The organism is Flavobacterium labens (assembly GCF_048286755.1).
GTDB lineage: Bacteria > Bacteroidota > Bacteroidia > Flavobacteriales > Flavobacteriaceae > Flavobacterium.
In genome coordinates, this window is sequence record NZ_JBLVPL010000002.1 from 57,672 (window position 1) to 173,014 (window position 115,343).

The 115,343-nt window shown below is 34.5% G+C and carries 89 protein-coding genes, 1 tRNA gene and 1 riboswitch (2 of these 91 cut by a window edge); of the genes, 51 read left to right on the forward strand and 39 right to left on the reverse strand.

Annotated features, from left to right (window positions below):
* From ACNQF8_RS06870 to ACNQF8_RS06900, 7 genes are all read right to left on the reverse strand, one after another.
* Positions 1–1,415: the 5' portion of a TonB-dependent receptor plug domain-containing protein gene (locus ACNQF8_RS06870; protein WP_417953123.1), read on the reverse strand. It extends 496 nt beyond the left edge of the window; 1,415 of the gene's 1,911 nt are visible here — the first part of the coding sequence; the start codon lies at positions 1,413–1,415; its stop codon lies beyond the left edge, outside the window.
* A 77-nt stretch (positions 1,416–1,492) separates the two neighbouring features.
* A riboswitch (cobalamin riboswitch) is annotated at positions 1,493–1,769 on the reverse strand.
* A 39-nt stretch (positions 1,770–1,808) separates the two neighbouring features.
* Entirely contained in the window at positions 1,809–2,345 is a 537-nt protein-coding gene (gene cobC / locus ACNQF8_RS06875; protein WP_417952613.1) for an alpha-ribazole phosphatase, read from the reverse strand.
* Positions 2,330–3,136 (reverse strand): adenosylcobinamide-GDP ribazoletransferase, encoded by an 807-nt coding sequence (locus ACNQF8_RS06880; RefSeq protein ID WP_417952614.1) that lies wholly within the window; start codon positions 3,134–3,136, stop codon positions 2,330–2,332. Before ACNQF8_RS06880 ends, cobC begins: the two co-directional genes overlap by 16 nt.
* Positions 3,137–3,192: 56 nt before the next feature.
* On the reverse strand, positions 3,193–4,869 hold the full coding sequence (gene cobT, locus ACNQF8_RS06885; RefSeq protein ID WP_417953124.1) for a nicotinate-nucleotide--dimethylbenzimidazole phosphoribosyltransferase: 1,677 nt from the start codon (positions 4,867–4,869) through the stop codon (positions 3,193–3,195).
* A 68-nt stretch (positions 4,870–4,937) separates the two neighbouring features.
* Positions 4,938–5,582 (reverse strand): Dph6-related ATP pyrophosphatase, encoded by a 645-nt coding sequence (locus ACNQF8_RS06890; protein ID WP_417953125.1) that lies wholly within the window; start codon positions 5,580–5,582, stop codon positions 4,938–4,940.
* A gap of 90 nt (positions 5,583–5,672) precedes the next feature.
* Positions 5,673–6,188 carry a bifunctional adenosylcobinamide kinase/adenosylcobinamide-phosphate guanylyltransferase gene (gene cobU, locus ACNQF8_RS06895; RefSeq protein ID WP_417952617.1) on the reverse strand — a complete coding sequence of 172 codons (516 nt, stop codon included), beginning with the start codon at positions 6,186–6,188 and terminating at the stop codon, positions 5,673–5,675.
* Positions 6,189–6,190: 2 nt separating this feature from the next.
* Positions 6,191–6,568, reverse strand: coding sequence for a DUF5522 domain-containing protein (locus ACNQF8_RS06900; protein WP_417952618.1), 378 nt, complete (start codon positions 6,566–6,568; stop codon positions 6,191–6,193).
* A gap of 97 nt (positions 6,569–6,665) precedes the next feature.
* On the opposite strand from ACNQF8_RS06900, the gene ACNQF8_RS06905 reads away from it, so the two are divergent.
* From ACNQF8_RS06905 to ACNQF8_RS06915, 3 genes are read left to right on the forward strand one after another with little or no spacing between them, the layout of a single operon-like run.
* Complete coding sequence (locus ACNQF8_RS06905; RefSeq protein WP_417953126.1) at positions 6,666–7,808, forward strand: ABC transporter substrate-binding protein; 1,143 nt, start codon at positions 6,666–6,668, stop codon at positions 7,806–7,808.
* Between the two features lies 1 nt (position 7,809).
* Entirely contained in the window at positions 7,810–8,841 is a 1,032-nt protein-coding gene (locus ACNQF8_RS06910; RefSeq protein ID WP_417952620.1) for an iron chelate uptake ABC transporter family permease subunit, read from the forward strand.
* On the forward strand, positions 8,841–9,623 hold the full coding sequence (locus ACNQF8_RS06915; RefSeq protein WP_315211624.1) for an ABC transporter ATP-binding protein: 783 nt from the start codon (positions 8,841–8,843) through the stop codon (positions 9,621–9,623). Before ACNQF8_RS06910 ends, ACNQF8_RS06915 begins: the two co-directional genes overlap by 1 nt.
* Positions 9,624–9,653: 30 nt before the next feature.
* On the opposite strand, the gene ACNQF8_RS06920 is transcribed toward ACNQF8_RS06915, so the two are convergent.
* The 3 genes from ACNQF8_RS06920 to ACNQF8_RS06930 form a co-directional block, all read right to left on the reverse strand.
* Positions 9,654–11,264 carry a class I SAM-dependent methyltransferase gene (locus ACNQF8_RS06920; RefSeq protein ID WP_417953127.1) on the reverse strand — a complete coding sequence of 537 codons (1,611 nt, stop codon included), beginning with the start codon at positions 11,262–11,264 and terminating at the stop codon, positions 9,654–9,656.
* 114 nt (positions 11,265–11,378) lie between these two features.
* Complete coding sequence (locus ACNQF8_RS06925; protein WP_417952623.1) at positions 11,379–11,834, reverse strand: tRNA (cytidine(34)-2'-O)-methyltransferase; 456 nt, start codon at positions 11,832–11,834, stop codon at positions 11,379–11,381.
* Positions 11,835–11,868: 34 nt separating this feature from the next.
* Positions 11,869–12,444: a pseudouridine synthase gene (locus ACNQF8_RS06930; RefSeq protein WP_417952624.1), complete on the reverse strand. Its 576-nt coding sequence runs from the start codon at positions 12,442–12,444 to the stop codon at positions 11,869–11,871.
* Positions 12,445–12,614: 170 nt separating this feature from the next.
* Between ACNQF8_RS06930 and ACNQF8_RS06935 the strand changes: the two genes are divergently transcribed.
* The 5 genes from ACNQF8_RS06935 (at position 12,615) to ACNQF8_RS06955 (ending at position 16,263) form a co-directional block, all read left to right on the forward strand.
* A complete protein-coding gene (locus tag ACNQF8_RS06935; RefSeq protein ID WP_417952625.1) occupies positions 12,615–12,980 on the forward strand; it encodes a hypothetical protein in 366 nt (121 codons plus the stop codon).
* Between the two features lie 264 nt (positions 12,981–13,244).
* Positions 13,245–14,615 (forward strand): DNA recombination protein RmuC, encoded by a 1,371-nt coding sequence (locus tag ACNQF8_RS06940; protein ID WP_417952626.1) that lies wholly within the window; start codon positions 13,245–13,247, stop codon positions 14,613–14,615.
* 7 nt (positions 14,616–14,622) lie between these two features.
* Entirely contained in the window at positions 14,623–14,988 is a 366-nt protein-coding gene (locus ACNQF8_RS06945) for a 6-phosphogluconate dehydrogenase (RefSeq protein WP_315211611.1), read from the forward strand.
* On the forward strand, positions 14,989–15,534 hold the full coding sequence (locus ACNQF8_RS06950; RefSeq protein ID WP_315211610.1) for an acyl-CoA thioesterase: 546 nt from the start codon (positions 14,989–14,991) through the stop codon (positions 15,532–15,534).
* A 189-nt stretch (positions 15,535–15,723) separates the two neighbouring features.
* Positions 15,724–16,263, forward strand: coding sequence for a YceI family protein (locus ACNQF8_RS06955; RefSeq protein WP_417952627.1), 540 nt, complete (start codon positions 15,724–15,726; stop codon positions 16,261–16,263).
* A gap of 2 nt (positions 16,264–16,265) precedes the next feature.
* Here ACNQF8_RS06955 and ACNQF8_RS06960 read toward each other — a convergent pair whose 3' ends face one another.
* Positions 16,266–17,180: a TIGR01777 family oxidoreductase gene (locus ACNQF8_RS06960; RefSeq protein WP_417952628.1), complete on the reverse strand. Its 915-nt coding sequence runs from the start codon at positions 17,178–17,180 to the stop codon at positions 16,266–16,268.
* 117 nt (positions 17,181–17,297) lie between these two features.
* Between ACNQF8_RS06960 and ACNQF8_RS06965 the strand changes: the two genes are divergently transcribed.
* The 9 genes from ACNQF8_RS06965 to ACNQF8_RS07005 all read left to right on the forward strand — a co-directional run bounded on the left by ACNQF8_RS06965 (position 17,298) and on the right by ACNQF8_RS07005 (position 25,551).
* Positions 17,298–17,957 (forward strand): TetR family transcriptional regulator C-terminal domain-containing protein, encoded by a 660-nt coding sequence (locus tag ACNQF8_RS06965; protein WP_315211606.1) that lies wholly within the window; start codon positions 17,298–17,300, stop codon positions 17,955–17,957.
* A complete protein-coding gene (locus ACNQF8_RS06970) occupies positions 17,957–19,264 on the forward strand; it encodes an ABC1 kinase family protein (RefSeq protein WP_315211604.1) in 1,308 nt (435 codons plus the stop codon). The genes ACNQF8_RS06965 and ACNQF8_RS06970 overlap by 1 nt, the downstream gene beginning before the upstream one ends.
* Positions 19,264–19,398 (forward strand): DUF2256 domain-containing protein, encoded by a 135-nt coding sequence (locus ACNQF8_RS06975; protein WP_082014130.1) that lies wholly within the window; start codon positions 19,264–19,266, stop codon positions 19,396–19,398. The genes ACNQF8_RS06970 and ACNQF8_RS06975 overlap by 1 nt, the downstream gene beginning before the upstream one ends.
* Positions 19,374–20,678: a DASH family cryptochrome gene (locus ACNQF8_RS06980; RefSeq protein WP_417953128.1), complete on the forward strand. Its 1,305-nt coding sequence runs from the start codon at positions 19,374–19,376 to the stop codon at positions 20,676–20,678. Before ACNQF8_RS06975 ends, ACNQF8_RS06980 begins: the two co-directional genes overlap by 25 nt.
* Before the next feature lie 8 nt (positions 20,679–20,686).
* Positions 20,687–22,171, forward strand: coding sequence for a cryptochrome/deoxyribodipyrimidine photo-lyase family protein (locus tag ACNQF8_RS06985; RefSeq protein ID WP_417953129.1), 1,485 nt, complete (start codon positions 20,687–20,689; stop codon positions 22,169–22,171).
* Positions 22,172–22,199: 28 nt separating this feature from the next.
* The gene (locus ACNQF8_RS06990; RefSeq protein WP_315211600.1) at positions 22,200–22,484 is read left to right on the forward strand and encodes a TIGR03643 family protein; all 285 of its coding nucleotides are present in this window, start codon (positions 22,200–22,202) and stop codon (positions 22,482–22,484) included.
* 58 nt (positions 22,485–22,542) lie between these two features.
* Positions 22,543–23,226 carry an SDR family NAD(P)-dependent oxidoreductase gene (locus ACNQF8_RS06995; RefSeq protein WP_315211599.1) on the forward strand — a complete coding sequence of 228 codons (684 nt, stop codon included), beginning with the start codon at positions 22,543–22,545 and terminating at the stop codon, positions 23,224–23,226.
* Positions 23,227–23,381: 155 nt separating this feature from the next.
* Complete coding sequence (gene folE / locus ACNQF8_RS07000; RefSeq protein ID WP_417983477.1) at positions 23,382–23,993, forward strand: GTP cyclohydrolase I FolE; 612 nt, start codon at positions 23,382–23,384, stop codon at positions 23,991–23,993.
* A gap of 139 nt (positions 23,994–24,132) precedes the next feature.
* Entirely contained in the window at positions 24,133–25,551 is a 1,419-nt protein-coding gene (locus tag ACNQF8_RS07005) for an SDR family oxidoreductase (protein ID WP_417953130.1), read from the forward strand.
* 82 nt (positions 25,552–25,633) lie between these two features.
* Here the strand turns inward: ACNQF8_RS07005 and ACNQF8_RS07010 are convergent, their stop codons facing one another.
* The 7 genes from ACNQF8_RS07010 to ACNQF8_RS07040 form a co-directional block, all read right to left on the reverse strand.
* Entirely contained in the window at positions 25,634–26,929 is a 1,296-nt protein-coding gene (locus ACNQF8_RS07010; RefSeq protein ID WP_417953131.1) for a cryptochrome/photolyase family protein, read from the reverse strand.
* Positions 26,929–27,390 (reverse strand): SRPBCC family protein, encoded by a 462-nt coding sequence (locus ACNQF8_RS07015; protein ID WP_417952634.1) that lies wholly within the window; start codon positions 27,388–27,390, stop codon positions 26,929–26,931. Before ACNQF8_RS07015 ends, ACNQF8_RS07010 begins: the two co-directional genes overlap by 1 nt.
* A 180-nt stretch (positions 27,391–27,570) precedes the next feature.
* Complete coding sequence (locus ACNQF8_RS07020; protein ID WP_113633487.1) at positions 27,571–28,011, reverse strand: sterol desaturase family protein; 441 nt, start codon at positions 28,009–28,011, stop codon at positions 27,571–27,573.
* A gap of 46 nt (positions 28,012–28,057) precedes the next feature.
* Positions 28,058–28,897, reverse strand: a complete 840-nt coding sequence (locus tag ACNQF8_RS07025; RefSeq protein ID WP_417952635.1) for a phytoene/squalene synthase family protein — start codon at positions 28,895–28,897, stop codon at positions 28,058–28,060.
* Position 28,898: 1 nt separating this feature from the next.
* Positions 28,899–30,374 carry a phytoene desaturase family protein gene (locus tag ACNQF8_RS07030; RefSeq protein ID WP_417953132.1) on the reverse strand — a complete coding sequence of 492 codons (1,476 nt, stop codon included), beginning with the start codon at positions 30,372–30,374 and terminating at the stop codon, positions 28,899–28,901.
* Between the two features lie 38 nt (positions 30,375–30,412).
* A complete protein-coding gene (locus tag ACNQF8_RS07035) occupies positions 30,413–31,309 on the reverse strand; it encodes a MerR family transcriptional regulator (protein WP_417953133.1) in 897 nt (298 codons plus the stop codon).
* A 74-nt stretch (positions 31,310–31,383) separates the two neighbouring features.
* Positions 31,384–32,337: an ion channel gene (locus ACNQF8_RS07040; protein WP_417953134.1), complete on the reverse strand. Its 954-nt coding sequence runs from the start codon at positions 32,335–32,337 to the stop codon at positions 31,384–31,386.
* 295 nt (positions 32,338–32,632) lie between these two features.
* On the opposite strand from ACNQF8_RS07040, the gene ACNQF8_RS07045 reads away from it, so the two are divergent.
* From ACNQF8_RS07045 to ACNQF8_RS07055, 3 genes are all read left to right on the forward strand, one after another.
* Positions 32,633–33,268 (forward strand): phosphoribosyltransferase, encoded by a 636-nt coding sequence (locus ACNQF8_RS07045; protein ID WP_417953135.1) that lies wholly within the window; start codon positions 32,633–32,635, stop codon positions 33,266–33,268.
* 154 nt (positions 33,269–33,422) lie between these two features.
* Positions 33,423–34,316, forward strand: a complete 894-nt coding sequence (locus tag ACNQF8_RS07050) for a dienelactone hydrolase family protein (RefSeq protein ID WP_417953136.1) — start codon at positions 33,423–33,425, stop codon at positions 34,314–34,316.
* A gap of 205 nt (positions 34,317–34,521) precedes the next feature.
* Entirely contained in the window at positions 34,522–35,130 is a 609-nt protein-coding gene (locus ACNQF8_RS07055; RefSeq protein ID WP_417952641.1) for a YkgJ family cysteine cluster protein, read from the forward strand.
* Between the two features lie 63 nt (positions 35,131–35,193).
* On the opposite strand, the gene carB is transcribed toward ACNQF8_RS07055, so the two are convergent.
* The gene (gene carB / locus ACNQF8_RS07060; RefSeq protein ID WP_417953137.1) at positions 35,194–38,049 is read right to left on the reverse strand and encodes a carbamoyl-phosphate synthase large subunit; all 2,856 of its coding nucleotides are present in this window, start codon (positions 38,047–38,049) and stop codon (positions 35,194–35,196) included.
* A gap of 157 nt (positions 38,050–38,206) precedes the next feature.
* The gene (gene rpmH, locus ACNQF8_RS07065) at positions 38,207–38,368 is read right to left on the reverse strand and encodes a 50S ribosomal protein L34 (RefSeq protein WP_007136275.1); all 162 of its coding nucleotides are present in this window, start codon (positions 38,366–38,368) and stop codon (positions 38,207–38,209) included.
* Positions 38,369–38,532: 164 nt separating this feature from the next.
* Between rpmH and ACNQF8_RS07070 the strand changes: the two genes are divergently transcribed.
* Positions 38,533–39,048, forward strand: coding sequence for a DUF2892 domain-containing protein (locus tag ACNQF8_RS07070; protein WP_315211501.1), 516 nt, complete (start codon positions 38,533–38,535; stop codon positions 39,046–39,048).
* Positions 39,049–39,160: 112 nt separating this feature from the next.
* Here ACNQF8_RS07070 and ACNQF8_RS07075 read toward each other — a convergent pair whose 3' ends face one another.
* Both ACNQF8_RS07075 and ACNQF8_RS07080 read right to left on the reverse strand, forming a co-directional pair.
* Positions 39,161–40,054, reverse strand: coding sequence for a lytic transglycosylase domain-containing protein (locus tag ACNQF8_RS07075; protein ID WP_417953138.1), 894 nt, complete (start codon positions 40,052–40,054; stop codon positions 39,161–39,163).
* 41 nt (positions 40,055–40,095) lie between these two features.
* A complete protein-coding gene (locus ACNQF8_RS07080) occupies positions 40,096–40,764 on the reverse strand; it encodes an alpha/beta hydrolase family protein (RefSeq protein WP_417952645.1) in 669 nt (222 codons plus the stop codon).
* Positions 40,765–40,877: 113 nt separating this feature from the next.
* On the opposite strand from ACNQF8_RS07080, the gene ACNQF8_RS07085 reads away from it, so the two are divergent.
* Both ACNQF8_RS07085 and ACNQF8_RS07090 read left to right on the forward strand, forming a co-directional pair.
* Complete coding sequence (locus tag ACNQF8_RS07085) at positions 40,878–41,600, forward strand: pirin family protein (RefSeq protein WP_417952646.1); 723 nt, start codon at positions 40,878–40,880, stop codon at positions 41,598–41,600.
* A gap of 23 nt (positions 41,601–41,623) precedes the next feature.
* Positions 41,624–41,908: a GNAT family N-acetyltransferase gene (locus ACNQF8_RS07090; RefSeq protein WP_113666498.1), complete on the forward strand. Its 285-nt coding sequence runs from the start codon at positions 41,624–41,626 to the stop codon at positions 41,906–41,908.
* 65 nt (positions 41,909–41,973) lie between these two features.
* On the opposite strand, the gene ACNQF8_RS07095 is transcribed toward ACNQF8_RS07090, so the two are convergent.
* The gene (locus ACNQF8_RS07095) at positions 41,974–43,608 is read right to left on the reverse strand and encodes an ABC-F family ATP-binding cassette domain-containing protein (RefSeq protein WP_417952647.1); all 1,635 of its coding nucleotides are present in this window, start codon (positions 43,606–43,608) and stop codon (positions 41,974–41,976) included.
* A 374-nt stretch (positions 43,609–43,982) separates the two neighbouring features.
* Between ACNQF8_RS07095 and ACNQF8_RS07100 the strand changes: the two genes are divergently transcribed.
* Positions 43,983–44,516, forward strand: a complete 534-nt coding sequence (locus ACNQF8_RS07100) for a murein L,D-transpeptidase catalytic domain family protein (protein WP_417952648.1) — start codon at positions 43,983–43,985, stop codon at positions 44,514–44,516.
* A 75-nt stretch (positions 44,517–44,591) separates the two neighbouring features.
* Here ACNQF8_RS07100 and ACNQF8_RS07105 read toward each other — a convergent pair whose 3' ends face one another.
* Both ACNQF8_RS07105 and ACNQF8_RS07110 read right to left on the reverse strand, forming a co-directional pair.
* Positions 44,592–45,767: a GlmU family protein gene (locus ACNQF8_RS07105; RefSeq protein ID WP_417952649.1), complete on the reverse strand. Its 1,176-nt coding sequence runs from the start codon at positions 45,765–45,767 to the stop codon at positions 44,592–44,594.
* A gap of 164 nt (positions 45,768–45,931) precedes the next feature.
* Entirely contained in the window at positions 45,932–46,183 is a 252-nt protein-coding gene (locus ACNQF8_RS07110; protein WP_039109118.1) for a type B 50S ribosomal protein L31, read from the reverse strand.
* Between the two features lie 240 nt (positions 46,184–46,423).
* Between ACNQF8_RS07110 and ACNQF8_RS07115 the strand changes: the two genes are divergently transcribed.
* The 7 genes from ACNQF8_RS07115 to ACNQF8_RS07145 all read left to right on the forward strand — a co-directional run bounded on the left by ACNQF8_RS07115 (position 46,424) and on the right by ACNQF8_RS07145 (position 54,432).
* Positions 46,424–46,954 carry a DUF4199 domain-containing protein gene (locus tag ACNQF8_RS07115; RefSeq protein ID WP_417952650.1) on the forward strand — a complete coding sequence of 177 codons (531 nt, stop codon included), beginning with the start codon at positions 46,424–46,426 and terminating at the stop codon, positions 46,952–46,954.
* Between the two features lie 6 nt (positions 46,955–46,960).
* Positions 46,961–47,920 (forward strand): glycosyltransferase family 2 protein, encoded by a 960-nt coding sequence (locus ACNQF8_RS07120; protein ID WP_417953139.1) that lies wholly within the window; start codon positions 46,961–46,963, stop codon positions 47,918–47,920.
* Between the two features lie 182 nt (positions 47,921–48,102).
* Positions 48,103–49,830: a phospho-sugar mutase gene (locus ACNQF8_RS07125; protein ID WP_417953140.1), complete on the forward strand. Its 1,728-nt coding sequence runs from the start codon at positions 48,103–48,105 to the stop codon at positions 49,828–49,830.
* A gap of 80 nt (positions 49,831–49,910) precedes the next feature.
* Positions 49,911–51,758, forward strand: a complete 1,848-nt coding sequence (locus tag ACNQF8_RS07130) for an ABC transporter ATP-binding protein (RefSeq protein ID WP_417952653.1) — start codon at positions 49,911–49,913, stop codon at positions 51,756–51,758.
* A gap of 114 nt (positions 51,759–51,872) precedes the next feature.
* Entirely contained in the window at positions 51,873–52,520 is a 648-nt protein-coding gene (locus tag ACNQF8_RS07135) for a hypothetical protein (RefSeq protein ID WP_417952654.1), read from the forward strand.
* A gap of 2 nt (positions 52,521–52,522) precedes the next feature.
* Complete coding sequence (locus ACNQF8_RS07140) at positions 52,523–53,659, forward strand: retropepsin-like aspartic protease (protein WP_417953141.1); 1,137 nt, start codon at positions 52,523–52,525, stop codon at positions 53,657–53,659.
* Positions 53,660–53,730: 71 nt separating this feature from the next.
* A complete protein-coding gene (locus ACNQF8_RS07145) occupies positions 53,731–54,432 on the forward strand; it encodes a hypothetical protein (protein ID WP_417952656.1) in 702 nt (233 codons plus the stop codon).
* An 11-nt stretch (positions 54,433–54,443) separates the two neighbouring features.
* Here the strand turns inward: ACNQF8_RS07145 and ACNQF8_RS07150 are convergent, their stop codons facing one another.
* The 3 genes from ACNQF8_RS07150 to ACNQF8_RS07160 form a co-directional block, all read right to left on the reverse strand.
* Positions 54,444–55,166 (reverse strand): hypothetical protein, encoded by a 723-nt coding sequence (locus ACNQF8_RS07150; protein WP_417952657.1) that lies wholly within the window; start codon positions 55,164–55,166, stop codon positions 54,444–54,446.
* Between the two features lie 108 nt (positions 55,167–55,274).
* A complete protein-coding gene (locus ACNQF8_RS07155; RefSeq protein ID WP_417952658.1) occupies positions 55,275–57,743 on the reverse strand; it encodes a TonB-dependent receptor in 2,469 nt (822 codons plus the stop codon).
* 12 nt (positions 57,744–57,755) lie between these two features.
* Complete coding sequence (locus ACNQF8_RS07160) at positions 57,756–59,453, reverse strand: M23 family metallopeptidase (protein ID WP_417953142.1); 1,698 nt, start codon at positions 59,451–59,453, stop codon at positions 57,756–57,758.
* Between the two features lie 174 nt (positions 59,454–59,627).
* Here ACNQF8_RS07160 and ACNQF8_RS07165 point away from each other — a divergent pair, with 174 nt between their 5' ends.
* The 3 genes from ACNQF8_RS07165 to rny all read left to right on the forward strand — a co-directional run bounded on the left by ACNQF8_RS07165 (position 59,628) and on the right by rny (position 61,992).
* Positions 59,628–59,918, forward strand: a complete 291-nt coding sequence (locus ACNQF8_RS07165) for a hypothetical protein (RefSeq protein ID WP_099716104.1) — start codon at positions 59,628–59,630, stop codon at positions 59,916–59,918.
* An 8-nt stretch (positions 59,919–59,926) separates the two neighbouring features.
* A complete protein-coding gene (locus tag ACNQF8_RS07170; protein ID WP_315211534.1) occupies positions 59,927–60,220 on the forward strand; it encodes a cell division protein ZapA in 294 nt (97 codons plus the stop codon).
* A 206-nt stretch (positions 60,221–60,426) separates the two neighbouring features.
* A complete protein-coding gene (gene rny, locus ACNQF8_RS07180) occupies positions 60,427–61,992 on the forward strand; it encodes a ribonuclease Y (RefSeq protein ID WP_315211536.1) in 1,566 nt (521 codons plus the stop codon).
* 108 nt (positions 61,993–62,100) lie between these two features.
* Here the strand turns inward: rny and ACNQF8_RS07185 are convergent, their stop codons facing one another.
* The 4 genes from ACNQF8_RS07185 to ACNQF8_RS07200 all read right to left on the reverse strand — a co-directional run bounded on the left by ACNQF8_RS07185 (position 62,101) and on the right by ACNQF8_RS07200 (position 66,102).
* Entirely contained in the window at positions 62,101–63,627 is a 1,527-nt protein-coding gene (locus ACNQF8_RS07185) for a PAS domain-containing sensor histidine kinase (RefSeq protein ID WP_417953143.1), read from the reverse strand.
* Between the two features lie 189 nt (positions 63,628–63,816).
* Positions 63,817–64,713, reverse strand: coding sequence for a site-specific tyrosine recombinase XerD (gene xerD, locus ACNQF8_RS07190; protein WP_417952661.1), 897 nt, complete (start codon positions 64,711–64,713; stop codon positions 63,817–63,819).
* Between the two features lie 75 nt (positions 64,714–64,788).
* Positions 64,789–65,379: a hypothetical protein gene (locus ACNQF8_RS07195; protein ID WP_315211539.1), complete on the reverse strand. Its 591-nt coding sequence runs from the start codon at positions 65,377–65,379 to the stop codon at positions 64,789–64,791.
* Positions 65,380–65,685: 306 nt separating this feature from the next.
* Complete coding sequence (locus ACNQF8_RS07200) at positions 65,686–66,102, reverse strand: porin family protein (protein WP_417983479.1); 417 nt, start codon at positions 66,100–66,102, stop codon at positions 65,686–65,688.
* Between the two features lie 333 nt (positions 66,103–66,435).
* Here ACNQF8_RS07200 and ACNQF8_RS07205 point away from each other — a divergent pair, with 333 nt between their 5' ends.
* The 3 genes from ACNQF8_RS07205 to ACNQF8_RS07215 all read left to right on the forward strand — a co-directional run bounded on the left by ACNQF8_RS07205 (position 66,436) and on the right by ACNQF8_RS07215 (position 70,067).
* Positions 66,436–66,999: a porin family protein gene (locus ACNQF8_RS07205; RefSeq protein WP_315211544.1), complete on the forward strand. Its 564-nt coding sequence runs from the start codon at positions 66,436–66,438 to the stop codon at positions 66,997–66,999.
* A gap of 75 nt (positions 67,000–67,074) precedes the next feature.
* A complete protein-coding gene (aroQ, locus tag ACNQF8_RS07210) occupies positions 67,075–67,488 on the forward strand; it encodes a type II 3-dehydroquinate dehydratase (RefSeq protein WP_315211546.1) in 414 nt (137 codons plus the stop codon).
* A 92-nt stretch (positions 67,489–67,580) separates the two neighbouring features.
* Positions 67,581–70,067 carry a DUF5686 and carboxypeptidase regulatory-like domain-containing protein gene (locus tag ACNQF8_RS07215; RefSeq protein ID WP_417953145.1) on the forward strand — a complete coding sequence of 829 codons (2,487 nt, stop codon included), beginning with the start codon at positions 67,581–67,583 and terminating at the stop codon, positions 70,065–70,067.
* A gap of 105 nt (positions 70,068–70,172) precedes the next feature.
* Here ACNQF8_RS07215 and ACNQF8_RS07220 read toward each other — a convergent pair whose 3' ends face one another.
* The 4 genes from ACNQF8_RS07220 to ACNQF8_RS07235 form a co-directional block, all read right to left on the reverse strand.
* Positions 70,173–71,039: a cation diffusion facilitator family transporter gene (locus tag ACNQF8_RS07220; protein WP_315211549.1), complete on the reverse strand. Its 867-nt coding sequence runs from the start codon at positions 71,037–71,039 to the stop codon at positions 70,173–70,175.
* A gap of 116 nt (positions 71,040–71,155) precedes the next feature.
* Complete coding sequence (gene murA / locus ACNQF8_RS07225) at positions 71,156–72,466, reverse strand: UDP-N-acetylglucosamine 1-carboxyvinyltransferase (RefSeq protein WP_417952666.1); 1,311 nt, start codon at positions 72,464–72,466, stop codon at positions 71,156–71,158.
* A gap of 99 nt (positions 72,467–72,565) precedes the next feature.
* The gene (locus tag ACNQF8_RS07230; RefSeq protein WP_417952667.1) at positions 72,566–73,291 is read right to left on the reverse strand and encodes a DUF4290 domain-containing protein; all 726 of its coding nucleotides are present in this window, start codon (positions 73,289–73,291) and stop codon (positions 72,566–72,568) included.
* Between the two features lie 89 nt (positions 73,292–73,380).
* A complete protein-coding gene (locus tag ACNQF8_RS07235) occupies positions 73,381–73,665 on the reverse strand; it encodes a DUF493 family protein (protein WP_315211555.1) in 285 nt (94 codons plus the stop codon).
* 147 nt (positions 73,666–73,812) lie between these two features.
* On the opposite strand from ACNQF8_RS07235, the gene ACNQF8_RS07240 reads away from it, so the two are divergent.
* The 5 genes from ACNQF8_RS07240 to ACNQF8_RS07260 all read left to right on the forward strand — a co-directional run bounded on the left by ACNQF8_RS07240 (position 73,813) and on the right by ACNQF8_RS07260 (position 78,385).
* On the forward strand, positions 73,813–74,352 hold the full coding sequence (locus tag ACNQF8_RS07240; protein ID WP_315211556.1) for an AAA family ATPase: 540 nt from the start codon (positions 73,813–73,815) through the stop codon (positions 74,350–74,352).
* Positions 74,353–74,410: 58 nt separating this feature from the next.
* Complete coding sequence (locus ACNQF8_RS07245; protein WP_417953146.1) at positions 74,411–76,306, forward strand: RecQ family ATP-dependent DNA helicase; 1,896 nt, start codon at positions 74,411–74,413, stop codon at positions 76,304–76,306.
* A complete protein-coding gene (fmt, locus tag ACNQF8_RS07250; protein ID WP_417952672.1) occupies positions 76,306–77,253 on the forward strand; it encodes a methionyl-tRNA formyltransferase in 948 nt (315 codons plus the stop codon). The genes ACNQF8_RS07245 and fmt overlap by 1 nt, the downstream gene beginning before the upstream one ends.
* 179 nt (positions 77,254–77,432) lie before the next feature.
* Positions 77,433–77,705, forward strand: a complete 273-nt coding sequence (locus ACNQF8_RS07255) for an HU family DNA-binding protein (protein WP_073017033.1) — start codon at positions 77,433–77,435, stop codon at positions 77,703–77,705.
* 119 nt (positions 77,706–77,824) lie between these two features.
* A complete protein-coding gene (locus tag ACNQF8_RS07260; protein ID WP_315211562.1) occupies positions 77,825–78,385 on the forward strand; it encodes a YqgE/AlgH family protein in 561 nt (186 codons plus the stop codon).
* Here the strand turns inward: ACNQF8_RS07260 and ACNQF8_RS07265 are convergent.
* Together ACNQF8_RS07265 and ACNQF8_RS07270 are read right to left on the reverse strand one after the other, a co-directional pair.
* Entirely contained in the window at positions 78,382–79,221 is an 840-nt protein-coding gene (locus tag ACNQF8_RS07265; RefSeq protein WP_417952675.1) for an aminotransferase class IV, read from the reverse strand. The genes ACNQF8_RS07260 and ACNQF8_RS07265 overlap by 4 nt on opposite strands.
* Before the next feature lie 55 nt (positions 79,222–79,276).
* A complete protein-coding gene (locus ACNQF8_RS07270) occupies positions 79,277–79,669 on the reverse strand; it encodes an START-like domain-containing protein (protein ID WP_099716121.1) in 393 nt (130 codons plus the stop codon).
* Positions 79,670–79,824: 155 nt separating this feature from the next.
* Between ACNQF8_RS07270 and ACNQF8_RS07275 the strand changes: the two genes are divergently transcribed.
* The 3 genes from ACNQF8_RS07275 (at position 79,825) to ACNQF8_RS07285 (ending at position 81,605) form a co-directional block, all read left to right on the forward strand.
* A tRNA-Met gene (locus ACNQF8_RS07275) sits at positions 79,825–79,901 on the forward strand.
* 368 nt (positions 79,902–80,269) lie between these two features.
* Positions 80,270–80,830, forward strand: a complete 561-nt coding sequence (locus ACNQF8_RS07280; RefSeq protein ID WP_417953147.1) for a DUF6642 family protein — start codon at positions 80,270–80,272, stop codon at positions 80,828–80,830.
* 145 nt (positions 80,831–80,975) lie between these two features.
* Complete coding sequence (locus ACNQF8_RS07285; protein WP_417951758.1) at positions 80,976–81,605, forward strand: MCP four helix bundle domain-containing protein; 630 nt, start codon at positions 80,976–80,978, stop codon at positions 81,603–81,605.
* Between the two features lie 272 nt (positions 81,606–81,877).
* On the opposite strand, the gene ACNQF8_RS07290 is transcribed toward ACNQF8_RS07285, so the two are convergent.
* Positions 81,878–82,534, reverse strand: coding sequence for a TonB-dependent receptor plug domain-containing protein (locus ACNQF8_RS07290; protein ID WP_417953148.1), 657 nt, complete (start codon positions 82,532–82,534; stop codon positions 81,878–81,880).
* 333 nt (positions 82,535–82,867) lie between these two features.
* On the opposite strand from ACNQF8_RS07290, the gene ACNQF8_RS07295 reads away from it, so the two are divergent.
* The 6 genes from ACNQF8_RS07295 to ACNQF8_RS07320 form a co-directional block, all read left to right on the forward strand.
* The gene (locus tag ACNQF8_RS07295; RefSeq protein ID WP_417953149.1) at positions 82,868–88,210 is read left to right on the forward strand and encodes a reprolysin-like metallopeptidase; all 5,343 of its coding nucleotides are present in this window, start codon (positions 82,868–82,870) and stop codon (positions 88,208–88,210) included.
* 51 nt (positions 88,211–88,261) lie between these two features.
* Positions 88,262–88,477, forward strand: a complete 216-nt coding sequence (locus tag ACNQF8_RS07300; RefSeq protein ID WP_417953150.1) for a hypothetical protein — start codon at positions 88,262–88,264, stop codon at positions 88,475–88,477.
* Between the two features lie 426 nt (positions 88,478–88,903).
* Positions 88,904–95,311 (forward strand): DUF8202 domain-containing protein, encoded by a 6,408-nt coding sequence (locus ACNQF8_RS07305; protein ID WP_417953151.1) that lies wholly within the window; start codon positions 88,904–88,906, stop codon positions 95,309–95,311.
* Between the two features lie 405 nt (positions 95,312–95,716).
* The gene (locus ACNQF8_RS07310) at positions 95,717–101,383 is read left to right on the forward strand and encodes a choice-of-anchor D domain-containing protein (RefSeq protein WP_417953152.1); all 5,667 of its coding nucleotides are present in this window, start codon (positions 95,717–95,719) and stop codon (positions 101,381–101,383) included.
* Positions 101,384–101,824: 441 nt separating this feature from the next.
* Positions 101,825–115,117, forward strand: a complete 13,293-nt coding sequence (locus tag ACNQF8_RS07315) for a PKD-like domain-containing protein (protein ID WP_417953153.1) — start codon at positions 101,825–101,827, stop codon at positions 115,115–115,117.
* Between the two features lie 147 nt (positions 115,118–115,264).
* Positions 115,265–115,343, forward strand: partial view of a hypothetical protein gene (locus ACNQF8_RS07320; RefSeq protein WP_417951765.1) — the 5' end (the start) only. It continues 155 nt past the right edge of the window; only the first 79 of its 234 coding nucleotides appear in the window; the start codon lies at positions 115,265–115,267; its stop codon lies beyond the right edge, outside the window.

Consider the following 115,343-nt stretch of genomic DNA (forward strand, 5'->3'; position numbering starts at 1 on the left):
AAAGCTACTGCATTTAAAACCACTTTTTTATTTGCTAAACTTACTTCAAAACCAACTTCGGCTGTAGCATCTTTCTCTGGAGATAAATCCAAATCACCATACGGAGAGTACAATTGGTACAAACTTGGCGTAACAAATGCAGTACTGTAAGAAGCCAATACTTTTAATGATTCTGAAAAGCTAAACGATGGATTTACGTTGTACACTAAATTATTTCCGTATTTGCTATGAATGTTATAACGTGCTCCTGCATTTAAGTTTAATCCAAAACCAGAATTATAAACTGCCGTTACATAAGGATCAATCATATTGAATTTAGCCATCTCAGTTGTAATCGCATCATACTGGCTCACGTTTGACATTTCGTGAAACTGAAATTGTGCTCCTGTTACTATAAATAATTGAGATGAAATTTCATATTTATTAAAGGCATCAACATTGACACTTCTTGACTTTGCCTGGAATAAAGATCCGTAGCTAAAAATATCGCGATTGATTACATTGGCACCAGAGTTAATTACAAATTCTCCTTTATTGTATTTGTATTTTGGAGAAAAACCAACTCTAAATTGCTCTGAAAGACTGAAATTAGTAATATCATCCGAAAATGAACCTGCATCAAAACCGCTTTTCATTCGGTCATAATTTGCAAAGAAATCCAAGGATAATTTTTTAGTTGGTGTAAAACCAATTTTCACTATAGAATTTAATCTTGAAAAAGCATCATTTTCAAATTTAGTATTTGAATTTAATGGTTTTGCTTCAGAAATCCCTGTAGTTTCAGTACTATTTAAAGAAGCAAAATAATTTACTTTTTCAAAACCACCGTTTACAGCAAAACCCTGATTGTAATCTTGCACACTATAATTTGCTTTTTTAGCAGCTGTTTGTGTACCAATATTCACATATGCATTTCCTGCAATCGCTTTTTTGCCTGCTTTTTTTAGTGTAATATTAATCACACCCGTCGCTGCTCCAGAACCGTATAAAGTACTCGAAGCGCCTTTCATAATCTCAATACTTTCAATTTGCTCCACTGGAAGCAATCTCAAATCATACGATAAGCTAATCCCGGAAGCATCTGTTACCGGAACGCCATCAATCAAAATTAAAACCTGATGATTTCTTCCTCCGCGAATGTAAAGTCCCAAATCTTTACCATTACGACTCTGATTTCCATTAATTTCAACACCTGCTACCGCACTTAAAATAGAAGCTACTGATTGCCCTGATTTTTTCTTCAAATCCTCAGCAGTAATTTTGACGATAACTTTTCCTGATTTTTCTTTTGGCAAAGCAAATTTCGAATCGGAAACAACAACCTCATCAAGTTGTTTTGGCTCTTGATCTTGTGCATACGTGTTCATTGCAAATAACAATGCAATCGCACTAAAGCGAATGAATTTTTTGTTCATTTTTAAAATGTAAAATTTAATAAATTGGGGAGAAAAGCATAGAATGACCCATACCCAAACCTTTTTTCCCGAAAGTTTGATACTCGATGTAATAGGCAGGTCTCCTGGCTTGCGTCTTGTTGTTTACCTTCCCATCTCGTCTTTAATGACGAGACAGTGGTTTTGTAGATAACAACAAGCTTGATAGCTTACAGTTGCGGGTACAGCTCAGGATTTAGGATTCTTGATTTAGAATTCTTGATTTAGGATTTAAACCCTGAAATCTGAAATCTAAAACTTGAAATCTTTCACCTGATTCCCTTTTAATGGGGTTTGAAAATAAACAAACCTCAACCTCAATACGGCGGCAAAGATAAAATTATATTAAGTTAATAACCTAAATAATTGCGGATTTTATAATTCAATTTTAATTACAGCTCCAAAATCTACTTTATTCTGAAAAGCGTCTTTTAGTGGCAAATCCGAAATTTTACATAAAAAACTACGTATCACTCCTGCATGTGCCACAATAATAACTGGTTTTGAATTGGTTTGCTGAAGTTCATTATGCATAAAATCAATTACTCGATTGTGTAAATCCGTAAATGATTCTCCATTCGGCACGCGAACATTTACAAAATCAGTCATCCAAGGCGTAAAGTCATCCGGTGGAATTACATCCCAATTTTTCATTTCCCAATCGCCAAAATTCATTTCCATCAAACGAGAATCTTCATTTACAGCATTAATTTCTGAATTGTCTTTGATGTAATTTGCCAAAAGAACACAGCGAAGTAAAGGACTGGAATACAGATTTGCATCTTGAGGCAATTGACTCAAAACAGACTGAAAAACAGCATCATAAGGTTCCTTGATTTCTACATCTGATTGTCCGTAGCAGATTCCTTTTGGACAAACAGTTTCGGTATGGCGCACTAAATAAACTTCCATAATGCTATCACTGATATATAAAAAACCACTTCACAAACCTGTTGGGTTGCGCCCAAACAATCTCCGGTATACCCGTCAATCCATTTCTGAAAATAACGTGCTAAAAAGAATCGGGTCAGAAAAACAGGGATTAAAACCAACAGTATTTGCCACTGAAAATAGGACAAAATAACTAATGGAAGCAATCCAAAAAAGAAAGCTCCCACTACTTCTCTCCAAGAATAACTTTGTGCGATAGGTTTGCTTTTACTGGAAGCGTCCTCACGAGAATATTCATGAGTAAAAACAATCGAGATCGCCGCTAATCGACTGATAGAATGCGCGGAAAAAAAAAGCAACAGAATTATAAATTGTGGATTATAAATTATAAATTTAGGATTATCTGAGATATCAATTAATTGAGTCAATCCTTGAAATTTAAGGAATAACAACAGCATCACACCTATTGCTCCATACGCACCAATAGCACTGTCTTTCATAATTATCAGTATTTTTTCTTTGGTCCAACCGCCTCCAAAACCATCGCAAACATCAGCAAAACCATCTTCATGAAAAGCTCCGGTAACTAAAACGGAAGCAATCATAGAGAAGATTACAGCAATTTCAGGTGCTACTAAAAAATTAAAAACAGAGTATACACCAAACGCCACACTACCTACAATCCAACCAATTAATGGAAAATAACGAGACGCTTTATTTAAATAATCCGGATTGTGATCGATGGTTGCAGGACATGGAATCCTTGTATAAAACATTAATGCTGTAAAAAATATATGTAGTTCTTTTTTCATTTTTAGAATTATTTTTTGATTTTATTTCTCACGTAGAGAGGCAATGCAGTGCGTCTCTACTGACCGCTAACCCCAGCAGATTCAAAACTAGCCATGTCATTCAAGAATGCTATAGCCGACTCAATTATAGGAAAAGCAATCGCACAACCCGTGCCTTCACCCAACCTTAAATCTAGTTGCAATAGGGAACGAACTCCTAGATAATCTAATATTTTTTGGTGTCCTTGCTCCGCAGATGAATGGCAAAAAATAGCATTTTTAATAATGGACGGATTCTTTTTAAAGGCAATTAAAAAAGCAACACTACAGATAAAGCCGTCAACAAGAATCAACATATTGTCTTGTTTTGCCTGAAGCATCCCTCCTACCATTTGCATGATTTCAAATCCCCCAAAATAAGCTAACTTACTTTCTAAATCATCTGAACCATCGTAATTAGCAATACATTTTTTAAGAATACTAATTTTTTTAATCAACTGTTCATCATTTACTCCTGTGCCTTTTCCCACGCAATCCTGAATTGGTAATTCTAAAATAATGCTCATCAAAACCGAAGCTGTAGCAGTGTTACCAATACCCATTTCGCCAAAACCAATGCAATTACTGCCCGTTTTTGCAATAGAGGCAACAATTTCACTTCCTTTTATAAAACACAATTTAACTTCTGTTTTACTCATTGCGGCTCCATGTAAAAAAGAGTGTGTTCCCTTCCCTATTTTAGCCGAAATCAAATCAGTATTCATAGGGAAATCATAATTTACCCCAGCATCCACTATCGCCAATTGAATCTTATTTTGTTTACAAAACACATTGATTGCTGCTCCACCTATCAAAAAATCAGTCACCATCTGTCTGGTTACATCTTGTGGATAGGCACTTACTCCATGATTTGCAATTCCGTGATCAGCTGCAAAAACAACCATATTGGGTTTTATAATTTTAGGTTCTAAAGTTTGAAACACCATCCCAATTTGTTTGGCGAGCACTTCTAAAATCCCTAATGAACCTGTTGGTTTAGTTTTTTGGTCGATTTTATGTTGTAACGCATTTGCAAAAGCAGCAGAATCTATCTCCTTTTTAGCATCAAAAAATACTTTCTCCACCTTACTTTCATTCAAAACAGTGATTTCCTCAACTAATGGAATTTCTTGTTTTTGTTTCCAATTCAGTTGTTGCAACATGGGTTGATTATCATAATTGGTAGCCGGTTTTCCCACACAAAAATACCCCAATGGCTCCATCTTTTCAGGTAAACCCAATAATTGCTTGAACTGATAATAATTCAATATGGAAACCCAACCCATAGAATAGCCTTGCTCCGTTAATGATAACCAAATATTTTGCGCTGCACAAACGGAACTAAACTTTACCGCTTCATTACTCCCAACAGTTCCAATTGTGAAATTATTTAAAACCGAACGATCATAGCAAATCACTAATCCTAATGGTGCTTCTTCTATTGCTTCTAGCTTAAGAGCTTTGTAGGCTAGTTTTTGTTGTTCGTTATCTGTTAGCGAAATTGCTTTTTCATCATAATCTAAAAATAAATCTTTAATGGCTTTCTTCATTTCAGCCGACCTGATCAGATAGTATTTTGTAGCATCAGTCAAACCCACAGAAGGCGCCCAATGCCCCGCTTGCAGTGCTTTTTCAATAACAGCATCAGGCACTTGATCCTCCGTAAAATGACGGGTGTCGCGGCGGGATTTTAAAATTTCATCTAAATAAGTCATGTTTTTTTATTTAAAAGTTCAATGGCAAATTCAATGACAATTGCCATTGTTATTTTGTTATTGAAAAGTTATTCTTCCCAAACGATGAAACAATAGTTCTCATAGGTAATTTTAGTAAATTCAGGCAGTTCAATCGCTCCCGAAAATAACGGACAATTAATTACCAAAGTATGAAATTCGCCATTTTCACCACAAGGATCTATTCCTTTTTCTTGTAATTCTTGTGCTAATTCTTTGGTCAAAATTTTCCCCAGATACTGTTCTCCCATTATTGTATTGCAAGAAACAATCATCGTTACAATGCCGTTTTCAAGCATTTGGTTTACCAAAACAATTCGGTCTTGTTGCCACAAAGGCAAAATTGCTTTTAGCGATGCGGCGGCACATACTTTATCTTCCCAATCTTTGTGCGGTTGCAAATCAATATCACCAAAAACGGCTGCTTCCAAATCATATTTGGCTTTTAGCATTTTCAAAACGGCAATAAATTTGGCTTCATAATCACCCCAAGTTGCCGGAATTCCTTCCAGAGGCAATCCCATTTTTTGAGCTTGTTGATTCAATATAGATAATGGCAATCCGTGAGAACGGGACACTTTGCCGTTTTCATTCATCATATTGAGTAACACTTTTGGAATAAATCCTTGCTGAGTTGATTGCATCATTGCATAACAACTGTCTTTTCCCCCACTCCAAGAAGTTACAAAATTCATATGTAGTTATTTATTGATTTTTAATTGAATATATAATACGCTATGAGGTAATATTTTCTTTGAATTCAATATTGTAAAATCATAGCTATTTCATTTTTTTTCTTTTATCGTTACTGGAATTCCAGAAACCATCAACACAACAGTATCGGCTTTTTTGGCAATATATTGATTCATCCATCCCTGTAGCTCGGTAAATTTTCTACCAATGTGAGTATCGGCATGAACGCCCATTCCTATTTCATTGGTTACAATAATAATAGTTGTATTTTCTTGATTGGCAATAGCGTCAAATTCAGCTTTAGCTTGTTCTAAACACAAGGAAACATCGTTTTTAGTATCTACAAAAAAGTTCGTTAACCAAAGTGTAACGCAATCGACAATCGCTACTTTCCCTGAAAAATTAATTTCACTCAAGTATTTTTCTTTTTCGATATTAATCCATCGTTCGTCCCGATCTTTTTGATGGCGATCGATTCTCTTTTGGAAATCATCATCCCATTTTCGGGCTGTAGCCACATACATTGGTTTATCCGACAATCCTTTTGCTAAATTTTCGGCATAACTACTTTTACCGGAGCGTTCACCGCCAGTTATTAAATATATCATTTTTATATTTTTTTAAATCCATACGGACAATGTCGACATCCATTGCCACAACAATGTCCTCTTTTAAGATGAAACCAAGCCTTGAAAACATAATTCCCATTTTCTAAATAATAGTCTATTCCTTCTATGAGATGAGTTGTTTTAGGTAAATCTTTAGCTTTATTATTTGTTGCAGTTTCAGGAGACAGTGTTGCAACATATTCGTCAATTTTAGCGGAGCATGCCGTTGTAAAGCAACTGGAACAGAGACAATCTACCACTTCTGTCGTTGTAAAAATGGGCGGAAAATTGTTGCACCAACATTTACTTCCTTCTGGTGTGTCCCCGCAATTAAAAGGAGTTCCGCAAGCAGAACAGTTTTTGACTTTAATGCTATTCATTTTGTAAAGATAGTATTTGTTCAATTTTTTACTGCTAAAAATAAACAAGAAATTTTATAAATTTGGTATACCTTTGTTGCTATCGAAAAATTAAATCATGAAGTTCTCCATTAGATTAATCCTTTTTATTTTGTCTTTTTTAACTTTAGTTGGATGCAAAAAAAGCGAAAACCTTAACGTAAAAGAAAGTTCCAATACTGAAAATGCAATCGAATATGCCTCGGGACTTTCTATTAATAAGTATGAAGGATATTCAGTAGTGTCGGTTTCTAATCCTTGGCCTGAAGCCAATAAAAACTTCACATATATATTAAAAGAAAAAAACGGCAGCATTCCAGATAGCCTACAAAAATACACCATAATTTCAGTTCCTTTAAAATCAATTGTCGTTACCTCAACGACTATTATCCCTTTTTTAGAAATGTTGGGAGTTGAAAAATCACTGGTTGGTTTTCCTCACACCGATTACATTTCTTCTGAAAAAACCAGGAAACTAATTGATGCCGGCACTGTTAAAAACACAGGACAAAACGAAAAATTAAATATGGAGCAACTCATTGAGTTGGAGCCTAACTTAATCGTAACCTTTGGCATTGACAACAACAATCCGATGATTGATAATTTACAAAAAAGCGGTCTTAATGTACTCATACAAGCGGACTGGATGGAACAAACTCCACTTGGCAAAGCAGAATGGATTAAGCTTTACGGCGCTTTATTTGGAAAAGAAAAAGAGGCCAAAACACTTTTTGATGGTATTGTTAAAAATTATAATGACGCTATAGAATTAGTTGCCAACAAAAAACCAACAGCGACCGTTTTATACGGAGCTATGTATCAAGACCAATGGTATGTAGCAAGAGGAAATAGCTGGGTAGCGCAGTTTATGAAAGATGCCAAAGCGAATTATTTGTGGTCAAATGTTGCAGGAACAGGAAGTCTTAGCATGCCTTTTGAAAAAATATTAGAGAAAGCAAAAACAGCAAAATATTGGATTGCAACAGGTTCATTCAAAAACAGTGCTGAATTCGAAAACAGTAATCCACATTACAGTCAGTTTGACGCTTCAAAATCTAAAAATGTGTATACTTTTGAAAGTAAATTAGGGGCTACAGGAGGAACCATTTATTATGAATTAGCAGCAAGCCGACCGGATTTAGTATTGAAAGATTATATTAAAATCTTCCATCCTGAACTGCTTCAAAATTATACTTTTACTTTTGCACAAAAACTAAACTAAATTGGCGAATCAAAAACGAAATACGATTCTATTTTTCTTGCTTACTTTGGGGCTTGTTCTATTGTTTTTTGTAAACATTAGTTTTGGTTCTATCACGATTCCTTTTAAAGATATTTATACAAGTTTAACGGGTGGTCAAGCGAGTAAATCTACTTGGGAATATATCATCATCAATTACCGTTTACCCAAAGCTATTACAGCAATTCTTGTTGGAATGGGATTATCCATAAGTGGTTTGCTGATGCAAACTTTATTTCGAAATCCATTAGCAGGACCTTATGTTTTAGGACTGAGTTCCGGTGCCAGTTTAGGTGTCGCTTTTGTATTATTAGGAGCGGGCTTACTTCCCCCATTTTTAAGTACACTTTTATTATCTTCTTATGGAGTGGTCTTAGCCTCAACTATAGGAAGTTCTCTTGTATTACTTGCCGTTTTAATGGTTTCCCAAAAGCTACGTGATACCATGGCAATCCTAATTGTTGGGTTAATGTTTGGAAGTTTTACTAGCGCCATAGTAGGCGTTCTTACCTATTTTAGTTCGGCTGAACAATTACAAAAATTCACCTTTTGGTCCATGGGCAATTTAGGCAACTTATCGTGGTCATCCATATTAATTCTAACCGTTTGTGTCGGGATTGGTTTGTTATTAAGTCTGTTTAGCATCAAACCGCTAAACGCCTTATTATTGGGTGAAAATTACGCTCGCAGTTTAGGTTTGAATTTCAAGAAAACACGATTAATTATCATTTTTGCAACAAGCATTTTAGCAGGAAGTATTACGGCGTATGCAGGTCCAATTGCCTTTATAGGACTAGCGGTTCCTCATATAGCGAAATTAGTATTTCAAACCAGTAATCATTCGGTTTTGTATTGGAGTACGTTACTTTTAGGACCTTCGATTATGCTTATTTGTGATGTACTTTCAGAATTACCCGGATTAGAAATCACTTTGCCAATCAATGCTGTGACTTCGATAATTGGCGCTCCGGTCGTAATTTGGTTATTGGTTAGAAAACGAAAAATGATTGCCTAATGGAAAACAAAATTATCTTACAAGCGTCTCAAATCAGCATCGGTTATTCCCATAAAAAAGAGAAAATCGTAGTGGCTTCGGATATTTCTATTTCCTTAAAAAAAGGAAAACTGATTGCTTTAATTGGTGCCAATGGCATTGGAAAATCAACACTTTTAAAAACAATAACAGGAATCCAGAAACCGCTTTCAGGTGCCGTTTTCTTGAATGAAAAGAAAATCACTGATTACGAACCTTTGGATTTAGCCCAAAACCTAAGTATTGTTTTAACCGAAAAATTACCTCCAAGCAATTTAACCGTTTTTGAACTCATTGCTTTAGGAAGACAGCCTTATACCAACTGGATGGGAACTTTATCTGACATTGATATTGTTAAAGTGAATGAAGCTATGGTGCTGACTCAAATCAGTCATTTAGCCACAAAAAAACACTATGAAATTAGTGACGGACAATTACAAAAAGTATTGATTGCACGAGCTTTGGCACAGGATACTCCATTAATAATTTTGGATGAACCTACGACCCATTTGGATTTATTGCATAAAGTAGCCTTATTCAAACTTTTGAAAAAGCTTACTCATGAAACCGGAAAATGCATTTTATTTTCTACTCATGATATTGATATGGCGATACAATTGAGTGACGAAATGATTATTATGACTCCAGAAACAGTGCTTCAAGACGAGCCTTGTAATTTTATTTCAAAAGGAAGTTTCAATACCTTGTTTAAAGACGAGCATATTGTTTTTGACGCTGAAAAAGGAAAATTCATGATTGTTTAGTTTCAACATTTTATTCAGTCCAAAATCGTACTAACCATTCCCTTTCAATAAATTTATACTCACTGTTGCAAGATTTGAGTCCGGAAATCTCCTGAAAAAATTAGTATCCGGATACAATCCCGCTTCAGCAGCGATTTTGTGTAAAACGGGAATTTCAACGATGTATTGATCTGAAAAACCATGCGTAGCATCATAAGCTGTAGCAGCGGTTTTACCTAAATTAGCAGCAGTCAAACTTGGAGCAATGGTATGCAATTCAATCATTAACAATCCAAATTTCCGAACATAAGGCGACCATTTATTCAAATGTTCCAATAGATTATCTTCAACTAAGCTATTACTGATACGCTCTCCCCTATGCACAAATGCTCCTGTAGAATGACTTACTCTGTCTTTGGTAATCTGTTTTGGTATTTCCCAAATTCGGTTATGATCCAAGAAGGTTCTTACATTCAGTAAATCTTTCAAATCAATGTTATAATTTTCCAATAAGTCATCGGCAAGAACATCAGGCCTTCCAATATCTCCCCAAATTACTTTGGCCCAAATATCGGCTTTAATTAAATTGGCTCGGGTTACTTTCAACGCTGCTTGATTATAATCAGCACCAACAAGGAATAAAGGATAATCATCCAGCATTTTTCCGCGAAGGGTTTGTCTCTCGATTACAGTATAAATATGTTCTATAAATGCACCATTGCCACAACCCATATCAAGAATTCCTTTCGGTTGATCTTCTATTGGTAAATTGAATAATTTGATAATAATTTCATCTACTATTTTAAAATAAGTATCATGCGCGCCTCCGCTACCCCAAACATTCATTTCTCGGTCAACATGAATTTCCTCTCCTCCTTCTGCTATATCTCGCAATACATTTGGATCACCAAAAAGCAAATCATCCATTTTACTGAAGGTAGGTAAATAGGAAACCGTCACTCCGAAAGCCGTGGCTCTTTTGGCAAAAAACAAACCAGTTTCGGTAAATTGATAATTGCCTTTTTTTTGCGTAAACCAACCCAAATGAACAAAGAAATCCAGTATGATTTTAAAATTTTCGGGGGATTTATGAAATTCCTCGGGACGGAAGGAAATCTCCATAAAATATTTATGAAACATACCACTCATGCCCAAGCGAACTAATGTTGGCCCAACTAAACATCCTTCAATATGCATCAAAATTTGACGCTGAATAGTATTTGTCAACGGATCATTCGAAAAAGAAATGCCGTAATTGCTTTTGTATTTTTCGAAAATAACGCGTAACCTTTCAAAAGGAGCCTCTTCAAATAATCTCGGGTGAAATTGCATCGAAAAATGCAGTAAATCTATCACATCTTCGTATAAATGAAACATCGAAAAAGCGATTTTACTTTTGTCATTGATGCTAAATTTAATTGCATTTGTGGCGTTGTTGATATGATAATCCAGAAATCCCTGTGAACATAAATTTCGCAAACCCACATTCAGATAGCCTTCGTTAGCTTTAAAATGTTCCGTGAGTTCTGTAAGTGTGACTTCTTTTTTGTTAAGAATATAGGACAGCACTCCTTTTTCATGCAAAACATACGCTACAGGTGCGGTAACCAAACCATCCAAATGTTTAAAAATGGTGCTTCTAAGAGTAATTTTATCAATCATAAAAAGTACGTTTTAAAGGAGAAAAAACACAATTCAATCCAGAATGATCTACTCAAATATATGAATTTTCAACCAAAAAAACCACCTTGCTTTTTACAATTATAAATTCGTAATTTACAATTTACCAGCTATTTGCCTTTTTGCTTCGCCAATGACAAACGCCACAGAATTTGCAATATTAAAACTTCTAATAAGCGGTGACATAGGAATTGTCAGATGATTGGAAAATTCGTTTAAAACAGCTTCACTCAAACCTTTACTTTCTTTCCCAAAAACTAACCAGTCACCATCCTGAAAATCATTCTCTAGATAGGAATTTTTGGCATGGGAACTCATCAGGAAAACTCGGGATAAATCAGGAATTTGTGCTTTCCATTCCGCTACATTTTGATATTCAGTAACATCAAGATGAACCCAATAATCCAAACCGGAACGTTTCAGGTTTTTATCATTAATGACAAATCCAAAAGGATGGATTAAGTGCAAACGGCTTTCGGTACCTACGCACAATCGGCCAATATTTCCGGTATTATTTGGGATTTCAGGTTCTACTAAAACGATGTTTAACATTTCTTATTGGTTAATTGGTTAATCGGTTATTTGTTTATTCGGTTATTTGAAAATCTTCAACTTCTAAAACTTCTCCAGCCTGTAAATTATTGAGATGCACGTTTCCTATTCGAACACGAACCAAGCGTAACGTAGGAAAACCAACAGCGGCAGTCATTTTTCGGACTTGGCGAAACTTCCCTTCATTCACGGTTATCGAAGCCCAAGAAGTAGGACCGTGACGTTCATCACGTATCTTTTTTCCTCTTGCTCCAAAAGCAGGAATTTCATGTATTAAAGAAGCTTTGCAGGGCTTTGTAATATACTTGGTTCCATTAAAACCAATTTCTACTCCTTTCTGTAATTCATCAATCGCTTCCTGATGGATAATCCCATCGACTTGGACATAATATTCCTTGTCTACTTTTTTGCTTCGAATGATTTCGCTCATCATTCCATCCGTAGTCAATAACAACAATCCCTCTGAATCTTCGTCAAGACGACCTATTGCCATTGTTCCTTTGGGGAAATCGTGCAATTCGCCCAGCAGTTTCTTTTTTCTTTTTAATTCGTAAATAAACTGGCTCAAATAGCCGTAAGGCTTATGAATGATGAAATGAGAATGAGACATTTTAGTGTATTAGTTGTGCATACAAAGATAGTTTTGTTTTCGCAGGATTTAAAATAGTGTCGCCATACATTTATTGGTGTAAACCAAAAGCTATGTTAAATGATTGAATTTTTTAATTTAAAAGATGTAATATTATAGAAGCTAGCAGTATTAGCTTTAAATTAAAGATTATGGAAAGCAACGATTTAGGTTCAAAAAAAACAAATAATAAACAAAATATAAACGAAGGATTTAGCGGTCAGAATCTAGCCCAAAATACAAATCCTGATGTATCACATTTAAAATCAGAAGTAGAAACTGATGCACATGGAAATCAAAAAATTGTTCAAAGAGCACGTAATATTGATGGAACTCTAGAACAAAATGAGGATAGCACTCCCATAAATTTAAGTTCTGATACCGCAAATGTTTCTGAAGAACAAGCAAAAAAAATGGTAGAAAATAAAGATCATAACTCGGATATCATTCCTAACCGTTATCCTAATGAGCATCCTGACAATAAGGAAGACAGAGGAAATATTAAACTGGATGAATAAGAATTCCATCTATTTAAAAGGCCAATATGAAAACCATTTTGTATTGGCCTTTTTTATTTTCAGTAATAAATTATTACTCCCTAACTACCTTATTTCAAATGGAAAAATTTCTAAAGGAAAAATACTTTAATTCTAAAAAAGGAAGGCATTAAAAATATTATTTCTTCAAGTTTTAAAACTTTAAAAACTTCCGTTACTATTTTGCTTTCCGAAAGGAAACCAAAAAACTTTTGTTTATTTTTACAACCTTACAAAAAAAATTCTATGTCAAATATGCTTCCGTTTTTATTGATTTTCATCGTTGCTCTCGCTATTGGTATTTTCATTGGCAAACTCATTTTCTCTGCTCGATTCCAAGCGGAAAAAATTAGTTTAGAAGAAAAACTAATTGCATTTTCTTCCCAATTTAATCAACTAAAAGAGCAGATTATTGTTGACAAAACAACTTTTGAAAAACAATTAGAAAACGTCAATGTTGAAAAAGAAAACATTCGAAGTGAAAAAGACAGTTTAGCCATTCAGCTTTCTAAGAAAGAAGTTGATTTTGAGAATCTTTGGGAACGTAACAAAGAACAAAAGGAAGAAGTCGAGAAACTGCAAGAAAAATTTACTAAAGAATTTGAAAATCTCGCCAATAAAATATTAGAAGAAAAATCCAATAAATTTACGGAACAGAACAAGGAGAACATGAAAAATATCTTGACGCCTTTACAGGATAAAATTCATTTGTTCGAAAAGAAAGTCGAAGACACCCACAAAGAAAGTATTGATTATCATGCAGCTTTACGCCAACAAATTCTAGGATTGCGAGAAATGAATATCCAGATGAGCAAGGAAACCTTAAACCTGACGAAAGCTTTGAAAGGCGACAGCAAGATGCAGGGAAATTGGGGCGAATTAGTTTTAGAACGCGTTCTTGAAAAATCAGGATTAGAAAAAGGCCGTGAATACGAAGTGCAACAAGCGTTCACTACTGAAGATGGAAATCGCGTTTTCCCTGACGTTGTCATTAATCTGCCTGATGGCAAAAAGATGATTGTCGATTCTAAAGTTTCTTTGACCGCTTATGAAAAATACATCAATGAGGAAGATGACGATATAAAAATTGGATTTTTAAAAGAACACGTTAATTCCATCAAACGTCACGTAGAACAATTAGGCAATAAAAACTACCAAGATTTATATCAAATAGAAAGTCCTGATTTTGTATTGCTGTTTATTCCTATTGAGCCTGCTTTTGCCATGGCGCTAAATGAGGATACTAGTTTGTACAACAAAGCATTCGAGAAAAACATTGTTATTGTTACGCCTGCGACTTTATTAGCGACTTTGCGAACGATTGACAGCATGTGGACCAACCAAAAGCAACAGGAAAACGCGCTTGAAATTGCACGACAAGCCGGTGCTTTGTATGATAAGTTTGAAGGTTTTGTGGGTGATTTAATCAAAATTGGAAAGAAGATAGACGAAAGCAAAACAGAGTATAGCGGTGCAATGAACAAACTCGTAGAGGGAAAAGGAAACCTTATTGTGAGTGTAGAAAAATTGAAAAAAATGGGAGCCAAAGCCAAGAAAGCACTTCCGGAAAGCATATTAAATCGAGCAGAAAAAGACGAAAATCAACTTTTAAACTAAACAAAAAATGAGAAAATTTTTAATGGTAATTACCGTAATACTTGTAGTATCTGTGGCAGGTTATTTTGCTTTTTTATACAGTGCCACATATAGCGAAGGGATGCGTTCAGGCGAATTAATAAAAGTAAGTCGCAAAGGAGTTGCATTCAAAACATGGGAAGGTGAAATAAGTCAAGGAATATCTGGAGCGCAAATTTTCTCTTTTTCGGTGATGGACAGTGAGGAAAAAGTAATTGCTGATTTACAAGAATACGAAGGACAATATGTACAGGTTAATTATGTAGAACGTTACAGAACATTTCCTTGGTGGGGTGATACGCGCTATTTTATAACAGAAGTCAAAAAAGTAAATTCTCCTTTTAAAATAAAATAAATGAACCGTACTTTTAAAACCGTTGCATCCTCAAATATTAGAATTTCAGAGTTGATGTTGCCGTCACACACTAATTTTAGCGGTAAGATTCATGGTGGTTATATTTTATCCCTTTTAGATCAAATTGCGTTTGCCTGTGCCTCAAAATTTTCAGGGAATTATTGTGTAACCGCATCAGTAGATACGGTAAATTTCCTTAAACCAATCGAAGTGGGCGAACTGGTAACAATGAAAGCCTGCGTGAATTACGTAGGTAATAGTTCCATGATTATAGGCATTCGTGTAGAAGCCGAGAACATTCAAACGGGAAAAATCAAACATTGTAATTCTTCTTATTTTACGATGGTCGCTAAAGACAAAGAAGGCAACAGCATGCTTGTTCCCGGATTAATTTTATCAAGTATGAATGAAGTCCGTCGCTTTTGTAATTGCATCAAACAAATAGCCTTAAAAAAGGAAAAAGACCTACACGAAGAAAAATTTGATTACACCTCTGAAGAATCATTAGAAAGCTTAAAAAAATACAACATAAAGTTAGAAATATAATCAAGCTAATCGATAACTAACCCTTTTTTAAAAAATACTTTTCCACGAATATTGCATTCAGAATTACACTTTAGTTTCTGATTAAAAAATCGAAAAAAATTAACTGATTCAGTTCTTTTTTCAACCGTTCGATACTTTTATTTCTCCCGTAAATTTCGTAACTTTAAGTAATTTAATTCATAACCCACTATGAAAAAAATTACTCTAATACTACTACTCATTATTGCAATTAAATCTATTGCTCAAGATAAAATGGTGACCAATGAAGCAATCATACATTTTGAGGCTTCAATTCCTTTATTTGAAGAAGTAAAAGCAAGTAATGAAAAAACAACCTGTATTTTGATAACTCAAACAGGACAGATTGCTTGTTGGATGAACATCAAAGATTTTAAATTTCAAAGGAGCTTGATGGAAGAACATTTTAATGACAACTATATGGAAAGCAACCGCTTTCCAAGAGCCGTTTTTAAAGGCAGAATTGAAAAATTTGATTTAAAAAACCTAAATTCAGTCGCTAAAGAATATCAAATCAACGGAAAAATTACCATTCATGGCAGAACTAAAAAAATAGGCATCAGCGGCTCGTTAAAAAAAGTGGATAAACGAATTGAACTTAACTCTGAATTTCCTTTAAACACGGATGATTTTATGATTGAAATTCCTTTTATAGTTCGTAGCAAAATATCTAAAACCATAAACACGCAACTGATTTGTGTCTTACAATAAATCTATTTTGTTAAACAATCCTTTAATGCCCCTTCAAGATTTTTAAATTTAAATTGAAAACCAGTCTCTTCAATTTTATCAGAAGATACTCTTCTACCAGTCAAAACAATTACGGCCATTTCGCCCATAACAAATTTTAACACAAAACCAGGAACATTGGGCAACCAAATAGAATATCCAAAAATACGAGCCAACGTTTTAGAAAAAATCATATTGGTCGTATTATCACTAATGGCAGCGTTATAAGGTCCTTCCATATTGGGATTTGAAACCGCTTGCAGATAAATGTTGCACAAATCATCTACATGAATCCATGGCATGTATTGCTTTCCGGAACCCAATGCAGAACCCAATCGAAACTTAAATAACGGAATAAGTTTTTTCAAAAAACCATCATTTTTCCCTAAGACTAATCCAGTTCGGATTTTTACAGTGCGAATGTTTAAGTTTTCAATAAAATCCAAAGCATCTTCCCATTTCTGACACGTATAACCTAGGAAATCATTTGCATAAGGTGTGTTTTCTGAACAAATCTCTTCGCCATTTACAGCACCATAAATCCCTATAGCCGAAGCCGAAATAAAAGCGTCTAGTTTTTTATTGTGCTTTTTTAAAACAGAATACAATAATTGAGTTGATTTCTCCCGACTATCGATAATCGCAGCTTTGCGTTTTGCTGTCCATCTTTTCTCTGCAATGTTTTCACCAGCTAAGTGAATTATATAATCTGCATTCAAAACTGCATTTTCGTCTATAGTCTGATTTGCAACATCCCATTTGTAATAAAAAACATCTCCTTTATTTTGTTTTTCACTTCTACTCAGGATAGATACTGAATACCCTTTCGCAATCAATAAACCTGTCAAATGGCTACCGATAAATCCCGAACCTCCGCTTATTAAAACATTTTTTTTCATGATAGTGTAAAGCTAATGATTTATAATGATATAAAATTATATTAAATTTTGTTTAACTTTATTAATATATAGTTAAACATTTCATACCTTTATACTTTAATTTGAAATACACTAAAAATGGCTACTAAAAAAACAATATTAACAAAGGACAAAATCGTTTCATTGTACATGAATTATGTACTCGATCATAGTGAAAAACCTAAATCAGTATATCATTTTGCAAAAATGAATGATTTTACAGAAGCGGAATTCTATTCCTTTTTTGGAACAATAGAAAGTATCGAGAAAGAAATATTTAAAATTTTCCTAGAAAAAACGTTAGAATTACTTAACAAAAATAAGGAATACGAGATGTATGATATGAAAAGTAAAATGTTAAGTTTCTATTTTACTTTTTTTGAAATTCTAACCGCTAACAGAAGTTATGTTGTACTCGTTTTAAAAGAACACAACAATCAGTTAAAAAAACTGATGCAACTTTCTGAACTTAGAATCAGCTTTAAAAATTATCTCTTGGAAATAATATCAGACGAGTTTAGAACGCAACAAGAAAAAATTCAAAAATTTCAAGAAAAAGCATTCCAAGAAACATCATGGATTCAACTTTTATTGACTTTAAAATTCTGGCTGGATGACTCCTCTCCTGCTTTTGAAAAAACAGACATCTATATTGAGAAGTCTGTAAAAGCCTCTATTGAATTAATGAATATTGCACCTCTGGATAGCTTAATAGACTTTGGGAAATTTATTTTCAAAGAAAAAATATACAACAAATAATGAAAACGATAGACTATATTCCTACATCAAAAATTGAAAGGGCTACAAAACTGGTACAAACCGGTGCAAAAGTTGGCGTCAATTATTTAAAGTATTACGGTGAAAAAATGGTTAATTCTGATTTGACACGTGATAAACTCAATGAAGACAATGCCGAAGATATTTATGACGGACTCAAAAGCATGAAAGGAAGCGCGCTGAAAGTAGCGCAAATGCTAAGCATGGACAAAAGCTTTTTACCACAGGCTTATGTAGAAAAATTTTCGCTTTCACAATTTTCAGTTCCACCACTTTCAGCACCATTAGTATTGAAAACGTTCAAGACAAATTTTGGAAAAACACCGTATGAAATTTTTGATGAATTCAATGCTAATTCCGTTAACGCCGCAAGTATCGGGCAAGTTCACGCTGCTGTAAAAGACGGTAAAAAACTGGCAGTAAAAATTCAATATCCTGGCGTAGCCAATAGTATTTCGTCAGATTTAGCTTTGGTTAAACCTATTGCTATCAGAATGTTTAACCTTCAAGGAAAAGATTCGGATAAGTATTTCAAGGAAGTGGAAGACAAATTAATTGAGGAAACCAATTATTTATTGGAACTAAAACAAAGCCAAGAAGTTGTTGAAGCCTGTAAAAAAATTGAAAATCTGGTTTTCCCAAATTACTATTCTAAATATTCTTCGGAGAAAATTATCACGATGGATTGGATGACAGGAATTCACCTTTCTGAATTTACCAATAAAAATGACAATCAAGAAATCGCGGACAAAATAGGTCAGGCTTTATGGGATTTCTATATGTACCAAATTCATATTCTGAAAAAAGTACATGCGGATCCGCATCCGGGAAATTTCTTGGTAAACGATAAAAACCAGTTGGTGGCATTGGATTTTGGTTGTATGAAACAAATACCAAATGATTTTTACACCCCTTATTTTGAATTGATTGACAAAAAAGTCATTAATGATACCAAAATATTCAACGATAAATTATTTGAACTAGAAATTCTTCGTAAAGATGATTCAAAAGAGGAGATAGCTTATTTCACCGAAATGTTCCATGATTTACTGTCATTGTTTACCAAACCGTTTCAAGCAGAAACGTTCGACTTCTCTGATGAATCTTTTTTTGAAAGCATCGCACAATTAGGCGAACGATTCTCAAAAGATACTAATCTAAGAAAAATGAATGGCAACAGAGGTTCTAAACATTTCATTTATATGAACAGAACCTTCTTCGGATTATACAATTTAATGTTTGATTTGAAAGCGACAATTGTGGTCAATGAATATCAAAAATACAACTAGTGAAAAAGGAAAACCTGCCTTCAAAAATGTGTTTGGTTTGCAACAGACCTTTTAGTTGGCGGAAAAAATGGGAAAAAGTTTGGGACGAAGTCAAATATTGTAGCGAAAAATGCAAAAGAAACAAAAAGGGTTAGTTTGGTTTAGAAATGATTTGAGCGTGCATGATAACGAATCGTTGACAAATGCTATTGATGAAAATGAAACCGTAATTGCGGTGTATTTTTTTGATCCAAGGCAATTTGAGGAAACAAGATTTGGCTTTAAAAGAACAGAGAAATTCCGAACCAAATTCCTAATTGAAACGGTAACAGCACTGAAAGAAAATCTGAAAAAACTGAATATTCAGCTTTTGGTTTATTACCAGAAACCCGAAGATTCTATTCCGGAAATTGTTGCTCAAAACGAAATCAATTTTGTTTACTTCCAAGAAGAATGGACAAGTGAGGAAATGGAAGTTTTAGAAAACATAAAATTAAAAGTTCCGGATTCAGTAGCGTTCAAAAGCAGTTACAATCAGTTCTTATTTCATCCTGAAACTATTCCGTTTGACTTCTCATCGATTCCAAATGTTTTTACACAATTCAGAAATCAGTGTGAAAAATCAACAATGGTCCGACCTGAATTCACAGTTCAACCGATGCACGAAGACAATTGGATTACAAACAAAACTGTAATTCCCAGCATGGAAACATTAGGTTTTACTGATTTTGAAATGGATTCCAGAACGGCTTTTCCTTTTCTTGGTGGTGAAGATGAAGCAATGAAACGATTGCGAAATTATTTTTGGGAAACTAAAAAATTAAGTGTTTATAAATTGACTCGCAATGGATTAATCGGCACTGATTTTAGTTCGAAATTTTCTCCTTGGTTGGCAAACGGTTCTATTTCGGCGAAGACTATTTATTGGGAAATTGTTAAATACGAACAACAAATTGTGAAAAATGAATCAACGTATTGGTTGCTTTTCGAACTGATTTGGAGAGATTATTTTAAATATGTTTCGATGAAAAACGGGAATTCGATTTTTAAAATTGGAGGAATTTTAAACAAAAAATACGATTGGAAAACCAATCCATCAGACATAAATAATTGGATTAACGGTAATACACAAGAGCCATTTGTAAATGCCAATATGATTGAATTGCAACAAACAGGCTGGATGAGCAATCGTGGTAGACAAAATGTAGCGTCATTTTTTGCAAAGAATCTTCTGTTAGACTGGCGCATAGGAGCTGCCTACTTTGAAGCGATGCTAATTGATTACGATGTACACAGCAATTACGGGAATTGGATGTATGTTTCTGGTGTTGGTAATGATCCCAGAGATCGAAAATTTAATATTAAGTTACAAGCCGAGAATTACGACGGACAATCAAAATTTCAGAAATTATGGTTGCAACAACAATTATTTTAAAAAGGTAAATGAATACTAATAAAAAACATATTAATGTAGTTTGGTTCAAAAGGGATCTTCGTTTACAGGATAACGAGGCAATTTTTAACGCAACAAAAACCGGCATACCCACATTGTTGCTTTATGTATTCGAAAAATCTTTAGAAAATGATTCGCATTACAGTCCAAGACATTGGAATTTCATCAAGCAATCACTTGTAGACATCAATAAACAACTGGAACAATCTAACACACAGGTATTAGCTGTATCGTCAGAGGTGCTTCAGGTTTTCAATATTCTTGAAGAAACATACAAAATTGAAACTGTGTACTCACATCAGGAAACGGGATTAAAAATCACTTACGAAAGAGATAAAAGTTTCAAACGGTTTTGTAAAAACAATCAAATTAATTGGGTTGAAAATACTAATAACGGAATTTTCAGAGCCTTACGAAACAGAACGAATTGGGTTGCTAAATGGGAAGATTACATGAATCAACCACAATTTATTTTTGATGGTAAACCAGAAAATTTTCTAAATACGGAAGCAATATTGGAACTCGAAAAAGCTTTGGATAAAACCAATTTAGAAACTGTTCCTGATGCTGTATTCCAAAAAGGTGGCAGCACCATGGCCAGAAAATATTTGCAGACATTTTTTGATGAACGATACCACAATTATAATTCCCATATTTCAAAACCGCTTTTAGCTCGAAAAAGTTGCAGCAGATTATCTCCATACATAGCTTGGGGAAATTTATCCTCCAGACAAGTTTTGCAAAAAGCAGCTACCTTCCGATTGACATGCAACAACCAAAAACAAATTGATTCATTTGTATCCCGACTGACGTGGCAGGCTCATTTCATTCAAAAATTTGAAATGGAAGAAGTAATGGAATTTGAAAGTGTTAACAAAGGCTTCCATTCGTTGAAAAAGAAAGTCAATGAAAATTATATTGAAGCTTGGAAAACGGGACAAACCGGGTTTCCCTTGATTGATGCATGCATGCGTTGCCTCAATGAAACTGGTTATTTGAATTTTAGAATGCGTGCGATGTTAGTTTCATTTTTCACCCATAATCTATGGCAACCTTGGCAAGAAGCGACGCAGCATTTATCACAAATGTTTCTTGACTTTGAACCCGGAATACATTTTCCGCAGTTACAAATGCAGGCGGGTGAAACCGGAATCAATATGTTACGTATCTATAATCCAATAAAGAACAGTTACGAACACGATCCTGACGGTGAATTTATAAAAAAATGGGTTCCTGAATTACGCGATTTACCACGGGCATTTGTCCATGAGCCATACAAAATGACCTATTTAGACCAGAAGTTTAATGATTTCGAAATAGGAATTAATTATCCCAAACCAATTGTAAATATGGAAAGAACTAGAAAATTCGCCAGTGATTTTTTATGGAAAATGAAGAAAAACCCATTAGTAAAAGAGGAAAGTTCACGGATCTTGAAACTTCACACTATGGCAGATATTGGCGATAGTGAGTAATATTTTAATGGCAATAAAAATATAATTTATGAATACAAAAAAAGAACTAACGGATTTAGAAAAAGACCGAATCATAGAAATGGCTTGGGAAGACCGCACCACTTTTGATGCGATTTTAATGCAATTTGGATTAAAAGAACAAGAAGTAATCGACCTCATGCGAACCGAAATGAAACCTTCGAGTTTTAGAATGTGGCGAGAAAGAGTGCAAGGACGCAGAACCAAGCATGAAAAATTAAGGGATTTTAGAGAAGGCCGTTTTAAATGTACGATGCAAAGACAAATTAACAACAACAAGATTTCCAAACGATAAAAATTAGTGTTCAGTGAGCAGTAATCAGTAATCAGTTAAAATAATAACATATAAAAAAATGAAAAATATAGTAATCATTGGTGGTAGTAAAGGAATTGGCAGTGCTATTTTGTTGCAACAATTAGAAACAAACATAGTCTACAACATCAGTAGAAATGCGCCAGACATTACACATCCCAACCTGAAACATTTTAGTGTAGATGTTTTAAAAGATACACTACCGGAAATCGAAAACATTGACACTTTAATTTACTGTCCGGGTTCTATCAATTTAAAACCCATCGGAAGTTTGAGCATCGATGATTTCAGAAATGATTTTGAAATTAATGTCATTGGCGCTGTAAAAGCCATCCAGAAATATTTACCTGTTTTAAAAAAGGGAACTAATCCATCGATTGTTTTGTTTAGCACGGTAGCTGCAAAATTAGGAATGCCGTTTCATGCTAGTATCGCTACTGCAAAAGCTGGAATTGAAGGACTAGTAAAATCGTTGGGAGCAGAATTAGCTTCGGTAGTACGCATCAATGCCATTGCTCCCACGATTACCGAAACATCACTTTCAGCAGGCATTTTGAGAAATGACCGAATGAAAGAAAATATGGTGGAACGCCACCCGATGAAAGGATATCTAAAACCGGAAGAAGTAGCAAATATGGCCGATTTCCTAATTTCGGAAAACGCAAAATCAATTTCAGGTCAAATATTCGAGATGGATTACGGAATAGTGACTTTTAAAATATAAAGAAGTAATTACTTCCCATCAAAAAATAAATTCTTAAACCATTAAGGAAATAAGTTTATATAGAGATTACTTAATTTTTCTTAATTCCATAATGGTTCAAAAAAAAAAATCCAATAAAATAATTAGCCAAACTTAATATTGAAAGATAGAACACCATGATAAAAGAAATGAAAAGTTACGAAAAAATTGAACAATACGACACTGAAATAACAGAATCGTTAGCTGATAATTATAGAGTGATAATTGACAATTTAGGCGAAGATGTGACTCGCGAAGGGTTAGAAAAAACACCAGAACGTGTTGCGAAAGCGATGCAATATTTAACTCATGGTTACGGATTAGATCCATTGGAAATCCTAAAATCAGCAATGTTTACCGAAGATCACCAACAAATGATTGTGGTAAAAGACATCGAAGTATATTCCATGTGTGAGCACCACATGTTACCGTTTTTTGGAAAAGCTCACGTAGCGTATATTCCAAATGGAAAAATTGTAGGTTTAAGTAAAATCCCAAGAGTAGTAGATGCTTTTGCCCGAAGAATGCAAGTGCAGGAACGATTGACAGACCAAATCAAAAATTGTATTCAGGACGCTCTGAATCCACTTGGTGTTGCTGTTGTAATTGAAGCGCAACATATGTGTATGCAAATGCGCGGGATTCAAAAACAAAATTCAGTTACAACGACTTCTTCTTTTACAGGAGCTTTCGAGAAAGACAAAACAAGAAAAGAATTTATTAGCTTAATTTCCAATAAATTAAGTTAATTTTAATTATTGGAATACCAATGTACTGAATAAAAAAACTGCACACGGATTACACGGATTAAACAGATTATCACAGATATTCTGATTGCTTAAAAATTGGAGTTAATTCTTGTAATTCGTGGCAAAAAAAATGCAAACCATGAAAATTCTCTTAACAGGCGCGACAGGTTATATCGGGAAAAGACTTTTGCCTTTGTTGGTGGCACAAGAACATGAAATAATCTGTTGTGTAAGAGATAAAAACAGGTTTTATTGTCCAGTTGAATATCAAAAAAATGTTACGGTAATTGAAGTTGATTTTCTGAATCAGGAAACATTGACCGCTATCCCTGAAGATATTGATGCAGCTTACTATCTGATTCATTCCATGTCAGGATCCGCGTCTAATTTTGATGAATTGGAAAGTGAATCTGCAGTAAATTTTGTGCAACGCTTGAATGAAACCAATGTAAAACAAGTTATTTATTTGAGCGGAATTGTCAATGACAAATCATTATCGAAACATTTATCCTCCAGAAAAAAGGTAGAAGAAATTTTAAATATAGGAACTTTTGCCGCAACTACATTGAGAGCGGGAATTATTGTAGGTTCTGGAAGCGCATCGTTTGAAATAATTCGGGATTTAGTGAATAAACTTCCCATTATGATTACTCCAAAATGGCTGAATACCAAATGTCAGCCGATTGCAATTCCGGATGTTCTTGAATTTTTATCCAAATCATTATTAAATCCGCTTACCTACAACCAGAGTTTTGACATTGGCGGACCAGATATTTTGACGTACAAAGAAATGCTTTTGGGTTTTGCTGAAGCCAAAAAGTTAAAACGATGGATATTTACCGTTCCTATCATGACGCCAAAATTATCTTCGTATTGGCTCTATTTTGTAACCTCAACATCGTATAGACTCGCGTCAGCTCTGGTCAGCAGCATGAAAGTTGAAGTAGTTTGCAGTGATAACCGAATCAATGAATTACTGCATGTTACGCCGATGTCCTACAAACAAGCACTTTCTCGCGCATTAATAAAAGTAGACGAAGATAAAGTCGCTTCGAGTTGGAAAGATTCCTTGGTCAGCGGACGTTTTAATAGTAACATGTCGGAATATTTGAAAGTTCCTAAAAAGGATTGCTACATTGACCGTCGCAAAATGGAAATCATAGATCGTGATTTCACCATCAACAGGATTTGGTCCATTGGCGGTGATACAGGTTGGTATTATGGCGATTGGTTGTGGAATTTACGCGGTTTTATTGATAAATTATACGGTGGCGTAGGTTCCCGTAGAGGAAGAACAAACCGACACGATATCCATTCTGGGGATGCTTTGGATTTTTGGCGCGTTTTGTATGCCAATAAAGAAGAGGGAAAACTAATCTTATTTGCTGAAATGAAATTACCAGGTGAAGCTTGGTTAGAATTTAAAATTATCGGAAATACTTTGTATCAAGCGGCGACTTTCAGACCAAAAGGAATTTGGGGAAAATTATATTGGTATTCCGTTTTACCGTTTCATGGATTTATTTTCGAAGGAATGCTCAAGAAATTGATTAAGTAGTAAATAAATATCCTTTTCTGTACCTGCTGGAAAAAGGAGAATACAAATTGAACAGATTATAAATCTGTTCAATTTGTATCTTTTATTTAAGAATTCCGGCTTTGTAAGTCGCAATCGCTCTATCTCTCGCCATTGCGTGTTCTACCATAGGTTTTCCGTATCCTAAATCGAATTCTTTAATCCATTTTCGGATGTAGATTCCTTTTTCATCAAACTTTTTTTGCTGAATCTCCGGATTGAAAACACGGAAATAAGGTGCAGCATCACAACCGGTTCCTGCTGCCCACTGCCAGTTACCTACATTGGCAGACATATCGTAATCTAATAATTTTTCGGCAAAATAGGCTTCACCCCATTGCCACTGAATCATCAAATGTTTACACAAAAAACTCGCCACAACCATGCGGACTCTGTTGTGCATGTAACCGGTTTCATTGAGTTGACGCATACCGGCATCGACCATTGGATAACCAGTTGTTCCCGAGCACCAGCGCTTGAAATCTTCTTCATTATTACGCCATTGAATTCCATCATAAGCTGATTTGAAGTTTTGGGTAACGACTTTTGGAAAACTGAATAAGATTTGCATAAAGAATTCTCTCCAAATCAATTCACTCAAAAAGACATCGTTTTTGTGAAAAGCCCAGTTAACTAATTTCCGGACGCTTACCGTTCCAAAACGTAAATGTGGTGACAGATACGAGGTTTTATCCATGGCTGGAAAATCTCTTATATCTTGATAATTTGAAATGAATTTTAAGTTGTGAGGTTTTACTTTTATGGGACTTTCATCGAAACCTATTTGTTCTAAAGAAGGAAAAGCAAAACTGTTTTTATGGAAATTAGAAAAATAAGCAGCAGTATCATATTCCTGAACCGGCGCCATTGATTTGTATTTTTCTAGCCATTTATTTTTAAAAGGAGTGTATACAGTATATGGCAATCCATCTGCTTTTGTGATTTCTTTTTCCTCGAAAATCACTTGATCTTTAAAAGAATAAGTAATGGTTTTATTAGTTTCTAAAAGTTCACAAATTGCCGTTTCACGTTGTATCGCATACGGTTCGTAATCTTTGTTGAAAAAAACTTCTTTGACATCATATTCTTCTAAAAGTGATTGCCAAACATCAAAAGTTTTTCCTTTTTTGACCAAAAGTGAGCTTCCAATTTCCTGTAATTGCGTATTTATTTTAGAAAGTGATTCATGGATGAAACCCACCCGGGCATCATTTTTTGGTAAACTATCTAAAATGGAATCATCAAAAATAAACAACGGAATCACCGCATGTTCCGAATGTAGCGCTTGAAATAAACCTACATTATCTTCCAGACGCAAGTCACGTCTGAACCAAAAAATAGAAACTTCTTGCTTGCTCATTACTTTGCATTAAACATTTCGTCCACTTTAGTGACACGGTATTCGAAAATAGATTTCAATTTATTTTTAACGACCAATGTATTCATGATTCGGCCCAGAAAACCAAGCGGCAATCCGTAATGTACGACATCTGTCATTTTAGTTCCGTTTGATGTTGCTTCAAAAAAATGTTTGTGATGCCAAAAACTGTATGGACCAAAACGTTGTTCATCTATAAAATAACTATTTTCCTTTACTTGAGTGATTACAGTCATCCAAGATAAAGTTATCCCAAAAAGTGGCGTTACTTTATACTGAATGATTTGTCCCGGATACATGGATTTTTGATCAAAATCCGTGATTTGAAAACCCATTCCTTCCGGTGTGATTTTCTGAAGATTTTTGGGGTTCGAAAAAAAGGACCAACATTCTTCGACAGTTGCATTTACATGCTGAACGGTTTCTTGTTTGTATATTTTCATGGTTGTGTTTTAAAGATAAATGCCTTCATGGAACATTGTGTTCGCGTGAGGGATAATAGTGAAGCTCTTTTTATAATTGGTCTCGTTTTTTCAGAACGAGACCAATTATAAAAAAGCGGGAAGGGATAGCCCGACCCCGCTGTAATGCTAGTGAAAGCTGGGTCACGCCCAAATTAAACTTTATATTTTGTAGTATTTGAAAGGTACAAAAAGCATTCCGAAACACTCACCGTGCTCCTTGCCCAGGTGTTTGTGATGTACTTTGTGGGCTTTTCGCAAGCCTATTAAATACTTGTTATTCGTGTTTTTGAACCACTTGAAACGTTGATGGATTAGCACATCATGAATCATGAAATAACACATCCCGTAAAACATAATTCCAAGTCCGATAAAGAATTTATAGTTTAAACCGCCTTCGACACCGTAATAAAAAAGAACGATGCTTGGGATAGCGAAAATGACGAAAAAGATGTCATTTCGTTCGAAAACATTCGCGTATTTGGGTTGGTGATGGTCAGCGTGAAAATACCACATTGAACCGTGCATTACATACTTGTGCGTAAGCCAAGTGACGCATTCCATTATTAAAAAAGTACCTAGAAAAATCAAAAAAAATATCATTTTATTCTGTATTTAAGTATAACAATTCTTTAAAAACAAGTTGTAATTAAACTAGCTTCAATTTATAAGACACAAAAGACTTTGCCAATAAACCAGCTTTGGTATAGTTAGAAACTCGGATTCTTGCGTTTCCTATTTCGTGACAAGGCGTGTTTTCTAATTTTTTTAATAGTTTTTTGTAGTACACAAAAGCTGTGTATACACCAAACTTAGCTTCGATAGGAAGTTTCACAATTCCTTCATAAGCGACTCTGAAATCTTCTTCGATCTCATTGATGATTGCAGTCTTTGCATTTTCATCAAACGAATTTAAATCGACACCAGGAAAATAATTACGGTTCAAAACCAGATTATCATCCTTCAAATCCCGAAGAAAATTCACTTTCTGGAACGCAGAACCCAATCGCATTGCTTCGTCTTTCAGTTGCTCATAACGTTTATCGTCACCGGCCACGAAAACTTTAAGACACATCAACCCTACTACATCAGCAGAACCATAAATATAATCATCATATTCCGCTTTGCTGTTATAATCTGATTTTATCAAATCTAATTTCATACTTTTTAAGAAAGCCTGAATAAGATCATCAGATATGTTGTTTTGCTTCACCGTTTGCTGGAAAGAATTCAATATAGGATTTAAACTAATACCTCTATCAAAGGCTTTGTAATATTCATCCTCAAACTCTGTGATTAAACTTTCTTTATCAAAACCGTGGAATGAATCAACGATTTCATCTGCAAAACGAACAAAACCATAGATACTATATATGGCATCCCTAATACTTGGCGACAGCATGTAAACCGCCAGCGAGAAAGAGGTGCTATAGTTTTTTGTAACTAACTTGCTACATTTAAAAGATACATCATCAAATAATTGCTTCATACTATTGTTCTGAAAATTGCTTATTAATTAATTCCGACACTAATTTTCCAGAAATTAATGCTGGCGGAACACCAGGTCCCGGAACGGTCAATTGACCAGTGAAATATAGATTCTTAACTTTTTTACTTTTTAATTTTGGTCTCAAAAAAGCCGTTTGCAATAATGTATTTGCCATACCGTAAGCATTCCCTTTATATGAATTGTACTCCGACACAAAGTCATTTTTACAGAATGATTGCTTAAATATAATATTATTTTTGACGCTTTGCTGTGTTAAAGTTTCAAAACGATTTATTATTTTATCAAAATATTCTTCTCGTAAAGCCTCAGTATCATTAATTCCCGGAGCCAAAGGCACTAAGAAAAAGCCAGATTCCATTCCTTCTGGAGCGGCAGTTTTATCTGTCACTGATGGAAAATTGGCATAAAACAACGGTTCCTTTGGCCATTGTGGCTCATCATAAATATCTTTAGCATGTTGGTAAAAATCAACATCAAAAAACAATGCATGATGCGAAATATTTTCTATTTTTTTGTTGAAACCAACATAAAATAATAATGAGGAAGGTGCGAAAACTCGGCTATCCCAATATTTTTCTGAATACGCTCGATGTTCCTGATTCAATAAAGTTTCGGTGTGATGGTAATCAGCACCACTCAAAATTAAATCGGAAGCAATAATTTCTCCGTTGACCTGCAGGGCTACTGCAGTTTTATTTTTGACAATAATTTTTTCGATGTTTGAATTAGTTTGAAATTTCACTCCCAACTCTCGCGCTAAACTTTCCATTCCCCGAACGACATCAAACATTCCTGTTTTAGGATGCCAAGTTCCAAGACCAAAATCAGCATAGTTCATAAAACTGTAAAACGAAGGCGTATCTGATGGCTTTGCGCCAAGAAACAATACTGGAAATTCCAATATTTGGATTAGCCTTTCATTTTTAAATTTCTTGCGAACATCTTTACTGATATTGCTAAAAAATTGTCCCACTTTCATGGCTGTTTCTGCGGTTATCAATTCGAGTGGAGAAACACCTGGACGGTAAACCAAATCTTTAATGGCGATATCGTAATTACTTTTGGCTTCAGTCATAAATTCGTTTAGAATTTTACCGCTTCCTTTTTCGATAGCTTCAAAAGCGAATATAATTTCAGCTAAATTGTCTGCTATTGATATAAAATCATCGATTCCGTAATACACTCTGTAGGCAGGAGACAACTTAATAAGTTCATAATAATCAGTGGTCTTCTTTCCAAAATCAGCAAAGAAACGTTCGAAAACATCTGGCATCCAGTACCAACTTGGTCCCATATCAAAGGTAAAACCTTCTCTCTTTAGTTGACGTGCTCGCCCTCCAATTGTTGCGTTTTTTTCATAAACCGTAACATCATGACCACTTTGTGCTAAATACGCCGAAGCTGCCAATGCAGAGAAACCAGAACCTATAATTGTAATTTTTTTTATTTTCTTCATTTGTTTAGCAAATATACTAATTGTTTAAACAAAAACAATTAAATCCAGTCGACTAATTCCGTAATTGAATTAAAAATTGTAATTCGATCAGAAAGTTCTTCTTTTTTAATAAACTCAACCATTCTACCAAGATACCATAATTCCGTAGTATCATCCAATAACTCATCAGACATTTTTTGGATGTAACTGTCTAATATATCTTTTTCAGGCTGAACCGTTAGGTACGACACAAAAACAATGGAATCAAAATGCTTTTTCAAATCTTTTAGATTTTCAATTGGCATACTTTCCCCTAGATAAATGGTTTTGTATCCATGTAATAAAATTTCATAATTGAGATACATCAAGCCCAATTCGTGAATTTCATTCATAGGCAGAGACAAAACAAAAACTTTATCCAGTTTGGTCTGCTTTAAAATTTGAAGTTTTTCAGTATTTATTAATAGTTTTTGTTTAATTAAATAGCTGATGAAATGTTCGTGAGCAGGTGTTATAGTATCGGATTGCCACAATAACCCCAACTCGTTCATCAAAGGAATGAAAACTTGATGAAAGACTTCTTTGAATGATTTTTCAGCGATTAACCAATTGTATGTATTAAAGAAAAGCTCTTGATCAAAGTTCATCATTGCCATTTTGAACTCACTAATAGCGTGGCTTTTGGCTGTTTTATTTGAAATTATTTCTCGTACAAGAGATGGAATTTTATCTTGTGGATAGGTAGCTATTTTTGAAATTTTATAGCCATAGTCATGTAGCAAAGTAATGTTTAATAGTTTTTGCAAACTAGCCAAATCGTACAATCGGATATTAGTATCTGTACGCATCGGTTGAAGAATATCATATCTTTTCTCCCAGATTCGTATAGTATGCGCTTTGATCCCCGAAAGGTTTTCAAGATCTTTTATACTAAACACACTTTTTATATTGTTCATCGTTTATCTAAATTTAATAAACAAATGTAAAATAAATTTTATTATAAATTTGAAATAATTTGAAAACTATTGCATTATTCCAAAGTGACGCTGTAAAAAGCATTTAATTTGTCTAAATCAAGGACAGTTTTGGAATTATCAGTACTTCTTGTGTACATAGGTTCAAATTTAGCTCCGTAAATAACTTCCTCAAAAGTATATGAAGTCCTAATGGCAACGGTATTACTAAACATATCATCAAAGGTTTTTACAAAAACAAGGATTTCTCCATGAATACTATCAAAATCTTCTTTAGTTAAGTTATACAACGGACTGTTTTCGGTTATGGGATGCACTAAAGTCCAGCTTAAGGTTAATGCATTTATTCTTTCCAATTCTAAATCTAAAGCATAAAATTTGTTCGTTTTAGTACCATTCTCCTCCACACTCATACCAAGAGTAATTTTGGCTTCAGCATCAGTAAAATTAGTATTTTTAAAAGGTGTAATTCGTATCATTAAACCTTTTATTTCTCCATAAGGAGCGATCAAGGCATTGTGAGAAAATTTCAAAAAAGCAGTAGGCTTGCTGAAACGTCCAAAGAATAAACCGGTAGCAATTGCGAAACTCAACAATCCTATCAAAGCTTCTGCAGCAGCTAATAAACTAGTTAAAAAACCGGAAGGACTAATGTGTCCATATCCCACTGTGGTAAATGTTTGTGCACTAAAAAAATAGGCTTGACCAAATTGAACCCAATTTGAACCTGTAGCATCAATCCCATTCAAATTTTCGATTCCAATAGCATAATACAGCAACGCAAATAGAAAATTCATACCCACGTAAAATAACAAAAGAATTAACATGAATTTCCATCTTGGCAAATCAATCATGGTATGATACCAACTAATACGATGCAAAAGATGCATACCGCGTTTCTCTACATTAGCAGTTCCATTTTTATTCACAAAACGTCCACCATAATTATTGGCATTTGTTCCAAAACCAGTATTTGTATCTGCCTTTGCTTTTGAATTTATTTTCTTCATTGCGGTTATTGCTATTCATTTATTGTGAGGTAAAAATAGCAAAAAACCTTTTATAAATTAGGAAGTGATTTCACCTTTCAAATAAGCCATTCCTAAATCCAACTTGTTTTTACAAAACTATTCTTTCATTTGTAAAAACAGTTTTAAATCTCTCATTAATGTTCGCTTTCTAGAAATTTATTTTTTTAACAATTCATAATTTATACATTAAATATTTTCAAAAAAATAAACGTAATTGTTTGAAAATCAATATATTTATACACTTTATTTTTTATTTCAACATAAAATTAGAATCATGTATGACGGGATGTTAAAAGATAGAATTGAGGCGGGTATATTGCTTTCAGAAAAACTAAAAAAATACCAAAATAGCGATACCATAGTACTTGCCGTTCCAAGAGGTGGAGTGCCTGTGGGATATATAATTGCTAAAAGTTTACACCTTTCTTTAGACATCGTTCTTTCAAAAAAAATAGGACATCCCAGTAATATAGAATTTGCGATAGGTGCCGTCTCCTCAGATTCCATGATTCTTGATGAACATCCAAATGTTCCTAAAATATATATAGACAATGAAATTATCCGATTGCGGAAATTAATGGCAGAGAAATATCAGCATTACATGGGCAATAAAAAACCGCTGGATGTGAAAGGGAAAAATATAATCTTAGTAGATGATGGCATCGCTACAGGAAATACTTTACTTGCCAGTGTAAGCATGCTTCGAAAAAAAAATCCAGCAAAAATAATTGTAGCTACACCTGTAATTCCGTATGAAAACGTGCCTGTAATTAAAAAAAACGCCGATGAATTTATCTATCTAATAGCTTCAAAAAATTTTAGAGGTGTGGGCGGATTTTATGAAGAATTCAATCAAGTCGAAGATGAAGAAGTGATACACTTATTGAGTATTCCCATAGATACTGACTAATATTGTATTAAGCTGCAGTTTTATTTTCAAAATTTGAAATGATAGAAAAATCAGATTTCTTCTTTTCAAAATTATAAACTAAAAAAATTGCAATTACCACAAATGCTAAAACAATCGCTTTTTTTCCTAAATTAGTTGAATCAAAATAAATGCTATGAAAAAACTAACCAAAGAAGACATCAGTCAGGAAGTATTTGACTTATACGATGATTACGCCCATAACAAAATAGAAAGAAGACAATTCGTCGAGAAACTATCCTTGTTTGCGGTAGGAACACTTACACTTCCGTCACTTCTTGGCTTTATGACACCTAATTATATTGATTCTATTTTAATAAAACCTGGTGATCCAAGGTTAAAATCAGAATTCATCACTTACGATTCTCCTAAAGGTGGAGGGAAAATTAAAGGACTTTTATCCCAACCCAAAGGAACCAAAAAGAAATTACCGGGAATCATTGTGGTACATGAAAACCGAGGATTAAATCCCTATATTGAAGATGTAGGACGAAGAGCCGCCGTGGAAGGATTTATCACTTTGGCACCGGATGCTTTATCGCCACTGGGCGGTTATCCCGGAAATGATGATGCAGGAAGAGAATTACAAAAAAAACGTACCCGTGAAGAAATGCTCGAAGACTTCATTGCAGCCTACGAATACCTGAAATCCCACAAAGATTTTAATGGTCGTATTGGTGTGGTAGGATTTTGTTTTGGAGGTTGGATTGCCAATATGATGGCGGTAAAAATTCCAGATCTATGTGCCGCAGTTCCTTATTACGGCGGACAACCCACAGCAGCAGAAGCCGAAAAAATAAAAACGCCTATCCTAGCGCAATATGCCAGTTTAGACACACGCGTAAATGAAGGTTGGCCAGCTTTTGAAGCCATTCTTAAAAAGAATAAAGTAGAACATGTTGCTTATTTCTATGAAGGCGTGAATCATGGTTTTCATAATAATACCACACCCAGATACGATGAAAAAGCCGCCACTTTATCGTGGACAAGAACGATAGATTTTTTCAAAGACAAATTGAAGAAGAAATAGTTTCAGAATTTTGATAGTAATAAAGTCCCTTGATTGGGACTTTATTATTTATCTATTTTTACAAATTATCTTACAAAAAATAATATGAATAATACAGACTCGACCTCACACACTCGTAAACGTACATTAATTTCAAAAATATAATCCGCAAGTAAAACGGCATTATCCCTATAACGGTTTTTAATAGCCTACCTTACAAAAAAAAATGTCTATAGAGCACAAGGTTCGATTGGTCGAAGAATTATTTGACCGTCTTGAAAATGAAGTTACGGTGTTCCAATCAGAAACTCATTTACAGTGTCGCACCGGTTGTGGCAAGTGTTGTTCCACTCCTGACATCAATGCTTCGCCTTTAGAGTTTTTACCCTGGGCATTGTATTTATTTTTAAACGGGAAAGCCGAGGATATGTTAGTCGAGTTAAACAACAAATCCGACAGTAATTGCCATTTGTACCGACCTCTAACTGTTATTGACAGAAATATGGGAAGTTGCAGCAATTATCGCTATCGAGGATTGATTTGCAGGCTTTTTGGGTATGCCGCCAGTAGAGACAAATATGGCAAATTGCGATTAGCCACTTGTAAGATAATCAAAGAAGGACAACAAGAAAACTACAATACCGCCGAAGAAGCCATTAGCAAAGGACTCTACGTACCCGTTTTTACTGATTATTACATGCAACTCTCACAAATTGATAATAGACTAGCCACTACCATACTTCCCATAAATGAAGCTTTAATAACTGCCATCGAAGAAGTCTTGCATTATTATGCGTACAGACCGTTTCCGGGCGGCCTCGAAAACATCGCCTAAAACACAAAATACATTCCATAAAAAAAGCCCCAAACGGGGCTTTTTCACTTTATAAACTCAAGCTTATTTGCTCAAATACATTTTTCTTCTAGAGTACAATTCGTAGAACTGATCGTCTTTCAAGTCATCAATAAACAAGATGCTTTCTCCTGTTGATTTCATTTCTGGTCCTAATGCTTTGTTCACATTTTGGAACTTACTGAAAGAGAAAACAGGTTGTTTAATAGCATATCCTTTTAATTGTGGGTTGAAAGTAAAATCGGTTACTTTATTGTGTCCTAACATCACTTTAGTCGCATAGTTCACATAAGGTTCTCCGTATGCTTTTGCAATAAATGGAACCGTACGGGATGCTCTTGGATTCGCTTCAATGATATAAACCGTATCGTCTTTAATCGCAAACTGAATGTTTATTAAACCAACTGTTTTTAAAGCTCTAGCAATTTTAACGGTGTGATCTTTTATTTGTTGCATAACAAATTCTCCTAAGTTAAACGGTGGCAAAGTAGCATTACTATCGCCCGAGTGAACTCCGCAAGGTTCGATGTGCTCCATAATTCCTATGATATACACATTTCCATCCGCATCACAAATCGCATCCGCTTCCGCTTCGATTGCTCCGGCCAAATAATGGTCTAAAAGCAATTTATTCCCTGGAATTGTTTTCAATAAATTGATAACGTGCTCTTCCAACTCTTTCTTGTTGATTACGATTTTCATTCCCTGACCACCCAACACATACGAAGGACGAATCAATAATGGAAAGTCTAAAGTATCTGCTAAAGCTGCCGCTTCATCCGCCGTTTCCGCAATCCCGAATTGTGGGAAAGGAATGTTCAATTCCGTTAACAAATCAGAGAAACGACCTCTGTCTTCGGCTAAATCCAAGGCATCAAAACTGGTCCCTATGATTTTCACTCCGTATTTAGACAGTTTTTCGGCTAATTTCAAGGCAGTTTGACCTCCTAATTGCACAATTACACCTTCTGGTTTTTCATGTTGGATAATATCATAAATATGTTCCCAGAAAACCGGCTCGAAATACAATTTATCCGCTGTATCAAAATCAGTCGAAACTGTTTCCGGATTACAGTTAATCATTATCGTTTCATAACCACATTCTTTTGCTGCCAAAACTCCGTGAACACAAGAATAATCAAACTCAATTCCTTGTCCAATTCTATTTGGGCCTGACCCAAGAACGATTATTTTCTTTTTGTCTGTTACAACACTTTCGTTGTCAACGTAACGTGTTCCATCTGCTTTTTCTATTTCGGCCTCAAAAGTAGAATAATAATAAGGTGTTTTAGCTTTAAATTCTGCCGCACAAGTATCCACCAATTTAAACACACGGTTGATGTTCATGTCTGTACGCAACGTATGCACTTGGCTTTCCTTGCAACTCATCATGTGTGCAATTTGTCTGTCGGCAAAACCTTTTTGTTTGGCTTCAAGCAACAATTCTCTTGGCAAATTGGCTACGGTATATTTAGAAATCTCTTTATCTAAAACATATAATTCTTCATATTGTTTCAAGAACCACATATCAATTCTGGTAATTTCATGAATACGGCTCAACGGAATTCCCATGGCGATAGCATCATAAATAACGAAAACACGATCCCAACTAGCAAAAGTCAATTTCTCGATAATTTGCTCATAATTAGTATATCCTTTTCCATCAGCTCCTAAACCATTTCTTTTGATTTCCAATGATTGTGTGGCTTTGTGCAAGGCTTCTTGGAATGAACGTCCAATTCCCATTACTTCCCCAACCGATTTCATTTGAAGTCCCAACGTTCTGTCAGCTCCTTCAAATTTATCGAAATTCCAACGTGGTATTTTTACAATCACATAATCTAAAGTCGGTTCGAATAAAGCCGAAGTTGATTTTGTAATTTGATTTTGCAATTCATCTAAATTATATCCTAAAGCCAGTTTAGAAGCAATTTTTGCAATTGGATAACCAGTTGCTTTCGATGCTAAAGCGGATGAACGAGACACACGAGGGTTGATTTCAATCGCTACGATATCTTCTTTTTCGTCTGGCGAAACAGCAAACTGTACATTACAACCTCCTGCAAAATTTCCGATACTGCGCATCATCAAAATGGCCATATCACGTAACTTTTGGAAAGTCGTATCTGATAATGTCATTGCTGGTGCAACCGTGATGGAATCTCCGGTATGAATTCCCATTGGATCCATATTTTCGATAGAACAAATAATAACAACATTGTCGTTTTTATCTCTCAATAATTCCAATTCGTATTCTTTCCAACCGATTAAAGCTTTATCAATCAGCACTTCGTGAATAGGTGACATTTCTAATCCGTAAGAAAGTTTTTCGTCAAATTCTTCTTTGGTATGAACGAAAGCTGCTCCAGTTCCACCTAATGTAAACGAAGGACGAATTACTAATGGGAAACCAAATTCTTGTGCAATTTCTTTCCCTTCCAAGAAAGAAGTAGCTATTTTTGCGGGTGCTGTAGGCACATTTATTTTATGAAGCAATTGTTTAAATTGCTCTCTGTCTTCGGTAATATTAATGGCATTTACATCAACCCCGATTAATCGTACTCCAAAATCTTCCCAAATTCCTTTTTCATCTGCTTCCAGACACAAGTTCAAAGCGGTTTGTCCACCCATTGTAGGTAAAACGGCATCGATTTGAGGATGTGCTTTAAGGATTTCGATAATTGATTTCGTCGTTAATGGCTTCAAATAAACATGATCGGCCATGGATGGGTCGGTCATAATCGTTGCCGGATTGGAGTTTATCAAAATAACTTCAATTCCTTCTTCACGAATAGAACGGGCAGATTGCGATCCTGCATAATCAAATTCGCACGCTTGACCAATAACAATAGGACCTGAACCTATTATTAAAACTGATTTTATGGATGTATCTTTTGGCATTGTATGGTATTATTGTGTTGTGTAGTTGTTGTCTTCAAAAGATTAAAGTTACTGAACTCAAACCCTTTAACTGTAAATCTTAAACTTTTTTTAACGAATAGGTATAAAAAAAGGCGATACTAAAAAAAGTAACGCCTTATTTATGTTTATAGAAACATTATTTTTTGTGTCTTGGTTCGCAAGAAACAGTCAATTTATGTCTTCCTTTAGCTCTTCTACGCGCAAGAACTTTTCTTCCATTAGCAGAAGCCATTCTGTCCATAAATCCGTGCTTATTTCTTCTTTTTCTTTTCGATGGTTGAAACGTTCTTTTGCTCATTGCTTTGTATCTTTAAAATCTTATTTATATGTCTTCCTATTTTTGAATAACTGTTATTCTAAAACCGAGTGCAAATATACAAAGACTTTTTTTTCTCACAAGTAGTTTTGTAAAAATATTTTCAATTCATTTTACTATATTTGTGATCTTAAAATAATCACACTATGTTTCACAGAAATATTAAACTTATTATCGCCGGACTAATTATCATTACTGGCATTTGGCAATTTACAGAAAGCAATATCGGTAATGGAATTTTCCTTATATTATTGAGTGCAATTCCTATTTTCCTTTACTTTAAAAACGAATTCATCTTATTAGCTTTCTTAAAACTAAGAAAACAAGATTTTGAAGGGGCAAAAAAATGGTTGGCTTACATCAAAAACCCGGAAACAGCTTTGGTTCAAAAACAACAAGGATACTTTAATTACCTTCACGGAATCATGCTTTCACAAACGAATATCAATCAAGCGGAGAAATATTTCAAGAAAGCAATTGAACTAGGACTATCAATGGATATGGATTTGGCTGTAGCCAAATTAAATTTAGCTGGAGTTGCCATGACACGTCGTCGTAAACTTGAAGCAACTTCCTTATTGAACGAAGCTAAAAAATTAGACAAACAGAATATGTTGAAAGATCAAATTGTCATGATGAAAGAACAAATGAAGAAAATATAATTTTTATAATTATCTAAAAAGGGTCAAATGATACACATTTGACCCTTTTTTTGTCCTAAATAAGTCAAACTTACATCTTTCCTTAATTGCCTTATATGGTTCAAACCATTAGTTAATATCCTTTTAACGGAATTTCGATTTGATATTTTTTACCGGTATCATTCAACAATTTTGTTTCTCTCAACCAAGGATTGTGAATTTTCAAAATCTTATAGTTAATACCTTGCCCTTTTGCAAAATCAGCCAAATCTGTAATAGTACTATCAATTTCGATTTTCTTGGTTGGCAAGATTCCATACAACTCTTCAGGAGCAATGGTAAAACCATATTTTACAGGATTTTCCATAATCTCTTTCAAGGCTAAAATCCTGAAAACATAGCGAGACGTTTCTTCGGTAAGCAACAAATCATAATAATTAGTCACTTTTTGAATGTCAATTTGTTTATTCACACCTGTCATTCCTCCGTTATAAGAGGCTGCCGCCAAAGTCCAGCTTCCAAATTTTCCTTTGGCACTTAAAAAATAACTGCAGGCCGCCTGAGTTGATTTTTCTAAATCATAGCGCTGATCCACATTTTCATTGACTTCCATTCCGCGCTCTTTGGCCGTTTCCGGCATAAATTGCCAAATTCCTCTTGCTCCAGCCGGAGAAACTACATTTACCAATCCACTTTCTATAACTGCCAGATATTTAAAATCATCTGGAATACCATTCTTTTTCAAAATAGGCTCGATTATAGGAAAAGCACGATTTGCTCTTTTTATAGCCAAAATAGTGGACGCATGGAGATTTACATTTACCAGTAATTCTCTATCAAAACGCTCTTTTACATCTGCTATTTTTAATGGTGTTTCTTCGCCCGCGAAATCCAATTTTACAGGAAAATCACTTGCGATTTCTTTTGTAACCTCTTTTTCTTCTGACGGATTTTTAGCGGCGAAAATAAATACGCTACTCGCAAAAATCACGGTAAGAATTATGGCAACTTTATTTATCAATTTCATCTTTTCTTTTTTATGCCTTTCATAACGTTATAAAAGTGCGTTTACTTCTTTTCTGTTCCCAATATAATGGAGGGTAAATTCTCATTCAACCATTTGTACTTGTTCAAAATCATTATATGCGTCCCTCCTTTTACAACGACACAATTCTTGATATATTTTATAGGAAACACATCATCCATATCTCCATGAATGTGAATTACTTTTTCATCAGCAACCGTTCTGTCCCATAAAATCACCTGTTCTACAGCCCAATTCAAATAACGAATATCCCGAACCGATAAAAATTTTTCATAAAGTTTAAGCCTTTGGTTTACTTTTTCGCCAAAAGAAAACTTAGCAAGGCTTTCAATATTTGCAATCAGATTCATAGGGATTAATTTATAGGCCTTGGTAGTTTTAGCAATTTTCATTCTTCTGGGAAATTCCACGTTACTTTTAACGCTTGAAATGATAATAATTTTCCGGGCTTCTACATATTTAGCCATTTCTTGTACCAGAATGCCTCCGAACGAAACTCCAATTAAAACCGGATTCTTATGTTTTATTTTTTCAGTGATCCGCTTGGCATAAACCGTCAAAGATTCATCATTAAGAGGGATTTCCCACTCCAGAAAGATAATTTCAAACATTTCATCGGGAAGCGCAATCCGCTCAAAAATGGTAGTGCTTGCCGCTAATCCTGGCATTAAATAAACGGGGATTTTACTCATAATTGTTTTAACTATTTTATAACAAAATTCAGTCTGTTTATAGCGAATTTTGTATAAAATTAATTTTTTTATTCAAACCCTATTCACTTTTTACTTTATATTATCAATAATTTATGACTACACAACTATTTCAATCAAATACAAGAGGCAAGGCCGATTTTGGATTGCTTAAAGCCAATTTCTCTTTTTCTTTCGGGAATTATTTCAATCCAGAACGCGTACAATTTGGAATGTTACGCGTTTTAAATGACGATACGATTGCAGGTGGAACAGGTTTTGGTACACACGGCCATGCCAATATGGAAATCATCACTATTCCACTCGAAGGCGGATTGATGCATAAGGACAGCATGGGAAATGAAGGCATCATTGGTTTTGGAGAAGTCCAAGTAATGAGTGCCGGAACCGGAGTAGAACATTCTGAAATGAATGCCAGCCAAAAAGATGAAGCAAAAACACTGCAACTGTGGGTTTTTCCTGACACCGAAAACGTCCCACCAAGATACGACCAGAAATCATTTGATATTGAAAATCAAATCAATACCTTTGTAAATATTGTTTCGCCAAAAGACAATAATAACGGAAATGCACTTTGGGTTTACCAAAAAACCTTTTTCCATTTAGGTATTTTCGACAGCAACACCACCATTAAATATGAGGTTAAAATTCCTAAAAATGGTGTTTATTTATTTTTGATTGAAGGCGAAATAGAAGTGAATAATCAAACCTTGAAGGCAAGAGATGCCATGGGAATAAATGATTTTGATCAATTCGAAATTAAAATCAATACCAAATCAAAAATACTTTTGGTAGAGGTACCAATGAATCAGAGTTAATTATTATGGATGCAGCAAGCACTATGGAAATCAAAGACAACACTTTTTCACGACAATTTGAAACTATAGTAGACCAGGGATTAGTTTCTGTCGAATATTCTTTTCAAGAGAAGAAAATATTCTTAACAAAAATAAATGTACCTGAATCTTTTGAAGATGAAGAATTTATTTCAAATTTCCTGAAAAACATTATGGAAATTGCTATTGAAAGAAAATTCAAAGTGGTTCCTATTCTTCCAAAAATAGTGGTGTTTTTCAAAAAAAATCCTATTTACAAAGAGTTACTTCCTCCAGGAATTAGACTGTAACAAAAAAAAAAATCGGCTGTATTTTAGAATACAGCCGATTTTGATTTATAAAGAGTTTAAGAAAATTATTTCTCTATTTCTCTCATGCTATCCATTTTCTTGTTGGCTAAGAAACCTGTAATATCTTCAAAATGTTCCACAACTCTTTTGTTTCCAAACTCGAAAACTTTAGTCGCCAATCCATCCAAGAAATCCCTGTCGTGTGAAACTAATATTAAAGTTCCATCAAAATCACGCAACGCATCTTTGATAATATCTTTGGTTTTCATATCCAAGTGATTCGAAGGCTCATCCAGAATCAATAAATTTACGGGTTCCAACAATAATTTAATCATTGCCAAACGGGTTTTTTCCCCACCGGAAAGTACTTTTACTTTTTTGGTCACATCATCACCCTGAAACATGAATGCACCAAGAATATCTTTGATTTTAGTTCTTACATCACCAACGGCAATATCATCTATAGTTTCAAAAATAGTTGCATTTTCGTCTAATAAAGAGGCTTGATTTTGAGCAAAATAACCAATTTGTGCATTATGACCAATCTCTAAACTACCGCCATCAATACCAATTTCTTTCATAATGGCTTTAATCATAGTCGATTTCCCTTCCCCATTTTTTCCTACGAAAGCTACTTTTTCCCCTCTTTCAATAACGATATTAGCATCTTTGAAAACCACATGATCTCCGTATGATTTTGATAAATCCTTAACAATTACAGGATATTGTCCGGAACGCGCTGCAGGCGGAAATTTTAATTTCAAAGCCGAAGTATCAACCTCGTCAACCTGAACAATAACCAATTTCTCTAACATTTTAACACGGGATTGAACGGCATCCGTTTTAGAAAATGTCCCCTTAAAACGATCGATAAAAGTTCTATTGTCAGCAATCATACGTTGTTGCTCGTCATACGCTTTTTGCTGATGAACACGTCTGTCTTTTCTAAGTTCCAGATAATGCGAATATTTGGCTTTATAATCATAAATACGCCCCATTGTAACTTCGATGGTACGATTCGTAATATTATCGACAAAAGCTCTATCGTGAGAAATTACCACAACGGCTTTGGCCGAATTAATCAAGAAATCCTCTAACCATTGAATACTTTCAATATCCATGTGATTGGTAGGCTCATCCAGTAAAATTAAGTCTGGTTTTTGCAAAAGGATTTTGGCAAGCTCGATTCGCATTCTCCATCCACCAGAAAACTCTGAAGTTTGACGGCTAAAATCTTCCCGAACGAATCCCAAACCGATTAGAATTTTCTCAACTTCGGCTTCATAATTTATTTCTTCGATTGCATAAAATTTCTCGCTTAAGTCTGAAACTCTTTCGATTAATTTCATGTACGCATCACTTTCATAATCAGTACGAATCGTCAATTGCTCATTGATTTCATCAATCTCCGCTTTCATTGCAAAAACTTCTCCAAAAGCTTTCGAAGTTTCCTCCATTACGGTTGCACCATCTGTAGTCAATAAATGCTGAGGCAAATAGGCTACAACAGCATCTTTTGGTGCCGAAATATTACCTGTTGAAGGTTTGCTTTGACCTGCAATAATTTTAAGCAGCGTCGATTTTCCTGCTCCATTTTTACCCATTAGGGCAATTTTATCATTTTCATTTATAGCAAAAGAAACATCACTAAAAAGTGTCGTGCCACCAAACTGCACAGAAATATCGTTAACTGTAATCATTTAGATTATAAGATTTTTAGATAATTAGATTATCAGATTTTAAAAATGCAAAGATAGATTAATTCAGGAATTGGACAATTGAATAATTTATAACAATTTATTTTTCGGGCAAAAGAAATATAAAATTTAAAAGCAGCACAATAATAATATTTTTTTATAGTTTTGTATTTGATATTTAGACCTTTAACTCCAAAAAACAACCTACATTTGAAACAACATTAAATCTTAAAAGCAACAAATACCTAAATCATTATGAAAATAGTAATCCCTGTTTAAACAATGTAAAAACAGGTGAATGGTGTAGACAATAAAATCGATGCGTAAACCGAAAACCTAATTTTTATAGGTTGAATGAAAAATTTAAAAACTAGATCATGACAAAAACATTAATAATTATTCTCTTGTGCACTTTCCATTTTACTGCAGCTCAGAGTAATGAAGAAATTGTACAAAAAGCTTGTGAAGTACAAACAAAATGGGGTTTTAAAGCCAAGAATAAAAACATCATTACACTAATTGATTTTTCAAAATCAATCAACGAAGCAAGGCTTTATGTTATTGATTTAAAAAGCAACAAAATACTTCTGGCCAGTAATGTGGATCATGGTTCCGGATCAGGAACCGGATTAACTCCCAGTTCATTTAGCAATATTGAAGGAAGCAAGGCGACTTCATTAGGATGCTACCTTACGTTACAGACTTATCAAGGCATGTGGGGATATTCTCTACGCTTAGATGGGTTGGAAAATGATAAAAATTCGAATGCTTTAAAAAGAAATATTGTAGTCCATTCGTCAAAAAAAATGTTTAGTAAATTCAGTTGGGGATGCTTTTCAGTTCCTGACAGTAATGCCAACACCCTGATTAACTTGATAAAAAACGGCTCGCTTATTTATGCTTATCAATAAAAAAAATTGCTAGCTGAACTTCAAATAAAAAGCCTCTTGATTGAGGCTTTTTTTATTTGTATATGGTATAAGAAATTATTCTTTTCTCCACTTTTTTGATTCCTCAAAAACATGTTCAAGAATAGCAGCTTCTCTTTCATCAAAATCTACGTTTCTGCGACTCATTACTAATCGAGCCGTTTCAAAAGCTTTTTTGGTAATATAAGTGGTAAAACCAGAAGCGCCACCCCAAGAAAAGCTAGGGACAAAATTGCGTGGAAATCCGCTACCAAAAATATTAGCACTCACCCCTACTACTGTTCCCGTATTGAACATAGTGTTAATGCCGCATTTACTATGATCTCCCATCATCAATCCGCAAAACTGAAGACCGGTTTTAGCAAAACCTTCCGTTTCATAACTCCACAATTTTACTTCTTCGTAGTTGTTTTTCAGATTAGAATTATTACTATCGGCACCAATATTACACCATTCACCAAGAACTGAATTTCCTAAAAACCCATCATGACCTTTATTAGAATACCCAAACAATACCGAATTATTAACTTCACCCCCAATTCTGGAAAAAGGACCTACGGTTGTTGCTCCATATATTTTAGACGCCATTTTTACCGAGGCGTTTTCGCACAAGGCAAAAGGTCCTCTGATAACTGAACCTTCCATAATTTCAGCATCTTTTCCTATATATATTGGGCCTGTAGAAGCATTTAACGTAACAAATTCTAACTTTGCACCTTCTTCAATAAATATATTTTCCGGTGCAATTACGTTAACGCTTTTTGGAATAGGCTGAGATCTTCGGTCTTCTGTTAAGATTTCGAAATCTTCCCGAATGGCTGCATCATTTTTAGAGAAAATATCCCAAGTATTTTGAACCGTTAAACAATCCTCATTGTACTCTAAAATTTCATAAGAATCAAAATCTACTTCTTCTTGTTCTTCCGTAGTAAAAAAAGCAATCACTTCATCACCTTTGAAAATTGCCTGATTGGGTTCCAGATTACTAACCATTTCAGCCAAAACAGCATTAGGAAGATAAGAAGCATTTATCATAACATTTACCTCTAACTCTACCATTGGAAATTTTTCTGATAAATACTCCTCTGTCAACGTAGTTGTAGTAGAGCCCAGATGCATTTCCCATTTTTGACGAATGGTCATAATTCCAATAAGAATATCGGCAACGGGACGGGTGAATGTAAAAGGCAACAAGGAATTTCTGGAAGGTCCGTCAAAAAGTATGTAATTCATAAAATTTTTTATTTGTTGATTCGGTTATTTTTTGATTGAAAAATAAATTTCATCAATCTACCGTTTTAATAATATTGACACCAAAGTTACAAAGTTTTCAAATAAATAAAATAAAAAAGCCCTCCAAAAAGGAAGGCTTTGATATATTTGAAAACAGGTTAAAATTATTTAACGTGTTTAGCGTATTTAGTTTTGAATTTATCAATACGACCTGCAGTATCAATAAGTTTAGATTTACCTGTGTAAAAAGGGTGAGAAGTTCTAGAGATCTCCATTTTTACAACTGGGTATTCAACACCATCAACTGTTAATGTTTCTCTTGTATCTGCAGTAGATTTAGTGATAAAAACTTCGTCATTTGACATGTCTTTAAATGCAACTAATCTGTAATTTTCTGGGTGAATTCCTTTTTTCATCTTGTTAATCTTTTTTATTTGTTAATTATAATTTGTCTTGAAGCTTTTCTTCTAACAGAAAAGGTATAAACTCCTTATAACTTTTTGTTTTACAATATTATTTTGAGTTTGCAAATTTACAATTATTTTCCAATAAACAAATCTTTGTATCACTTTTTTTATATAATCGTAAAAAGCAATTTTTAGCTCCGAATATATTGGGAATTGTTATATTTGTGGATTAATTCTAAAACAACAACAATGATAAATGAAATTATTAAAAAGAATGGAATAACCTTTGGAGTAACAATTGGAATTGTTTCTGCATTAATTACTTCAACAATTTACGCTATTGATTTAAATTTGTTTACTTCTTGGTGGATTGGAGTCTTAAGTATTTTGGTTTATCTTACATTGGGAATTGTTTTACTTTCGAAAACAAAAAAAGAGATGAACAATGTTTTTTCTTTCAAAGATGCTTTTACGACTTACTTCATCGCTACACTAATAGGTATTTTAATTTCAACTCTTTTTAATGTTCTTTTATTCAATTTCATTGACCCTTCTGCTAAAGAGACTTTAAGTGAATTAATGATTAAATATACTGTCAATATGATGCAAAAATTAGGCACACCAGCATCAGCCATTAACGACGCTATAGCAAAAATGAAAGAAAACAATCCTTATTCTACATTGGAATTACTAAAAGGGTCTATTTTCAGTATTGTTTTTAGTTCAATTTTCGGATTAATTTTGGCAGCATTCTTTAAAAGCAAATCTACACAAGAATAAAAATTAATGAATTTATCTATACTCATACCACTTCTTAATGAAGAGGAATCACTTAATGAACTCTATAACTGGATTATCAAAGTGATGCAATCTCATAATTATACGTACGAAATCATTTTTTTGGATGATGGTAGTACAGATAATTCATGGACTATTATCGAAGGATTTGCACAAGAGAACCCTAATGTAAAAGGAGTTCGTTTTATGAAAAATTTCGGAAAATCACAAGCGTTGCATGCTGGTTTTGCAAAAGCAAAAGGTGATGTCATTATCACTATGGATGCTGATTTGCAAGACAGCCCAGAGGAAATTCCAGGTTTATACGACATGATTACCAACGGAAAATATGATTTAGTTTCCGGATGGAAAAAGAAACGCTACGACTCGGTGGTGGCAAAAAACTTGCCTTCTAAATTATTCAATTGGGCGGCGAGAAAAACATCTGGAGTGGAATTGAATGATTTCAATTGCGGATTGAAAGCCTACAAAAATATTGTGGTGAAAAACATTGAAGTATCAGGTGAAATGCACCGATACATTCCAGTTTTAGCAAAAAATGCCGGTTTTGGAAAAATTGGCGAAAAAGTAGTACAACATCAAGCCAGAAAATATGGTGAAACTAAATTTGGAATGGAACGTTTCATCAATGGCTTCCTAGACTTAATTACCATTTGGTTTCTTTCTCGTTTTGGAAAAAGACCGATGCATTTATTTGGTGCCATGGGATCGTTAATGTTCATCATTGGTTTTATGCTTGCCGGTTACATTGGTATTTCAAAACTATACCATATGTATAATGACATGCGTTATAGTCTGGTTACAAATAACCCTTGGTTTTATATTGCACTTACGACAATGGTTTTGGGAACACAATTATTTTTGGCCGGATTTCTTGGCGAAATAATTTTGCGAACAAAAAACAATGAAGAGCGTTATAAAGTATCGAGCGAGGTTAATTTTTTATAAATTTATGTAAACGAAAAAGTTCTCGTTTGCACAATACCTAGCCCTGATAATAGCGGCATCCTTTTTCTTTTTTTTTCTTTAAAAAAAGAAAAAGATACAGCGGATAGCAGGATATAGCTCCTAAAACAAAACAAATAGATTTAAATTTTAATAACGAATTTAGAAACTAAAAAACATATAGAATGGATATCAAACAAAATATTTTGGACTCAGTAAATGAGTGGCTTACGCCAACATTTGACACCGCTACTCAGGAAGCTATCAAGGAATTGATGACTACATCGCCTAAAGAACTGGAAGAGAGTTTTTATAAAAATCTTGAATTTGGAACCGGTGGAATGCGCGGAGTTATGGGTGTAGGAAACAATCGTATCAATAAATATACGCTAGGGAAAAGTACACAAGGACTTTCGGATTACTTGCATACTGCATTTCCTAACCAACCTTTGAAAGCCGTTATTGCTTATGATTGTCGTCACAATAGTGATACGTTGGCCAAATTAGTTGCTGATGTTTTCACGGCTAACGGGATTGAAGTTTATTTGTTTTCGGAATTGAGACCTACTCCGGAATTGTCATTTGCGGTGAAACATTTGGGTTGTCAGTGCGGAATCGTTCTTACGGCATCACACAATCCACCAGAATATAACGGATACAAAGTATACTGGCAAGATGGTGGACAAATTGTACCGCCGGAAGATGAGGGAATTATCAACGTTATTGAGAATTTAAATTACAATCAAATCAAGTTTACTGCCAATGAGGATTTGATACATTATATAGATACGGAAGTTGATGAAGCTTTTATCAAATCGACTATCGAAAATGCGAGTTTTGGAACTTCGGCTGAAGCCAAAGAAAATCTGAACATCGTTTTTACCTCTTTGCACGGAACCTCTATAAAATTAGTTCCTGATACCTTATCGCAAGCGGGTTATCCTAACGTGAATATTGTTGAAGAACAAAGAGTGCCAAATGGTGATTTCCCAACTGTTAAATCTCCAAATCCAGAAGAGCCGGAAGCATTGACAATGGCATTGGCATTAGCAGACAAAACGAATTCAGATATTGTAATTGGGACTGATCCAGATTGTGACCGTTTAGGAATTGCCGTTAGAAACAACGAAGGCAAAATGACGTTGCTTAACGGAAATCAAACGATGATTTTGATGACTGCCTTTTTATTGGAACAATGGAAAAAAGCGGGTAAAATAAATGGAAAACAATTTGTGGGTTCTACAATTGTTTCTACTCCTATGATGATGGAATTAGCGACAAACTACGGTGTAGAATGTAAAGTTGGTTTAACTGGTTTTAAATGGATTGCCAAGATGATCAAGGATTTCCCTGAGTTAGAATTCATTGGTGGTGGTGAAGAAAGTTTTGGTTATATGGTAGGCGATGCCGTACGTGATAAAGATGCTGTTGCAGCTACTTTATTGATTTGCGAAGTTGCGGCTCAAGCCAAAGCAAAAGGAAGCACGGTTTACAAAGAATTACTACAACTGTATGTTGATAACGGTTTTTACAAAGAATACTTAGTCTCATTGACCAAAAAAGGGATGGATGGTTTACACGAAATTAATCAGATGATGATTGATTTACGTGAAAATCCACTGAAAGAAATCAACGGACAGCGAGTTGTTATGGTGGAGGATTACCAATCTTCAATAGCAAAAAACTTGCTTACTGATGAAGAAACTAAAATGGAAATCCCAAAATCGAATGTATTGATTTACTACACTGAAGATGGTTCTAAAATTTGCGCCAGACCAAGTGGAACGGAACCTAAAATAAAATTCTATATCAGTGTAAATACTGAATTGGATTCAGTAGCAGATTTCAATGAAGTAGAAAGCATTTTGGACAATAAAATAAAAAATATTATTACTTCAATGCAATTGAATTAATAAAAAAACAAAATTGATTTTTCAGACAGACCCGATAAGTAGAGAACTTATCGGGTCTTGATGATAAAAAAACAACTTAAATGGACGCAAATTTCAAAAAAATTATTCCTTTCACAAACCCATATCGTTCTCATGTGGTTTGGAATGTAATATTCAATATTTTTTACGCACTCTTTAGCACCTTGTCTTTTATAGCATTAATCCCAATGATGGATGTCCTTTTTGGTACTACTGAAAAAATCAATGAAAAACCTGTTTTAGAGTCAATTTTTGACATCATCAAATTTTCTAAAGAGTACTTATATTACAACATCACACTACTAACTGACAAGAATGGTCCTGAATTTGCCTTACTGTTAGTTATTGCCATAGTGAGTATAACTTTCCTATTAAAAAATCTATTTAATTACCTAGCATCCAATCATTTGATGCATCTAAAAAATGGCGTATTAAAGGATTTAAGAAATTCAATGTACCACAAAATCATCAACTTACCTGTTTCCTACTATTCTGAAAAAAGAAAAGGTGATATTATGGCTCGCATGTTAGGTGATGTAAATGAGGTTCAAAATTCTTTTTTTTCTATCCTAGAATTGATTGTTAAGGAGCCAATGACCATCGTATTCACGCTTATTGGTATGATTGCAATAAGTTTCAAGTTAACCTTGTTTGTCTTTATTTTTATCCCTCTTTCAGGGCTATTAATATCCAAAATTGGTAAATCACTGCGTAGCAAATCCGAAAGAGTGCAATATGAAAACGGCTATCTAATTTCAATTGTAGAAGAATCGTTATCCGGACTAAAGGTTGTTAAGAGTTACAATGCCGAATCAAATTTTAAACAAAAATTTAATGATTCAGTTACCCGAGTTTTAAAATTGTCTAACAGCATAGGTAAAAAAAATAACTTAGCTACGCCATTGAGTGAGTTTTTAGGGATTATTACTATTTGTATATTGCTTTGGTTTGGTGGAAAAATGGTACTTGTTGACAAATTACCTGATGGAAAAGCCTTACTTGACGGAGCTAAATTCCTAGCCTACATGGGTCTTGCCTATAACATATTAACTCCTGCCAAAGCCATTTCTAAAGCTTCTTATTCAGTAAAAAATGGACTAGCGGCAGCCCAACGTGTTTTTGAAGTTTTAGAAGTAAAAAATGAGATCACAGACAGCGAAAATGCGATTAAAAAATTAACATTTGAAGACAGTATAGTAATTAAAAATATTAATTTCAGATACGAAGACGAGAACGTTTTAAAAGACTTTTCGCTTCAAGTTAAAAAAGGACAAACCGTTGCTCTTGTAGGACAATCCGGTAGTGGAAAAAGTACGATTGCCAATTTATTGACCCGTTTTTATGATGTAAATGAAGGAACAATCGCTATTGATGGAATTGACATCAAAGGCATGAACCTGCACTCTCTTCGTGATTTAATGGGATTAGTAACGCAAGACAGTATTTTGTTTAATGACACCATAAAAGCCAATATCGCTTTAGGAAAACATGACGCCACGGATACCGAAATCATCGAAGCTCTGAAAATTGCCAATGCTTATGAATTTGTAAAAGACTTGCCACTGGGAATTCATACAAATATTGGCGACAGCGGAAACAAACTTTCTGGTGGACAAAAACAACGTTTATCAATTGCCAGAGCAGTTTTAAAAAATCCTCCAATTATGATTCTGGATGAAGCCACTTCAGCATTGGATACAGAAAGTGAAAAATTCGTTCAAGTAGCACTGGAAAACATGATGCAAAACAGAACCTCGATAGTAATTGCGCACCGTCTTTCTACGATTCAAAAAGCAGATTTGATTGTGGTGATGCAAAAAGGGAAAATTGTTGAGCAGGGAAAACATGAGGAACTTATTGCTATGAATGGCACGTATAATAAATTAGTCACCATGCAATCTTTCGAATAAGCAACCACAAAACACACTTCAGACGCTTAAAATTACAGTTCAGTAAAAAATTTAAAAAAGGTTGAGTAACATCTAATACATTTACTCAACCTTTTTAATTTAATACTGAAAAATATGCTTTTCAAAATCATCTTAACCATTCATATTATTTCCGGGTTTACTGGATTACTATTGGGAACCGTACTTTTAATTCGCAAAAAAGGAGATATCATTCACAAAAAACTTGGCAAAGTATTTACTTTAGCCATGATTTCAACTGGTTTGTGTGCTTTCTACCTTTCGTATGTACACCCTAACTTATTCCTTTTTATAGTAGGTGTATTTACAATTTACCTGTCTATTTCAGGCTATCGAATGATCCATTTGAAAAAAGCGCATCTAGGTCAAAAACCTCAAATAGGCGATGCTATTTTAACTGTATTAATGATTATATCAGCTATTACATTTTTCTATATTGGATATAAATATGTACTGGCGAAACAATTTTTTGGAATAATTTACTTTCTTTTTGGAACTGTTAGTATGCGATTATGCTATGTTGAATACAAAGCTTACACCGGAAAAGTAACCGACAAATTATATGGATTAAAAAATCATATCGGTAGAATGACCGGAGCCTATATTGCCGCTTTTACAGCATTCCTTGTGATTAACAATACCTTTTTACCCGCAGTTCTGGCGTGGAGTTTACCAGGAATTATTGGTGGTATCTTCATCAGTCGAACATTACGAAAATTGAAATCTCAAAAATCAAATCAATAACAATGAGAAAAAATCTACTACTCTCAGTGCTGTTTTTATTACCCTTTTTAAGCAAAGCTCAATCTGTCAAAATTGATACAATTCCCTTTACAACATCATCATCATTATTAGTTTTTAAGGGACAAATAAACGGTATCGAAACTGACTTTGCTTTAGACACAGGTGCTGCTATTGGAGTAATCACAGTTGAAAAAGCAAATAGCGCTAATATAAAAATTACCGGAAAAAAAAATATTACTGACAGTAATGAAGATGTAAACTCCATGAAAGAAGCTATGATTGAAACTGTAACAATTGGTTCTTTCAAAATTAAAAATATAAAAAGCATAGTATATGACATGCCTTTTTTATCTTGTAATGATTATTATTTATTAGGCGCAAATGCTATCAATAAGTTGAACTGGAAAATTGATTTTGAAAAAAATCTTTTATACGTATCAAAATCAACTTTTGAATATACTAGCGAAATGCTTGAGATGCCTATTACTTATAAAAATAACCGACATTTCACTACTTTTAGCATCAATGAAACAGTATTCAAAAATTGCTTAGTAGACTTAGGTTATAACGACTTCTTTGAAGTTTCTGAAAAAGAACCCTTTTTTAAAAAACTAAAACAAGAAAATCAAGATGAAATAATTTCTGGTTCACGATTGACAATGAGTCTTTCCAATATAAAAATCAACAGATACGAAGCTTTGAGTTTTGATAATTTGATTATAGGTAACAAAAGATTTGACGATTTAAAAATAGAGATTCGAGCAAATATTGAAAATAAAATCGGACTCAAATTCTTCTCTCAATTATCCTCTATTTTGATACTAAACAATGACATTTCAAAATATTATTTGAAACTTTCAAACCAACCTATTTCTCTACAAATGAGTTTTGATGCCGATTGTTATTTGAAAAATGGCAAATTAATAATCATGGGCAAGAACAACAATTCCGAAAGTTCAGCAAAAGAATTAGAAACAGAAGAGGAAGTAAAATCAATAAATGGTTTAACGGCAACTGATTTTAAAGACGAATGTGACTTTTTATTGTGGAGAATTGAAAATCTTAAAAAAGACAACTATGAAATAGAAAAGTTGAATGGACAAAAAATCATTATAAAAAAACAAGTCCTTAAATCATAATTCTAAAATAAATTGGTGAACTTTACATATTGAATCTACTTGTTACATTCCCATTTTATTAAATAATTTAAATGTACATCAATAATCCAAACATAAAACTTCCTGAAGATCCAAATACTGTTGTTTGGAAATATCTTGACTTATCTAAGTTCTTAGATTTATTGATGTCCGAAAAATTATTTATGTCACGATCCGATAAATTCGAAGATCAATATGAAGGCACTTTTAGCGAACCCACTTTTGAGGAAATAAAAAAACTATCAATAGACAATCCTGACTTTTTAAACTATTATAAAACACATCGGGAAAAAGTAGCAATTAGCAGTTGGCATATCAACGAATATGAATCATTTGCCATGTGGCAGATTTTCACGCAAAACAGCGAGGGTTTAGCGATTCAATCCACAATTGGGCGTTTGCAGGAATCGCTTGTTCCAGAAACTAATTTTAATCAATACATTGGGGAAGTAAATTACATCGATTACAAAAAAGAGCACATTCCGTTTGACGATATGTTTTTTCCTTTTTTATTCAAACGAAAAAGCTTTCAATATGAAGGCGAAGTACGCATCATCACAGACATTGGTGAAAGTGATATCAAAATCAATGAAGGATTGAAAATCAATGTAAATATCAACCAGTTGATTGAAAAAATATACATTCATCCCAAATCCGAAAACTGGTATAAAAATCTGGTCATTCAGTTAGTAAAGCAACTGGGATTTGATTTCACCATTGAAAAATCAGACTTGGAAAGTGATATTTTGATTTAGAATAAGTACTGCTAAACTGGCTCGTAACCAATAATTTTCCATTCTTTCTTAGACAAATCGATGTAGTAATAATTCACCACATCTTTCTTATCAAACTCTCCGTTTTTATTGGTGTCCTCAACCGTTCTATAGTACAAACGATTATTAGAACCAATCAATTTCCAGTCGATTAATTCCTGAAAATCAGAAGATATTTTAGTGAATTTCTCACCGCTGATTTCGCTTAAATACAAGGCTTTAATATCACTTGTATCTAATTTTCCATCTTTATTTGTATCCATGTCCATCATCGTGTACACCATAATCTGGTTATTGGTTTTATCAGCAACCGACTTCAAATACGTAGCGGTTTGAATCAAAACAGGTTTCTCTGTCAATTTTCTAATGGAATCCGAATCAACTTTTTGAAATTTCAAATTCTGCAAAAAACCGGTGATTTCAAATTCGCCATAATTGGATATCGTAAAACTCAAATCGTTCACGCTGGAAGAGCCATATCTCGATTTTATTCCTTTCTCACGAATACTTAAATCCGCAACAGGATGAATCAAGTAATCCGTTCCTTCCATTTGAAGTGGCAAATCGGCAATTTGTATTTGGGTAGAATCAGTTTTGGCCAGTTCTTTTGCTCTACTTGTTCCATCGTAAGTAACTTTTGGTTTTTCAACCTCCTCTTTACAACTGGTCAAAAGTAAAATTGCGATTCCTAATATTGTGATATGTAGTTTTTTCATGTTTTTGCACTATTAAAATTCAAATGTAATCATTTTTAAAAATGGTAACGTCATTCGATACTTGATTTAACGAATTAAAATTGGGTTAAACTTTAATAATTTTAACGGTTATAACCTCGCAGTCAATTTCAAATTAAAAACTCTGGTTGTCATATAATTCGGAATTGCATATTGATTTTTAGAATATACATCCCGAACCCAAGTATTGGTTATGGCATTTTGATTGTCAAAAAGATTAAAAATCTCCAACCCTATTGCTAACTCTTTAAAATCTTTAAACCAACCCGAATTCCTTTTTACTGTTGTGTTGTCTATAAAAACTTTAGAGAAACCTACATCCACACGCCGGTAATCATTCAATCTGTTTTGGTATAAATAAGGATCAACATACGATGGCGAACCGCCGGGCAATCCAGTATTGTAAACCAAATTCAAGTACAATTTAATACTTGGAATATTAGGCATGTAATCTTGGAATAAAAGTCCAAATTTCAATCTCTGGTCTGTAGGTCTGGCAATATATCCTTTATCATTGCTGTTTTCTTCTGTTTTCAAATAGCCAAAACTAAACCACGATTCTGTTCCGGGAACAAATTCCCCGTTCAAGCGAACATCCAATCCTTGCGCATACGCGGTGGCATTATTGTTGGCTGCATATCGAATGCGAACGTTGTCAATCGTGTACGTATTTACATCCGTCAGCGATTTATAATACAACTCCGAAACCAACTTAAAAGGACGATTCCACATCTTGAAACTATAATCATTCCCAAAAACAACATGCACTGATTGCTGCGCTTGGGTATTAGGTTGCACCATTCCATCCGCATCTCTCAATTCTCTGTAAAAAGGCGGCTGATGATATAATCCTCCCGAAAGTCTAAAAACCATATCTTTCTCCCAATCTGGTTTTATGGCAAATTGTGCTCTGGGACTGAAAGTAATTTGGGATTTTCCAGTTACAGCAGAACCTATAACTTCCCAATTGTGTATACGTACTCCGGCATTATACCAAACTTCACTCGAACCAATATTCGATTTTAAACTCCATTGACCATAACCCGAAAATCTATTGATGGAGTTAAAATTTGTCGCTCGGATATTTTGATACGGAACAAGTGGTCCGGTGTAAGGTGAATACGGCTGATCATTTTTTGGCAAATCAATAATGGGTGGATTCAATGAAAAACCAGCCGAATCAATTACCTCCCACTCTATTATTCTGTCACGAATAGATTCTCGTGTATATTTTATTCCCCATTCAAATTGGTTTTCTTTCCAATCGTGAAATCCTTTTATCTCTGTATTTACGATCAGTGCATCCAAATCGTTTCTGGCATGACTCAACTGAGAACCAATTCCTCTTGTAAAAGCAACTTCTCCAAAAGTTTCTGACCCAATACTGGAATCCACTTCGCCTAAACGGTATTGTGCGAAAATATCAAAATATTCTTGTTCTAAAGTATGAAAAACAGAACCGATAAATTTCAAAGTGAAGTTATCCGAAACATTGAACGTTGTTTTTAAAGCTCCAAAATACGTATCGTATTTATCCTTTTCCTGACCTTCATAAAAAACAGTAAGTGCCATAGGATTATCTATGGTTCCAAAATTAGTCTGCCTCGTTAATGGCTGATATTGGTATTTATTTTGAGAAATATTCCCCAGAAAACTCCATTGCCATTTAGCCGAAGCTTGATAATTTATATTAGTTTGAATATCCGCAAAAGACGGTGTAAAATTCGTTTGAGTTTCTTGACTTTTTACTAAAAGGCTGTTATTTCTGTATCGAACTCCCGTTACTGCAGACCATTTTTTATTCTTGGAAACTGCATCGACAGAAAGGCTTCCTCCAAGGAAACTTGCTTCAAGGCTTGCGCCAAATTTAACCGGTTTTCTGTATGTAATATCTAAAACAGAAGATAATTTATCCCCAAACTTCGCTTGAAAACCTCCCGCCGAGAAATCAACATTTTGCACTAAATCCGTATTGGTAAAACTTAACCCTTCTTGTTGTCCCGAGCGAATCAGGAACGGACGGTAGACTTCAATTTCATTTACATAAACCAAATTTTCGTCATAATTCCCACCACGCACGGCGTATTGCGTACTCAATTCGTTATTTGAGTTTACTCCCGGTAAGGTTTTTAAAATGTTTTCGATTCCGGCATTGGCTCCAGGAATTTTCCGAATCATTTGAGGCTCAATTGTTGCAACACCCTGAATCAACTTTCTGTTATTCGATGTAACAATAACTTCTCCCATTTGTTCTTCCTGATCGCTCATTACTGGATTGAATTCCTTTTGTTCATTGGTATCCAAAGAAAAAATCACAGTTATTTTTTTCAACGAAACATGCGTAAAAACAAGTGTTACTTTTTTGTTTGCAGGAACTTTTAAATCGTAAAAACCATTTTTATTGGATTGAGTGCCAATACTGGAATAAGAAACATTTACGTTATCTACCGGTTGATTGTTTTTGTCTAAAACAACTCCTTTTATTCTAGCCGTTTGAGCCAATAAAGGTAGGCTGACTAAAAACAAATAGAAAACAAAAATTAATTTATTAGTGCTCAAATGATTTGGTTTTTATTTTTTTTGGCTTTTAAAAAAACGAGTTTCAAAGGTAGTTGAATTTCCAACATTATCAATCACCACAACTTTTAAATCATTGGCGCCATCAGCAACAATTCCATCACTGAAATAATGAGTCAATTTTCTAGTCTTGTTATCATATTCTAATAATACCCATTTTCCGTTTAAATAACCATTATATGATTTTATACCTGACAATTCATCGTAAATAGAGAGCTGAATGGTTTTTTGGTCACTAATCCATTTTCCTTCAACAGGAACAGCCATAGTTATTTTTGGTGCAACCGTATCCGCAACCAAAGCATATTTTCCTAAAATTTTAACCTTGGTATTAAATACATTATCTTTTTTGTAGGTTGGATTGTAATTCACTTTTTTTCCTTCGATTCTACCAATGAACATTTTCTCTCTTTGTGCCTCAGTAGATTTTGTATCTTCAATGGAAACCGTAAAATTAGTGTGAGCAGGAACAGTATCGTCGTGTAAAAACAAAGTATCATTTTTCACATCAAAATTCAAATCAAAATCTTCATAAAAAGTTCCTGCAGGAAAGAAAACCGACATATTTGCTAAAGCAAAATTACTGTCTTTATTGGCTTTTACAAAATAATTAGATTGTACTGGCTCTGGACTTATTATTGTAGTCAATAAATCATATTGAATAGGAATAGCTATTGTTTTTTTATTTCCAAAGAAATCCGAAACTTCAATGCGATACAGCGAGGCTAAATTTGGAGTTACCTGCAAAACACCTTTATTTTCATCGGCTTGGATAATGCTCAAATTATACGGGTTTTTAATGAATAATTTCTGAACACGCTGTTGCATTTTCTTATATCTCGAATAATCAATCAGCGCATTAATATAACGCATGTCGTCAAATGAATAGGTATTGAATTCGTAACCGAAATTGGGTTTCCCATTATAAAAAGACTGTACCTTGTACACTCCGTTATTATTAAACGAGACATCATCAGTGTCATAAGCAGAAATCCCAAAACCGATTGAACCATTTGCTACCACTTTATCCGATAAATAGGTTCCGTCTTTCTGCAATGAAACATTCAGTAGCAAAGGTCGCTTTGAATGATTGACCGTAGTTTTTGAATCCAAAGGATATACATAAAGTCCTGAAACAACAGGTTTCTTAGTGTCTTTTAAAAATTTATTATATCCAAAAAGCATCGGATTGATTATAAATTCTGTTTTGGAATCACGAAATTCAAAATGCAAATGTGGTCCTTCTGAAGCTCCAGTATTACCAGAAAAAGCAATAATTTCTCCTTTTTTAACTACCATTTCATTTGGCTTAAAAAACATTTCAATTTCAAACGATTGTTCTTTGTAATGCGCTTTCTTGATGTAGTTTTCTATTTCACCATTGGCCATTTTTAAGTGTCCATACACTGATGTAAAACCATTAGGATGGTTGATATAAATTGTTTTTCCGTTTCCAAAAGTTGATATTTTTATTCTTGACACATAACCATCGGCTACGGCATACACTTTTAATCCCTCTTTTTGTTGCGTTCTCAAATCGAAACCTGCATGAAAATGATTGGGTCTTAACTCACCAAAATTCCCGGATAATTGCATCGAAATATCTAATGGAGGTCTAAAATAATCTTTTGGATAGTCCACTTGTGCAAAAACAGAAGTGCATAAAAATAAAAAAAATACAGGAAATCTCATCGTTTACATTTTCGCTAAGATAAAAAAAGTATTCAAAACAGCACTAAAAAAAATGGTTCGTAACCATTTGTACAACTGATATTTAATTAATTTAATGCAAAAAAAATAATAAAATATTGCAAAATTAAAAAGGAATACTAACTTTGTATGATTATGTAATGAATAAAATATATAATGAGTGCAATTGCAGAAATTATTGATACTCTTGAAAGTAAGATTGAAAAACTTTTCACAAAAATGAAAGGTTTGGAGAAAAATAATCAAGATTTGAAAAACGAATTAACAAAAACTGCATCCATAATACAAACTCAGTCACAAGAGATTGAAGCGCTAAAAACGCAGTATGAAACACTCAAAGTAGCAAATACATTACTAGGCAGTGACGATAATAAAAGAGATACGAAGCTTAAAATAAATTCATTAATTCGCGAAATTGATTACTGTATAGCACAGCTATCAGATTAATAAAAGATATGGACGAAAAGCTTAAAATTAAAATATCAATCGCAGACAGAGTCTACCCGTTAACGGTTGATTTCTCGCAGGAAGAAGGCCTTAGAAGCGCTTCTAAAAAAATTGATAAGATGATAAAGCAATTTGAAGAAAATTATGCTGTTCGTGACAAGCAAGATGTATTGGCAATGTGTGCTTTACAATTTGCCTCACAAACGGAACAAAAACAAATTGATAATACCATAGATGGAGAAGCGACCATCGAAAGAATAAAAAAAATCAATGCGATTTTAGATCAATATCTCGACAAATAAACGTTCTTTACAAAAACTAAGATACTGCCTACATTAGTTCATATTTGGTAAACTCAACACTAACAATTTAGAATGAGCAAATCATCGTTACTATAGCAAGCCAATTCAGTTTGGAAGCTTGAACAACGAGTTAGCTCAAAACTTGTCTTTTCGAGTTTATTCAATCACTCTAATGTAGGCTTTTTTATATATAAACTTTAACAAACATGGACAACATATTAACGATTATTATTTCAGGAATTATAGGTATTGCGGGAGGTTTTGGTATTGCCAAACTGATAGAAAAAAGCAATATTTCAAACTTAATTAAAAACGCAAAAAAAGAAGCAGCGTCAATTTTAAAAGATGCTAATCTGGAAGCTGAAAACATAAAAAAAGATAAAATTCTTCAAGCAAAAGAGAAATTTATTGAATTAAAATCGGAACATGAACAAGTTATTTTATCCCGTGATAAAAAGGTTGCCGAAATAGAAAAAAGAGTTCGCGATAAAGAATCTCAAATTTCTAATGAATTATCAAAAGCTAAAAAAGTAAATGATGATTTTGAATCTAAAACTTTAGAATACACCACTAAAATTGAAAACTTAGATAAGAAACAAACTGAAGTTGACAAACTACATAAAAGTCAATTGCAACAATTGGAAGTTATCTCTGGTTTATCCGCGGAAGAAGCTAAAGATCAATTAGTAGAAGGACTGAAAGCAGAAGCAAAAAGCAAAGCAATGTCTCATATTCAAGATACTATTGAAGAGGCAAAATTGACAGCACAACAAGAAGCTAAAAAAATCATTATCAATACCATTCAAAGAGTTGGTACAGAAGAAGCAGTAGAAAACTGTGTCTCTGTATTTAACATTGAATCTGATGACGTAAAAGGTCGAATCATTGGTCGTGAAGGTAGAAATATCCGCGCGCTGGAAGCAGCTACTGGAGTTGAAATCATCGTAGATGACACACCGGAAGCTATTATCCTTTCTTGTTTTGATCCTGTACGTAGAGAAATTGCGCGTTTGGCATTACATAAATTGGTAACTGACGGAAGAATTCACCCGGCACGGATTGAAGAAGTAGTTGCAAAAACTGCGAAACAAATTGACGATGAAATTATAGAAGTTGGTAAACGTACCGTTATCGATTTAGGAATTCACGGATTACATCCTGAATTGATTAAAGTAGTAGGACGTATGAAATACCGTTCTTCTTACGGACAGAATTTATTGCAACACTCACGTGAAGTTTCTAAACTTTGCGGAATCATGGCTGCTGAATTAGGACTAAACGTAAAACTGGCTAAAAGAGCTGGTTTATTACACGATATTGGTAAAGTTCCAGATGCTGAAAGTGATTTACCACACGCTTTATTAGGAATGCAATGGGCTGAGAAATACGGTGAAAAAGAAGAGGTTTGTAACGCTATTGGAGCACACCACGATGAGATAGAAATGAAATCACTATTATCTCCAATTATCCAGGTTTGTGATGCCATTTCAGGTGCAAGACCAGGAGCAAGAAGACAAGTATTGGATTCTTATATTCAACGTTTAAAAGATCTTGAAGAAGTAGCATACGGATTCAGCGGTGTGAAAAATGCTTATGCAATTCAAGCCGGTAGAGAACTACGTGTAATTGTTGAAAGCGAAAAAGTTTCTGATGAAAATGCAGCGAACTTATCTTTTGATATTTCACAAAAAATCCAAACAGAAATGACGTATCCAGGGCAAGTTAAAGTGACTGTAATTCGTGAAACTAGAGCTGTGAATATTGCTAAATAATTTATTGTAATTGACATATAAAAAAACTTCTCATTACTGAGAAGTTTTTTTTTGCATTATACTTTATAAGCGAAAACTTTAAAAGATGTGTATATCGAAACCCGTTAATTAATCATTCAAAATATCGTTAAAAACGATTTTAAAAGTTGTTCCTACTCCTACTTCACTTTCGACTGAAACAGTTCCTTTCATCGATTCTATTTGATTCTTTGTAATGTGCAACCCTAAACCTCTAGCATCTTCGTGCTTGTGAAATGTTTTGTACATACCAAAAAGAGAATCTCCATATTTTTTTAAATCGATGCCTAATCCGTTATCAGAAATTGACAACGTTTTTTTACCGTTTTCTAATGAGTAAGAGTATTTTATCTCTACTGGTTTATTAGGATTCGAATATTTTATGGCATTTGTTGTAAAATTCAACAAAACACTTTCTAAGTATGCTGGATTAAAATCGACAAAAAAGCCTTCAGGAATGTCATTTATAATCGTAACTTGATTATAATTTTTTAAATTCTTAATTAAATCCAATGTCTTCTTTAAATAAAAATTTAAGTCTAATGATTTGATCGGAATGTTTGAATTACTTTGTATTAAAACCAATTGGGTCAAATTAGCTATCGTTTCATTTAAATCATTCGAAACAGTCCGTAAATGTACTAACATTTCTTTGTTACTCTCTAAATTATCATCATCATCAATTAAATCTAAAAGTGATTTAATATTACCCGCTTGTGTATTTAGATTATGCGAAACAATATGTGAAAAATTCAATAGTCGGCTATTTTGCTGACTATACAATTCCATTGTTCTTACTAACTCTATTTCTTTTTCTTTTTGCGAAGAAATATCAGTATGCGTACCAATAACTCGCAATGGTTTTCCATCTTCATCACGCTCGATTACTTTTCCTCTGTCTAAAATCCATTTGTAATTTCCACTTGAGGTTAAAACACGGTGGTAATTTTCATAAAAAGGTATTTTGTTGTCAAAATGATCCTGAATTTCAGAGTAATATTTTTCTAAATCATCAGGATGCACAATTTCATCCCAACGTTCCGGATTGTCAAAAATATCCAAAGACTCCTGCTCGAGAATTTTCATTGATTGCGAGGAATAAAAAACTTTATTAGTCGTTAAATCCCAGTCCCAAACACCTGCTGTAGAAGCTTCAAGAGCAAATTTAAAACGCTCTTCAGAAATTTTAAGTTTGATTTCCTGTTCTTTCAAATCAGTTACATCTGAGATTCTTCCGTAAAAAGCAATATTCCCATCAGGATATAATTCTGGTTTTGATGAAACTTTAAGCCAACGCAATCCCTTTTCAGGTAATAAAACCCGAAACTCAAAATCCCATCTTGTAATATTTCTTTTTGCGTTTACCAATGACTGAAAAAAAGACAATCGGTCGGCTTGAAAAATCCTGTCATAGACAAGAAATTTGTCATTGTCTACAAAATGAGCTGAAGACAACTCAAAAAAATCGTTTACCGATTTACTCACTAAAGGAAATAAATAGGTATTGTCAGGAGCAATCACAAATTCAAAAATTAAATCTGGAATCTCATTAAATAATTTACTGTAAAAATCATTTACCTCCTGGCAATTTCCGTTTTGAGGAAAATCAAAAACCATATTACTTTTTATAAGATTTTAGTAGAACACAATTTAGATTATATTTTTTATTTAACAGCCAAATTAATAATAAAATCGTAACCATTTAATGAGATGTTAATCGGCATCACTAAAAACCTCTCTTTAATATCTAATTTATAAAACTTTTCTTTCTTGAAAAGTGCTAAATTTAGAATTATGTCTTAAAAATTATTTTCTGGGATGAAATGAATTAAGGACTTGCGTCAAAAATGTTCGGTCTAGATGCACATATATTTCAGTTGTTGTAATAGATTCATGACCAAGCATCAATTGTATAGAGCGTAAATCAGCTCCGTTTTCTAAAAGATGAGTTGCAAAAGAATGTCGCAAAGTATGCGGACTTATCGTTTTATTCAAATCTATTTTAACTGCTAAATTTTTAATAATAGTAAAAACCATGGCTCTTGTGAGCTGCTTCCCTCTTCTATTTAAAAAGAGCGTATCCTCAAAACCTTTTTGAATAGTAATGTGCGTTCTTATAGTATTCCTATAAATTTGAATGTATTTCTGCGTCAAATCACTTATTGGCACAAAGCGCTGCTTATTTCCTTTACCCGTTATTTTAATAAAACCTTCCTCAAAGAACAAATCGGAAATTTTTAAAGAAATTAATTCTGAAACCCGCATTCCACATCCATAAAGTGTTTCAAGCATGGCACGATTGCGTTCGCCTTCGTTAGTAGTTAAGTCTATCGCAAAAATAAGACTATCAATCTCATCAACAGATAAAGTATCTGGAAGCTTCCTGCCCGTTTTAGGAGTTTCAATAAGTTCTAATGGATTGTCTACGCGATAATCTTCAAATATCAAATAACTAAAAAAACTTTTAAGACCTGAAATGATTCTGGCTTGTGAACGCGGATTAACTTCTTTAGCCACACTATAAATAAATTGCTGTACCGTTTCTTCTCCAATTTTTATTGGTGAAACAACAATTTCATTTTTAGTCAAAAAAAGACACAACCGTTCAATATCAAAAGAATAATTTTCTATTGTATTCTTTGACAAACCACGCTCAATTTTCAGATACGATTGATAACTCTTTATATAACTGTCCCAATTCATGATTACAAAGTAACTCTTTTTTAGACATAAAAAAACCACTACTAAGAGTGGTTTTGAAATAAGTAAAAAAAATGATTATTTTCCCCATTTACCTCCGCCCACATAAAATCCTAAATGAATTCCAACATAAGAATTAGCTACAGTACCTTGATTATTTCCATTGATATCTTGTAAATTAGATTCTGGTACTAAATTATATTCTAGTCCCATTCTGAATTTTCCCCACTCAAAACCACCACGAACTAATCCTCCCAGTTTACCGGTTGCATCTACATTTACATTATTACTATTATCAGTATCATCCAATTCTACGTTTGCAATACTGTAATAACCTGCACCAGCGCCTATATATGGAACAAAAGAATTTCCAGCACCGTTGAAATAATAATCATAAGTAGCAACATAAGAACCATTAGCCGCAACTTTTGCGCTAGTAGTGGCACCAGAATCATTTATATCGCGAACGATCGCGGCTATTCCTATTCGTAAACCAACATTCATATTATCTTTAATATTATATTTTGGTTCTAATGAGAACAAAACTCCTCCGCCACCATTAGTAGGAACACCCCCTAAATCTAAACCTACTCTAAATCCGTCTTTTTTTTGCGAATAACCGTTGAAACCAACGAAAGTAATAAGTAATACTAAAATAACTCTTTTCATTTTTGATGTTTAATTGTTAATAACAAGATAAAAGTATATTAAATTTAAAGTAATACACTTCCTACCTAACATAAGTTATCAACATATTTAAATTATGGAGTTATATAAAAAAACCTCCGGATTTGGGAGGTTTAGATATATATTTAAAATATTAGAATTTGTAAGTCCCTAAAATTTGAAAAACAGAATTTTTAGATCCAACTTCATCTAGAAATAATTCATCTTGCAAACGTGTCAGTCTAAAATTATAACGTGCGCCAATCATAAAATTTTCTGTAATATCATATCCTAAACCAAAATTCAAACTTACATCTGCAGATTTAAGCTGTCCTTAACGACCTCAGATTCTCCACTAGATTTTGATTTTCCAAATACCAGAAAACCTATTTGAGGGCCAAATTCCATACTAAAAGTATCCGCTACATAATATTTAGCCATAACCGGAATAGTAATATAATCTAATTTCAAATCTCCACTTATCCTCTCAAATTCTAATTCAGTTCCTTGAGCAGAGTACAAAACTTCAGGTTGAATGGCGAATGTATTACTTATCATAAATTCCCAAAAAAAACCAACATGAAATCCTACTAAAGATTTAGAATTTACTCCATCTACAACAGCATTAGTAATTGTGGAAATATTCAAACCTCCTTTAACTCCAAATGCCATTTCTGCTTTTTCTTGAGCATTCACAAAACCAAAAGTGAATGCAATTACCACCATTAAAATATTTTTTTTATGATTTATCATTTAAAATAAATACTATCAAAGTTAAAAAAATCAAATAGCAGATGGATTTTTAATATAGAAACTCGATAAGTTTAAAATTAAAAACAAAAAAATCAAAACATAATAACCTGATTTAAAGCTTCCCACAACATCCTTAACTAATTTCCATTCAAAAAACAAACCCAATCCGCAACTTAAAACAGCATAAACCTGATTTTAAAAGGAAGTGAATATTATAAGTAAAAAAAATAAAATTGTAATATTTCTATACTTTAAGAGTTTTATCTTGCAGGTTCAAATTAAGAACAATAATTAAATATCAATATTATGAAAAAGACAATTTTAGTTACCGTTTTACTGCTCGCAATTTCAAGTACCATGCAAGCGCAATTAGTCAAGTTTGGAATTAAAGCTGGTTTAAATTACGCTAATCAAACCGGAAGTGATATTACAATAAATAGTGGTAATTATGATAAGGAAGCTATTACCAGTTATCATGCAGGTTTAGTTGCTGAGATTAAAGTGACTGATGGTTTTTCTGTTCAGCCCGAATTATTATATTCTACACAAGGAGCAACATACAAATATGCAGCTACAGAATTCAAAAATGAATTAGGTTATTTATCCATTCCAGTTTTGGCAAAATTTAATTTAAATAAAACAGTCAGTCTTGATCTTGGACCACAAGCTTCATTTTTGTTAAGCGAAAGAAATGATTTTGATGTAGAAAACGCAGAAACTTTTGAGTTTGGAGTTGCCGGAGGTTTAACATTAAATGTTACAAAAAGCATTTTTCTACAAGGACGTTATGTATTAGGTCTTACTGAAGCATCTAAAGATGCAGATGTCAAGAACTCAGTAGTGCAAATTTCTGCTGGATTTAAATTCTAGAAATAATAAAATTAAATTTATCAAAACCGTTCTTTAAATTAGAACGGTTTTTTTATTTTTACCAAAACTGGAATTATGAAAATTAGTATCATCAACGGACCAAATCTCAATCTTTTAGGAAAACGCGAACCAGAAGTCTATGGTAGCTTAACTTTTGAAGAATATTTTACCACTTTACAAATAAAATTTCCAACAATAGAATTTACCTATTTTCAAAGTAATATTGAAGGTGAATTGATTGATAAAATTCAGGAATTCGGTTTCACTTACGATGGTATTATTCTAAATGCAGGCGCTTATACCCACACTTCCATTGGGATTGGAGATGCTATTAAAGCCATTACTACTCCAGTTGTTGAAGTCCATATTTCGAATACATTTTCACGTGAAAGTTTCAGACACCAGTCCTACATTTCTGGAAATGCAAAAGGAGTAATTTTAGGTTTTGGTTTAAAGAGTTATGAATTGGCAATCCAATCTTTCTTGTAAGTCTTTAAATAAAAATATTCTTATAAATGTTTAACAAATAATTAATAGCCTCTTTTTAAACTTCTTATATTTTTGTGAAAGAAAAAACTTTCATGAGAAAATACTACTTACTTCTAATTTCTTTGGTATCATTTACCAACTATGCACAAATAAAAGGAACCATTTCTGATGAAAAAGGAAATCCTCTGCCATTTGTAACCGTTTTTCAAGAAGACACATACAATGGAACTACCTCAAATGAAGTAGGGAAATATGAACTTAACTTGAAGAAAACGGAAAAACAAATCGTAGTATTCCAATTTTTAGGTTTTAAAACGCAAAGAATAACAATTCAGAAGGATAAGTTACCGTATTCATTTGATGTTAAAATGATTGAAGAAAGTTATTCTTTGAATGAAGTGGTAATCAATACTAAAATCAATCCTGCACTTGCTATCATAAAAAATGCAATTGCCAGCAAAAAAGAAAATACTGAAAAAACGGCTCGATTCAATGCCGACTTTTATTCCAGAGGAATTTTCAAACTAAAAAATGCCCCTAAAAAAATATTGGGTCAAAAAATTGGTGACATGAATGGTTCTTTGGACTCTACAGGAACTGGAATCATTTCCTTATCTGAAACTTTTTCTAAAATTACTTTTGAAAAACCCAATAATTTAAAAGAAGTCGTAACTGCCTCAAAAGTAAGCGGAAGAGATAACGGCTACAGTTACAATACGGCCAGATCTTCTTTTTATGACTTCTATGATAATACGATTGATTTTGGAGTTAATATGATTTCTCCTATCGCAAATAATGCGTTCAATTATTACAAATACAAACTGGAAAGCACTTTTTATGATGCCAATAATCAAATGATCAATAAAATAAAAGTTACTGCAAAACGTGACAGCGAACCTGTTTTTGAAGGTTACATTTATATTGTTGAAGATTCATGGGCTATTTATGCCGTTGATTTAGATATAAAAGGATACCGAATGAAAGAGGAATTTGTCGATGTCATGACCTTAAAACAAAACTTCAGTTACAACAAAAGCAACAAAATTTGGGTTAAAAACACACAAAGTCTTGATATTACAGCTGGAGCCTTTGGAATAAAATTCAATGGAAGATACACCTATGTCTACAGTAATTACGAATTTGTGAATTCCTTTGCTAAAAAAACGTTTACAAATGAAATTACAAGTGTCGAAATAAATTCAAATAAAAAAGATTCCATATTTTGGAATAGCAACAGACCCATTCCTTTAACAATCGAAGAAAGTGGTGATTACATTCGAAAAGACAGTATTTACAAGGTTCGAAATTCTAAAAAATATTTAGATTCTGTTGATACAAAAGGCAATAAATTCAAACTACTGAAACTACTTACGGGTTATACTTACAAAAATAGTTCCGAGAAAAACTCCTTTAGTTATGAAGGATTACTAAACCTGGGTTCACTAAGTTTCAATACCGTACAAGGATATAATTTTGATTCGGGATTTAGATACACCAACTGGAAAAATCAGGAAAAGAAAGGAATATACACTTCTATAAGTACAAAACTCAATTACGGTTTTGCCGAAGATCGTCTGCGTGTAACCGGACAATTTATACATCGGTTCAACAATCAAAATTATGCCACTTTATACCTAACAGGAGGTAGTTCAGTAAAGCAATTTAATCCTAATGAACCCATCAGTAAAATTATAAATACGATAAGTTCATTGGCATTCAAGAACAATTTCATGAAGTTGTATAATCTGGAATCAGCTGCAATAGGCTATAGCCAAGATATTGCAAATGGTGTGAATCTAAATGGGAAGATAGAATACCAACAGCGAAAACCCTTATTCAACAACACTGATTTCTCCTATTTCAATAAACACGATTTATATACTTCAAATAATCCACTGGCAACGGATGATTTCACCACTCCCGCTTTTGAAAAACATCATTTAATGAAAGCCAATCTAAATGCGAGAATCAATTTTGGCAATAAATATTCTTCCCGTCCAGATGGAAAATATAACATTAGAAATGAAAAATATCCTACACTATTTTTAGCATATGAAAAAGGATTTGCAACCAATGAAAAGAAATATGAATTTGACCATGTTAATGCACGATTAACTTATGATTTAAAATTGGAAAATAAAGGAACTATAGGAATGAATATAAAAGCCGGGAAATTTCTGAATGCAGAAAACATCTCCTTTATAGATTACAAGCACTTCAATGGAAATCAAACACACATAGGCCAGACAGAACGTTATTTGAATGTTTTTAACTTATTGCCATATTATTCTAACAGTACAAACAATCGTTATTTTGAAGCACACGCAGAATACACTGACGAAGGTTATATTATGAATAAAATTCCGTTGTTGAATAAATTAAAATCAACATTAATTCTAGGTGCTCATACACTTTCTACACCAAATGTTAAGCCCTATAGAGAATTTACGGTTGGTTTAGATAATTTAGGCTTTGGAAAATTTAAGATGCTACGAGTCGATTATGTTCGTTCCTATCAAAATGGTTTCCAAGGCGACGGAGTAGTTTTTGGACTTAAATTTTTAAATATTTTAGAGTAAAACTTCAACAAGAAATAGTTTAACAACAAGAAAAAAGGCACGAGAAATAATCTTCTTGTGCCTTTTTTAGTTTTTATAAATTTCAAAATGATTTAAATAATAAAATTAATTCGGTTCCACATGAATCAAAACGTGACCTAATTCCGGGATTTCCTCTCGTAAGGTATCTTTCAGTTTGTGCGCTAAGTCATGCCCTTCTTTTACTGTAATATTCGAATCCACAATTGCATGTAAATCTACATGATATTGCATTCCTGCTTTTCGAATAAAACACTTTTCAGTATCTATTATTCCATCTACTTGAAGAGAAACAATTCGAATTTGCTCTATCAAATCATCGTATAAATGTTCATCCATTATTTCGCCCAAAGCAGGTCTGAATATTTGATAACTGTTATAAAGAATGAATCCAGAAGCAAAAAGTGCTGCCCAATCATCAGCTGATTCGTATCCATTACCTAAAATCAAAGCAATAGAAATCCCAAGAAATGCTGCTACAGATGTTATTGCATCGCTTCGATGGTGCCAAGCATCTGCTCTTAGTGAGGAACTATTCGTTTGAATGCTTCTTTTCATTACTACACGAAAGGAATATTCTTTCCAAATAATTATTGCCCCAAGAACGATTAATGTCCATGGTTTTGGTAATTGATGCGGCGTACCAATATTGATGATACTTTCATAAGCTATAATAGTAGCTGAAGTGATTAAAAAACCTACTACCAAAAAAGTGATTAATGGTTCAGCTCTTCCGTGTCCATAAGGATGATTTTTATCTGCTGGTTTATTAGAATATTTGATTCCAAATAATACTAAAAATGAAGCAAAAATATCTGTTGTAGATTCAATTGCATCCGCTATTAAAGCATACGAATTTCCAAAAAAACCTGCCAGACCTTTAATAATGGCCAAAGATGTATTTCCAATAATACTAAAATAAGTGGCCTTTATCGCTGTTTGTTCCGTTGACATGATCTTTTTCTAAAGATGAATTAAAATTAAAAAAAGTTTAAGTAAACCGTATTGAATCATTAAATTCAAATCCTATTTGGTTTACTTAAACGATATTTTATAATTATTTATTTGATTTATGCGCGTACTATATTAGCTCCAATGGCTCTCAATCGTTCATCAATGCGCTCGTACCCTCTGTCAATTTGTTCAATATTCTGAATAGTACTCGTCCCTTTTGCTGAAAGTGCTGCAATCAATAAAGAGATTCCCGCACGAATATCTGGTGAAGACATTGTTGTGGCTTTGAGTTGTGATTTAAAATCGTGTCCCATAACAACCGCTCTATGCGGATCACACAACATGATTTTAGCTCCCATATCGATTAATTTATCCACAAAGAACAATCTGCTTTCAAACATTTTTTGATGAATCAATACATCACCTCTCGCTTGAGTGGCAACTACAAGAACAATACTCAATAAATCCGGAGTAAATCCAGGCCAAGGCGCATCAGCAATTGTTAAAATAGAACCGTCAATATCAGTTTTTACTTCATACCCATCTATGTGAGCAGGAATGTAAATATCATCTCCTTTTCGTTCCAGTGTAATTCCTAGTTTTCTGAAAGTATTAGGTATAACTCCCAAGTTATCCCAACTTACATCTTTTATCGTAATCTCCGATTTTGTCATTGCAGCAAGGCCAATCCAACTTCCTATTTCAATCATATCTGGAAGAATTCTATGCTCACAACCTCCTAAACTTTCAACACCTTCAATAGTCAATAAATTAGATCCAACACCTGTAATTTTAGCTCCCATGGAGTTTAACATCTTACATAATTGTTGTAAATAAGGCTCACAAGCAGCGTTATAAACTGTTGTTCTTCCTTTGGCTAAAACTGCAGCCATAACAATATTAGCTGTTCCGGTTACGGATGCTTCGTCTAATAACATATCAGCACCTTTCAGTCCTTTAGGCGCTTCTACACCATAAAAATGATCTTCTCTATTGTAACGGAATTTTGCTCCAAGATTTATAAATCCTTCAAAGTGAGTATCTAATCTTCTACGTCCAATTTTATCTCCACCTGGTTTTGGAATATATCCTTTTCCAAATCGTGCCAAAAGTGGTCCAACAATCATAATAGATCCACGAAGAGAACCGCCTTCTTTCTTGAATGCTTCGGTTTCTAAATACTGAATATTCACTTCATCAGCTTGAAAAGTATATGAGCCAGATCCAGTTTTTTGGATTTTAACGCCTAAATTTCCTAAAAGTGTAATTAGTTTATTGATGTCAATAATATCAGGAATATTATTAATAATCACTTTTTCAGGTGTTAAAAGAACAGCACATAAAATTTGTAATGCTTCATTTTTTGCCCCTTGTGGCGTGATTTCTCCTTTAAGACTAATGCCGCCTTCTATTTTAAAAATTCCCATATTGATAAGTTATGAATTATTAGTAATGAGTTAAAATTTACGAGTTAAAAGTTAGTACTTAAAAAATTAAAAACTTATAACTCCTATTTTATAACTGACTTACAACGGTTTTCTATTTTGATTTTTGTGAGTCGGATTTGGTTTTCCTGTTTTTGTAATCTTATTACTTTGAATTTTTGGCGGACCAGCAGGTGAGATTTTATTAGAAACTCGCTTATTTGTTCGTAATAAATCAGTGGTATTAAGAAGCTCTTCGGTACTTTGAAGTAAATTTAATTTACCGCCTGACAATTCGTATAAATGTTCGAAAATAACATCATCCTTAACGGTGTCTTTGTTCCAACTCAAATAGGATTTTTTCATGTGATTAGCGATTACTTTCACTAAAGCACTTTTCATTTCACCATCTTCCCATTTATTGGCTACATCAATCATGTATTTTATGTTGTTGCCATAATACCTGTATTTTGGAAAATTCTGAGGATAACTTAACACATCCGGTTTCAATTGTAATACCTCACGGGATGGAATTGGATAAGGAGAATCAGCAACCAATTTAAAATCTGACATGATAAAAATCTGATCCCACAACTTGTGTTGAAAATCAGGAACATCACGTAAATGTGGATTCAAACTTCCCATAACCTGAATTATGTATTTTGCCGCTTTGTTGCGTTCTACATCATCTTCAATTTTAGTTGCCTGATCAATTAGTTTTTGCAAATGGCGTCCATATTCCGGAATAATCAAATGCGATCTTTCCGCATTATATTCCAAATGGTGAACCACATCGTTCGAGTTTTCTTTAATATATTTTGAATTCATATTCGAATGTATATTTTTTAATCTTACATGCTCTTTTTCGAAGATTTGTAATCATTCGATTGTATATGCATCAAAATTTAGTTTTATATCTAAAGAGAAATAATCCCCTTAATTGTAGAAACTTCTAGGTATTTATCTACTATTTCTTGTGAATCTTTCATGGTTACGTCAATAGATATACTGGTAAACTTACCGGTCTTAGATTTGGTCGTTTTTATAACCGCTCCCATACAATCAAAAGCCAATTGAACACGTTCGATATTATCATCTTCTGTTGGCACAATAAATTTAAACAAGTATTCAGCCGGCCATGAATTACTCAGGTCCAACTCTACTTTTAATCTATCATAAAATTCTTGAGTGTTCTTATCCATTTTCTATTTAAAAATAAAGGCAAATATACAGTTTCAAACGTAAATTATGAATTTTGAATTATGATTTTTTACCTAATATTATTTTAACCGCAATCATTTTTTCAAATCCCAATAAGTTTAAGTAAATTTGCCCCTTATTTTTTAAAGGTGCAGAAAGAAATCATAGTTATCATTGGCGGTCCAGGAACAGGTAAAACAACTATCATCGATGGATTGGTAGCCAAAGGACATTGTTGTTATCCCGAAATTTCACGGGAAGTAACTTTGGAAGCAAAAAAACAAGGAATCGAGCAATTATTCCTCGAAAAACCACTATTATTCAGTGAATTACTTCTTGAAGGAAGAAAAAAACAGTTTCATAATGCCTCAAAAGAGCCACATGAAGTCGTTTTTATTGACCGCGGAATCCCAGATGTTTTGGCTTACATGCATTATATTGGCGATAGCTATCCTGCCTCTTTTGACATCGCTTGTCGCGAACATACGTATTCAAAAATCTTTATTCTTCCGCCTTGGGAAGAAATTTATATTAGCGATCACGAACGTTATGAAAACTTCGAACAAGCTAAACTCATCTATAATCACCTTACAGAAACGTATCAAAGTTACGGCTACGAACTCATAGAAGTTCCTAAAGATACCCTGGATAACAGAATTCTTTTTATCTTAGATGAAATTTCTAAATAATTTTCAAGTTTAGAATTTACAATTTGGGATTTTTTCTACGAATTGAAATCTATAATCTATGCAAGAAGCGTTAGCTATTCTTCAAAAATATTGGAAACACGACAAATTTAGGTCGCTGCAAAAGGAAATTATCGATTCCGTTTTAAGCGGACATGACACTTTTGCATTAATGCCAACCGGCGGCGGAAAATCAGTTTGTTTCCAAATCCCGGCTATGATGAACGAAGGAATTTGTCTTGTAATTTCGCCATTAGTGGCTCTAATGAAAGATCAAGTTGCTAATTTGCAAAAGCGAAATATCAAGGCGATTGCATTAACTGGTGGCATCAGATCCGAAGAAATGATTGATTTATTGGATAATTGCCAATTCGGTAATTATAAATTCCTCTATTTATCTCCGGAACGCTTACAATCTGACTGGATTCTGGAACGAATAAAAAGCCTTCCCATAAACTTAATTACCATTGATGAAGCCCATTGTGTATCCCAGTGGGGACATGATTTTCGACCCGCTTATTTGAAGATTTCTGCATTAAAAAAACATTTCCCAAAAGTACCTTTCCTTGCATTAACAGCCACTGCAACTCCAAAAGTCAAAGAAGATATCATTACTGAACTGGGATTGCATGATGTGCAAGTTTTTGAGAAATCATTTGCAAGAGAAAATATCGCCTACATGGTTTTTGAAGTAGAAGATAAACTTTTCAGAATAGAACAAATCCTGAAGAAAAATCCAGAATCATCAATCATTTATGTTCGAAATAGAAAATCCTGTCTGGAAATTTCCTCTCAATTGAATGCGTTAGGATTTAAAGCAACGTATTATCACGGCGGACTTTCGTCCAAAGAAAAAGATAAAAACATGCAGTTGTGGATGCATGAAGACGTTCAGGTTACTGTGGCCACCAATGCCTTTGGAATGGGAATTGACAAAGCCAACGTAAAAACCGTAATACACATTCAACTACCCGAAAATTTAGAAAATTATTACCAGGAAGCAGGACGCGCAGGAAGAAACGGAGAAAAAGCCTATGCCGTTTTACTAACAAGTCCTTCGGATATTAATCAGGCTGAAAACCAATTTATAAATATCCTTCCTGATAAAAAGTTCTTGAATCTCATGTATGTCAAGCTCTGTAATTATTTCCAGATTGCTTACGGAGAAGGAATCAATGAGCAGTTTACATTCAATTTGCATCATTTTTGTTTAAAATATGAATTCCCAACATTAAAAACATACAATGCAATGCAATTTCTGGACAGACAAGGAATTATCAATTTGTCCCAAGAGTTCTCTGAAAAAATCACGTTACAATTTCTTATTCCTTCCAAAGAAGTGATTCGATATATGAGTTTGAATCCTAATGACGAGGAAATTATTTTGGCAATATTGCGAACATATCCCGGAATTTATGAATTGCAAACTGCTTTCAACTTACAATTGATTGCTAAAAAATCAAATCACAAGGAAGCCGAAATACAAGCAGTCTTACATAAATTAAAAGGAAAGGATATAATAGAATATCATTCGAAAAATAATGATTCTATATTAATTTTTAATGAAATTCGGGAAGATGAAAGAACCATCAGCCGAGTTTCAAAATACTTAGAAAATCAAAATCAATTAAAAAAAGAACAACTTCAGTCCGTTCTAAATTATATAAGCGAAAAAAAGGTTTGCAAGAACAAGCTTATCTTGCGTTATTTTGGAGAAAAAACGGATGTCGATTGTGGAATTTGTTCCTATTGCATTACCAAGAAAAACAAGAAAAAAAACAGCGCCTCACTTTCTGCAGCAATCATTACTTTATTACAATCCGAAGATTTGAATTCGAGAGACATACAAAACAGAACTAAAAACAACCCTGACGAAGTTATCTTTGTACTTCAGGATTTATTAGAAAACAACACTATTTTGGTTAAACCAAATAATAAATATACTTTAAGATCATAATGGAAAAATTACGAATTGTTTTTATGGGAACGCCCGAATTTGCAGTGGGAATATTAGACGCAATACTTAAAAAAAACTACGAAGTTGTAGGCGTTATTACTGCCGCAGACAAACCTGCCGGTCGTGGACAAAAATTAAAATATTCAGCGGTAAAAGAATATGCATTAGCCAATAATCTTACTTTATTACAGCCCGTAAATCTTAAAGACGAGACTTTTTTATCGGAATTGAAATCGTTGAATGCTAATTTACAGATAGTAGTTGCCTTTAGAATGTTACCAAAAGTAGTTTGGGAAATGCCGTCGTTAGGGACTTTCAATCTCCACGCTTCACTCCTACCGAACTATCGCGGAGCCGCACCTATTAATTGGGCAATAATAAATGGAGAAACTAAAACGGGCGTAACTACTTTCTTCATTGATGATAAAATTGATACTGGTGCAATGATTTTAAGCTCGGAAACACCTATTGATGAAACCGAAAATGCAGGTCAACTGCATGACCGATTAATGGATTTGGGAAGTAAAACTGTTATTGATACTTTACAAATGATTGAAAAAGGAAATCTATCCACAATTATTCAAAAAGACACTGCCGATATTAAAACAGCATACAAACTTAATAAAGAAAACTGCAAGATTGATTGGACAAAATCAGCTTTAGAAATCAATAATCTTATTAGAGGTTTGAGCCCTTATCCAGCAGCTTGGTGTTTCATTCAGGATAAAAATGAAGAATGGAATGTAAAACTATATGAAGCTAAAATTGTTTTAGAAGACCATGATTACAATATAGGAAGTCTAATTTGTACCAAAAAAGAAATGAAGATTGCAGTAGAAAATGGATTTATTCAAGTGTTAAGTTTGCAGTTTCCAGGTAAAAAGAAGATGAATACGCAAGAATTACTTAATGGAATTACATTTTCGGCTGAAGCAAAAGCTCATTAACATCAATAAAAACGGGCGTTTTACTCATTTTAATCAGAAATAACCTTAGCATTATTAACAAAAAAAATAAGTTATTAACAAAACAAACTAAAATCAAGCAAAACACTTGCAAGGAACGTATTTCCTACTAAATTTGTATATTAACAATTTTTTTAACCAACAATTAATAACTAATTATTATGAACAAATCAGAATTAATCGATGCTATCGCTGCTGATGCAGGAATTACTAAAGCTGCAGCAAAATTGGCTTTAGAGTCGTTTTTAGGTAATGTAGGCGGAACTTTGAAAAAAGGTGGAAGAGTATCTTTAGTAGGATTCGGATCATGGTCAGTTTCTGCTAGAGCTGCAAGAGACGGTAGAAATCCTCAAACAGGAAAAACTATCCAAATCGCTGCTAAAAATGTAGTGAAATTTAAAGCAGGTGCAGAATTAGAAGGTGCGGTAAACTAATTTTAGTTCCCCCAATATAATCAAAACCTTCCACCTGGAAGGTTTTTTTATGCGTTTCAACGATTTTATTTTGCGTTATTATAATAAAAAACTTAAATTTAATAAAAAAATATATTCCGATGATTACAGATAAACTAAAGAAAGGATATTTGCTTATAGCAGAACCTACGATAATTGGGGATCTATCATTCAACAGATCGGTAATTTTATTAGCTGATTACAATGAAGAAGGATCAGTTGGTTTTATAATTAACAAACCCTTGAAGTACACCATACATGATTTAATCCCGGATATAGACGCGCGATTTAAAATTTATAATGGCGGACCGGTAGAACAAGACAACCTCTACTTTATTCATAACATTCCAGATTTGATTCCTAATAGCATCGAAATCTCCAATGGAATTTATTGGGGAGGCGATTTTGAGTCGACAAAAGAACTCATCAATAAAGGCGCAATTAATAACGATAACATCCGATTCTTTCTAGGTTACACAGGTTGGGATGAAAACCAATTAGAAAATGAAATGGAAAGCCACTCCTGGATTATTACCGCAAACAGCTATGAAAATAAAATAATTGGAAAATCAGCAACACATTTCTGGAAAGAGCAAATCATCGAATTAGGCGGAGAATACCTCATTTGGTCCAATGCTCCTGAAAACCCATACTTAAATTAGGTCGTACTGATCATTTCATTAAGTCTTTTTAATAACTCAACAGATATATTCGTACTGAATGCTTTTTTTCGGTATTGTGTTATCGGTTGAATTCCTTTTATGACATTTGTAATAAATAATTCATCTGCTTTTTGAAGGTCAAACGGTGAGATTACCTCTTCTACAACTTCTAAATTTTCTATTTTTTTAGCTAAACTTAGAATTTGTTTTCTCATAACTCCATTCAAACATCCTTCAGAAACCGGAGGCGTAGTTAATTTGTTGCCTAATAGCATAAAGATATTTCCTTGTAATGCTTCAACAACATTTTTACTATCGTTCAACAACAGACAATTATCCAGACCGTTTTCATGCGCAAAAATGCTTCCTGTAATATTTATGATTTTATTGGTCGTTTTAATCGATGAAAGCAATTGTTTTGTGATGTAAAAATCTTTGTACAAATCAACTTCATAGTACTTTTTTTCAATTGAATAGAACGTATTTTCAAGCGCTATTGAATGAATAAGAAAAGATACCGTATTATTTTGTGGTAAATAATATCCACCGTCATTTCTATAAATAGTAATTCGAGCACGAGAAGAGTGAACCACTTGATTTTTTGTAACTAAAGAAAGTATTTGTTCTTCAAGATACTCCATGGTAAAATTCATCGGAATTTCCATTCGAACTACACGCATTGAAGACATTAACCTAAAATAATGATCCTCAAGAAAAAGGATTTTATTGTTTATTATCTTAACCGTTTCAAAAACTGCATCGCCATATAAAAAAGCTCGGTTTTGTGTCAATATATTAGCATCCTCAGATACAATAGTCCCATTAAAATTAATCATAAAAAAAGCCCTAAATTTTATTCAGGGCAAATATAAGTTATAAAATACTATTTTACTATACAGAACCAATTAGATGTTTAAGGTCTGATATTTGATTTTCCCACAACAGTGTAGCTTCATCAACCTCATCTTTTTCAGCAAAATCGACTACCATTAGAGAAACATCTTTGGTAAGCTCATCCACTAAAATATGTAACTCAAAAAAGTATTCCGTGTCTTTACTATTCTCATCAACCCATTTAAATTTTACTTTTTCACCTGTTTTCTTTGAAGCAAGTCTAGCTTTTTCTTGTGAATCATTCCAAATGAAAGTAAAAAACTCACCACGAGAATTTACATTATCAGCAAACCATTCAGACAAACCTGAAGGAGTCGATATATATTGATACAATAATTGAGGCGAAGAATTTATAGGAAACTCGATTTCGTAACGTACTTTTTGATCCATGAGCTACATTTATTTTTTTCGAAATATATAGAATATAACTCCGAAAAAAAAGCGTTTTTAAAAATATTTTTTTTTATTAAAAATATGCTTGCAGGCGTTAATTTTATTTTTATATTTGCACCCGCATTCAGGGATGGTTATCCATCCGGAATCATGGCGAGATAGCTCAGTCGGTTAGAGCGCAGGATTCATAACCCTGAGGTCCCGAGTTCAAATCTCGGTCTCGCTACCAAAGCAAAAACCCTAACATCAATATGTTAGGGTTTTTTTATGCTTAAAATTTAAAATATTCTCCAGACCTCAACCTTAGGAATGAAGAAAAAGAGTTAGGAATTTATTTCAAATACCATTGTTACACCCCCCTTACTTCAACAAAAAGGTTAATAACTATTTATTATAAAATACTAACAACAAATTTCTTTCTGAAGTAATTTTACAAAATGGAATTACGAAACCTTATCTGAGAAGATTTCTAGCATTTGTAGGACGGCTAAAAAAACTATCGCTTGTTTTTCTATTACTAAAAAGTGCCACTTGTTGGGATTATTGTCTCAATAAAAATATTTGGCAGTATTATATCACCTACATAAACTAAATATCATGGATTCAGATACATTTATTTTTTGCCTCGAAGCCGTTCCTGATATAGAAACTGACACCATAACCGAAGTAGTAAAAAACTTAGAGCTACTAGCCTCAGAACAAGGCATTACAAGTATTTATAAAACATGTGATACTATTGAAGGGTTAGAAGAAAGTTTAAACGCATTACTTTATGAAGACCATAATTTTAAGAATTATGAAATAATCTACTTAGTAATGCCAGGCGAAGGAAATACCATTTGCATCAATGATTATTACTATAGTTTAGAAGAAATAGCAGAACTCTTCGAAGGAAAATTGACCGGGAAAATTTTGCATTTTGCTAATGCAAAGGCTTTAGACCTAAGCCAGGAAGAGGCGCAATACTTTTTGGATATCACTGGAGCACGCGCCGTTTCTGGTTATGGTGCGAAATCACATAAATCAACCAGCATTAAACTCGACCGAGCATTTTTTAGCCTTTTTGAAGAACAAGATAATGTTATCGAAAATGTAGAAGAATTACATCAAAAATATTATGCAGTTTGTAAACTTCTTGATTTTAGATTGTATTATTAAAATAAATTTTACAGCGTTCGAAATATAAAAATATATGTCATTAAATAAATCGCAACCAAATTCTATACTTTTGAGAACTATTTGTAGTAGTTAAAACAAGTTCAATACAATAGCTTATATTGCATTGATTATAAATTCCATCGCGATGAAAGATTTAAAAAAATATAGTACTAAAACAAAAGCCGCTTTTGTGTTACTTATTGTTATGTTTATCATTTTATTGAATAATTTCAATACACTACAAAACTCTAAAAAAACAAATGAGGATATCAATACAATCTACAATGACCGATTAGTTGTGGCTCGATACATTTTTCAGTATGCAAATGAGCTTTATTTCATAAAAGCAAACGCAGTAGCAACAAAGCTAAATGACGTCCAAAAAAACTATCACATCACGGCGGCACTAAAAAACATTCAAAACATAGATAAACTATATTTAAAAACTGTTTTAACTCCCAAAGAAAAAATATCTTTAACTACATTTCTAGCTTCTTGTTCTGCGATTAATAAAGAGGCTCAAAATAAAAACTGGAATCAAGTTAACTACTCCAGTAATCAAGCTTTACAAACATTGGAGCTGCTGTCACAAATTCAAAGTAAAGAAGGCAAATCAAAATTGACAAATTCAAATACCTTGCACAACGACAACAATCTTATGGGTCAACTTCAGATTGCTTTGCTGGTCATTTTAGCCTGCATCACCTTATATTTATTGATGTCTAAGAAAACTAAAATAAACATCAAAATACCTGAACCTCAAAGTATGAATTGATTATAGTCTAAAAAATATTTATAAGCTAAGAGAATTACATGATAACTGCCAAAGCAAACAGTAATTAAATTAATAACCTAAAGTTGTTAAATATCAGTCACCTTAACATGACAAACCCCTAAACAAAGATTGCTTAGGGGTTTGTATTATATACTAATATAAAAAGCATTACAGCTTAATTTTCAATCAGATAAAATAGTAATTCAGTCAAAAAATCTATCACAGAAATACTTAATTAGAATAAAATAGATAAACGACATTAAGATTAAAATCTATTTAGTTTTAATTAGGATAACACCACTACCACCTTGAGCTCCATAAATAGACGCCGCAGCATCCTTTAATACACTTATACTTTTCACATTATTAGGAAAAATATAGTCAATACTTGATACGATAACTCCATCAACCACAAATAAAGGTTCCGAGATGTTGTTAATTGAGCTCACACCTCTAATAGTTATTTTATTATTCCTTGTGACAGTAACACCAGCTAATCGCCCTCGTATTAGGTCATATATAGTATTATAAATAATTGAGCTTTTATCGTTTTGAGAATCTAATTTTTGAGATGCATTAACCTTGTACTTTTGATTCACTTCAGAATAGCCAATACTAATATCATCACCATTTTTGGCTCGGTCTCTTATCGATTTTTGCGATTCTAAAAACATGAAATTCATTACATTTTCATTATTAAATTTAGAAGACAATAAACCAAACTTATAGGAGTATACATTAATAACTGCTACTTTTTCAGGAAGTAAAACTTCAAAATCCCCTTTACTATTAGTCGTGACATTTGAATAAATAGAATCTAAATATATCCTGGCATTTGCCACTGGTTTATTCTTGTAATCCATAACCTTTCCGGTTAACTTATTTTGCGCATAACCAAAACCAACAAATACGAAGAATACAACTACCAATGTTCTAGAAATTTTCATAATGCTATAATTTATAAATATTATTAAATGTACTAAAAAAGAAATATCAAAATATTTTTTTTTTACTAAAAATAAATGTTCAAGGGAATGAGTAATCCATTAATACCCAAATTACACTACAATAAAACCCGGTTCAAATCAATGGCAGAAAGCGCTATGATTTCATTAATTCATCTAAAATTAAAGTTATTTAACATTTTTAACATAATAAAAACAACTTTACATGTATTTAATCGGTTAATAATGCATTTTATCGAATTTCAAATTGTTTTTAACAAATATTTGATTTATTTTTGGGCTTCAAAACTACCCTTTATGAAAAAAAATTACCTAATAGTTTTTTTTACGATTTTACTGTTTAATCAATTTTCTTTTGCACAATCAATTAATAATTGGCAAATAAAAAATGACTCTGAATCCTCAAGAACTATATCTAAGTCAGATAGAAAAAGTATTCCAAACAATTACAAAGTATTTTCTTTAGATTTTAAATCTTTAAAAATAAACTTCAAATCTGCTTCTAAAAGAGAGTCGAATAATAAATTGGCAACGACTTTACTTTTAGACTTTCCGCTTGAAAATGGAAGTATGGAAAGTTTTACTATAGAAAAAACGAGTGTTCTGCACCCTGATTTAGAAGCTAAATATCCAGAAATTCAATCCTTTTATGGAGTTAGTAAGAAAAATCCGTTAAATAAAATTTACATCAGTATGTCACCTGAAGGTTTTACAGGAGTTATTACAGGTGAAAAAACTATTTATATCGACCCATATTCAAAAAAGAATGTAAATGACTACATAGTTTACGATAGAAAAGATTATGAAAGAAATGCAAATGATTCTTTCGTATGTCATACAGACATGGATAATGAAATAACAAAATCTACATCAAATACGGCCAAGTCTAATAATGCTGTAGATGCTAAATTAAGAACTTATGACTTAGCTGTTGCATGTACATCTGAATACACTGCTTATTATGGTAATACTGTTGCTGGAGCTCTAGCTGCAATCAATACAACTATAACTCGCGTTAATAGTGTTTACAGACGAGATTTAGGTATTCAATTTCAAATTGTAGCCAACAACGACCGATTAATTTATAAAGACAATTTTAATAAGGATTCTACTCCTGACCCAGACCCTTACGAAAATTACGATGGAGGTCAAATGTTAGGTGTTAATTCGGGAAATATTGACGGTTTATTAGGTACTAATTCGTATGACATTGGACATGTATTTAGTACAGGTGGAGGTGGCATTGCGGGGCTAAGTCCATGTACAACAACGTCTGGTACTACAGCAGGAAAAGGAAGAGGAGTTACTGGTATTGTAACTCCACAATACGACCCTTTTGACATTGATTATGTATGCCATGAAATTGGGCATCAATTTGGCGCAGGCCATACACAAAACAACCCATGCCAAATAGCTACAACATCAGCAATGGAGCCTGGTAGCGGTTCAACGATTATGGGGTATGCAGGAATTTGTCCTCCAAACATCCAAAATAACAGTGATGCTTATTTTCATGCTATAAGTATTCAGCAGATAACTGCGACAATGCTTTCAAACACCTGTGAAAGTGAAGCAATTATTACTAATAATGAACCCGTAATAACAGCAGTCCCAGATTATACTATTCCAAAATCGACTCCTTTTATATTAACGGGAATTGCCAGTGACCCAGGAGACACAATGACCTATTGTTGGGAACAAATGAACAATGGAACTTCTAGTGGAACAATGCCTCCTATATCTACAAGCACTAACAGACCAACATTTAGATCATTTTCTCCAACAATTGACCCTTCAAGAACTTTTCCTAATCTTAATGCAATTATTAGTAATACAACCCCAACTTGGGAAGTTTTACCAAGTGTTGCTAGAGCACTAAATTTTAGATTAACAGTTAGAGACAATAATTCTCTTGGAGGACAAAGCAATCAAGATAATATAATTGTTAATATTAATGCGACTGTTGGACCATTTGCGGTAACTGCACCAAATACTTCTGCTACATGGTATGTTGGAGAGTCCAAAACAATAACCTGGGATGTTTTAGGTACTAATACAGCCACATACGCATTAAACGTAAATATAAAACTATCTACTGACGGTGGACTTACCTACCCAATAACTCTTTTAGCAAACACTCCAAATGATGGAACACAAGCTATTACTGTACCAAATAATATTGGAAAAACTAATAGGATAAAAGTAGAGGCTGTTGCCAATATTTTCTTTGATATATCCAATGCTAATTTTGAAATAAAATCCAACAAATTTGACCTAACAACTTCACAATCTTCTGTTTCGGTATGTAAACCTGCTAATGCTGTGTATACAATAAATTATACCCCTGCACCAGGATTTAACGAATCTGTTACATTTTCTGCTGTTGGTTTGCCATCTGGAGCAACTGCAGTTTTTTCGCCAACAACTACAACAAATGCTGGTAGTGTAACAATGACTATTTCAAATAATAGTACGGTTGCAGTAGGAAATCATAATTTTAATTTTAACGGAACCTCTACTACAGCAAACATCAACTTACCACTAACTCTAAAAATATCTGATAACAACATTGGAAATATAACCTTAACTTCTCCAGTAAATGGAGCTGAAAACCAACAAACCTCGGTTTTACTACAATGGAATAACTTAGTCAATGCTTCTTCATACACCGTAGAAATAGCCTCAAACCCAAATTTTTCCACTTTAATCGAAACAGCTACGGTAACTGGGAATTCTTATCAAACAACTAGTTTAACTACTGGAACAATAAATTATTGGAGAGTCAAACCTATTAATCCTTGTTTAACTGGTGCTTATTCAGAAACTTTTTCGTTTCAAATTGCCAGTGATTTCTGCAAAACGTATACCGATAAATATTTTGAAGGAAATGCGGATTGGGAACCTAATTCAACCAATGCTGTTATTGCAAAAATGGATATTACTGATAATATTGTTATTAGTAAAGCAAGCTTCTATATGAAAGCAACTCATGCTTTATTATCAGATATCAAAATGCAATTTAGTGGTCCAACTGGGATTTTTGTTGAAGTATACAATAGAGATTGTACGGGAGCTAATTTTGATGTTACTTTTGATGACAATGGAACCCCATTAGCTTGTGGAGATGTTGATCCGCTTACAGCAGCAGCCCTTGAAGGAGTTCAACAAGCCAGTCAGCCTTTAGCTAAATATAACGGATCAAGTTCATTAGGGACCTGGACTTTATTAGCAACCGACAGAGTATCTAATACTTCTGGAGGAAAACTAACAGATTTTAAAGTTATCATCTGTGGTAAATTACAAATTGTCAATAACATCAGTACAGTAAATAATACAATAAATTTACCTATTAATGCTACAAATACAGTTTTACAGAGTAAATTAGAAGCTACACAACCTACAGCTACTGCTTCTCAATTAGTATACACAATAACACAACTTCCAATCAATGGTGTTTTAAAATTAAATAATGTTGCTATAGTTGTTGGCGGGACATTTACACAAGCTGACATCAATAACAGTTTAGTAAGCTATACTCATAATGGTGTAAATACAAATGCTGACAGTTTCAAATATTCTATAAATGGAATAAATTCTGCCTTTTTAGGAGGTCAAACTTTTAATATTACAATTTGCACACCTGTAACACCAACGTTTACAAGCGTTCCTGCTATTTGTTCTGGTGCAACATTATCTGCATTACCAACTACTTCGTTAAATGGCATAACTGGAAGCTGGTTACCTGCATTGAATAATACCGCTACAACAATTTATACTTTTACACCAACTGCTGAGCAATGTGTAACTACAACAACATTAACAATCACAGTAGATCCAACAACAATAGGTGGCTCAATTAATGGTGGTACTACCGTATGTTCTGGTTCTAAAAGTGGAACGTTAACTTTATCAGGATATAACGGAACAATTCTTAATTGGGAAAGTTCACTAAGTCCTTTTACAACATGGACAAATATCCCTAACACAACTCATACATATATTTCGGATATTTTAAACGAAACTACACAATTCAGAGCTATACTAAAAAGCGGATCTTGTACTACCATCTCTTCTACCCCTACAACAGTGAGCATAATTACAACTACCTGGAATGGTAGCTCATGGGATAATGGTCTACCTAATTCAGCTACATCAGTAATTTTAGCTGGTAATTATACAGCAACCGCAAATTTAACTGCGTGTAGTCTTACTGTAAATAACAATGCTGTAGTTAAAGTAAATCCAGGGTTTAATTTCAATATTGCAGGCGATGTAAGTGTTGCTTCTGGCGCTTCCTTAACATTTGAAAGTAATGCTAACTTGGTACAAACCAAAAACACTAATGGAAACACCGGAAACATTACTGTAAAAAGAAAAACATCTGCTTTGATGCTTTTAGATTATGTATTATGGTCAGCTCCAGTATCTAGTCAGCAATTGCAATTATTCTCTCCGTCTACATTATCGAATCGTTTTTATACCTATAATCCTTCAACTAATTTTTATAATGGTATTGCATCAACGACTAATTTTGCGACAGGAACTGGATACTTAATTCGTATGCCAAATAATCACCCTACAACTCCAACTATTTGGGAAGGACAATTTCAAGGTATACCTAATAATGGAAATTATAATTTAACAGTTACAAACAATACGTACAACGCGATTGGAAATCCATATCCTTCTACCATAAATGCTAATACTTTTATTTCAACAAATAATATTACTGAAGCATTGTACTTTTGGAGAAAAACAAACAATACTTTAAGTTCATCCTATGCAACTTACACTCTTGCTGGTGGTACTGCTAACGCAGGCGGATTGAGCAGTATTATACCTAATGGAATTATTCAGGTAGGTCAGGGTTTTATTGCCAAAGCTACTTCTAACACTATTTCATTTACAAATGAAATGCGTTTAGGTAATAATGGAAACCAGTTTTTAAGAACTAAAAATATAGAGCGAAATAGAATTTGGTTAAACCTCTCTACTCCTACATCACCTGTAAACCAGATGTTAATTGCTTACATGACTGACGCAACTGCAGGAATTGACGCAACAATTGACGGAAAGTACATTAATGACAATCCAATTGCCTTAAACTCATTAATCGAAAATGAGGAATTTATCATTCAAGGTAGAAGCCTGCCATTTGTAGATACTGATATTGTCCATTTAACATTCAAAACTAATGTTAGTGGAAACTACAGTATTGCGATTGATCATGTTGATGGATTATTTGCCAACCAACAAGACATATTCTTGATGGATAAATTAAATGGTTCTATTCATGATTTGAAAAAAAGTGAATATCCTTTTTCATCAGCAATTGGAACATTCAACAACCGTTTTGAATTAATGTATAAAAATTCTAAAACTCTAGGTATTGAAACACCGATATTTGATGAAAACACTATATTAGTTTTCAATCAACAAGGAGTGATAAACATCAATTCTGGTTCAGCAGTTATGAAGAACGTAACAATATTTGATATTAGAGGAAGAATCATTTTTGAGCAAAAAGAAGTAAATGCCAATAAAACTTCAATCCAGGATTTTGGCGCAGCAGAGCAAACTTTAATTATTAAAATAACATCTGACAAAAACGAAGTGGTTACTAAAAAAGTAGTTTATTAATTAATGCTGTTTGTTTAATAAGTGACCAAAATCAAATAAAGAAATCGAAAAATGAAAAACATACTATTAAAATTATACTGTACTCTCTTTTGCCTCTTATCAAGCGTTATAGTATTTGCTCAAATTGGTGATGATACCTCTGATGGGGATTTAGAAAGTGGAGAGCCTCCTATGCCTATAAATGGTAAATTAATATTTTTGGCTATAGCTGGAATTATTTTTGCCTATTACACTTTTAGAAAGCATCAACAAAGAAAAACAATATGAATCTAAAGTAACTTATACTATTTTACACTTTAGACAAAAAGCCTTAATCAAAATTGTACTTTAAAATTTTGATTAAGGCTTTTTAAAATAAAACAGAACTTTGAGTTGACCAACCAAAACTATGATAAAAAGACATTACCACTACCTATAAAATTAGTTAATATTAAATAGTTAAAATCGCTATTAAAACTTATTTTTTTTTAATATTTAAAAACAATAAAAACTCAATTTTGTGAGTTTAATCGGGTTTTATAGGTTTTTATCGATAAAAAAAATAGTTACCTAATTAAAATTATTTTATATTTGGAGCGTAAAATCACGTATATAAAGTATTAATTAACTGGCAATTAAAACCATCCAATTAAAATATACGTAAATGAAAACAAACCTATTTAAAAATTTTAGAATTAACACATTTTTCACCAAATGAAGATAACTTTACTTTTTTCAAAAAATATCTTTTTTACTTTATTTTTTTTATCATTTAGTTTCTTTGGATTTTCCCAATCCTCACAAACATTCAGTACACCGGGAACATATACCTTTACTGTTCCTCCTGGAGTAACGAGTATCAATATTGAAGCATGGGGTGCAGGTGGTGCAGGTGGTGGTGCTACAGGAACAAATTCTTCTGGAGGTGGTGGAGCTGGTGGTGGCTATGCTAGAAGAAATTCATATGCTGTAACTCCTGGTGCTAACTACACTGTAACTGTGGGTACCGGTGGTATAGGTAGCAGAGGTAATGGTACAGATGGAGGGTTTTCATCATTGAGTAGTGGGACAACAACTTACTTATTAGCTGTTGGTGGTAATGCCGCAGGTTCTACAAGTATGAATAATACTTACACTGTAGGTGCTACCGCAGTTACCTCTGGTAATACTGGATTTACGGCTTCTCTTAGTTATTATGGAGGAAAAGGCGGAGATGGTCTATATGGTGGTGGTGCAGGAGGATCAAGCGCTGGTACTGGCTCTAATGGAAATTCTGGTATTGACCAAACTGGAGGAGCAGCAGTAACTGGAGGAGTAAAAGGAGCTGATGGTTCTGCAGATAGTGGAGACGGTGCTTTTGGTACTTCACCAGGTGGTGGTGGTGCAGGAGCAAATGCTTTAACAAAAACTGATAGATCTGGTGGAGGTGGTGGAAATGGACAAGTAATCATTTCATGGACATGTCCTACTTTTAGCTTGAGTAGCACATCCGTAGCAACTCCTTTATGTTCAACTTATACAGCAAATGTATCTGTTACCTCGAGTACAATAGGACTGCCAGTAGGAACCTATACCGTAACCTACAACATTTCCGGGGCTAATACTGCTTCTGGAAATACTGCAACTATGATTGTTACAACTGCTGGCGCAGGAAGTTTCATCACCAGTACATTACCAAATTCAGGATTAACTACAATAACGATAACAAATCTAGCCGCTGGAACATGTAGTAATGCCATTTTATTACTCAACAGTGCAAGTGTGACCGTAGCAGCTACCCCTACTATAACTTCAACTACCCCTAATTCAAGAACTGGTACTGGGACAGTTGCTTTAAGTGCGGTAGCCTCTGCAGGGACAATTTCTTGGTTTGCAGCAGCGACTGGAGGAACAGCATTAGCAACAGGTAATAGTTACACAACTGCATCTATTACAGCCACAACTACCTATTATGTACAATCAACTAATGGATCTTGTACATCAAGTCCCAGAGTAGCTATAGTAGCTACTGTAAACAATCCAGAAATTGCCGTTTCAGGAAATGGGTTCACTATTACAGATGGTGATACTACACCAAGCACTGTTGATTTTTCTGATCTTGGTAGCTCCAATCTTCTCATAGGTTTAACCAGAACCTACACAATTAATAATTTGGGTGCAGCAACATTAAATTTAGGCAGTATAACTATTGGAGGAACAAATGCCTCAGAATTTGTAGCGACAAATCCCCCAACATCAATTGCGCCTCAATCAAGCGCCTCCTTTACTATCACCTTTACTCCTACAGCAATAGGGACCCGAAATGCAACTTTATCATTTACTACTGATGATGCTGACGAAAATCCATATAATTTCAACATAGCAGGAACGGGGGATACAGGAGTAACACCAGAAATTAATTTACAAGGAAACAGCACTAATATTATTGATGGTGATTCTGCCGGGTCTACTACAAATAATACTGACTTTGGGAGTGGAGTGGCTGGAACACCTATCATAAAAACATTTACCATTCAAAATTTGGGTACTGGACCTTTAACACTTACAGGAACGCCTAGAGTTGTAATAAGTGGGGATGCCGCATTTACTGTAACCAGCCAACCAAGCAGCAATTCAATTGCTCCAAGTTCTAGCTTAACTTTTCAAGTTACGTTTAACTCTGTAATCACAGGGAATTTTTTAGCCATTGTAAGCATTGCAAATAGTGATGATACTGAAAGCATTTATGATTTTGTTATTACGGCAAATACGACAGTTACAGGTAGAGAAATAGACATACAAGGAAATGATGTTTCTATTGTTGATGGAGATACTACACCAAGTGCTTTAGACCAAACCGACTTTGGCATCACCGATACAACTACAAAAATAGCGATCCCTTTTCAAATCTATAATTATGGAACTACTGCATTAGGTTTAACAACTACTGTTAATGTGACGCCAGCAGGCTTCTTTACAGCGAGTACCATCCCTACTGCTTCATTAGCTTCAGGCGGAATTACCAGTTTTGTAGTTACATTTACTCCTACTGCAGCAGTAGGTGTTAAAACGGCAACTATCACAGTAACAAATACAGATAATGTGGGTACTCCAAGTGAAACCTCTTATGATTTTATTGTATCAGCAGAAATTAAGACCTCAGCTGCGTTGACAGTTGCTCCGGGAGGCATTACATCCAATCTTAAATTTTGGTTGAAAGCAGATAGCAATATTGGCAGTGTATTAGATGGAGCGACAATGACCACATGGGAAGAAAAAACTTCTGCCAGCACCAAAAATGCAGTAGCAAAACTTGGAAAAGAACCTAAATTTCAACACAATACCAATAAAAATGTAAATTTTAATCCAGTAATTTATTTTAATGGTGCCAATGCGATGGCGGGTGGGCAAGGTTTTAATAATTTGGATATGTATCTTGTTGTAAAGCCAAAAAATACAGTCAACTATATCTCAAGCGTATCTGATGTTTACTGCGGAGATGACATAGTAAACAACAAAAATACTCCACTTATTCAAGATGTAACTGGCTTTTCTATGGGTGCTTCTTCTAGCCGGTATCTTAATGAAGTTGTCGCATATAATCAAGCTGCCTCCAACAATTATGGTGCAGGGGAACTTAGTAACACAAAATCCTACACCGGAGTGAACATATTTAATCCAAGAAATAATGGCACGAGAATGAGTATCTTTAATAATGGTGGGTCTCTCAACAATGGTACTGGTGCTCTAACTACTACTGAAGTAAATACCGGTACTTATAAAAATATTATAAACTCAAGATATTGGTTGGGTGCTAGTGAAACTTTTGGACCAAGTTATGAGGGCGATTTTCTTGAGGTAATAAATTATAACATCAGTAATAATGTAATTGACAGGAGAAGAATAGAGACTTATTTAGCTATTAAATATGGTATTACATTAGGAAATAATGGCACAAGTTTGGATTATTATAACTCTGGTTCCACAGATACAGCCACATCAATTTATGATGCTAGTGCAGGATTTAATTATAATATTGCTGGGATAGGCCGTGATGATAAATCTGAATTGAAACAAAGGCAATCTAAAACTGAAAATACAGTTGATGACATAACCATAGGACTTGGAGGTATTTATGATAAAAACTCAGATAACCCAAATAATTTCATCAATGATAAAGAGTTTTTAGTTTGGGGAAGTAATAACGGAACACTGCTTGCGCAACCTGCAGTAATAGTAAATATGAGTTCGGGGATAACACCCTCATTAAATACAGAAGTTGATTTCATTTCAATAGGACGAACTTGGAGAGTGAAAGAAACTGGCGGTAATATTCCTTCTTGTAAGATTTCTATACCTTCTACATTACTAACATCAACTATAACTCCTCCTGGTGATTTCTTAATGTTTATTTCGAGTACTCCCCAATTTAATCCGACCTCAGAATATAGAGTTATGCGTGTTAACGGCTCAAAACTAGAGACTGATTATGATTTTGACGGAACTAAATACATCACTTTTGGTTATGCTCCTGAGAGAACTTATGAAAGAGCCATCGATTTTGATGGTGTCAATGATTATCTAGATGCAGGTAAAGTTTTAGATTTAAACACCTCCTTTACCGTTTCTGCTTGGATAAAAAGCAGTACGATTAACCAAACAATACTTTCCAAAAGAAACAACCCTTATACTGCAGGGTATGATTTAAGTATAAATGCAGCTGGAAAAGTAGAGATGAGTTGGTTTAATGGAACTAAACAAGCTATAACGTCTTCAATAATAATGCCTACAGAAAAATGGCATAATGTATGCGTGGTATATGATAATTCAACCTCAACAGCAAAATTATATATAGATGGTTTTGAAGATGCAAGTAAAACATTAAGCAATGTACCTGCGAATCCAACACAATCTTTCTTAATAGCAGCCGCAGATGGTGTAACACCTACATCTTTCTTTAATGGTACTATCGATGAAGTTCGCGTTTGGAATGTTGCGCTCTCTGTAAAAGAACTTCGTTATGTTATGAATCAAGAAATTCTAAGTAACGGTTTAGCAACTAATGGAAAAATTATCCCTAATAGCATTACATCTAATGAAATTAGTAGTATACCTTGGTCAAATTTGAGCGCCTATTATCCAATGTCTACCTATACTTTTACTAATGCCAAAGACATATCAAACAACAATAATACGGCTGCATTGCGAAATTTAACAACTGTAGATTTGCAAACTGCACCATTACCATATGAATCATTAACAAATGGAAGCTGGGAAACTCCCGGGACATGGAAAAACAATACTGTTCAAGATATTCCATATAGTTTATCAATAGTAGACGATACTGAAACTATAAACTGGAATATTGTAAAAACAAGTCACAATATTACTTCCGTAGGAAATAAAACTGTTTTAGGCCTATTTGTTAACAGCAACACATTGACTGCAACGACTGTTGGAGGATTACAAACCGACGGAACTAAAATTGAAGTTTCCCATTACTTGAAACTAGATGGAAAAATCGATTTAGTAGGACGATCACAATTGATACAAAAACTAGGCAGTGATTTAGATGCTACCAGTTCAGGTTCATTAGAAAGAGACCAACAAGGACAAGGCAATAGATTCAATTACAACTATTGGAGTTCACCTGTAGGAGCGATTAATAACACTACAAATAACAATAGTTTTACTGTAGCCGGGGTTTTAAGAGATGGAACAAATCCTGCAGCACCAAGAACCATAAACTGGATTAATGGGTATGATGGAGCAACATCACCATTTAGTTTAGCTCGTTTTTGGATTTATAAATTTGATAATTTAGGAAATGATTACGCCAATTGGAGTCAAATAGGCGAAACAGGAACTTTATCAGCAAGTAAGGGATTTACTTTAAAAGGACCAGGAACTTCAGGAACACAAAACCTTACCTTTATAGGAAAACCTAACAATGGAACTATAACAAATACTGTGGGAATTGATCAATTGTTACTAGTGGGTAATCCATATCCATCCGCACTAGATGCAACTAAATTTATTAATGATAATATTAGCGTTATCGCAAACACAACTAGTACCCCATCAATAGACGGTACCTTGTATTTCTGGGAACACTATTCCACTAATAACTCCCATAATTTAGCAGCCTATCAGGGAGGTTATGGCATCAGAAATCTATCTGGTGGACTCGCTCCAAGTTCCACTGGTGTAGATTTCATAAGTGGATCTGGTGCAGCAAGTAAGTTAATTCCTAACCAATTTATTCCTGTAGGTCAAGGTTTCTTTGTGATTGGTAACCTTACAACGGGCGGCGCTGTAACTTTTAATAACAGTCAGAGGGATTTTCATAAAGAAGACGAAACTGGAGTTTCGCAAACAACGTATAGAACTCCTACGCCTTCAAAAGTATCTAACCATTGGACAGACAACAGTAATGCTCCAATTGAGAAAGACACCCATAAAAAAATACGTCTAGGTTTTAATGTTATTGACAAAACATTCCACAGACAAGTACTATTAGCCTTTATGGATGAAAAAGCAAATAGTGAGATGAATGATGGTTATGATGCTTTCAATATTGATGATTCTCCAAGTGATATGTATTTATTAAATGGAGAAAATGAATTAGCCATACTAGGAGAAGGCTATTTTGATGAAGATGCCTCCTTCCCTATTGGTGTTCGAACAGAGGCTGCTGGAAAAGTATCGTTTGGTATTGATGCTCTAGAAAACTTCGACGAAAGTCAAAATGTTTTTATTTATGATAAAGAAACGGATACCTACAATAGCATAAAAAATAAGCTTTATGAAGTAGAACTTCCTGAAGGGTATTTGACTGAACGTTTCTCATTACGCTTTAGGGATAAAACACTTGGTGTAAAAGATGTCACATATGAAAATAGCATTCAAGTGGTCTTTACTCGTTCTAATAATGTTTTGAATATTACAAATGGATCAAATGACAATACAGTAGTTAACGTGTCACTTTTCAACATTCAAGGAAAATTAATGTCTAAATGGGATGTTGCAGACAAGGAACAAACCAGCATTAAAATCCCAATTCAAAACAAAAAATCAGGAGTTTATATTGTAAAATTAAAAACTACTAAAGGAAATATCAATAAAAAAATTATTATCAAATAATTTAAAACAATCCAACTTAAAAAAAAGACTTCCCACAACTGGGAAGTCTTTTTTTTTAAACTAAAATCAGTAAAAGAAATTTAACTAAAACTATAAATCTGGAATTAAGAAATGTTCTTATTCAGGATTAAATTTTTTGGAAAAGTAAATACTATTCAAAAAACAAAAAAACAAACCTATTTTTTCTTCATAATATTTTCATGAAATTTTTTATAAAAAAATAACAACTAAATACTAATAAACTTACAATATTTAAAAAAATATGTATTTTATCGGTTTTATTTGTCCTTAAGCTGATTAATCGCAATAATAAATTTAAATTTACGGAAACAATAAAAAAACTATCAAATACATTTCTACAAAAAGATAAAAAACTGACCCATAATTAAATACAGTAATTAAAATATGAAAAAAATTACTTTAGCGAATAAAAAATTAGTTTTTACCATTAGCCTTTTTTTAATAACATTCTTTGGAATTTCACAAACTACGCAAACATATAGCACTTCGGGCACTTTTACTGTTCCTGCAGGAGTGACCTCACTACAAGTCGAAGCTTGGGGAGGGGGCGGAAAAGGTGGTAAAAAAACCAGTGGTAATAGCGCCTATGGTGGCGGTGGTGGCGGTGCTTATGCAAAAAAATTAATAACTGTTACGCCAGGAACAACTTATACAGTTTCAGTTGGTATAGGAAGCATTACTCAAACCACTACTGCTGCTAGTGATTCATGGTTTGATAACAATACATTAATTCTAGCCAAAGGGGGTAATAGTGTGTCAGATAATTCCACTACAGGAGCTGCTGGTGGTTTATCTTCAAGCTGTATTGGAGATGTTCGCTTTAGCGGTGGTAATGGTGCAAATGGCGCAACTAATGGTGGTGGTGGTGGATCTTCTGCTGGAACTGCTTTAAATGGAACAGCAGCTACAAATTCAAACGGAGCAATTGCACCAAGTGGCGGTGGAAATGGTTCTTCTGGTTCTTCTGGTTCAGCTACTATTAGTGGTTCTTCTCCTGGAGGAGGTGGCGGAGGTGGTAAAAACACTGACGATGGAGCTTTTGGCGGAGCTGGTAAAATAAACGTCACATGGACATGCCCAGTTTATAGCATAAGCACAACAAATGTTGCAACACCAATATGCTCAACCAACAGCGCAACAGTATTAGTAACTTCGTCAGCTACAGATTTACCAGTAGGAACTTATACTATAACTTATAATTTATCTACTCCAAATACCGCAACAGGAAATACCTCAACTATGACCGTAACAGGTGCTGGAAACGGAAGTTTTACCACAAGCACATTAGCAAATTCCGGATCAACTACAATAACAATTACAAATCTGACAAGTGGCGGAACTTCTCCAAATAATTGTAGTTCTTCAATCAGCATCAATAATTCAACAAACGTAACTGTAAATGCAACTCCAACAATTACAAGTACGGCTCCTGGTTCTAGAATTGGTTCCGGAACAGTTGTTTTGGGAGCTACAGCCTCTGCGGGAACAATTTCTTGGTTTGCAGCATCAACTGGTGGAAGCGCCTTAGCCACAGGGACAAGTTTTACGACTCCCACTATTTCAACAACTACAACTTATTATGTTGAAACCACTAATGCTTCTTGTACTTCTTCAAGAACTGCGGTAACAGCTACAGTAAATACGCCAGAAATAAACATGCTTGGAAATGCGATTTCTATCATTGATGGTGATACCACGCCAAGTACCACCGATTGGACAAATTTTGGCTCAATGGAAACCAGTACGGGAATTATCACAAAAACGTTCACGATTCAAAATACTGGAAATGCACCATTAACTATAGGAGCGATAACTATTTCTGGCACTAACGCTGTCGATTTCATAGTTGCCACTAGCCCTAGTGCATCAATTGCTACGGGAGGCAGCTCTACATTTTCTGTTAGCTTTAATCCTAGCACTTTAGGTGTAAAAAACGCTTCAATTTCAATTGTTAACAATGACTCCAATGAAAATCCTTATGATTTTTCCATTCAGGGAACAGGAATCCAAACCTTTTTTGATAGCGATGGAGACGGAGTTTATGACAACTTTGACATTGATGATGATAACGACGGTATCTTAGATGCCACTGAGGAATTAAATTGTAACAACGCAAATGGCCGTAAAGTAGATTATAAATTTTTAAATGAAACCTTTGGAACAGGAGGAAAAACGTCAAGTTTTACTGCTGCCTATAATGCAACAACAACCTATTGTTATGAAGACGGAATTGTAGGTACTAATACAACCGAATGTCCTAGTCAATCAACTTGGATACTAGACGATGGTGAATACACCGTAGTCTCTAAAATAACAGGAACAGTTGCTAGCGATCCTGAAAATATTCATGGGGATTTAGCATGGTATAATGGCGAAGATCATACAACTGGGGATACTAATGGCAGGATGGCCGTTTTTAATGCCAGTTTTACTCCCGGCACATTTTATGAAACTACCATTACTGGAATCCTTTCAAATCTACCCATAACCTATAGTTTCTGGGTATTAAATATTATGGCACCCTCTACTTTCCCCGGTTCAATTTTACCAAATGTGACAGTAGAGTTTTATGATTTATCAAACAATCTTCTTACGACTTTCAACACGGGTGATATTGGCAGATGTTCTGGAAGCACCACTGATAATACATGCACTCAAGGAGTTTGGAAACAATTCACTACAAGTGTCAACTTAGGAAATGTAAATGCGTTTACCATTCGTTTTAAGAATAATGCTCCTGGTGGTGGTGGTAATGACCTTGCATTGGATGATATCCTAATTTCACAAACTTTATGCGATTTAGACAATGATGGTGTTGCTGATATGTTTGATTTAGATGCCGATAATGATGGTATTGAAGACGTTATTGAAGCTGGTTTAGGAAGCTTGAGCAATGCTAAAGGAAAAATTGACGTAAGTTGGGTCGATACTAACGGAAATGGGCTTCATGACAGTGGTGAATCAGCAGCAGCATTACCAGCATTAGATTCTGATGGTGATGGTATTCCGAATTATATTGATTTAGATAGCGATAATGATAGCATTTTTGATGTTGATGAGTCTGGAGCCGGAAATACAAATGCAGTTTCAGGATATCAAAATGGCGATGGGGATATCAATGGCGATGGTGTTGGTGATGGACCGGAATCAGAAACATTTAGAACTAAAGACATCAATGGAGACGGCATAACAGAAGGTTTTGGCGACGGAATATTAGATCTTTATGATTATGGTATCGGAGCAACATTTAATACTCAATATGGAAATTCAGGACAAGGAATTGCAACTGCAAATCCTGCCACAACTTATTTAAAAGATACAGATGCAGACGGAATACCTGATTATTTAGATAATATGTCTAATGGAAGTACATTTGATATCGCTAACACGTTATTAATCTATGATTATAAAACTTTAGATACTAATAATAATGGGATTATTGACGGCACAACTGACATTGATAAAGATGGTATCCTAGACATATTCGATACAAATACGGCTTCTTTTGGTTCACCAAGAGATATCCGAACCAAACTGTTTCTAGATTTTGACGGACGAAATGATTATGGACAAAGCACGGCCATTCTTGGTGGTTTAGCCAATGCATCGCTAATGGCATGGATCAATTTAAACCCTGCATTTACTTCGGAAGGAGTTATTGTAGGACAAAATAATTTTCAAATACGAATTACTGCTGCCAAAAAATTAGAAGCAGTTGTTAATGGAACTTCCGTTCTTTTTAATACCACTTTAAATGTATCACAGTGGTACAATGTTGGCGTAATATATGATGGATCAAATATTAAACTCTATTTAAATGGCGCTTTGGTTGCAAGCCAAGCTAAAACAGGAAGTATTCCAGCAGATGCATCACTGCTTACTTTAGGAAGAGATCCAAGCACAAGTACAAAATATTTTAAAGGAAAAATAGATGAAGTAAGAGTCTTTAATTTGGCTTTGACGGAGTCTCAATTGCAAAGAATGGTTTACCAGGAAATTCAAGATACTGGTTCCCAAATTAGAGGTTTAATTGTTCCAAAAAATGTAGCCTCCTCTCCTATTTCTTTGCCTTTTACTAATTTACTTAGGTATTACAGAATGGATAATTATAAAGATGATATTATTGATGACCTAACAACTCCGGCAATTGATATCATTGGAACAAAAATATACAACCATAAAAACATTCATGTTCAACAAGCACCAATGCCATTCTTAACAGAGCGAAATGGAAGTTTTGCAACAGCGGTAAACAGCCCCACTAAAGAAATCAGAGGTGAAGATATCATGGAACAAGACTGGTCGATAGTACATGTAAAACATGACATTACAGAAACGGCTAACAATATTGATTTAGGAATGCTGGTAGATACAGGAAAAAACATCATAATGAACAATGATACCAAAATACAAAATGATTGGTACTTGAAATTAGATGGGAAAATTGATTTAGTTGGGATGTCACAATTGGCGCAAACTATCGAAAGTGATTTAGACGTTACAAGCTCTGGATATATCGAAAGAGATCAAAAAGGGCAATCTAATATATACAATTATAATTATTGGAGCTCTCCTGTAAGTCCTATAAATACAATTGCAAATAATAGTAATTATACCGTTGCCGGTAGTTTAAAAGATGGAACAAATCCTCTGGCTCCAATAGCAATAAATTGGATTGGTGGCTATGACGGAGCTCCTACATTTCCTATAAGCTTGGCCAGATATTGGCTTTATAAATTTGATGATTATACTAATGATTATGCTAATTGGGCTCAAATAACTGAAAATGACCCAATACGAGTAGGTCAAGGATTCACTTTAAAAGGAAGTGGAGGTCCATTAGGAACTCAAAACTATACTTTTATTGGAAAGCCAAACAATGGATCAATAACAACAAATACAGTTGGTGATGATCAATTATTATTAACCGGAAATCCTTATCCATCTGCACTGGATGCCGAAGCTTTCATAACAGCTAATATAAATTCAAATCCCTCCACAGATGGAACATTATACTTCTGGGAACATTATGACAGTAACAACACCCATATTTTACGCGATTATCAAGGAGGTTATGCCGTTAGAAATTTAACTGGAGGATTAGCGCCATCAGCGGCAGGCGTTGATTTTATCAGTCAGTCAGGAACTCCTTCAAGAGGTATTCCTAACCGCTATATTCCGGTTGGGCAAGGATTTTTTGTGAATGGGAAAATTGGTTCTGGAGGAACCGTTATTTTTAACAATAGCCAAAGAGGTTTTCATAAAGAAAATGACGCTTTGAACTCAAATGTAATGTACAAAACTACCTCCAGCAAAGAAAAAGCATGGAACAACAATGATAATGATGTAGTAATAAATGACACTTATAAAAAAATTCGATTGGGATTTAATTCCTATAATGACCATCACAGACAGGTATTGCTAGGGTTTATGGATGAAAAAGCGACCAGCGAAATGGATCTCGGTTATGATGGTTTAAATATCGATGACTTTCCTAATGATATGTATTTTTTGAATGGGGAAAATCAACTGGTAATTCAAGGTGAAGGTTTTTTTGACCTCGATGCTTCCTACCCTATTGGTGTAAAAACGGATGCCGCTGGTAAAGTAAAATTCATGATTGACGGTTTAGAAAATTTTGATGCTAACCAGCCTATTTTTCTATACGATGATGAAACTAAAATATACCATAATATCCGAAATGAAGCTTTTGAAATCAATCTAACAGTAGGTGAACATCATTCTCGTTTTTCATTACGATTCAAAGATAAGACATTAAGTGTTAACGATGAAACCAGTATTGATGATGTAATAAGAGTAGCCCACTCACAAAGCAAAAACACAATAATAATCAACAACAAAACACTAGACACGACTGTTCAAGAAGTGAGTTTATTCAATATTATTGGACAATCAATAACCACTTGGGAAATTGAAAATCAAGGACAATATGACATACAACTTCCAATTAAAAAAATAAGTTCAGGAGTGTATATTGTAAAACTAAAAACTTCAAAAGGAGCGCTTAGCAAAAAAATAATTATCAAATAATTTCAAGTTTAATAAACTTCAAAAAGAGAAAACTGTCTGTAAAGGCAGTTTTTTTTTATATCTAAATTAATCCAGAAATAAGAAAAAAAGTAAACTTCATAAATTATTTTTTTAAAACGAGTAGTTTATCGGGAGATAAAATCCTTTTATCGAAAAAAGGATTATTTTCGATAAAATACCATTATAAATACTTAATTTTAAGATAATTAAGTGTCTAACACCAAAAAAAACAATATATATAATCCGAATAAAATCATGGCTGTTGTCATTTTTTCATTGCAACTCTAAAATAAGATATACAGAATAACAACAGGTTGATTCATTTTTTCATTGCAAATAATACCACTACAATAAACTTTATTTAACTTCTGTAAACATCATAGATAATTTTCTATATCCGGTTTACAAAATCTAATTGTTTGATTAAAAAGTGTGCATATTATGAAAAAAAACTACTCTAGATTCAATATAAATTTAATTTTTGTATTACTAAATTCGAAGAATTCTCTTTTGATTGTTTTGATTGTTTTTCTGTTCAGTTTGGATAATTTCGCCCAATCCATATCGAATTTTAATCCAATTAATGCTTGTGCCAATTCTGGGGCTTCAGTGATTATAACTGGAACTGGTTTTAGTGGAGCGACTTCTGTAACCTTTAATGGAATAGCTGCGGCTTCATTTACGATAGATAGCAATACTCAAATAACCGCAATATTAAGTGCCTCTGCTACAACTGGATTTATTTCGATCACACCCGCTTCAGGTTCGGATATTATTAGTTCGGGCACTTTTACGGTAAATCCTATTTTGGTTCCTTCAGTATCAATTGTTGCTAGTCCGGCAAGTCCTATATGCTCCGGAACATCCGTAACCTTTACTGCAACTCCTGTAAATGGTGGCAGTACTCCAACTTACCAATGGTATGTAGCTGGTATTGCTGTTGGAACGGGTCCTACCTACACTACGAGTACACTTGCAAATGGCAATCAGGTAAAAGTTGAAATGACTTCTAATGCAACCTGCACGGTTCCTGCTACAGTAACTAGCAACATCATAACAATGACTGTCAACACTGCAGTGACACCATCTGTGGCTATTGAATCAACCCAAACAACATTTTGCGAAGGAACATCCGTGACTTTTAGCGTTGATGCGGTGGTCAATGGTGGCCTATCCCCAACCTATCAATGGAGAATAAATGGTGCTCCAGTTGGCAACAGTTCAACTTTTACCTCAACGATACTTTCAAATAATGATGTTATTACATTAGATTTAACATCTTCAGCAACTTGCGCTACACCGGCAATGGTTAGCAGTAATTCTATTCAGGTTAAGGTTAATCCAAACTTACCCGCAAGTGTGAGCATTGTTTCAGACGATGCCGATGATACCATTTGTGCAGGAACAAGTGTCACTTTTACAGCCACTCCAACCAATGCCGGAACTACTCCAGTTTATCAATGGTATGTAGGAGCAACTCCTGTGGGTTCAAATAGTGCATCCTACACCACTTCAAGTCTTACAACCGGACAATCCGTATCGGTAGTGATGACTTCAAATGCAGTCTGTGCTGCAGGCAGTCCGGCAACAAGTAATGCAATTGCTACAACCGTGAATCCAAACTTACCTGCAAGTGTGAGCATTGTTTCAGACGATGCCGACAATAGTATTTGTGCAGGAACGAGTGTCACTTTTACAGCCACGCCAACCAATGGTGGAACTACTCCAGTTTACCAATGGTATGTAGGAGCAACTCCAGTGAGCTCAAATAGTGCAACCTACACTACATCCAGTCTTACCACCGGACAATCCGTATCGGTAGTGATGATTTCAAATGCAGTCTGTGCTACAGGCAGTCCGGATACAAGTAACGCAATTGTTACAACCGTGAATCCAAACTTACCTACAAGTGTGAGCATTGTTTCAAACGATGCCGACAATACCATTTGTACAGGAACAAGTGTCACTTTTACAGCCACTTCAACCAATGGTGGAACTACTCCGGCTTACCAATGGTATGAAGGAGCAACTCCAGTTGGTCCAAATAGCACAACCTACACCACATCAGGTCTTACAACCGGACAATCCGTATCGGTAGTGATGACCTCAAATGCAGTATGTGCCACTGGCAGTCCAGCTACAAGTAATGCTATTGTAACAACTGTCAATCCAAACTTACCTGTAAGTGTGAGCATTGTTTCAAACGATGCCGACAATACCATTTGTGCAGGCACAAGTATCACTTTTACAGCCACTCCAACAAATGGCGGAACTACTCCAGTTTACCAATGGTATATAGGAGCAACTCCTGTTGGTTCAAATAGTGCAACCTACACCACAACAGGCCTTACAACCGGACAATCCGTATCGGTGGTTATGACTTCAAATGCAGTCTGTGCTACAGGCAGTCCGGCTACTAGTAACGCTATTGTCACAACTGTCAATCCAAATTTACCTGCAAGCGTGAGTATTGTTTCAAACGATGCTGACAATATCATTTGTGCAGGAACAAGTGTCACTTTTATAGCCACTCCAACCAATGGTGGAACTACTCCGGCTTACCAATGGTATGTAGGAGCCACTCCAGTTGGTTCAAATAGTACAACCTACACCACATCAGCCCTTACAACCGGACAATCTGTATCGGTAGTGATGACCTCAAATGCAGTTTGTGCTACAGGCAGTCCTGACACAAGCAATACGATTGTTACAACCGTGAATCCAAACTTACCTGCAAGTGTGAGCATCGTTTCAAACGATGCCGATAATATTATATGTGCAGGAACAAGTGTCACTTTTACTGCCACTTCAACCAATGGCGGGACAACTCCAGCGTATCAATGGTATGTAGGAGCAACTCCAGTGGGTTCAAATAGTTCAACCTACACTACATCAGCACTTACCACTGGACAATCCGTATCGGTAGTGATGACTTCAAATGCAATCTGTGCTTCTGGTAGTCCCGCAACAAGTAATGCTATTGTAACAACCGTTAATCCGAACTTACCTGTAAGTGTTAGTATTGGAGCAACGGCGACAACTATATGTGCTGGCACATCAGTAACCTTTACCGCAACTCCAACCAATGGAGGTACGACACCTGCTTACCAGTGGAAGGTAAACGGAGTAAATGCAGGAACAAACAGCAACACATTTACAACAACCACTCTTACCAATGGACAAATAGTTACAGTCATATTAACATCCAATACTACACCTTGTGCTACAGGAAACCCCGCAACTAGTAATAGTATTACAATGACGGTGAATTCTTTAGTTACGCCGTCGGTAAGCATTTCTAGCACCTCAACATCAATATGTTCAACTGCTGGAACTTCAGTAACTTTTACTGCAACTCCAACCAATGGAGGAAGTGCTCCAACATATCAATGGCAAAGAAATGGAACAAATATTGGCGGAGCAACCTCTTCTACTTATACTACTACATCACTGGCAAATCCTTCAACAATTACAGTGATAATGACTTCTAACGCTACTTGTGCATCACCGACTACTGCTACAAGTAATAGTATTTTGATGACAGTTTATACTGGAACGCCTTCTCTTCCTGCAAATGCAATATCAGGGCCGACAGCAGTTTGTCCTGTTACTTCAACTACATATTCTGTATCAGCCGTAGCTGGTGCGACTCTTTATACTTGGGCTTTTCCTACAGGTTGGGTGATAAATTCAGGCCAAGGAACCATATCAGTCAATGCAACTGCAACGGGATCAGCCGTAATAGGAAACAATCAAAACATTACCGTTCAAGTAAGTAATCCTTGTGGCAATGGCAATACAAGAACTTTTAACGTTGACGTGAACACATTTGCGGCCGTAAACCTTGGAGCTGATATAAGCATGTGTTCCGGAACAAGTATTAGTTTAAACCCAATATTAACTGGTAATGCAAATGCACTACCCACGTTTACTGCTTCCAGTGGAACTATTAGTGGAGGGCCTTATCCTGCAACCTATATTTATACACCTAGTATTTCAAATGGCACCGTTACAATCAATGCAACTTCAAACGATCCTGTTGGAGGTTGTAACGCTGGTACAGACCAATTAATTATTACTGTGAATCAGACTGTAGTTATTACTTCACAACCCGCAGCCACCCAAACCGTGTGTTCAGGAAACAATGTTAGCTTTAGTGTAACGGCAACCGGCACGGGATTAACTTACCAATGGAGAAAAGGAACTACAAATCTTTCTAACATCGGTAATATTTCCGGGGCTAATACTGCAACCTTAACCCTAACCGGTGTTTTAACAACTGATGCAGCTACAAATTATAATGTAGTAATAACAGGAACAGCACCATGTAATGTTGTAACTTCAAATAACGCCACTCTAATTGTAAACGAAGTGGTCACAATTAGCGCACAGCCTGCCGTTAACCAGACCGTATGTTCAGGAAATTCGGCAAACTTTAGCGTTACAGCAACGGGTACCGGATTAAATTACCAATGGAGAAAAGGAACTACAAACTTAGCCAATGGCGGATCAGTATCAGGGGCTAATACTCCAACCTTATCCATTAACCCCGTCGTATCGGGCGATGCTGCTACAGATTATAATGTGGTCATAACAGGAACAGCTCCTTGTACTGCTGTGACTTCTAATAATGCCGCTTTAATTGTGAATGATGCGGTAGTTATTACTTCGCAACCTGCTGCCACACAAACCGTATGCTCAGGAACCAATTTAAGTTTTAGTGTAACAACAACTGGTACTGGATTAACTTACCAATGGAGAAAAGGAACTACAAATCTTTCTAATGTGGGTAATATTTCTGGCGCTAATACTGCAACCTTAACCTTAACTGGAGTTTTAACAACTGACGCCGGAAGTTATAATGTAATAGTGAGTGGAGCCAGTCCTTGCCCTGGAGTCACTTCATCCAATGCCGTATTAGTCGTTAACCAAGTGGTGGCTATCAGTGACCAGCCTGCCGTTACCCAGACCGTATGTACAGGAAATTCGTTAAACTTTAGCGTAACTGCAATGGGTTCTGGATTAACCTATCACTGGAGAAAAGGAACAACAAACCTTACCAATGGCGGAGCAATATCTGGGGCCAATACCAATACCTTAACCATTAACCCTGTAGTATCGGGCGATACTGCTGCAGATTATAATGTGGTCATAACAGGAACAGCACCATGTACTGCTGTAACTTCAAATAATGCCGCTTTAATTGTGAATGATGCAGTAGTTATTATTTCCCAACCTGCAGCCACACAAACGGTATGTTCAGGAATCAATGCAAGTTTCAGCGTAACGGCAACCGGTACAGGTTTAACTTACCAATGGAGAAAAGGAGCTACAAATCTTTCTAACATCGGTAATATTTCCGGAGCTAATACTGCAACCTTAACCTTAACCGGTGTTTTAACAACTGATGCCGGAAGTTATAATGTAATAGTAAGTGGCACAAGTCCTTGTGCTGCGGTTACTTCATCCAATGCTGTACTGGTTGTAAACCAAGTGGTGGTAATCAGTGCCCAGCCTGCCGTTACCCAGACCGTATGTACAGGAAATTCGTTAAACTTTAGCGTAACTGCAACTGGTACAGGATTAAATTACCAATGGAGAAAAGGAACTACAAACCTTACCAATGGCGGATCAGTTTCAGGGGTCAACACCAATACCTTAACCATTAACCCCGTCGTATCGGGCGATGCTGCTTCAGATTATAATGTGGTCATTACAGGAACAGCACCATGTACTGCTGTAACTTCAAATAACGCAGCTTTAATCGTGAATGATGCGGTAGTTATTACTTCACAACCTGCTGCCACACAAACCGTATGCTCAGGAATCAATGCAAGTTTCAGCGTAACGGCAACCGGAACAGGATTAACTTACCAATGGAGAAAAGGAACTACAAATCTTTCAAACGTCGGTAATATTTCAGGGGCTAATACTGCAACCTTAACCTTAACAGGTGTTTTAACAACTGACGCCGGAAGTTATAATGTAATAGTAAGTGGCACAAGTCCTTGTGCTGCGGTTACTTCGTCAAGTGCTGTACTGGTTGTAAACCAAGTGGTGGCAATCAGTGCCCAGCCTGCCGTTAGCCAGACTGTATGTACAGGAAATTCGGCAAACTTTAGCGTAACAGCAACAGGTACAGGATTAAATTACCAATGGAGAAAAGGAACTACAAACTTAGCCAATATCGGATCAGTATCAGGGGCTAATACTCCAACCTTAACCATTAACCCCGTCGTATCGGGCGATGCTGCTACAGATTATAATGTGGTAATAACGGGAACTTCTCAATGTACTGCTGTAACTTCAAATAATGCAGCTTTAATCGTGAATGATGCGGTAGTTATTACTTCACAACCTGCTGCCACACAAACCGTATGCTCAGGAACCAATTTAAGTTTTAGTGTAACAACAACTGGTACTGGATTAACTTACCAATGGAGAAAAGGAGCTACTAATCTTGTGAACGGTGGAAATATAAGTGGGGCTAACAGTCCTTCTTTAACAATCTCAAATGTAACGACTGCGGATGCTGCAAATAATTATAATGTAGTGATTACAGGCACAGGTCCTTGTGTACCTGTAACTTCAAATAATGCGATTCTGCTTGTGAATAAAAAAGTTGTCATAGGAACGCAACCATCTAATGTGGGAATATGCGCCAGTAGTACTGCACAGTTTGGCGTAGTGGCTAGCGGTGATGGTCTTACTTACCAATGGTATAAAGGAACCTTTCCTGGCATTGCAGTTGCCAATACTGCTTTTATTACAGGGGCTCAAACAAATGTTTTAAATTTCAGTCAGGCATTTTTACCAGATGATGGTGTTTATTATGTTGTTGTAAGTGGTGCAAGTCCATGTGCTTCTCTAAAGTCAAATGAAGTAACATTAAATGTAGACCAATCCATTCAAATTACAACACAACCTATTGCCCAAACTGTCTGTGAAGGTGCTAGTTGTAGCTTCTCAGTTGCTGCCAATGCAGGCGGTGATCCTATTACTTATCAATGGAGAAAAAATGGGACCAACATTTCAGGTGCAACAACTGCAACCTATACAATTGCAACAACAGTTTTGGTAAATGCAGGTAATTATGATGTGGTTGTTTCAGGACCTTCTGGTTATACTTGTCCAACGGTTACTTCTGTTAGTGCAGCACTTACGGTTACACCAACTGTTGGCTTACCAACAGCGATTACCATATCTGCAGGAACGCAACCAAGTTGTCAAATAACAGCTTCCACTCCAACCACTACATTCGCTACCGCAGCTACCAACAGTACTAGCTTTAACTGGTCAGTAAGTAATCCCGCAGCAGGTACTATCAACTCATCAGGAGTAATTACATGGGCAACAGGATTTTCAGGTTCAGTAAATATACAGGCAACCGCAAATGGTTGTAATGGCCCTTCCTCTCAGGTAGCCAGAACAGTTATTATTACGCCAACAGTTGGAACACCGACAGCGATTACAGTATCTGCAGGAACAGAACCAAGTTGTCAAATAACTGCTTCTAGTCCTACTACTACCTTTGCTACCACAGCTACTAATAATACCGGCTTTAACTGGTCCGTGAGTAATCCGGCAGCAGGGTCTATCAACTCATCAGGAGTAATGACATGGACAACAGGCTTTTCTGGGTCAGTCAATATCCAAGTAACGGCAAATGGTTGTAATGGTCCTTCAGCACAAGTAATCAGAACAGTTACTGTTACACCAACTGTTGGTACACCAGCAGCAATTACCGTATCTGCAGGAACACAACCAAGTTGTCAAATAACAGCTTCTTCTCCAACCACTACCTTTGCTACCACAGCTACCAACAATACAAGCTTTAACTGGTCAGTAAGCAATCCAGCAGCAGGAACTATCAACTCATCAGGAGTAATGACATGGACAACCGGATTTTCTGGTTCAGTCAATATTCAGGTAACAGCAAATGGTTGTAATGGTACTTCAATACAAATAATCAGAACGGTTAATGTTACACCAACTGTTGGCACACCAACAGCGATTACTATATCTGCAGGGACTGAACCAAGTTGTCAAATAACAGCTTCTTCTCCAACCACTACCTTTGCTTCCACAGCTACCAACAGTACTAGTTTCAACTGGTCAATAAGTAATCCGGCAGCGGGAACTATCAGCGCATCAGGAGTGATGACATGGGCAACAGGTTTTTCTGGGTCAGTCAATATCCAGGTGACAGCAAATGGTTGTAACGGTACTTCAACACAAGTAACCAGAACAGTTATCGTTAACCCTACCCCAAATGCAGTTGCAACAAATTCAGTACAAACAATTTGTTCAGCAAGTGCAATTACAACAATGGTTTTGTCTGGAAATGTAGCTTCAACGACTTTCAATTGGGTTAGAAACAATACTGGAACTGTAACTGGGATCTCAAATAGTGGGAGTGGAAACATAAGTGGAAGTCTAACTAATACTACTAATGCACTAGTAACCGTAACTTTCACCATTACTCCTACAGCTAATGGATGTTCTGGAACACCTATAACCACAACAGTTCTCGTTAATCCAACTCCAAATGCAGTAGCAACAAATTCGGCTCAAACAATTTGTTCAGCAACTGCAATTACAACAATGGTTTTATCTGGAAATGTAGCTTCAACGACTTTTAATTGGACTAGAAACAATATAGGAACTGTAACCGGAATTGCCGCTAGTGGAACTGGTGATATTAGTGGAAGCTTAACTAATACAACTAATTCACCCGTAACCGTTACTTTTACAATCACACCTATAGCCAATAGTTGCAATGGAATCCCAATAACAGCAACTGTTTTGGTAAATCCAACTCCCAATGCGGTTGCAACTCCAGCATCACAAACAATTTGTTCAGGAACTGCAATTACAATGATAGTTTTATCTGGAAATGTAACTTCAACGACTTTCAATTGGAATAGAAACAATACAGGAACTGTAACAGGAATTGCCGCCAGTGGAAGTGGAAACATTGGCGGAAGCTTAACTAACACTACTAATACACCCGTAACCGTTACTTTCACTATTACTCCTATAGCTAATGGATGTTCTGGAATACCAATATCAGTAACAGTTCTCGTTAACCCTACACCAAATGCAGTGGCAACAAATTCGGCTCAAACAATTTGTTCAGCAAGTGCCATTACAACAATGGTTTTATCAGGAAATGCAGCTTCAATGACTTTCAATTGGACTAGAAACAATACAGGAACCGTAACAGGTATACCAAACAGCGGAAATGGAGACATTAGTGGCAGCTTAACTAATACAACTAGTTCACCTATAACCGTAACTTTTACAATCACACCTACGGCTAATGGTTGCAATGGAGCACCAATAACAACGACAGTTTTGGTGAATCCAACTCCTAATGCGGTTGCAACTCCAGCGTCACAAACGATATGTTCCGCTAGCGCAATTACATCAATAATTTTATCTGGAAATGTAGCTTCAACGACTTTCAATTGGACCAGAAATAATACAGGAACGGTTACGGGAATTGCGGCTAGTGGAAGCGGAAACATTAGCGGGATTTTAATTAATACAACTAGTGCTCCAATAACAGTGACTTTCACCATTACCCCTGCAGCTAATGGATGTGGAGGAACACCTATAACTGCAACAGTTACAGTTGATGCTACTTCTGTTGGTGGTTCAATAACTGGTTATTTTAGTACTACTCCGACAATAATAAGTAATTTAATTACTGCCTGCCATTTAGGTAGTGGTACACTTAATTTAAGTGGTTTTGTTGGAAATATTCTGCGATGGGAATACACTACTAATGGTGGCGTAACTTGGGTGCCTATTGCAAATATAAGTACTGTAAATAATTTTACGAATATCAGCCAAACAACATTATACAGAGCAGTAATTAAAAATGGGACTTGCGGTCTTGCCTATTCAGCCTTAGCGTATGTAAATGTCATTCCACCAAATATCAAACCAGATCCTGTATCGGCATCACCATCAACTTTATGTTTGGGAAGCTCTTCTTTATTTACTTCCCAAAGTAGTTATGGTACTGGGCAATTTTTGCAAGGCGGTGATTTTCAAACGGGTCAATTGAATACGCAAGACCCTAGAGGCTGGTTAGTAGATGGTTCGCCTGGAGGTTATACCGCATCTGCCAATAATACAAGTTCTAATCATTGGGCAGGTACAAACCCACATCCTTTTCCAGGCGGAATAATTTATGATTCTGGTGATCCAAAATTCGCAATTGCGAATGGCCCGTTGACTTCAACCTTACAAACGCCAATATTTAATTCATTAGGCTTAACAACCTTTTCATTTGGATTTGATCAGGCCTATAAATTATTGACTGGAGACCGCATACTCATTGAACTTTCATTGAACGGTGGCGCAAGTTATACCGTTACTTTACAAGATATTACCGGACCAGCTCAATCAGCCCTTTTTAATACCTTTGCGAATGACAATACTTCCTTCGATTTACAAAATTACATAGGACAAACACAATTAAGAGTAAAATTTACTTTTATAGGGGCAAATACAAATAGTGCTTGGGCGCTAGATAATTTTAAATTCCCGGATGCGCCACCAAATCAAACTATAGAATGGACTGATGAAGATGGAAATATAATTTCAACAACAAATACGGCGAGTATAACACCTGTTTCGCCAGGGGTTCAGGTTTATGGTGTCACAACTTTAATTAATGGATGTAGAAGTTCAGGAATAGATGGAACTGAATTTGTTACCGTTAATGTAAACTTTGCTTATGCAGGGAAAGATCTTGCAATTGTAGCTGCTGACTGTGGTAATAATACGGTAACTCTTAATGCTTATGACAATAGGCTTACTGCCGCGCAAAATATAGCAAAAGGAGCTTGGGACAATAATTATATAACAGATACTGCTATAGGTACAGGTGCCACCGGAAAATGGACTATTAAATCAAGTACCGCAATAAGCCCTTGTAATACCGCAACCTTTTTACCAAATGATACCGATCCTAATGCTACGTTTACAGGTGATGCTGGAACTTACGTATTAACGTGGACAGCAGCTGGTTGTTCAGATGATGTTAGTGTAGTTTTGAGAGATTGTGCTACAATCAATTTTGACGGGGCAAATGACAATATAACCTTTAAAGATAATTATGATTTCACAGCTCCATTTAGTATTGAAGTTTGGGTAAAACCAAATGCTGTAACGGGGACACAAACCATCTTTTCTAAACGCGATTCTAATAATCTGTCTACTGGTTATGATTTGAAATTGACAGGGGACAAAATTTCATTCAATTGGAATGGAGCAGGAACAATTATCTCTAACAATGCCATTAGCACAAATAGATGGTATCATATTGCAGTTACCTTCAGCGGTGCAACTTATCGATTGTATATTGATGGTATCGAAGTAAAAAATGAATCGGGTATATTACCGACTACTAATAATTTTGATTGTATTTTAGGGGCAATGAATAGATTAGGAAGTCAACCAGTGAGCTATTTTAATGGTTGGATGGATGAAGTCAAAATTTGGAATAAAGCATTAACTCCAGAACAATTACACCAAATTATGAATCAGGAAATTAAAAGCAACGGAACTGCCGTTTCTGGAGTAATCATTCCTGTAGATGTAAACGGATTGTCATGGACAACAGATTTATTAGGCTATTACCAAATGAGTTCTATTAGTTGTGGTTATCTCAATCCAACAAAAGGAACTGCGGTAGGTAAATTAAGAAATATTACCAGCGCACAAGAACAAACTGCTCCTATACCATATACTTCAAGAGTTAATGGTCAAGATTGGAGTACGGATAATACCTGGACCTATTTTAATGTTTGGGATGCGCCAAATAGCTTAGGAGTTGATAATAGTACTCCAATTGATTGGAATATTGTACAAATATCACACAACATTAATTCCGGAAATAAAGACATTACAGTATTAGGTTTACTTTCAACTGCTGGAAAATTAACAATAGCTGATCCTGTTGTAACTACTCCAATAGAAAATAATGACGGACAAGGCTTATGGGTTACCCTTTATTTATTATTGAACGGTAATATTGATCTTGTAGGAGAATCGCAACTCGTTCAAAAAAGATATACAGCAACTCAATACGATGAAAGTATTTTAGACGAAACCAGTACCGGATATATTGAGCGAGACCAACAAGGCAAAAAAAATAGCTTCAATTATAACTATTGGTCATCACCGGTAAGTATTCAAGGTAACTTAAACAATTCCCCTTTTGCCATTTCAAATGTTTTAAAAGACGGAACAAATTCATTAATCCCGAGTACTATTGATTTCAATGATGGTGCCTTTTATGCAGATGTAGTTTCAAATCCTATAAAAATAAGTAACCGCTGGTTATGGTCTTATAATTCACAAACACTTAATTCAAATACAGCCTTAGATGATTATTATCAATGGAAATATGTTGGCAGTACCGGTTTGATCAAAACAGGAGAAGGATATACCATGAAAGGAACTGGTGGTATTGCACCAATCACTGCCCTCCAAAACTATGTCTTTATAGGAAAACCTAATTCTGGGACTATTACATTAACAATACCTTATAATCAAACGTATTTAGTAGGAAATCCATATCCATCAGCAATGGACGCTAATTCATTCATAAGAGACAACTTAAAAGATTGTTCAGGATGCACAAATACTGTGAATGTATTCAATGGAGCACTTTATTTTTGGGATCATTTCGGCTTGTCAAACAATCATGACTTAGCTGAATATGAAGGTGGTTACGCAACCTACACCTTAATGGGAGGAGTGGCAGGAATTGCTGATAGCCCTTTAACTGCAACTGGAGCTGGTACCAAAGTGCCACAACGATACATCCCCGTAGGACAAGGATTTTTTGTTGATGCTTATCAAGATTCTCAATTAACAGGATCTGAAATTCCAGCTTCGGTTACTGGTGGTACATTATTTTTTAAAAATAGCCAACGAGTATTTGTCAAAGAAAGTCTAGCAAACTCTCTCTTTATGAAAACAAGTGGAACAACTAAATCAAATGCAAAAGACACAGATGCAGAAACCGAAACAAGATCAAAAATAAGGCTAGGTTTTGATTCGTCACTTGGTGTGCACCGACAACTATTACTTGGCGCCGATAGTAGCACTACCTCAATGTTCGACATTGGTTATGATGCTCCAATGTTTGATTTGAGTATCGATGATATGTTCTGGGAAATCAACAATATTGAATATGTCATTCAAGCTGTTACTGATTTTAATGAAAATCAAATAATTCCTTTAGGCCTTACTGTAGGAACCGAAGGGAAAGTAAAAATAAAAATCGATACTCTCGAAAACATATCTAATAGCACTGAAATTTACCTCCATGATAACGTAACGGGAATTTATCATAACATTCGTAATAGTGATTTTACAATTTCATTAGCCGTTGGCGAATACAGAAACCGTTTCTCTCTTCGATTCACAAACAAAACACTTGATGTTGATGAAAATAATTTGAATGACGGACTAATAGTTTTATACTCTAACAATTATAAAGTCTTAATTATTCAAAATAAAGCTCTCAATTCAACAGTAGATGAGGTGCGTCTATTCAATCTATTAGGGCAAGCTATTGCAAATTGGGATGTGAAAAATGAAAATCAAACCAAAATTCAAATTCCAATCAAAAATTTAAGTTCAGGAGTATACATCATAAAACTAAAAACTTCAAAAGGAGCATATAGCAAAAAAATCATTATCAAATAAATGTATGTTTCCGGTAGATAATCAGATTCGATTAAGTAAATATTAATCTGAATTTTAATAATTGATTTAAATTATTATTTATATTTGAATTACAATTTTGGATTTACATCCAAAGAAAAAAAGAAAAAACCATTTAAATTTATAAAAATGAAAAAGATAATAGCATGTATAGCAATCGCATTTCTGACTGTGAATCTTAGTGCGCAAGAAAGTAAAACTGCCACAA

Excerpts from the sequence above, each read along its gene's own strand:
- cobC (WP_417952613.1), bottom strand. The coding sequence starts at position 2,345 with ATGGAAGTTTATTTAGTGCGCCATACCGAAACTGTTTGTCCAAAAGGA.
- ACNQF8_RS06880 (WP_417952614.1), bottom strand. The coding sequence starts at position 3,136 with ATGAAAAAAGAACTACATATATTTTTTACAGCATTAATGTTTTATACA.
- cobT (WP_417953124.1), bottom strand. The coding sequence starts at position 4,869 with ATGACTTATTTAGATGAAATTTTAAAATCCCGCCGCGACACCCGTCAT.
- ACNQF8_RS06890 (WP_417953125.1), bottom strand. The coding sequence starts at position 5,582 with ATGAATTTTGTAACTTCTTGGAGTGGGGGAAAAGACAGTTGTTATGCA.
- cobU (WP_417952617.1), bottom strand. The coding sequence starts at position 6,188 with ATGATATATTTAATAACTGGCGGTGAACGCTCCGGTAAAAGTAGTTAT.
- ACNQF8_RS06900 (WP_417952618.1), bottom strand. The coding sequence starts at position 6,568 with ATGAATAGCATTAAAGTCAAAAACTGTTCTGCTTGCGGAACTCCTTTT.
- ACNQF8_RS06905 (WP_417953126.1), top strand. The coding sequence starts at position 6,666 with ATGAAGTTCTCCATTAGATTAATCCTTTTTATTTTGTCTTTTTTAACT.
- ACNQF8_RS06915 (WP_315211624.1), top strand. The coding sequence starts at position 8,841 with ATGGAAAACAAAATTATCTTACAAGCGTCTCAAATCAGCATCGGTTAT.
- ACNQF8_RS06920 (WP_417953127.1), bottom strand. The coding sequence starts at position 11,264 with ATGATTGATAAAATTACTCTTAGAAGCACCATTTTTAAACATTTGGAT.
- ACNQF8_RS06925 (WP_417952623.1), bottom strand. The coding sequence starts at position 11,834 with ATGTTAAACATCGTTTTAGTAGAACCTGAAATCCCAAATAATACCGGA.
- ACNQF8_RS06930 (WP_417952624.1), bottom strand. The coding sequence starts at position 12,444 with ATGTCTCATTCTCATTTCATCATTCATAAGCCTTACGGCTATTTGAGC.
- ACNQF8_RS06935 (WP_417952625.1), top strand. The coding sequence starts at position 12,615 with ATGGAAAGCAACGATTTAGGTTCAAAAAAAACAAATAATAAACAAAAT.
- ACNQF8_RS06940 (WP_417952626.1), top strand. The coding sequence starts at position 13,245 with ATGTCAAATATGCTTCCGTTTTTATTGATTTTCATCGTTGCTCTCGCT.
- ACNQF8_RS06945 (WP_315211611.1), top strand. The coding sequence starts at position 14,623 with ATGAGAAAATTTTTAATGGTAATTACCGTAATACTTGTAGTATCTGTG.
- ACNQF8_RS06950 (WP_315211610.1), top strand. The coding sequence starts at position 14,989 with ATGAACCGTACTTTTAAAACCGTTGCATCCTCAAATATTAGAATTTCA.
- ACNQF8_RS06955 (WP_417952627.1), top strand. The coding sequence starts at position 15,724 with ATGAAAAAAATTACTCTAATACTACTACTCATTATTGCAATTAAATCT.
- ACNQF8_RS06960 (WP_417952628.1), bottom strand. The coding sequence starts at position 17,180 with ATGAAAAAAAATGTTTTAATAAGCGGAGGTTCGGGATTTATCGGTAGC.
- ACNQF8_RS06965 (WP_315211606.1), top strand. The coding sequence starts at position 17,298 with ATGGCTACTAAAAAAACAATATTAACAAAGGACAAAATCGTTTCATTG.
- ACNQF8_RS06970 (WP_315211604.1), top strand. The coding sequence starts at position 17,957 with ATGAAAACGATAGACTATATTCCTACATCAAAAATTGAAAGGGCTACA.
- ACNQF8_RS06980 (WP_417953128.1), top strand. The coding sequence starts at position 19,374 with ATGCAAAAGAAACAAAAAGGGTTAGTTTGGTTTAGAAATGATTTGAGC.
- ACNQF8_RS06985 (WP_417953129.1), top strand. The coding sequence starts at position 20,687 with ATGAATACTAATAAAAAACATATTAATGTAGTTTGGTTCAAAAGGGAT.
- ACNQF8_RS06990 (WP_315211600.1), top strand. The coding sequence starts at position 22,200 with ATGAATACAAAAAAAGAACTAACGGATTTAGAAAAAGACCGAATCATA.
- ACNQF8_RS06995 (WP_315211599.1), top strand. The coding sequence starts at position 22,543 with ATGAAAAATATAGTAATCATTGGTGGTAGTAAAGGAATTGGCAGTGCT.
- folE (WP_417983477.1), top strand. The coding sequence starts at position 23,382 with ATGATAAAAGAAATGAAAAGTTACGAAAAAATTGAACAATACGACACT.
- ACNQF8_RS07005 (WP_417953130.1), top strand. The coding sequence starts at position 24,133 with ATGAAAATTCTCTTAACAGGCGCGACAGGTTATATCGGGAAAAGACTT.
- ACNQF8_RS07010 (WP_417953131.1), bottom strand. The coding sequence starts at position 26,929 with ATGAGCAAGCAAGAAGTTTCTATTTTTTGGTTCAGACGTGACTTGCGT.
- ACNQF8_RS07015 (WP_417952634.1), bottom strand. The coding sequence starts at position 27,390 with ATGAAAATATACAAACAAGAAACCGTTCAGCATGTAAATGCAACTGTC.
- ACNQF8_RS07020 (WP_113633487.1), bottom strand. The coding sequence starts at position 28,011 with ATGATATTTTTTTTGATTTTTCTAGGTACTTTTTTAATAATGGAATGC.
- ACNQF8_RS07025 (WP_417952635.1), bottom strand. The coding sequence starts at position 28,897 with ATGAAGCAATTATTTGATGATGTATCTTTTAAATGTAGCAAGTTAGTT.
- ACNQF8_RS07030 (WP_417953132.1), bottom strand. The coding sequence starts at position 30,374 with ATGAAGAAAATAAAAAAAATTACAATTATAGGTTCTGGTTTCTCTGCA.
- ACNQF8_RS07035 (WP_417953133.1), bottom strand. The coding sequence starts at position 31,309 with ATGAACAATATAAAAAGTGTGTTTAGTATAAAAGATCTTGAAAACCTT.
- ACNQF8_RS07040 (WP_417953134.1), bottom strand. The coding sequence starts at position 32,337 with ATGAAGAAAATAAATTCAAAAGCAAAGGCAGATACAAATACTGGTTTT.
- ACNQF8_RS07045 (WP_417953135.1), top strand. The coding sequence starts at position 32,633 with ATGTATGACGGGATGTTAAAAGATAGAATTGAGGCGGGTATATTGCTT.
- ACNQF8_RS07050 (WP_417953136.1), top strand. The coding sequence starts at position 33,423 with ATGAAAAAACTAACCAAAGAAGACATCAGTCAGGAAGTATTTGACTTA.
- ACNQF8_RS07055 (WP_417952641.1), top strand. The coding sequence starts at position 34,522 with ATGTCTATAGAGCACAAGGTTCGATTGGTCGAAGAATTATTTGACCGT.
- carB (WP_417953137.1), bottom strand. The coding sequence starts at position 38,049 with ATGCCAAAAGATACATCCATAAAATCAGTTTTAATAATAGGTTCAGGT.
- rpmH (WP_007136275.1), bottom strand. The coding sequence starts at position 38,368 with ATGAGCAAAAGAACGTTTCAACCATCGAAAAGAAAAAGAAGAAATAAG.
- ACNQF8_RS07070 (WP_315211501.1), top strand. The coding sequence starts at position 38,533 with ATGTTTCACAGAAATATTAAACTTATTATCGCCGGACTAATTATCATT.
- ACNQF8_RS07075 (WP_417953138.1), bottom strand. The coding sequence starts at position 40,054 with ATGAAATTGATAAATAAAGTTGCCATAATTCTTACCGTGATTTTTGCG.
- ACNQF8_RS07080 (WP_417952645.1), bottom strand. The coding sequence starts at position 40,764 with ATGAGTAAAATCCCCGTTTATTTAATGCCAGGATTAGCGGCAAGCACT.
- ACNQF8_RS07085 (WP_417952646.1), top strand. The coding sequence starts at position 40,878 with ATGACTACACAACTATTTCAATCAAATACAAGAGGCAAGGCCGATTTT.
- ACNQF8_RS07090 (WP_113666498.1), top strand. The coding sequence starts at position 41,624 with ATGGAAATCAAAGACAACACTTTTTCACGACAATTTGAAACTATAGTA.
- ACNQF8_RS07095 (WP_417952647.1), bottom strand. The coding sequence starts at position 43,608 with ATGATTACAGTTAACGATATTTCTGTGCAGTTTGGTGGCACGACACTT.
- ACNQF8_RS07100 (WP_417952648.1), top strand. The coding sequence starts at position 43,983 with ATGACAAAAACATTAATAATTATTCTCTTGTGCACTTTCCATTTTACT.
- ACNQF8_RS07105 (WP_417952649.1), bottom strand. The coding sequence starts at position 45,767 with ATGAATTACATACTTTTTGACGGACCTTCCAGAAATTCCTTGTTGCCT.
- ACNQF8_RS07110 (WP_039109118.1), bottom strand. The coding sequence starts at position 46,183 with ATGAAAAAAGGAATTCACCCAGAAAATTACAGATTAGTTGCATTTAAA.
- ACNQF8_RS07115 (WP_417952650.1), top strand. The coding sequence starts at position 46,424 with ATGATAAATGAAATTATTAAAAAGAATGGAATAACCTTTGGAGTAACA.
- ACNQF8_RS07120 (WP_417953139.1), top strand. The coding sequence starts at position 46,961 with ATGAATTTATCTATACTCATACCACTTCTTAATGAAGAGGAATCACTT.
- ACNQF8_RS07125 (WP_417953140.1), top strand. The coding sequence starts at position 48,103 with ATGGATATCAAACAAAATATTTTGGACTCAGTAAATGAGTGGCTTACG.
- ACNQF8_RS07130 (WP_417952653.1), top strand. The coding sequence starts at position 49,911 with ATGGACGCAAATTTCAAAAAAATTATTCCTTTCACAAACCCATATCGT.
- ACNQF8_RS07135 (WP_417952654.1), top strand. The coding sequence starts at position 51,873 with ATGCTTTTCAAAATCATCTTAACCATTCATATTATTTCCGGGTTTACT.
- ACNQF8_RS07140 (WP_417953141.1), top strand. The coding sequence starts at position 52,523 with ATGAGAAAAAATCTACTACTCTCAGTGCTGTTTTTATTACCCTTTTTA.
- ACNQF8_RS07145 (WP_417952656.1), top strand. The coding sequence starts at position 53,731 with ATGTACATCAATAATCCAAACATAAAACTTCCTGAAGATCCAAATACT.
- ACNQF8_RS07150 (WP_417952657.1), bottom strand. The coding sequence starts at position 55,166 with ATGAAAAAACTACATATCACAATATTAGGAATCGCAATTTTACTTTTG.
- ACNQF8_RS07160 (WP_417953142.1), bottom strand. The coding sequence starts at position 59,453 with ATGAGATTTCCTGTATTTTTTTTATTTTTATGCACTTCTGTTTTTGCA.
- ACNQF8_RS07165 (WP_099716104.1), top strand. The coding sequence starts at position 59,628 with ATGAGTGCAATTGCAGAAATTATTGATACTCTTGAAAGTAAGATTGAA.
- ACNQF8_RS07170 (WP_315211534.1), top strand. The coding sequence starts at position 59,927 with ATGGACGAAAAGCTTAAAATTAAAATATCAATCGCAGACAGAGTCTAC.
- rny (WP_315211536.1), top strand. The coding sequence starts at position 60,427 with ATGGACAACATATTAACGATTATTATTTCAGGAATTATAGGTATTGCG.
- ACNQF8_RS07185 (WP_417953143.1), bottom strand. The coding sequence starts at position 63,627 with ATGGTTTTTGATTTTCCTCAAAACGGAAATTGCCAGGAGGTAAATGAT.
- xerD (WP_417952661.1), bottom strand. The coding sequence starts at position 64,713 with ATGAATTGGGACAGTTATATAAAGAGTTATCAATCGTATCTGAAAATT.
- ACNQF8_RS07195 (WP_315211539.1), bottom strand. The coding sequence starts at position 65,379 with ATGAAAAGAGTTATTTTAGTATTACTTATTACTTTCGTTGGTTTCAAC.
- ACNQF8_RS07200 (WP_417983479.1), bottom strand. The coding sequence starts at position 66,102 with ATGGTGGTAATTGCATTCACTTTTGGTTTTGTGAATGCTCAAGAAAAA.
- ACNQF8_RS07205 (WP_315211544.1), top strand. The coding sequence starts at position 66,436 with ATGAAAAAGACAATTTTAGTTACCGTTTTACTGCTCGCAATTTCAAGT.
- aroQ (WP_315211546.1), top strand. The coding sequence starts at position 67,075 with ATGAAAATTAGTATCATCAACGGACCAAATCTCAATCTTTTAGGAAAA.
- ACNQF8_RS07215 (WP_417953145.1), top strand. The coding sequence starts at position 67,581 with ATGAGAAAATACTACTTACTTCTAATTTCTTTGGTATCATTTACCAAC.
- ACNQF8_RS07220 (WP_315211549.1), bottom strand. The coding sequence starts at position 71,039 with ATGTCAACGGAACAAACAGCGATAAAGGCCACTTATTTTAGTATTATT.
- murA (WP_417952666.1), bottom strand. The coding sequence starts at position 72,466 with ATGGGAATTTTTAAAATAGAAGGCGGCATTAGTCTTAAAGGAGAAATC.
- ACNQF8_RS07230 (WP_417952667.1), bottom strand. The coding sequence starts at position 73,291 with ATGAATTCAAAATATATTAAAGAAAACTCGAACGATGTGGTTCACCAT.
- ACNQF8_RS07235 (WP_315211555.1), bottom strand. The coding sequence starts at position 73,665 with ATGGATAAGAACACTCAAGAATTTTATGATAGATTAAAAGTAGAGTTG.
- ACNQF8_RS07245 (WP_417953146.1), top strand. The coding sequence starts at position 74,411 with ATGCAAGAAGCGTTAGCTATTCTTCAAAAATATTGGAAACACGACAAA.
- fmt (WP_417952672.1), top strand. The coding sequence starts at position 76,306 with ATGGAAAAATTACGAATTGTTTTTATGGGAACGCCCGAATTTGCAGTG.
- ACNQF8_RS07255 (WP_073017033.1), top strand. The coding sequence starts at position 77,433 with ATGAACAAATCAGAATTAATCGATGCTATCGCTGCTGATGCAGGAATT.
- ACNQF8_RS07260 (WP_315211562.1), top strand. The coding sequence starts at position 77,825 with ATGATTACAGATAAACTAAAGAAAGGATATTTGCTTATAGCAGAACCT.
- ACNQF8_RS07265 (WP_417952675.1), bottom strand. The coding sequence starts at position 79,221 with ATGATTAATTTTAATGGGACTATTGTATCTGAGGATGCTAATATATTG.
- ACNQF8_RS07270 (WP_099716121.1), bottom strand. The coding sequence starts at position 79,669 with ATGGATCAAAAAGTACGTTACGAAATCGAGTTTCCTATAAATTCTTCG.
- ACNQF8_RS07280 (WP_417953147.1), top strand. The coding sequence starts at position 80,270 with ATGGATTCAGATACATTTATTTTTTGCCTCGAAGCCGTTCCTGATATA.
- ACNQF8_RS07285 (WP_417951758.1), top strand. The coding sequence starts at position 80,976 with ATGAAAGATTTAAAAAAATATAGTACTAAAACAAAAGCCGCTTTTGTG.
- ACNQF8_RS07295 (WP_417953149.1), top strand. The coding sequence starts at position 82,868 with ATGAAAAAAAATTACCTAATAGTTTTTTTTACGATTTTACTGTTTAAT.
- ACNQF8_RS07300 (WP_417953150.1), top strand. The coding sequence starts at position 88,262 with ATGAAAAACATACTATTAAAATTATACTGTACTCTCTTTTGCCTCTTA.
- ACNQF8_RS07305 (WP_417953151.1), top strand. The coding sequence starts at position 88,904 with ATGAAGATAACTTTACTTTTTTCAAAAAATATCTTTTTTACTTTATTT.
- ACNQF8_RS07310 (WP_417953152.1), top strand. The coding sequence starts at position 95,717 with ATGAAAAAAATTACTTTAGCGAATAAAAAATTAGTTTTTACCATTAGC.
- ACNQF8_RS07315 (WP_417953153.1), top strand. The coding sequence starts at position 101,825 with ATGAAAAAAAACTACTCTAGATTCAATATAAATTTAATTTTTGTATTA.